This is a genomic window from Haladaptatus cibarius D43 (assembly GCF_000710615.1).
Taxonomy (GTDB): domain Archaea; phylum Halobacteriota; class Halobacteria; order Halobacteriales; family Haladaptataceae; genus Haladaptatus; species Haladaptatus cibarius.
In genome coordinates this window covers 223,972-335,788 of the sequence record NZ_JDTH01000001.1, presented here as the reverse complement: position 1 = coordinate 335,788, position 111,817 = coordinate 223,972, and the positions used below count along the sequence as shown (strand labels likewise).

The 111,817-nt window shown below is 58.1% G+C and carries 116 protein-coding genes, 1 tRNA gene and 1 pseudogene (1 of these 118 cut by a window edge); 57 read left to right on the top strand and 61 right to left on the bottom strand.

Annotation, left to right across the window (positions count from 1 at the left end):
- Nucleotides 1-80: 80 nt before the first annotated feature.
- The 4 genes from HL45_RS01725 to HL45_RS01710 all read left to right on the top strand — a co-directional run bounded on the left by HL45_RS01725 (nt 81) and on the right by HL45_RS01710 (nt 4,616).
- Nucleotides 81-290, top strand: coding sequence for a DUF7561 family protein (locus HL45_RS01725; protein ID WP_049969386.1), 210 nt, complete (start codon nt 81-83; stop codon nt 288-290).
- 62 nt (nt 291-352) lie between these two features.
- Nucleotides 353-1,513, top strand: coding sequence for a hypothetical protein (locus tag HL45_RS01720; protein WP_049969385.1), 1,161 nt, complete (start codon nt 353-355; stop codon nt 1,511-1,513).
- A 131-nt stretch (nt 1,514-1,644) separates the two neighbouring features.
- A complete protein-coding gene (locus tag HL45_RS01715; RefSeq protein WP_049969384.1) occupies nt 1,645-3,450 on the top strand; it encodes a helicase C-terminal domain-containing protein in 1,806 nt (601 codons plus the stop codon).
- A 95-nt stretch (nt 3,451-3,545) separates the two neighbouring features.
- Nucleotides 3,546-4,616, top strand: a complete 1,071-nt coding sequence (locus HL45_RS01710) for an N-acetylmuramoyl-L-alanine amidase (RefSeq protein WP_049969383.1) — start codon at nt 3,546-3,548, stop codon at nt 4,614-4,616.
- Between the two features lie 113 nt (nt 4,617-4,729).
- Here HL45_RS01710 and HL45_RS01705 read toward each other — a convergent pair whose 3' ends face one another.
- The 3 genes from HL45_RS01705 to HL45_RS01695 form a co-directional block, all read right to left on the bottom strand.
- On the bottom strand, nt 4,730-5,734 hold the full coding sequence (locus HL45_RS01705; protein ID WP_049969382.1) for a class I SAM-dependent methyltransferase: 1,005 nt from the start codon (nt 5,732-5,734) through the stop codon (nt 4,730-4,732).
- A complete protein-coding gene (locus HL45_RS01700) occupies nt 5,727-6,836 on the bottom strand; it encodes a 60S ribosomal export protein NMD3 (protein WP_049969381.1) in 1,110 nt (369 codons plus the stop codon). Before HL45_RS01700 ends, HL45_RS01705 begins: the two co-directional genes overlap by 8 nt.
- Nucleotides 6,837-6,920: 84 nt before the next feature.
- Nucleotides 6,921-7,802 carry an NAD-dependent epimerase/dehydratase family protein gene (locus HL45_RS01695; protein WP_049970048.1) on the bottom strand — a complete coding sequence of 294 codons (882 nt, stop codon included), beginning with the start codon at nt 7,800-7,802 and terminating at the stop codon, nt 6,921-6,923.
- A gap of 174 nt (nt 7,803-7,976) precedes the next feature.
- Here HL45_RS01695 and htpX point away from each other — a divergent pair, with 174 nt between their 5' ends.
- Nucleotides 7,977-8,849 carry a zinc metalloprotease HtpX gene (gene htpX / locus HL45_RS01690; protein WP_049969380.1) on the top strand — a complete coding sequence of 291 codons (873 nt, stop codon included), beginning with the start codon at nt 7,977-7,979 and terminating at the stop codon, nt 8,847-8,849.
- Here the strand turns inward: htpX and HL45_RS01685 are convergent.
- A complete protein-coding gene (locus HL45_RS01685) occupies nt 8,846-9,388 on the bottom strand; it encodes a DsrE family protein (RefSeq protein WP_233274658.1) in 543 nt (180 codons plus the stop codon). The genes htpX and HL45_RS01685 overlap by 4 nt on opposite strands.
- A gap of 84 nt (nt 9,389-9,472) precedes the next feature.
- Between HL45_RS01685 and pspAB the strand changes: the two genes are divergently transcribed.
- Together pspAB and radA are read left to right on the top strand one after the other, a co-directional pair.
- A complete protein-coding gene (gene pspAB / locus HL45_RS01680; RefSeq protein WP_049969379.1) occupies nt 9,473-10,078 on the top strand; it encodes a PspA-associated protein PspAB in 606 nt (201 codons plus the stop codon).
- Nucleotides 10,079-10,241: 163 nt separating this feature from the next.
- The gene (gene radA, locus HL45_RS01675) at nt 10,242-11,273 is read left to right on the top strand and encodes a DNA repair and recombination protein RadA (protein WP_049969378.1); all 1,032 of its coding nucleotides are present in this window, start codon (nt 10,242-10,244) and stop codon (nt 11,271-11,273) included.
- A 42-nt stretch (nt 11,274-11,315) separates the two neighbouring features.
- On the opposite strand, the gene HL45_RS01670 is transcribed toward radA, so the two are convergent.
- The 4 genes and pseudogenes from HL45_RS01670 to HL45_RS01655 all read right to left on the bottom strand — a co-directional run bounded on the left by HL45_RS01670 (nt 11,316) and on the right by HL45_RS01655 (nt 14,406).
- Nucleotides 11,316-11,807 (bottom strand): GNAT family N-acetyltransferase, encoded by a 492-nt coding sequence (locus HL45_RS01670; RefSeq protein ID WP_049969377.1) that lies wholly within the window; start codon nt 11,805-11,807, stop codon nt 11,316-11,318.
- Nucleotides 11,808-11,867: 60 nt separating this feature from the next.
- Entirely contained in the window at nt 11,868-12,284 is a 417-nt protein-coding gene (locus tag HL45_RS01665) for an iron-sulfur cluster assembly scaffold protein (RefSeq protein ID WP_049969376.1), read from the bottom strand.
- A 46-nt stretch (nt 12,285-12,330) separates the two neighbouring features.
- A pseudogene (locus HL45_RS01660) lies at nt 12,331-12,972 on the bottom strand (HD domain-containing protein).
- A 186-nt stretch (nt 12,973-13,158) separates the two neighbouring features.
- The gene (locus tag HL45_RS01655) at nt 13,159-14,406 is read right to left on the bottom strand and encodes an aminotransferase class V-fold PLP-dependent enzyme (protein ID WP_049970046.1); all 1,248 of its coding nucleotides are present in this window, start codon (nt 14,404-14,406) and stop codon (nt 13,159-13,161) included.
- A gap of 117 nt (nt 14,407-14,523) precedes the next feature.
- On the opposite strand from HL45_RS01655, the gene HL45_RS01650 reads away from it, so the two are divergent.
- Entirely contained in the window at nt 14,524-14,703 is a 180-nt protein-coding gene (locus tag HL45_RS01650) for a hypothetical protein (protein WP_049969375.1), read from the top strand.
- An 18-nt stretch (nt 14,704-14,721) separates the two neighbouring features.
- Here the strand turns inward: HL45_RS01650 and HL45_RS01645 are convergent, their stop codons facing one another.
- Both HL45_RS01645 and HL45_RS01640 read right to left on the bottom strand, forming a co-directional pair.
- The gene (locus HL45_RS01645; RefSeq protein WP_049969374.1) at nt 14,722-15,012 is read right to left on the bottom strand and encodes a DUF424 domain-containing protein; all 291 of its coding nucleotides are present in this window, start codon (nt 15,010-15,012) and stop codon (nt 14,722-14,724) included.
- 10 nt (nt 15,013-15,022) lie between these two features.
- The gene (locus HL45_RS01640) at nt 15,023-15,754 is read right to left on the bottom strand and encodes a tetratricopeptide repeat protein (protein WP_049969373.1); all 732 of its coding nucleotides are present in this window, start codon (nt 15,752-15,754) and stop codon (nt 15,023-15,025) included.
- Nucleotides 15,755-15,941: 187 nt separating this feature from the next.
- Between HL45_RS01640 and HL45_RS01635 the strand changes: the two genes are divergently transcribed.
- The 4 genes from HL45_RS01635 (at nt 15,942) to HL45_RS01620 (ending at nt 17,704) form a co-directional block, all read left to right on the top strand.
- On the top strand, nt 15,942-16,502 hold the full coding sequence (locus HL45_RS01635; RefSeq protein WP_049969372.1) for a TATA-box-binding protein: 561 nt from the start codon (nt 15,942-15,944) through the stop codon (nt 16,500-16,502).
- Between the two features lie 38 nt (nt 16,503-16,540).
- On the top strand, nt 16,541-16,903 hold the full coding sequence (locus HL45_RS01630; protein ID WP_049969371.1) for a DUF7473 family protein: 363 nt from the start codon (nt 16,541-16,543) through the stop codon (nt 16,901-16,903).
- Between the two features lie 63 nt (nt 16,904-16,966).
- Nucleotides 16,967-17,344, top strand: coding sequence for a hypothetical protein (locus HL45_RS01625; protein ID WP_049969370.1), 378 nt, complete (start codon nt 16,967-16,969; stop codon nt 17,342-17,344).
- Complete coding sequence (locus HL45_RS01620) at nt 17,345-17,704, top strand: hypothetical protein (RefSeq protein ID WP_049969369.1); 360 nt, start codon at nt 17,345-17,347, stop codon at nt 17,702-17,704.
- Here HL45_RS01620 and HL45_RS01615 read toward each other — a convergent pair.
- The 10 genes from HL45_RS01615 to thpR all read right to left on the bottom strand — a co-directional run bounded on the left by HL45_RS01615 (nt 17,701) and on the right by thpR (nt 25,004).
- Nucleotides 17,701-18,180 carry a dihydrofolate reductase gene (locus HL45_RS01615; RefSeq protein WP_049969368.1) on the bottom strand — a complete coding sequence of 160 codons (480 nt, stop codon included), beginning with the start codon at nt 18,178-18,180 and terminating at the stop codon, nt 17,701-17,703. The two genes, HL45_RS01620 and HL45_RS01615, sit on opposite strands and share 4 nt — an antisense overlap.
- On the bottom strand, nt 18,177-19,175 hold the full coding sequence (gene thyA / locus HL45_RS01610; protein WP_049969367.1) for a thymidylate synthase: 999 nt from the start codon (nt 19,173-19,175) through the stop codon (nt 18,177-18,179). The genes HL45_RS01615 and thyA overlap by 4 nt, the downstream gene beginning before the upstream one ends.
- 51 nt (nt 19,176-19,226) lie before the next feature.
- Nucleotides 19,227-20,192 (bottom strand): methyltransferase domain-containing protein, encoded by a 966-nt coding sequence (locus HL45_RS01605; RefSeq protein ID WP_049969366.1) that lies wholly within the window; start codon nt 20,190-20,192, stop codon nt 19,227-19,229.
- A 377-nt stretch (nt 20,193-20,569) separates the two neighbouring features.
- Nucleotides 20,570-21,727, bottom strand: a complete 1,158-nt coding sequence (gene ftsY / locus HL45_RS01600) for a signal recognition particle-docking protein FtsY (RefSeq protein ID WP_049969365.1) — start codon at nt 21,725-21,727, stop codon at nt 20,570-20,572.
- Nucleotides 21,728-21,733: 6 nt separating this feature from the next.
- Nucleotides 21,734-22,189: a prefoldin subunit alpha gene (pfdA, locus tag HL45_RS01595; RefSeq protein WP_049970045.1), complete on the bottom strand. Its 456-nt coding sequence runs from the start codon at nt 22,187-22,189 to the stop codon at nt 21,734-21,736.
- 257 nt (nt 22,190-22,446) lie between these two features.
- Nucleotides 22,447-23,055, bottom strand: coding sequence for a DUF7344 domain-containing protein (locus HL45_RS01590; protein WP_049969364.1), 609 nt, complete (start codon nt 23,053-23,055; stop codon nt 22,447-22,449).
- 237 nt (nt 23,056-23,292) lie between these two features.
- Nucleotides 23,293-23,958 carry a translation initiation factor IF-6 gene (locus tag HL45_RS01585; RefSeq protein WP_049969363.1) on the bottom strand — a complete coding sequence of 222 codons (666 nt, stop codon included), beginning with the start codon at nt 23,956-23,958 and terminating at the stop codon, nt 23,293-23,295.
- A 4-nt stretch (nt 23,959-23,962) separates the two neighbouring features.
- Entirely contained in the window at nt 23,963-24,241 is a 279-nt protein-coding gene (locus HL45_RS01580) for a 50S ribosomal protein L31e (RefSeq protein ID WP_049969362.1), read from the bottom strand.
- Nucleotides 24,241-24,393, bottom strand: coding sequence for a 50S ribosomal protein L39e (locus HL45_RS01575; RefSeq protein WP_049969361.1), 153 nt, complete (start codon nt 24,391-24,393; stop codon nt 24,241-24,243). Before HL45_RS01575 ends, HL45_RS01580 begins: the two co-directional genes overlap by 1 nt.
- A gap of 53 nt (nt 24,394-24,446) precedes the next feature.
- Nucleotides 24,447-25,004, bottom strand: coding sequence for an RNA 2',3'-cyclic phosphodiesterase (gene thpR, locus HL45_RS01570; RefSeq protein WP_049969360.1), 558 nt, complete (start codon nt 25,002-25,004; stop codon nt 24,447-24,449).
- Nucleotides 25,005-25,120: 116 nt separating this feature from the next.
- On the opposite strand from thpR, the gene fer reads away from it, so the two are divergent.
- From fer to HL45_RS01550, 4 genes are all read left to right on the top strand, one after another.
- A complete protein-coding gene (gene fer / locus HL45_RS01565; protein ID WP_049969359.1) occupies nt 25,121-25,765 on the top strand; it encodes a ferredoxin Fer in 645 nt (214 codons plus the stop codon).
- 185 nt (nt 25,766-25,950) lie between these two features.
- The gene (locus tag HL45_RS01560; RefSeq protein ID WP_049969358.1) at nt 25,951-27,330 is read left to right on the top strand and encodes a signal recognition particle protein Srp54; all 1,380 of its coding nucleotides are present in this window, start codon (nt 25,951-25,953) and stop codon (nt 27,328-27,330) included.
- A gap of 119 nt (nt 27,331-27,449) precedes the next feature.
- A complete protein-coding gene (locus HL45_RS01555; RefSeq protein ID WP_049969357.1) occupies nt 27,450-28,034 on the top strand; it encodes a magnesium transporter in 585 nt (194 codons plus the stop codon).
- Nucleotides 28,035-28,592: a magnesium transporter gene (locus HL45_RS01550; protein WP_049969356.1), complete on the top strand. Its 558-nt coding sequence runs from the start codon at nt 28,035-28,037 to the stop codon at nt 28,590-28,592.
- A gap of 51 nt (nt 28,593-28,643) precedes the next feature.
- On the opposite strand, the gene HL45_RS01545 is transcribed toward HL45_RS01550, so the two are convergent.
- A complete protein-coding gene (locus HL45_RS01545; protein WP_049969355.1) occupies nt 28,644-29,057 on the bottom strand; it encodes an RNA-binding domain-containing protein in 414 nt (137 codons plus the stop codon).
- Entirely contained in the window at nt 29,054-29,635 is a 582-nt protein-coding gene (locus tag HL45_RS01540) for an AAA family ATPase (RefSeq protein ID WP_049969354.1), read from the bottom strand. Before HL45_RS01540 ends, HL45_RS01545 begins: the two co-directional genes overlap by 4 nt.
- A 109-nt stretch (nt 29,636-29,744) precedes the next feature.
- Between HL45_RS01540 and HL45_RS01535 the strand changes: the two genes are divergently transcribed.
- From HL45_RS01535 to HL45_RS01525, 4 genes are all read left to right on the top strand, one after another.
- Nucleotides 29,745-29,819, top strand: a tRNA-Arg gene (locus HL45_RS01535).
- 762 nt (nt 29,820-30,581) lie between these two features.
- Complete coding sequence (locus HL45_RS01530) at nt 30,582-31,169, top strand: DUF1684 domain-containing protein (RefSeq protein ID WP_049969353.1); 588 nt, start codon at nt 30,582-30,584, stop codon at nt 31,167-31,169.
- A gap of 303 nt (nt 31,170-31,472) precedes the next feature.
- Entirely contained in the window at nt 31,473-31,622 is a 150-nt protein-coding gene (locus HL45_RS22030; RefSeq protein WP_449267257.1) for a DUF7563 family protein, read from the top strand.
- A 61-nt stretch (nt 31,623-31,683) separates the two neighbouring features.
- Nucleotides 31,684-31,929: a GIY-YIG nuclease family protein gene (locus tag HL45_RS01525; protein WP_049970044.1), complete on the top strand. Its 246-nt coding sequence runs from the start codon at nt 31,684-31,686 to the stop codon at nt 31,927-31,929.
- A gap of 9 nt (nt 31,930-31,938) precedes the next feature.
- Here HL45_RS01525 and HL45_RS01520 read toward each other — a convergent pair whose 3' ends face one another.
- Complete coding sequence (locus tag HL45_RS01520; RefSeq protein ID WP_049969352.1) at nt 31,939-32,517, bottom strand: NADPH-dependent FMN reductase; 579 nt, start codon at nt 32,515-32,517, stop codon at nt 31,939-31,941.
- 232 nt (nt 32,518-32,749) lie between these two features.
- Here HL45_RS01520 and HL45_RS01515 point away from each other — a divergent pair, with 232 nt between their 5' ends.
- A complete protein-coding gene (locus tag HL45_RS01515; protein WP_049970043.1) occupies nt 32,750-34,132 on the top strand; it encodes a phosphoglucomutase/phosphomannomutase family protein in 1,383 nt (460 codons plus the stop codon).
- A gap of 255 nt (nt 34,133-34,387) precedes the next feature.
- Here the strand turns inward: HL45_RS01515 and HL45_RS01510 are convergent, their stop codons facing one another.
- The 4 genes from HL45_RS01510 to HL45_RS01495 form a co-directional block, all read right to left on the bottom strand.
- Nucleotides 34,388-34,579: a hypothetical protein gene (locus HL45_RS01510; RefSeq protein WP_049969351.1), complete on the bottom strand. Its 192-nt coding sequence runs from the start codon at nt 34,577-34,579 to the stop codon at nt 34,388-34,390.
- A 25-nt stretch (nt 34,580-34,604) separates the two neighbouring features.
- Nucleotides 34,605-34,997, bottom strand: a complete 393-nt coding sequence (locus tag HL45_RS01505; protein ID WP_049969350.1) for a GNAT family N-acetyltransferase — start codon at nt 34,995-34,997, stop codon at nt 34,605-34,607.
- Nucleotides 34,994-35,191 carry a ubiquitin-like small modifier protein SAMP2 gene (gene samp2, locus HL45_RS01500; protein ID WP_049969349.1) on the bottom strand — a complete coding sequence of 66 codons (198 nt, stop codon included), beginning with the start codon at nt 35,189-35,191 and terminating at the stop codon, nt 34,994-34,996. The genes HL45_RS01505 and samp2 overlap by 4 nt, the downstream gene beginning before the upstream one ends.
- 66 nt (nt 35,192-35,257) lie before the next feature.
- Complete coding sequence (locus HL45_RS01495; protein WP_049969348.1) at nt 35,258-36,358, bottom strand: bactofilin family protein; 1,101 nt, start codon at nt 36,356-36,358, stop codon at nt 35,258-35,260.
- 137 nt (nt 36,359-36,495) lie between these two features.
- On the opposite strand from HL45_RS01495, the gene HL45_RS01490 reads away from it, so the two are divergent.
- The 6 genes from HL45_RS01490 (at nt 36,496) to HL45_RS01465 (ending at nt 45,437) form a co-directional block, all read left to right on the top strand.
- Complete coding sequence (locus HL45_RS01490; protein ID WP_049969347.1) at nt 36,496-37,470, top strand: replication factor C small subunit; 975 nt, start codon at nt 36,496-36,498, stop codon at nt 37,468-37,470.
- Nucleotides 37,471-37,914: 444 nt separating this feature from the next.
- Nucleotides 37,915-38,652: an ABC transporter ATP-binding protein gene (locus tag HL45_RS01485; RefSeq protein WP_049969346.1), complete on the top strand. Its 738-nt coding sequence runs from the start codon at nt 37,915-37,917 to the stop codon at nt 38,650-38,652.
- Entirely contained in the window at nt 38,649-40,301 is a 1,653-nt protein-coding gene (locus HL45_RS01480) for a hypothetical protein (RefSeq protein ID WP_049969345.1), read from the top strand. The genes HL45_RS01485 and HL45_RS01480 overlap by 4 nt, the downstream gene beginning before the upstream one ends.
- 52 nt (nt 40,302-40,353) lie before the next feature.
- The gene (gene alaS / locus HL45_RS01475) at nt 40,354-43,125 is read left to right on the top strand and encodes an alanine--tRNA ligase (protein WP_049969344.1); all 2,772 of its coding nucleotides are present in this window, start codon (nt 40,354-40,356) and stop codon (nt 43,123-43,125) included.
- Between the two features lie 337 nt (nt 43,126-43,462).
- The gene (locus HL45_RS01470) at nt 43,463-44,080 is read left to right on the top strand and encodes a GAP family protein (RefSeq protein ID WP_049969343.1); all 618 of its coding nucleotides are present in this window, start codon (nt 43,463-43,465) and stop codon (nt 44,078-44,080) included.
- 139 nt (nt 44,081-44,219) lie between these two features.
- Nucleotides 44,220-45,437, top strand: coding sequence for an ABC transporter substrate-binding protein (locus HL45_RS01465; protein WP_049969342.1), 1,218 nt, complete (start codon nt 44,220-44,222; stop codon nt 45,435-45,437).
- Between the two features lie 60 nt (nt 45,438-45,497).
- Here the strand turns inward: HL45_RS01465 and HL45_RS01460 are convergent, their stop codons facing one another.
- A complete protein-coding gene (locus tag HL45_RS01460; RefSeq protein WP_049969341.1) occupies nt 45,498-46,292 on the bottom strand; it encodes an ATP-grasp domain-containing protein in 795 nt (264 codons plus the stop codon).
- Between the two features lie 168 nt (nt 46,293-46,460).
- Complete coding sequence (locus HL45_RS01455) at nt 46,461-46,721, bottom strand: hypothetical protein (protein WP_211250814.1); 261 nt, start codon at nt 46,719-46,721, stop codon at nt 46,461-46,463.
- Nucleotides 46,722-46,949: 228 nt separating this feature from the next.
- Between HL45_RS01455 and HL45_RS01450 the strand changes: the two genes are divergently transcribed.
- The 3 genes from HL45_RS01450 to HL45_RS01440 are packed head-to-tail and all read left to right on the top strand — an operon-like array spanning nt 46,950 to nt 50,230.
- Nucleotides 46,950-48,356: an extracellular solute-binding protein gene (locus HL45_RS01450; protein WP_049969340.1), complete on the top strand. Its 1,407-nt coding sequence runs from the start codon at nt 46,950-46,952 to the stop codon at nt 48,354-48,356.
- Between the two features lie 4 nt (nt 48,357-48,360).
- Complete coding sequence (locus tag HL45_RS01445) at nt 48,361-49,311, top strand: carbohydrate ABC transporter permease (RefSeq protein ID WP_049969339.1); 951 nt, start codon at nt 48,361-48,363, stop codon at nt 49,309-49,311.
- A gap of 1 nt (nt 49,312) precedes the next feature.
- Nucleotides 49,313-50,230, top strand: coding sequence for a carbohydrate ABC transporter permease (locus HL45_RS01440; protein WP_049969338.1), 918 nt, complete (start codon nt 49,313-49,315; stop codon nt 50,228-50,230).
- Here HL45_RS01440 and HL45_RS01435 read toward each other — a convergent pair.
- Nucleotides 50,220-51,383 carry an HD domain-containing protein gene (locus HL45_RS01435; RefSeq protein WP_049969337.1) on the bottom strand — a complete coding sequence of 388 codons (1,164 nt, stop codon included), beginning with the start codon at nt 51,381-51,383 and terminating at the stop codon, nt 50,220-50,222. The genes HL45_RS01440 and HL45_RS01435 overlap by 11 nt on opposite strands.
- Nucleotides 51,384-52,217: 834 nt before the next feature.
- On the opposite strand from HL45_RS01435, the gene HL45_RS01430 reads away from it, so the two are divergent.
- The 3 genes from HL45_RS01430 (at nt 52,218) to HL45_RS01420 (ending at nt 57,572) form a co-directional block, all read left to right on the top strand.
- Nucleotides 52,218-54,563: an ATP-dependent DNA helicase gene (locus tag HL45_RS01430; protein ID WP_049969336.1), complete on the top strand. Its 2,346-nt coding sequence runs from the start codon at nt 52,218-52,220 to the stop codon at nt 54,561-54,563.
- A gap of 265 nt (nt 54,564-54,828) precedes the next feature.
- The gene (locus HL45_RS01425; protein WP_049969335.1) at nt 54,829-55,563 is read left to right on the top strand and encodes a cupredoxin domain-containing protein; all 735 of its coding nucleotides are present in this window, start codon (nt 54,829-54,831) and stop codon (nt 55,561-55,563) included.
- 365 nt (nt 55,564-55,928) lie between these two features.
- The gene (locus HL45_RS01420) at nt 55,929-57,572 is read left to right on the top strand and encodes an outer membrane protein assembly factor BamB family protein (RefSeq protein WP_049969334.1); all 1,644 of its coding nucleotides are present in this window, start codon (nt 55,929-55,931) and stop codon (nt 57,570-57,572) included.
- A gap of 15 nt (nt 57,573-57,587) precedes the next feature.
- Here the strand turns inward: HL45_RS01420 and HL45_RS01415 are convergent, their stop codons facing one another.
- The 5 genes from HL45_RS01415 to HL45_RS01395 all read right to left on the bottom strand — a co-directional run bounded on the left by HL45_RS01415 (nt 57,588) and on the right by HL45_RS01395 (nt 63,304).
- Nucleotides 57,588-58,643, bottom strand: coding sequence for an ABC transporter ATP-binding protein (locus tag HL45_RS01415; protein ID WP_049969333.1), 1,056 nt, complete (start codon nt 58,641-58,643; stop codon nt 57,588-57,590).
- 44 nt (nt 58,644-58,687) lie between these two features.
- The gene (locus tag HL45_RS01410) at nt 58,688-60,367 is read right to left on the bottom strand and encodes an ABC transporter permease (RefSeq protein WP_049969332.1); all 1,680 of its coding nucleotides are present in this window, start codon (nt 60,365-60,367) and stop codon (nt 58,688-58,690) included.
- The gene (locus tag HL45_RS01405; protein WP_049969331.1) at nt 60,368-61,489 is read right to left on the bottom strand and encodes a thiamine ABC transporter substrate-binding protein; all 1,122 of its coding nucleotides are present in this window, start codon (nt 61,487-61,489) and stop codon (nt 60,368-60,370) included.
- 271 nt (nt 61,490-61,760) lie between these two features.
- On the bottom strand, nt 61,761-62,219 hold the full coding sequence (locus HL45_RS01400) for a hypothetical protein (RefSeq protein WP_049969330.1): 459 nt from the start codon (nt 62,217-62,219) through the stop codon (nt 61,761-61,763).
- Between the two features lie 305 nt (nt 62,220-62,524).
- Entirely contained in the window at nt 62,525-63,304 is a 780-nt protein-coding gene (locus tag HL45_RS01395) for a sulfurtransferase (protein ID WP_049969329.1), read from the bottom strand.
- Between the two features lie 242 nt (nt 63,305-63,546).
- Between HL45_RS01395 and HL45_RS01390 the strand changes: the two genes are divergently transcribed.
- The 3 genes from HL45_RS01390 to HL45_RS01380 all read left to right on the top strand — a co-directional run bounded on the left by HL45_RS01390 (nt 63,547) and on the right by HL45_RS01380 (nt 65,482).
- Nucleotides 63,547-64,413: a sulfurtransferase gene (locus tag HL45_RS01390; RefSeq protein ID WP_049969328.1), complete on the top strand. Its 867-nt coding sequence runs from the start codon at nt 63,547-63,549 to the stop codon at nt 64,411-64,413.
- Nucleotides 64,414-64,546: 133 nt separating this feature from the next.
- On the top strand, nt 64,547-64,768 hold the full coding sequence (locus HL45_RS01385) for a DUF7511 domain-containing protein (RefSeq protein ID WP_049969327.1): 222 nt from the start codon (nt 64,547-64,549) through the stop codon (nt 64,766-64,768).
- An 87-nt stretch (nt 64,769-64,855) separates the two neighbouring features.
- On the top strand, nt 64,856-65,482 hold the full coding sequence (locus tag HL45_RS01380) for a hypothetical protein (protein ID WP_049969326.1): 627 nt from the start codon (nt 64,856-64,858) through the stop codon (nt 65,480-65,482).
- 29 nt (nt 65,483-65,511) lie between these two features.
- On the opposite strand, the gene HL45_RS01375 is transcribed toward HL45_RS01380, so the two are convergent.
- Nucleotides 65,512-65,781, bottom strand: coding sequence for a DUF7553 family protein (locus HL45_RS01375; protein WP_049969325.1), 270 nt, complete (start codon nt 65,779-65,781; stop codon nt 65,512-65,514).
- 105 nt (nt 65,782-65,886) lie between these two features.
- Between HL45_RS01375 and HL45_RS21050 the strand changes: the two genes are divergently transcribed.
- On the top strand, nt 65,887-66,042 hold the full coding sequence (locus HL45_RS21050) for a hypothetical protein (protein WP_162833834.1): 156 nt from the start codon (nt 65,887-65,889) through the stop codon (nt 66,040-66,042).
- Between the two features lie 151 nt (nt 66,043-66,193).
- Here the strand turns inward: HL45_RS21050 and HL45_RS01370 are convergent, their stop codons facing one another.
- On the bottom strand, nt 66,194-67,429 hold the full coding sequence (locus tag HL45_RS01370; protein WP_049969324.1) for an ABC transporter permease: 1,236 nt from the start codon (nt 67,427-67,429) through the stop codon (nt 66,194-66,196).
- 585 nt (nt 67,430-68,014) lie between these two features.
- On the opposite strand from HL45_RS01370, the gene rpiA reads away from it, so the two are divergent.
- Entirely contained in the window at nt 68,015-68,695 is a 681-nt protein-coding gene (gene rpiA / locus HL45_RS01365; protein ID WP_049969323.1) for a ribose-5-phosphate isomerase RpiA, read from the top strand.
- Nucleotides 68,696-68,765: 70 nt separating this feature from the next.
- On the opposite strand, the gene HL45_RS01360 is transcribed toward rpiA, so the two are convergent.
- The gene (locus HL45_RS01360) at nt 68,766-68,933 is read right to left on the bottom strand and encodes a hypothetical protein (protein ID WP_049969322.1); all 168 of its coding nucleotides are present in this window, start codon (nt 68,931-68,933) and stop codon (nt 68,766-68,768) included.
- 172 nt (nt 68,934-69,105) lie between these two features.
- Between HL45_RS01360 and larB the strand changes: the two genes are divergently transcribed.
- Nucleotides 69,106-69,870, top strand: coding sequence for a nickel pincer cofactor biosynthesis protein LarB (larB, locus tag HL45_RS01355; RefSeq protein WP_049969321.1), 765 nt, complete (start codon nt 69,106-69,108; stop codon nt 69,868-69,870).
- A 36-nt stretch (nt 69,871-69,906) separates the two neighbouring features.
- Here larB and HL45_RS01350 read toward each other — a convergent pair whose 3' ends face one another.
- The 5 genes from HL45_RS01350 to HL45_RS01330 all read right to left on the bottom strand — a co-directional run bounded on the left by HL45_RS01350 (nt 69,907) and on the right by HL45_RS01330 (nt 74,481).
- Nucleotides 69,907-70,173: a hypothetical protein gene (locus tag HL45_RS01350; protein WP_049969320.1), complete on the bottom strand. Its 267-nt coding sequence runs from the start codon at nt 70,171-70,173 to the stop codon at nt 69,907-69,909.
- Nucleotides 70,174-70,275: 102 nt separating this feature from the next.
- Nucleotides 70,276-72,396, bottom strand: a complete 2,121-nt coding sequence (locus tag HL45_RS01345; RefSeq protein ID WP_049969319.1) for a heterodisulfide reductase-related iron-sulfur binding cluster — start codon at nt 72,394-72,396, stop codon at nt 70,276-70,278.
- Nucleotides 72,397-72,483: 87 nt separating this feature from the next.
- Entirely contained in the window at nt 72,484-73,191 is a 708-nt protein-coding gene (locus HL45_RS01340) for an energy-coupling factor transporter transmembrane component T family protein (RefSeq protein ID WP_049969318.1), read from the bottom strand.
- 10 nt (nt 73,192-73,201) lie between these two features.
- Nucleotides 73,202-73,900 carry an energy-coupling factor ABC transporter ATP-binding protein gene (locus HL45_RS01335; RefSeq protein WP_049969317.1) on the bottom strand — a complete coding sequence of 233 codons (699 nt, stop codon included), beginning with the start codon at nt 73,898-73,900 and terminating at the stop codon, nt 73,202-73,204.
- Complete coding sequence (locus HL45_RS01330; protein ID WP_049969316.1) at nt 73,897-74,481, bottom strand: biotin transporter BioY; 585 nt, start codon at nt 74,479-74,481, stop codon at nt 73,897-73,899. The genes HL45_RS01335 and HL45_RS01330 overlap by 4 nt, the downstream gene beginning before the upstream one ends.
- Nucleotides 74,482-74,632: 151 nt before the next feature.
- On the opposite strand from HL45_RS01330, the gene HL45_RS01325 reads away from it, so the two are divergent.
- Nucleotides 74,633-75,235 carry a hypothetical protein gene (locus HL45_RS01325; RefSeq protein WP_049969315.1) on the top strand — a complete coding sequence of 201 codons (603 nt, stop codon included), beginning with the start codon at nt 74,633-74,635 and terminating at the stop codon, nt 75,233-75,235.
- 412 nt (nt 75,236-75,647) lie between these two features.
- Here HL45_RS01325 and HL45_RS01320 read toward each other — a convergent pair whose 3' ends face one another.
- Nucleotides 75,648-77,036 (bottom strand): hemolysin family protein, encoded by a 1,389-nt coding sequence (locus tag HL45_RS01320; protein ID WP_049969314.1) that lies wholly within the window; start codon nt 77,034-77,036, stop codon nt 75,648-75,650.
- Nucleotides 77,037-77,153: 117 nt separating this feature from the next.
- On the opposite strand from HL45_RS01320, the gene HL45_RS01315 reads away from it, so the two are divergent.
- The 3 genes from HL45_RS01315 to HL45_RS01305 are packed head-to-tail and all read left to right on the top strand — an operon-like array spanning nt 77,154 to nt 78,581.
- Nucleotides 77,154-77,423, top strand: coding sequence for a glutaredoxin family protein (locus HL45_RS01315; RefSeq protein ID WP_049969313.1), 270 nt, complete (start codon nt 77,154-77,156; stop codon nt 77,421-77,423).
- Nucleotides 77,423-77,935, top strand: coding sequence for a redoxin domain-containing protein (locus HL45_RS01310; protein WP_049969312.1), 513 nt, complete (start codon nt 77,423-77,425; stop codon nt 77,933-77,935). Before HL45_RS01315 ends, HL45_RS01310 begins: the two co-directional genes overlap by 1 nt.
- Nucleotides 77,936-77,987: 52 nt before the next feature.
- On the top strand, nt 77,988-78,581 hold the full coding sequence (locus HL45_RS01305; RefSeq protein WP_144239979.1) for an L-threonylcarbamoyladenylate synthase: 594 nt from the start codon (nt 77,988-77,990) through the stop codon (nt 78,579-78,581).
- On the opposite strand, the gene HL45_RS01300 is transcribed toward HL45_RS01305, so the two are convergent.
- On the bottom strand, nt 78,555-79,223 hold the full coding sequence (locus HL45_RS01300) for a CRISPR-associated protein Cas4 (RefSeq protein WP_049969310.1): 669 nt from the start codon (nt 79,221-79,223) through the stop codon (nt 78,555-78,557). The two genes, HL45_RS01305 and HL45_RS01300, sit on opposite strands and share 27 nt — an antisense overlap.
- Nucleotides 79,224-79,317: 94 nt before the next feature.
- Here HL45_RS01300 and HL45_RS01295 point away from each other — a divergent pair, with 94 nt between their 5' ends.
- Nucleotides 79,318-79,956, top strand: coding sequence for an Sjogren's syndrome/scleroderma autoantigen 1 family protein (locus HL45_RS01295; RefSeq protein WP_049969309.1), 639 nt, complete (start codon nt 79,318-79,320; stop codon nt 79,954-79,956).
- A gap of 78 nt (nt 79,957-80,034) precedes the next feature.
- On the opposite strand, the gene HL45_RS01290 is transcribed toward HL45_RS01295, so the two are convergent.
- The 12 genes from HL45_RS01290 to HL45_RS01235 all read right to left on the bottom strand — a co-directional run bounded on the left by HL45_RS01290 (nt 80,035) and on the right by HL45_RS01235 (nt 94,259).
- Nucleotides 80,035-80,283, bottom strand: coding sequence for a hypothetical protein (locus tag HL45_RS01290; RefSeq protein WP_049969308.1), 249 nt, complete (start codon nt 80,281-80,283; stop codon nt 80,035-80,037).
- Nucleotides 80,284-80,459: 176 nt separating this feature from the next.
- Nucleotides 80,460-82,829, bottom strand: coding sequence for a DEAD/DEAH box helicase (locus HL45_RS01285; protein WP_049969307.1), 2,370 nt, complete (start codon nt 82,827-82,829; stop codon nt 80,460-80,462).
- A gap of 119 nt (nt 82,830-82,948) precedes the next feature.
- Nucleotides 82,949-83,524, bottom strand: a complete 576-nt coding sequence (locus tag HL45_RS01280) for a diacylglycerol/polyprenol kinase family protein (protein ID WP_049969306.1) — start codon at nt 83,522-83,524, stop codon at nt 82,949-82,951.
- A 2-nt stretch (nt 83,525-83,526) separates the two neighbouring features.
- On the bottom strand, nt 83,527-85,257 hold the full coding sequence (glyS, locus tag HL45_RS01275; protein ID WP_049969305.1) for a glycine--tRNA ligase: 1,731 nt from the start codon (nt 85,255-85,257) through the stop codon (nt 83,527-83,529).
- A complete protein-coding gene (locus tag HL45_RS01270) occupies nt 85,254-86,102 on the bottom strand; it encodes a CBS domain-containing protein (protein ID WP_049969304.1) in 849 nt (282 codons plus the stop codon). The genes glyS and HL45_RS01270 overlap by 4 nt, the downstream gene beginning before the upstream one ends.
- Nucleotides 86,103-86,259: 157 nt before the next feature.
- Nucleotides 86,260-86,832 carry a DUF7529 family protein gene (locus HL45_RS01265; protein WP_049969303.1) on the bottom strand — a complete coding sequence of 191 codons (573 nt, stop codon included), beginning with the start codon at nt 86,830-86,832 and terminating at the stop codon, nt 86,260-86,262.
- Nucleotides 86,833-86,869: 37 nt separating this feature from the next.
- Nucleotides 86,870-87,322, bottom strand: coding sequence for a DUF7555 family protein (locus tag HL45_RS01260; protein WP_049969302.1), 453 nt, complete (start codon nt 87,320-87,322; stop codon nt 86,870-86,872).
- Nucleotides 87,322-88,659 (bottom strand): ABC transporter ATP-binding protein, encoded by a 1,338-nt coding sequence (locus HL45_RS01255; protein ID WP_049969301.1) that lies wholly within the window; start codon nt 88,657-88,659, stop codon nt 87,322-87,324. The genes HL45_RS01260 and HL45_RS01255 overlap by 1 nt, the downstream gene beginning before the upstream one ends.
- A complete protein-coding gene (locus HL45_RS01250) occupies nt 88,656-89,732 on the bottom strand; it encodes an ABC transporter ATP-binding protein (protein ID WP_049969300.1) in 1,077 nt (358 codons plus the stop codon). Before HL45_RS01250 ends, HL45_RS01255 begins: the two co-directional genes overlap by 4 nt.
- Entirely contained in the window at nt 89,732-91,201 is a 1,470-nt protein-coding gene (locus HL45_RS01245; RefSeq protein ID WP_049970042.1) for an ABC transporter permease, read from the bottom strand. Before HL45_RS01245 ends, HL45_RS01250 begins: the two co-directional genes overlap by 1 nt.
- Nucleotide 91,202: 1 nt before the next feature.
- Complete coding sequence (locus HL45_RS01240) at nt 91,203-92,219, bottom strand: ABC transporter permease (protein WP_049969299.1); 1,017 nt, start codon at nt 92,217-92,219, stop codon at nt 91,203-91,205.
- A gap of 195 nt (nt 92,220-92,414) precedes the next feature.
- The gene (locus HL45_RS01235) at nt 92,415-94,259 is read right to left on the bottom strand and encodes an ABC transporter substrate-binding protein (RefSeq protein WP_144239978.1); all 1,845 of its coding nucleotides are present in this window, start codon (nt 94,257-94,259) and stop codon (nt 92,415-92,417) included.
- A gap of 321 nt (nt 94,260-94,580) precedes the next feature.
- Here HL45_RS01235 and HL45_RS21045 point away from each other — a divergent pair, with 321 nt between their 5' ends.
- The 3 genes from HL45_RS21045 (at nt 94,581) to HL45_RS01225 (ending at nt 100,434) form a co-directional block, all read left to right on the top strand.
- Nucleotides 94,581-94,754 (top strand): DUF7556 family protein, encoded by a 174-nt coding sequence (locus HL45_RS21045; RefSeq protein WP_162833833.1) that lies wholly within the window; start codon nt 94,581-94,583, stop codon nt 94,752-94,754.
- A gap of 204 nt (nt 94,755-94,958) precedes the next feature.
- Nucleotides 94,959-95,378: a PPC domain-containing DNA-binding protein gene (locus HL45_RS01230; RefSeq protein WP_049969298.1), complete on the top strand. Its 420-nt coding sequence runs from the start codon at nt 94,959-94,961 to the stop codon at nt 95,376-95,378.
- Nucleotide 95,379: 1 nt separating this feature from the next.
- Complete coding sequence (locus HL45_RS01225) at nt 95,380-100,434, top strand: LAGLIDADG family homing endonuclease (protein ID WP_049969297.1); 5,055 nt, start codon at nt 95,380-95,382, stop codon at nt 100,432-100,434.
- A gap of 41 nt (nt 100,435-100,475) precedes the next feature.
- On the opposite strand, the gene HL45_RS01220 is transcribed toward HL45_RS01225, so the two are convergent.
- Nucleotides 100,476-101,573: a DUF373 family protein gene (locus tag HL45_RS01220; protein WP_049969296.1), complete on the bottom strand. Its 1,098-nt coding sequence runs from the start codon at nt 101,571-101,573 to the stop codon at nt 100,476-100,478.
- A gap of 265 nt (nt 101,574-101,838) precedes the next feature.
- Between HL45_RS01220 and HL45_RS01215 the strand changes: the two genes are divergently transcribed.
- Nucleotides 101,839-102,699, top strand: coding sequence for an alpha/beta hydrolase family protein (locus tag HL45_RS01215; RefSeq protein WP_049969295.1), 861 nt, complete (start codon nt 101,839-101,841; stop codon nt 102,697-102,699).
- 77 nt (nt 102,700-102,776) lie between these two features.
- Here HL45_RS01215 and HL45_RS01210 read toward each other — a convergent pair whose 3' ends face one another.
- Nucleotides 102,777-103,961: an MFS transporter gene (locus HL45_RS01210; protein ID WP_158413646.1), complete on the bottom strand. Its 1,185-nt coding sequence runs from the start codon at nt 103,959-103,961 to the stop codon at nt 102,777-102,779.
- Between the two features lie 256 nt (nt 103,962-104,217).
- Between HL45_RS01210 and HL45_RS01205 the strand changes: the two genes are divergently transcribed.
- The 5 genes from HL45_RS01205 (at nt 104,218) to HL45_RS01185 (ending at nt 108,502) form a co-directional block, all read left to right on the top strand.
- Nucleotides 104,218-105,216, top strand: a complete 999-nt coding sequence (locus HL45_RS01205; protein WP_084156767.1) for a Gfo/Idh/MocA family protein — start codon at nt 104,218-104,220, stop codon at nt 105,214-105,216.
- Nucleotides 105,213-106,490, top strand: a complete 1,278-nt coding sequence (locus HL45_RS01200; protein WP_049969292.1) for a DegT/DnrJ/EryC1/StrS family aminotransferase — start codon at nt 105,213-105,215, stop codon at nt 106,488-106,490. Before HL45_RS01205 ends, HL45_RS01200 begins: the two co-directional genes overlap by 4 nt.
- Nucleotides 106,487-106,786, top strand: coding sequence for a MazG nucleotide pyrophosphohydrolase domain-containing protein (locus HL45_RS01195; RefSeq protein ID WP_049969291.1), 300 nt, complete (start codon nt 106,487-106,489; stop codon nt 106,784-106,786). Before HL45_RS01200 ends, HL45_RS01195 begins: the two co-directional genes overlap by 4 nt.
- Nucleotides 106,783-107,427: a dTMP kinase gene (locus tag HL45_RS01190; RefSeq protein ID WP_049969290.1), complete on the top strand. Its 645-nt coding sequence runs from the start codon at nt 106,783-106,785 to the stop codon at nt 107,425-107,427. Before HL45_RS01195 ends, HL45_RS01190 begins: the two co-directional genes overlap by 4 nt.
- A 79-nt stretch (nt 107,428-107,506) precedes the next feature.
- Nucleotides 107,507-108,502, top strand: coding sequence for a radical SAM protein (locus HL45_RS01185; RefSeq protein WP_049969289.1), 996 nt, complete (start codon nt 107,507-107,509; stop codon nt 108,500-108,502).
- A gap of 71 nt (nt 108,503-108,573) precedes the next feature.
- Here the strand turns inward: HL45_RS01185 and HL45_RS01180 are convergent, their stop codons facing one another.
- Entirely contained in the window at nt 108,574-108,753 is a 180-nt protein-coding gene (locus HL45_RS01180; protein ID WP_049969288.1) for a hypothetical protein, read from the bottom strand.
- Nucleotides 108,754-109,020: 267 nt separating this feature from the next.
- Here HL45_RS01180 and HL45_RS01175 point away from each other — a divergent pair, with 267 nt between their 5' ends.
- The 4 genes from HL45_RS01175 to HL45_RS01160 are packed head-to-tail and all read left to right on the top strand — an operon-like array spanning nt 109,021 to nt 111,520.
- Nucleotides 109,021-109,470: a TRAM domain-containing protein gene (locus tag HL45_RS01175; RefSeq protein WP_049969287.1), complete on the top strand. Its 450-nt coding sequence runs from the start codon at nt 109,021-109,023 to the stop codon at nt 109,468-109,470.
- Between the two features lies 1 nt (nt 109,471).
- Nucleotides 109,472-110,023, top strand: coding sequence for a Tfx family DNA-binding protein (locus tag HL45_RS01170; RefSeq protein WP_394324784.1), 552 nt, complete (start codon nt 109,472-109,474; stop codon nt 110,021-110,023).
- Nucleotides 110,024-110,045: 22 nt separating this feature from the next.
- Entirely contained in the window at nt 110,046-110,831 is a 786-nt protein-coding gene (locus HL45_RS01165; protein WP_049969285.1) for an SDR family oxidoreductase, read from the top strand.
- Nucleotides 110,831-111,520: a Dph6-related ATP pyrophosphatase gene (locus tag HL45_RS01160; RefSeq protein WP_049969284.1), complete on the top strand. Its 690-nt coding sequence runs from the start codon at nt 110,831-110,833 to the stop codon at nt 111,518-111,520. Before HL45_RS01165 ends, HL45_RS01160 begins: the two co-directional genes overlap by 1 nt.
- 82 nt (nt 111,521-111,602) lie before the next feature.
- Here the strand turns inward: HL45_RS01160 and HL45_RS01155 are convergent, their stop codons facing one another.
- On the bottom strand, nt 111,603-111,817 hold the 3' portion of the coding sequence (locus HL45_RS01155) for a hypothetical protein (RefSeq protein WP_049969283.1). 55 nt of this gene lie beyond the right edge of the window; only the last 215 of its 270 coding nucleotides appear in the window; its start codon lies beyond the right edge, outside the window; it ends in the stop codon at nt 111,603-111,605.

Below are 111,817 nucleotides of genomic sequence, written 5' to 3'. Positions count from 1 at the left end.
CAATTTGAGTATCTGAAAATAGTTTACTTCTCTTTTTCGTCGCCGAATGGTCTTTCCGAGAGAACCACCTACCAAGTCCTATGGCCACCGAGAAATGCGACGGCTGTGGGGCGGATGTTCCCATCGCGGGCGGCATCGCCAACCTCTGGAACACGTCCCCGCAGTCGTCCGGCGGGATGACGTTGGAGTTCGAAGACGGGAGCGAACATTTCCTCTGTTATGCCTGTATCGAGCAGTTGCCGGACTATCCCGAATCGGACGATGTCGCGGCAATCAGCACCGAGGAGTAAAGTCAAACTGACCGTTTCTTCGTCGCAATATTGACACGCGTTCGCGCTGTTACTACACTGCCATGAGGGGGTTTCGTCTCGGGTCGGTGTGGGGAGTACCAGTTCGAATCGACGTCAGTCTCTTGCTGGCGCTTCCGGTTCTGGGCTGGTGGATTCAGCGCGGCGTCTCGGTTCGGACGTGGATAGACGTTCTCACGGCGATTTCGCCGCACACGGTCGCCTACTCGTCCATCAGCACGGGCGTGACGCCGTGGCTCATCGGCGTGACCGTCTTCTTCGGCTTCTCGGCCAGCCTGTTCGTTCACAAGTTGGCCCGCGTGTGGGTCGCCAGACGGAACGGTATCGAAGTCCGGTACGTTCTCTTGTGGATTTTCGGTGGCCTCTCACAGTTCGATTACGAGTCCTCGTATTTCGACCACGAAACGAAAATCGCACTGGCCGGATTGATAGCCAGCGCGTTCCTCACCGGATTTTTCACCGCGATTCTCTGGGCGCTTCCCGGAACCACCCCGGTGTTCGTGGCGGAGGTCGGCCTCCTTGCGATGTTCAACGGCGTGGTGTTGCTCGTCAATCTCTTGCCGATTTTTCCGTTCGACGGCGCGCTCTTGCTTCGCTCACTGTTGGTTCGGGTTCGCTCCCCACAGACCGCAACGCGGACAGTGAGTCTCCTTGGGCAGGTGGTCGTAATCGGGATACTGTTTTACGCCGCCGTCGTTCTCGGAAACGTTCTTCTGGGACTCGTCGCCGTGTTCTTCTATTTCTCGACGGTTTCCGAACACCAGTTGGTGGCGAACCAGTTGTTTCTCGCCGGTATGCCAGTGTCGGAGTTCGTTCGGGAAAAAGAGGACTGCATTCCGGCGAAAACTCCCGTTGAAGAGTTTTTTGCGGACGAACAGCCGAATCTCGATGAGGAAGGCAACTATCCCGTCTGTAACACGGAAGGGAAACCGGTCGGCGTTCTCACGACGAGTAGCATACAGTTGTGGCAAGGGCGGGCACGACTGCCGAGCACGACAACTGTGGGCAAACTTGCAACGGAAGACTTCGTTTCCGTTTCACCGGACGAAAACGCCTCCGACGTGTATCTATTCCTCCGAGAACGGACGAAATACGTCCTCGTGTCCTATCCCGATTCGGTCGCCGTGCTGACCAAGCCCGATTTTCTCACTATGCTCGAAACGAGACAGCAGATAGCAGGAGTTCGCCCGATGTCGTGGCCGTGAGCCGTTTTCTCATCCCGAATGTCGTGACTCTCTCTTTCTCTCTTCGTCTGGCTTTCCTGTTTCAGTTTCGAGAGAAAATTGTCACCGGTGAACCCGCAGGTTTTACGCCCTCCCTCCCAGTAGGCCATACAGTGAACTCCGAGCGGATTTTGGACGAATTTCCCGCGCCCTCCTTTCGCGGCAACCAGCAGGATGCCCTCTCCGACATTCGGGAGGCTTTCGAGAGTAGCAACGACGTGGTGCTGGTTCGCGCCCCGACGGGAAGCGGAAAATCGCTCCTCGCCCGCTCGATTGCCGGGTGTGCCAGACGGGTCGAGGACGCCGACCCGAGCGACGCGACGGGGTCGTATTACACCACGCCGCAGGTGTCGCAGTTGGACGACGTGGCCAGTGACGACCTGCTGGACGATTTGAAAATCATCCGCGGCAAGCGAAACTACTCCTGTATTTTGCCGGGTGAACACGACACGCCCGTCGATAGAGCGCCCTGCGCCCGCGAGAAGGGCTACGACTGCTCGGTGAAACATCGCTGTCCGTATTTTTCCGACCGCGCCATCGCCAGCAATCGGGAGATTGCGGCGATGACGCTCGCCTACTTCATGCGAACCGCCGGCTCTGAGGTGTTCAGAAAGCGCGACGTGGTAGTTATCGACGAAGCCCACGGACTCGCGGAGTGGGCCGAGATGTACGCGACAATCGACTTGAATCCCAGAACCGTGCCGATGTGGGACGACCTGAAAATTCCGGAAATGACCGGACTGGACAGGGCGGTACAGTATGCGGACAGCCTTTCCGGAACCTGCTCGCGCAGGAAGGACGACCTCATCGCACAACAGGAACTCACCGCCCCGGAGGCGGCCCGCAGGGACCGCCTCCAAGAACTCATCTCCGAGTTGGACTGGTTCGTGGACGACTACCGGAACCCCGACAGTGCGACGGAGTGGGTCGTAGACCAACCCGAGGGGAAAGGCGGGCCGATTACCATCAAGCCGATGAACCCCGAGCGCTACCTCGCACACACCGTCTGGGAGCGCGGGAACAAGTTCGCGCTTCTCTCCGCGACGATTTTGAACAAGGATGCGTTCTGTCGGCAGGTCGGACTCGACCCTGCCGACGTTGCGCTCGTGGACGTTGGTCACACGTTTCCGGTGGAAAACCGCCCGCTCTACGACGTGACGCAGGGCAAGATGACCTACGAACACCGCGAGGAGACTCTGCCGAAAATCGCGCGAACCATCGTCAAAATCATGCAGGCACATCCCGACGAGAAGGGAATCGTCCACGCCCACTCCTATCACATTCAGGAAAAGCTAACACGAAAACTCCGCGAGTTCGGCGTCGGCGACAGAGTGCGCGCCCACGAACGCGACAGCAGGGACGCAGACCTCGAAGCGTGGAAGGCCAGCGACGACCCGGACGTGTTCGTTTCCGTGAAAATGGAAGAAGCACTCGATTTGAAGGGTGACCTCGCTCGCTGGCAAGTCCTCTGCAAAGCCCCGTTTTTGAACACCAGCGACTCGCGGGTCGCCCACCGCCTCGAAAACGGCCAGTGGGCGTGGTACTACCGGGCCGCGCTCAGAACCGTGATTCAGGCCTGCGGGCGCGTCATTCGCGCCCCGGACGATTACGGCGCGACGTATCTAACGGACTCCAGCCTCCTCCAACTGTTCGACCGCGCTCGCACCGACATGCCCGACTGGTTCGCGGAGCAAGTGGACAGGATGAGTCACCCAGACCTGCCGGAGTTCGACCCCGGTGGAACGGGCGGAAGTGATGGTGGTAGTGGTGGCGGTGATGGTGGCAAAAGGAGTCGAAACAATCGCGGCGGAAATCACGGTAGTTCCGACAATCGCAGTGAAAAATCGAACTCGAAGAGCAAATCGGGCTACTCACGCAAGCGCAAGAGTCCGATGGCGGACGTGTGGGATACAGAGTAGGTGGCGGTTTCGATTCCGAATCGAAGCAGCGCCACATCTGCTCAATCATACTAGGTGTCTAATTTATCCTCTTATTTCCCGGAATCAGAACGACGATGCACGAAACAAGACGGACGATTCTCAAGACGATTGGCGCTGTCGCGGGTGCAGGCGCGATTTCCGGCCAGACGAGTGCAAAGAAAGCAATGCGACTTCCAGCGGCGAAGCCCGAGATGGCGTGGGCACCGGCGGACGAATCGAACTACAGCGAGGCAGAACGCGAGTCCGACCTCGACATTCGGTGGTTTATCGTTCACGTCGCGCAGGGCGAAGCAGACTGGACGGTCGATTGGTTCCAAAATCCGGATGCAAACGCGAGCACGCACTACGTCGCAGACCACGGAACGGGCGACCTCACGCAGATGTTGGCCGAAGAGGACATCGGCTGGCACGGCGGAAACTGGCCGTACAACCAGCATTCGCTCGGCATCGAACACTCCGGGTGGGTCAACGAGACGGAGTACACCGACGAACTGTACGAGGCCTCCGCGAAAATCGTCCGATGGTCTGCGACCGAGTTCGACTTCCCGAAGCGCGTCCGTCGCTACGACATCGCGCCCTGCGACGCGAAAGACGGCGAGGGTGGCGTTATCGGCCACAACCAAATTCCGAACCCGAACGACTGCACGAAACCGGGCGGCATCAGCGGCCACTACGACCCCGGCTCGCTGTGGAACTGGGGTCGCTACGAGGGGTTCATCCGACGCTGGGACGTGGAATCCGGCGAAAACGCCGTCGTCCTCTCGGATGGCGCGGTTTATCACGGCCCGGACGAACACGCGAAAACGATGGCGGTTCCCTCGGGAGCGGTCGGCACAGCCACCGGAAACGTTCTCGTCCGCAAGGGAATCCAGTGGTACAAACTCGACTTCAACGGTACTCCCGGGTGGGTCGCTGCGGACGACGTACTCTACGCGCGATTCGATGCTGGATTGTCAGTGGAGACGACTTCCGACCTCAGTGTCAGAGCAGAACCGAGCGGGGAACGACTCGGCGTCGTTCCAGAAGGAACTGCAGGAGTCGTCACAGACGGCCCGGTCGATATCGGTGGCTATCGCTGGTGGAAGGTGAACTACGACGGCAGTCAGACTGGATGGTCTGCCGACTACTGGCTCACAGCAGAGTAGCGGTGTAGGCGACCGCCGAACTCAGCATTAGCGCGACGAAAAACAGCGAAATCAGTTTTTGTCGAAGGTTTTCCATACGAAAGCCGAACTATTCGAGGGGGATAAACCTTCGGTCACCGAATGCGAGCGTCCACGACGACGTGCCACACGCCCCCACTGTGGCTCTTGACGCGCCGTTTGTCGAGGATTTCGACCGCGCGTCCGCGGATTTCGGCGGCCTCTCTAAGTCGTCTCACGGGTCGCTCCCACAGCCGATTTTCGGGCGTCGTCTCGTGCATGTGAACGATTCCACCGGGTTTCAGCGCGGCGAGCGCGCTGTCCAGATACTCGTGAGCGTCGTAGTAACCCATCATGACGCGTGCGACTGGTTCCTCTATCTCGATTTCCCGGCAGTCCGCCCGATAGGCGTCGATGTTGTCGGTCACGCCGTTCAACACGGCGTTTTCGAGGAGGAACTGGAACGCAGTCGGATTTCGTTCGACTGCCGTAATCTGTGCCTCTGCGCGGGCCATCGGGAGCGTGAAGTAGCCGATTCCGGCGAACATGTCGAGGACGCGCTCGCCGGGTTCGACTACAGTTCCCATTCTGGCGCGTTCCCGTTGATTGCCGGGCGCGAACATGACTTCCCGCAAATCGAGAGCGTACTTCGTCCCGTGCTCGGTGTGGATAGTTTCGGTATCGCCCGACCCGGCGACCACCGTCATCTCGGGTTCGCGGTGCTCACCCGAGATTCCGTCGCGCGAGAGAACCGTATCCGCCTCGCCGTGCAAATCGAGGAGTGCTTCCCCGATTTCCGATTTTCGCGGACAGTCGTCAAACTGAACCAGAATCACGCTCCCGATGACGGCCCACGATTTCGGTGCCGAGTCGAGTTCCTCGTCGTTCCATCCCTGTGCGCGAAGGTGTGCTTCCAAATCCGGCAGTCGAGGTTCCGGACTCACCTGCTCGATAACGTCCAAAACGTCGGTTTCTGTCGGGTTCTTCGTCACCGGCAGTTCGAGCGTTTCGTCGTCGTGTTCGCACACTTTTCGGGAATCGTCGTACACTCCCTCGGCAGTCAGTTCCGCAATCGCGGTTTCCGCCCTCGGTTTTTCCACGAGGACTGCGAGATCATTCATCGGGAACCACGTAGAGTCCGGAACGACTCTTGAACACGGGAATCATGTCGGCGTCGTCGTCCATGTAGGAAGGTCGCGCAATCGTCTTCGTCTGGAAGGTTTCGGGGTCGAGAACTTGCACTGCGTGCTCGTCCTCGACGGTGACGAGCGTGGTTTCCTCAGCGTCGTCGATGTGGCCCAGTTTCTTCGCGTCCGGAGCATCGCCGTCCTCGAACTGGGATTCGTACTGGTCGCCGGTCGTGATCCGGATTCCTTTGAGGTTTCCGCGGACGCTCCGAACCAGCACCGGCCCCTCGTCGTCCGGGTCGATGATGTCGCCGTGGGTAAAGGGCGGAAGCCGAATCGCGTAGGTTACGCGATACACTTCGTTGCCGTCCTCGTCCTCCGTAACGAGCGTTTCCGAATCCGTGAAGTTGCCGCCGAACTCCTCGATTACCTTGTTGGAAATCTTCTTACCGATGTTGTTGGTCGAAACCTTGAGATTGAGGCCGTCCTGCGTTTCATCAACTTCGGTGATGAAGGCGTTTCTGTCGCCGGTTGCTTCCATGGCCTCGACGATTTCGGCGGCGATTTCCTTCGTGCGTTTTTCCTCTTCCGGCGTCGGCACTCGGTCAACGCCACGAAGTTGGACGATGCTGGCGTAGTAGTCCCCCGCGATGCGGCCACAGCGAGTACACGTCTGCCGGGCGAGCATGACGGGAACCATCAGTTCTTCTTCTACCAGCGTTCCGCGGACGACGCCGGAGAAATAACAGTGCATCCGAATCGTGTTCTGGTCGATTTGCTCCGGTTCGACCTGCCACGACACGTCGCGGGCGTCCACGTGAACTGCGAGGGCTTCGCTCACCTCCTCGATGGCGATGTCGGTGTAATCCTCCGCGCCGATGTCCACCCACCGTCTGCCGCGGAAAACGGCACCACACTGGGCACAGACGCGAACTTCGACTCGCTCCGGCGCGGAGACGAGGTCGAATCGGTCGAAGTAACACTCATCGCAGAGTTTTCTGTCTTGGGTCGATGCAGAGGCGGGATAGTCCCGTTCCGTGATGTCCACTTCGATGGTGTTGCCGCAGTTCGGGCAAAATTCGCGGGACTCGGTCATTGACGGTTCTATGTCGTTCTCACTTTTAAGCCTGTAGAACCGTATCCTCGTGCGAAATCGGCCTTTCGCGCGGTTAGTAACCCATCACGCGAATATCGACACGTCCTCGTCCTCAGAATCGCGCCACGAGTAAACTGGTTCCCAGCCCAACATCGACCGCGCTTTCTCGGTTGAGAGCGCCGAATCACTACCTGTAATCTGGCAACTTCCGGGCACTTCGCCGAAGAACTCGGAGAGAACATCTTCGATGGGCCTGTCGAGGTAGTTGTCCTCGGCGCTGATGAGAAACGGTTGATGTCCACGGAAATCGGCCGTGATGGCGTCCTCGGTGGCGGTTGCAACGTCTCGAATATCGACGTATGACCAGAAGTTTCCCGCACCAGTTGCGATGTCGCTTCGCGCATCCAGACAGTCGTACTCGCCGGGGAACTGTATCCACGAGGCGCGAATCGACGCCACAGGAACGCCGTGGCGTCGAGCGACCATCGCCCCGATTTCCTCACCCACGACTTTCGACGTGCCGTAGGGGTCTTCCGGACGGAGCGGATGCTCTTCGTCCAGCGGGAGATACTCCGGAAGCGACGGTTCGCCCGCGAGCGGGAATCCGAAGGCGCTTTCACTCGACGCCCACGCGACGCGAGCGCCCGCACGTCCGGCGGCGGTCAACACGTTGTACACGCTGATGACGTTGTTTTCGAAGACGCGCATTCCGGCGTGGCGCTCCGGCGACGGGCGCGCCGTCCAGTGAACCACGGCGTCCGGATTTTCGGTCGAAACGACTTCCGACGCTTTGACCTGTTCGGTCAAATCCGCACTCCGAAACGAAAGATTGCGGTAGCCTTCGAGATTCCATTCCGTTCGTGAAAGACCGACGCAGGTAACGTCCCACCCTCGTTCGGCGAGATGGACGGCAAGCCACCGTCCGGTATGGTCGAGACTTCCGGTCAAAAGTACCGTACCGGTCATCGACATACCCTCGTCGGTTCACACGAGAACATACAGTCTCTACTGTCCGTCCGTGGGTAAGCGTTCCGGCCCTCCCAACGCGATTTTGTCTGCGTACCTTGCCGTTTCTTCCGCGTGCTAGCGTTCGACGCGCCTGACAAATGCTTAAACGGTCGGAATCCCTAGACACCACGTATGAAATGGAAGGCAGACTGGGGCCTCCGGGCCAGAATGGGTCTGACGATGTTCCTCCTGTTCGCGCTGTACATTGTGTTCGCAGGAGTGTTAGTCGCCTACTTCGGTGGCAAACAACTAATGTTCTTGGGATTCATGATGAGCTTCTCCCTCGGAAGCTACTTCTTCAGCGATAAACTCACGCTGTGGAGCATGGGCGCGAAAGAGGTCGATGAAAGCGAATATCCAGAGCTTCACGCTATGGTTAGCCGACTGTCCCAGCAGGCAGACCTACCGAAACCGAAGGTCGCGGTCAGCGACCAGCGAGTTCCGAACGCATTTGCGACGGGGCGTTCGCAGAAAAAGGCCGCCGTCTGCGTGACGACTGGACTGATGCAGACGCTCAATCAGGAGGAGTTGGAAGGCGTCATCGCCCACGAACTCGCCCACATCAAAAACCGCGACATGATGGTGATGACCGTCGCTTCACTTCTCTCGACCATCGCGTTCATGGTCGTTCGCTGGGGCTGGTTGTTGGGCGGGGGCGGGGAAAACCGCAATCAGGCACCCGTCTGGGTGGCAATCCTCGCCTCGCTCGCCGTCTGGATTGTCAGCTACATCCTCATCCGGGCGCTCTCGCGCTACCGTGAATACGCCGCAGACCGCGGCGGAGCAAGTATCACGGGCAAACCGTCGGCGCTGGCGTCTGCCCTGATGACCATCGACGGTCGGATGGACAACGTTCCGAAAGAAGACCTGCGCGAGGAGGCGGAGATGAACGCCTTCTTCATCATCCCAATTCGGAGCGGTTTCATCGGGAAACTGTTCAGCACGCACCCGAGCACCGAACGCCGGGTCGAGAAACTGCGCGAGTTGGAACGGGAGATGTACTAAGGCGTCTTGATGTAGGCGTAGTTCTCTTTTGCTTGTAGTTTTGTGAGTTCGCCGACGCCTGCTGGAACGGTTTCGACACCGTCTATCAGGTCGTCTTCAGAGAAGTTGAACGCGTTCATGCTGTTCTGGCAGGCTTTGAATTTCACTCCCTGCTGTACCAGCGATTTTACCTTGTCCGCAACGGAGGAATCCACGGTCACGAGTCGGATACCCTGTCCGTTGGCGATCAGTTCGGCGGTTTCGACCTCGGTCGTCCCGTCGTTTACGAGGTTCGCAACGTTTGCGACTGCGTGGTTTTGGTGCGATTCGCCACTGCTGAAATGGAAGACGGTACTCATCGTGGATACTTCTGGTTCGGCTTCTTCGGTCGTCTCGGTGGCCGTTTCTGTGGTTTCCTGACTGGTTTCGGTTCCGGCATCCGTGCTGGTAGCGTCCGTCGTAGCGGTTCCACTCGGCCCGCCAGAACACCCTGCGAGGGCGACGGCGGTGCCGGTACCCGCCAGTTCGAGAAACCGGCGTCTCGAATGATTTCCCATCATCGCTTCCGACACCCTCGAACGCCTTTGTTAAGAATAACATAAGTATCATCTCCCTTTTTCCACCCCCCGCGCGTACACCCGCGCATGGGACTACTGGATGGAATCCGCGAAGTGCTCGGCATCCGGGCCGAGACGGACGCTGGCCGGGATGCAGACCCGGAAGACCTCTTCGGCATGAGCACGGCCTACGTGACGATGGAAGCCGACCTCGGCTACGAACCGGTCGGGATGGCCGCGCTCTGTTTTTCGGAAGTCGATAGCACCGATTTCAAGAACGCGGTTGACGACGTTCACGCCATTCTCGAAGCCGGAAAGGAAGAGACGGGAACAGAAGCGCGGGCGCACGTGGACAGCCACGGCTACTCGTGGTTCGTCCTCGAAGACGACGACTTCGAAGACCTCGTGACGAGCCTCCACTTCGCCGCCGACACGTTCGTGGAACAGGGGTACGGTTCGCGCCTGCTGGCCGCACTCTTCGGATTCGAACAAGACGGAAACAACGTGTACTGGGTGTATTCGTTCCGCAGAGGCGCATACTACCCCTTCGCGCCGAAACGAGGTCACGAACGGGATTCCTCGGCGGAGTTCAAACTGGAGAGCAATCTCGACGGCGAACTCGAAATCGAATCGGACGAACAGTACTGGTATCCACTCTGGCCCGACAACATCAACGAGCATCCGTGGGATTGAGTCCGTTGTCACTGGTTTCTGTGTGATAAACTACCACGCCACTGCATCTTCCTACCTAAACTCTGTTGTTCTAACTCGTCCACCCCTCCGCTGTCGTCCAGTTTCACTTTCACTCCGCAGTTAACGGGGGTTTATATGATGGTGAGAACAAGGATGGAGTACGATGGCAGACGTAGACCTCGAAACCCTCCCCGGCGTTGGACCGGCGACAGCAGAAAAACTCGGCGACGCAGGCTTCGACTCGTATCAGAGCCTCGCAGTTGCAAGCCCCGGCGAACTTAGTAACACCGCCGACGTGGGCGAGAGCACAGCCGCAGACATCATTCAGGCCGCGCGGAAGGAAGCCGACATCGGCGGCTTCGAAACCGGTTCACAGGTTCTCGAACGGCGCGAACGAATCGGCAAACTTAGCTGGCAAATTGACGAAGTAGACGACCTCCTCGGCGGTGGCGTCGAAACCCAGTCCATCACCGAAGTGTACGGTGAGTTCGGTGCTGGCAAGTCGCAGGTCACACACCAGCTTTCGGTGAACGTGCAACTCCCACGCGAACAGGGTGGCCTCGGCGGGAGCGTCATCTTCATCGACAGCGAGGACACGTTCCGACCGGAGCGTATCGACGACATGGTTCGTGGCCTTCCGGACGAAGTCCTGCAGGCTACGATGGACGACCGTGAAATCGAAGGATCGCCGGACGACGACGGCGCAATGACCGAACTCGTGGATGACTTCCTCGACAAGATTCACGTCGCAAAAGCGTTTAACTCCAACCACCAGATGCTCCTCGCGGAGAAATCCCAAGAACTCGCTGGCGAACACGAAGACAGCGAGTGGCCTGTCCGACTCCTCTGTATCGACAGCCTCACGGCCCACTTCCGTGCCGAGTACGTTGGCCGTGGTCAACTCGCGACCCGCCAGCAGAAACTCAACAAACACCTCCACGACATCGACAAGGTCGGCAACCTGTACAACACGGCTATCGTCGTAACGAATCAAGTCTCCTCGAACCCCGATTCGTTCTTCGGCGACCCAACCCAACCCATCGGTGGCAACATCCTCGGCCACAAATCCACGTTCCGGATGTACCTCCGCAAATCCAAGGGCGACAAGCGTATCGTTCGCCTCGTGGACGCGCCGAACCTCGCCGACGGCGAGGCCGTCATGCGCGTGCAGGACGCCGGTCTGAAACCGGAATAGCCGTACTGCTTCGCGCGACGGATTCCCCCTACTCTTTCCCCTTTACATCTCTTTTTTGTATTCGTAGCCACGCGCGTCGATTCGGTCGTCGTAGAATTCGTTCTCGCGCCGATAGCCTCTCGATTCGTAGAAGTTCACGGCGCGTTCGTTTTCGGCCATGACGCCTAGTGTGATTCGTTTTCCCCCACGCCGTTCGACCGTCTGTTCGATGTCAGCGAGAAGTCGCCGTCCGATTCCTTCACCCCAGCGGTCGGGAAGGATATAGATACGACCGAGGTGGTACGTCGTAGAGCAGTCGTCAGGGGTGGCGGAAGCGAATCCGACAACGTCGGATTCGCTCGCTACAGCAACAGCAAAAATCGCATCGTTTTCGATAAGCGAGCGAAACGTTTCCGCATCGTAGTGTTTCTCCAGAAATTCATCGACCGTTTCCGCCCCGACAATCGGTTCGTGTGCTGAATACCACGCTTGCTCTGCAACTCGCTGAACCCCGTCGATATGTGTCGGCGTCGGTGGGCGAATCTCGATACACATATTAGAGAAACATCAACAGAGGTGAAAAAGGTCTGCCATCGAAGGGTTCGAAAACGCCGGTTACTCGGTCGTCGTTTTGTCGAGTTCTGCTTCCCCTTCGAAAATCTCCGCACCGTCTTGGACGACTTTTTCGGCGAGGACGGCGCATTTTACCCGCATCGGGCTAATATCGACACCGAGCATGTCGATAACGTCGTCTCTATCCATTTCCTCGACTTCGTCTAAGGTCATTCCCGGTAGCTTCTGCGACAGCATGCTCGCGCTGGCCTGACTGATAGCACAACCGTCGCCGCGGAACGCAACTCGTTCGATGGTTTCCTCGTCGTCTTCGAGGACAACATCAAATTCGAGTTCGTCGCCACAGGAAGGGTTGACGCCCTCGTGGGTGAAATGGGGGTCGTCCAGCTCACCGTAGTTGCGCGGGCTTCGGTAGTGGTCGAGAATCTGCTGTCGGTACATGTCCGAACCCATGCTCATTGTTGACTGTAGGTAGACGAGTGTCGCGTAAAAAGATTCCGACAGTTCAGACCTCTCCCGGGACTTCGCGCTCGAACCGCGCGATAAACTCCTCCACGAACGTACTGCGCTCCTCGGCCATCCTTCGCCCTGCGTCGGTGTACATCCGCTCTGGCAGTCGGAGAATCTTCTTGTGGAAGTGGTTTATGCCCGTGGCTCCGGAAGTCGTGTCGTCCGCCTCTATCGGCAGGTCGGGGTCGTGGAGCGTCTGGCCGAGTACACCACTGAAACAGAAGTTGCGTGCGATTCCGACTGCGCCGAGCGCGTCCAAGTTGTCCGCATCGCTGAGTAGTTTCGCTTCTATCGTTTCGGGTTCGATATCGTTGGAAAAGCGATGTGCGCGAATGCAGTGCTGAATCGCTTCTATTTCCGTCTCTGTGGCGTCGTACTCGGCGAGAATGCGTTTTGCTTCCTTCGCACCCCACTCGGCATGGTCGTCTATCTCTCCGCGGTCTTCGCGTGCCCTGCCGATATCGTGAAGCCAGACCGCCGTGGACAAGATTCGGTCGTTTGTGTCGTGTTTGTCAGAAAGCGCTTCCGCGAGAGTGGCGACTCACTTTACGTGCTGCCAATCGTGCGCCGGAGCGACATCGCCGAAGTAGGTTTTCGCGTGAGGTCGCACTGCTTCTGGGGGAGAGTTAGTCGTCATTCGTCTTTATCGATGTATTTTCCGAAATTGTATGTATATATTGGTTATGTAGTTCCGAAGAGATGTTCAAATCACCCGTGTCGAACAGGCACCGTCCAGAACTACCGTTTTCCCGGCCGGGAACGCACGAGTGAACGTTCGACGATAAATAGAACATGGAAAAGAGTGTAGAAGTGGTTTCCGTGTCTACTGCGCGAACAACTGCCGGGCGTCATCGACTGCTTCGACCAGTTTATCGACCTCTTCGCGGGTGTTGTAAATGTAGAAGGATGCTCGCGCCGACGCTGGAACGCCCATTTTGTCGTGGAGGGGCTGGGTACAGTGGTCGCCCGCTCGAATCGCCACCGCGTGGTCGTTCACAATGCTGGAGAGATCATGGGCGTGGACGCTATCCACGTTGAACGAGACGAGTCCGCCGCGGTCGTCGCCCGGCGGGCCGTAGATTTCCACGTCGCCCTCTTCGGTCAGGCGGTCGTAGGCGTACTCCGCAAGTTGTTCTTCATGGCGCTGGATCCGCTCCATGCCGATGTCCTCAAGATATTCGACGGCGGCGGCCAGCGCGACCCCCTGCGCGATGTTCGGGGTTCCGGCCTCGAACTTCCACGGCAGGTCTTCCCACGTCGCGTCGTCGTAGGTTACTTTACGAATCATGTCGCCGCCGTAGAGATACGGCTCCATCTCCTCCAAAATGTGTTTCTTGCCGTACAGGCCGCCGATGCCGGTCGGGCCGGCCATCTTGTGGCCCGAGAAGGCATAAAAGTCGGCGTCGATTTCCTCGACATCGACGGGACGATTCGGCACGGCCTGCGCGCCGTCAACGAAGATGTAGGCGTCGTGGTCGTGCGCGATGTCGGCTAGTTCACCGACCGGGTTCGTCGTCCCGAGCGTGTTCGAGACGTGGACGACGCTCACCATCTTCGTGTCGTCGGTAATCATCTCTTTCGCGGCGTCCATGTCGAGATAGCCCTGTTCGTCCACGGGGATGTACTTCACGTCCGCCCCGGTTTTCTTGCCGAGTTGTTGCCACGTCACGAGCGAGGCGTGATGTTCCATCTCGGTCAGGACGACTTCGTCGCCCGGCCCGAGTTCGTTCAGTCCCCACGCGTAGGCCACGAGGTTTTCGCCTTCCGTCGTGTTCTTCGTGAACACCAGCTCCTCGCGCCCGCCGCTCGCACCGATGAACTCCGCGACTGTATCGTGGGCTTCTTCGTAGGCGATTGAGGCCTCTTGGCTCAACTGGTGGATACCGCGGTGGACGTTCGCGTTGTAATTCCGATAGTAGTCACAGATGGCATCAACGACCTGCTCCGGCGTCTGCGTCGTCGCCGCGTTGTCGAGGTACACCAACTGGGTTTCGTTGACCTCCCGCTCCAGAATCGGGAAATCATCCCGAATACGCGCGACATCCAACGCGTCTGACTGCTGTGGTTCCATCGTGGAATGGTTAGTGTTCGAGCCAAAACACTCCTTCGGTCTATCGAGCGCGACGAAACCGGTTTTCATTACGTCGTTAGCAACGTAACTTAAGACAGTCCGACCCTTTCCGTTCGTATGGTTTCGAAACGACGACTCGGCACGAGTCTACTCTTTCTCGGCCTCGCGTTCGTCGGTGCCTTCCACACCGTCCTCTCGTTGGCTTTCGACACTGGGTTGACGACGATTGGTGCGGGAGTAGCGGTCGGGTCACTGCTCTGTTTGGTCGCTGTAAACGTCCCCGCCTTGCTGGACTAACTGGAATCCGAACCGAAGCTAAACCCGCAAAAACTGTGCGTGTTTGGTCGAATCCAAATCGAGAACGCTTTCCTCGTCAATGAATCCCTTCTCGATTGCGAGGCTCACGGCCTCAGTGCCGACGATGTTCGCCACGCTGGCGCGAGTGAGACTGTCCACGACTTCGCTTTCGTCCACTTCGTCGCCGCCGTAGAACTCCTCGCTCACGGTGAACGACACGTCGCCTGCTTCGAACGTCTCGCCGAGCACGTCGTCGTCACAGACCGCGACCAACAGTCCCTCTTGTGTGTCTCGCTCCCTGAGAATCATTGCTCTTCGATTACTCCTGAACCAGTTCTTGCTCCGCCTGCTTTCGCATCTCTTCTGCTTCCTCCGCGAGTTGTTCGGCCTCCTCGTCCTCGCCGACCTCCTCCAGCGCGCGCGCTTTCTCTTCGACGACCTGTACGTTTCTGAAGCCGAGTCGAATCGCGTTGTCGAAGCAGTTCAGGGCGTCCTCCGCCAGTCCGCGTTCGAGCAGGAAGAAGCCGCGGTTGAACCACGCCTGTGGGAATCGCTGGTCGATTTCGACCGCGCGTTCGGAATGTTCGAGTGCCTGTTCGGTCTGGCCGGACTCCCACAGCGCGTAGGCTAGATTCGTCTCCGCAGTCGCGGCGTGTTCGCTGTCGTCATCAATTCGGAGGGCTTCGCGGTACGACCCGATAGCTTCGTCCCACTCTTCGAGTTGGCCGTGTGCCGCACCCTTGTTCACCCACGCTTCTTGCGCTTCGAGGGAGTCCTCGTCGGCGTAGCGGGCCGCGCGCTCGAACGTCTCGGTTGCCTGTTCGAAGCGGTTGATTTGCATGTAGCTCAGCCCGACTTCGACGAGGTCTGCGACGGACACCCTGTCGCTCGGAATCGCCTGCTGGTCTAACATATCCGTGACGACGCGGGAATCCACGGGGTCTACCTCGTCCGGACTCACTTCGAGTTCCGGCGGGTCTAAATCGAACTCGTCGTATGGGTCGCCGAAGCCCTCTCCTTCCGAAAACTTGTGACTTCGCTCGTCGGTCATTACCCGCCGATTGGGGCGGCGCACTGTTAAGGTCTGCGCCATCAGGATTTGCGAGACGGACGCGAAACGCCGCCAAAGACCCCGATATGAACGTTTCGTCCTGAAACGCTTCATAAAGCCTGTTTGAGACGTGTCAGACAGGACTACCAACCTTTATAAACGTTAAATACGACATTTAAGTCGCGCTATGACCGACCCCAAGGAAACCATCAACATTGAAAACGTGGTCGCCTCGACGGGCATCGGACAGGAACTCGACCTTCAGAGCGTCGCTATGGACCTCGAAGGTGCGGATTACGACCCCGAGCAGTTCCCCGGCCTCGTCTACCGTACCCAGAACCCGAAATCGGCCGCACTCATCTTTCGCTCCGGCAAAATTGTCTGTACCGGCGCGAAGAGTACTGCCGACGTTCACGAAAGTCTCGAAATCGTCTTCGACAAACTCCGCGAGCTGAACATCGAAGTCAACGAAAACCCCGAAATCGTCGTTCAGAACATCGTTACCAGCGCTGACCTCGGACGCAATCTCAATCTCAACGCTATCGCTATCGGTCTTGGTCTGGAGAACATCGAGTACGAACCCGAACAGTTCCCCGGCCTCGTCTACCGCCTCGACGAACCCGAAGTCGTCGCGCTGCTCTTCGGTTCCGGCAAACTCGTCATCACCGGCGGCAAGAAGCCAGAAGATGCAGAGCAGGCGGTTGACAAAATCGTCTCGCGGCTCGAAGAACTCGGTCTGCTGGAGTAATCGCCAAACCCAAGATGCCACGCTCGTGAATAACGAGTATGGCACTGCTGGGTGAACTGACGCCAATCGTCGGAACGTATCTCCTTCTGGCGAGTTTTCTCACGCTAACGGCCCACATCGCCGCGAGAAACTTCCTCGGAAGTGTGCCGTTTACTCGCGCGCTCGCAATCGGCCCGGCAATTGCGATACTTCCGTTCGTTCTCCAACGATACTTCGGGGCTCTCATCGTTGCTATCGCTGTCGCGCTCGACCTGAGCCTCTTTCATATCGTCTATCGAATCAAATGGCGTACCGCGGGATTCGTCACCGCCATCCACATCCTCGTCAGCTTTCTGGGAAGCATCGTCATCGGCGGTATCGTCTACCTCGTTTCGCTCGGCCCGCCCGCGCCGCCGAGCTAAACCCAACTGGAGACGGTCACAGACGACAGAAGACGTATTATTCAGGACGACGAACGTTTCTTTATGTCCCTCCCTCGCCGCCTCGAACAGGTCGGCATCGTTCTTGGAAGCATGCTGATGCTCTCGCTTCCGCTCACCGCCTTTACACCGTTCCTCGTGGAAACTCCCCAGCTGTGGCAAACCACGCTCCTCGTGTATTTGCCGGGGTTCGTCGTCGGAACACTCATCGCCATCGACAAATTCCCGGTTTCGTATCAACAGGTCTGGGCGTTCGGCATCGTCAGTTGGCTTGCGACAGTCGCGCTGTGGGTGGTTTTCGATGTTCAGAGCGTGACCGCAGACCAGCAAACTGCGATTGGCACATGGGTGGTCGGCCTGCTCGTCGGCGCGCTAGTCGCGTGGGTGAATCCGCGGATTCGTCCACGCAGGAGCGAGTCGTAAATGGGGAAGTTTGCAGATACGTTATGGTACTACATGGGCGTCGCAGGCGTGTTCGCGATTCCGGAGAATCATCTTCTCACTTCCGAGCATTCCTTTCGAACGCCGCTGTTCATCGCCGAACTCGTAACGACAATTCTCGCTGTGTGGCTCTGCCTGCGCTACCGACCTGCCGAGCCGAAACGAGTCGCCCTGTTCGGTCTTTTCACGTTCGTCGGATTCATTCTTCTCAGGGACTTTACTGGAACAGCTGAACTCAGAGCGCCACTGGTCACGCTCATCAAGTGGGTTACCGCGCTTCTGTTTGCACATCTGTTCAGCATCCAGCGTATCCACCGAAAAATCCTGAAAATTGCGGATTAGCGTTCGTACCGGACGAAATCCAACTCGTCGCGCTCGTCGCGTTCGACTTCCCGCCATTCGTCTCGATTCCACTCCGGAAATCGCGTGTCTCCGTCGTACTCCTCGTGAATCTCGGTGAGAATCATCCCGTCCGCGTGGGGAATGAACTGCTCGTAAATCGTCGCGCCGCCGATGACGAACGCAGTGTCGTCCAGTGTTTCGACTTTAGAAATCGCTTCCTCAACGCTGTGAACCAACACCACATCCTCCGGCAAGTCGGGATTCGACCGACTGAGGACGACATTCGTTCGCCCCGGAAGCGGGCCGCCGATTTGTCCGGCGATGCTGTCGTAGGTCGTTCGCCCCATAATCACGGGGTGGCCCATCGTCGTCTCCTTGAAGTGGCGCAAATCCTCGGAGTAGTGCCACGGCATATCGCCGTCGCTGCCGATGACGCCGTTTTCCGCGACGGCGGCGATGCAGACCAGTCGCGTCATTCCGCCACACTGAATTTGATGCCGGAGTGGGCGTCGTACTCCCGAAGCGCGATGTCGTCGTAGGTCAATTCCGCAATCGAGTCTGCGGTAATCTCGATTTCGGGGCGCGATTTCGGTTCCCGCGACAGTTGGGTCAGCAGGCCGGGAACGTGGTCGAAGCGTTCCTTGCCTTCGGCCTCGTCCGGCGCTTCCGATTCGAGCCATTTTCGAACTTCCTCGAACTCGGCTTTCGTCTCAACGTCGTCCAAGCGGGCTTGGAGTTCCCCGAGGTTGTCGCGGTACCACTCGCCGCGTTCGCCCTCGCCGCAGTAGATGTGGGCGTCCACGATTGTGTGGGCGAATTTTCCGACCTCGAACCCGGTTTCCCGGGCGAGAACCGTCGCAAGCAGGGCGTAGGCCGCGATATTGAACGGAATACCGAGCGCCACGTCGCCCGACCGCTGGGTGAGATGCAGGTTGAGCGTCTCGCCTTGAACGTTCACGACGAATGTATAATGACACGGCGGAAGCGTCGAAACCGCCGCATTTGCCGGGTGCCACGCCGAGACGACGAACCGCCGGGAGTTCGGATTCTCGTTCAGGCCGTCTACGACGTACTGAATCTGGTCGAAGGTTCCGTCCTCGTTCAGCCACCGATGGCCGTCTTCGGGCCACGATTCGCCCGGAAGTCCCGACTCCGGAACCGGAAATCGCCGCCAGAATCGTCCGTAGGCTGTGTCGAGGTTTCCTTCTTCGTCGGCCCATTCGTCCCAAATTCCGGTCTTCTCTCGGAGATTTCGAACGTGTTCCTCGCCGGAGAGATACCAAAGAAGTTCGTGCAACATCGAGTCCCAGCGAAAGCCGTCCATCTGTTTCGTGGTCAACAGCGGGAATCCTTCTTGCAAGTCGATTTCGTAATGTTGGCTGAACGTCGAAATCGTGTCCACGCCGGTTCGATTGGGCTTGTACGTACCCTCACGAAGGACGTTCTCCACGAGGCCCAGATATTGCTCCATACGCGTGGATTTGCACCGGGCATACTAGGACTTCCGATTTCGAAAAATTTCTTATCGAGACAACACCGCAATGTATCGCGTCAGTGACCGGTGAACTCGCCGCTCAAACTCGTTTTCGACAGTCCAGCCAGCGTCTTGTGCTTCGTCCGTCCACGAACGGTCACCGACGATGACCGTGCGAGAGGCAACGCGGTAGGCTTCAGAGAGCGCGCCAGCCACGAGGTCGTCCAGTTCCAGATTCGCGATCTTGGACTGTCTGCCGTAGGGCGCGTCGAACACCACGCCATCAATTGAATCGTCGGGAAACGGCAGATGCGTCGCATCGCCCCGAACCGCCCCCGCGCCGCTGTCGGAGCCGTAGTGTTCGAGGTTCTTGACCGCCCCGCGAACCATCTTCTTCTGTGCATCGACACCCAGTGGTCGCGCCCCCACCAGCGCGGCCTCGATGAGAACCCCGCCAGTGCCACACATCGGGTCGAGAATCGTCGTCCCCTCCCGTGCTCCGGCGATGTTCGCCAGCGCGCGCGCGAGCAGTGGATGCATACTCCCCGGTTGGAAAAACGGCCGATCGGTCGGCATTCGCGTGCCAAAGTCCCGTTTGCTCTCGATTTCGAGCCAGCCGAGTTGACAAACATCGTCGGAGAAAACGGCCCGCAGTTCGTGGTCGGGGTCGTCCAAATCGACCGAAAATCCGCGCTCTACCAATATCCCCCCGAGTTCGCGCTCCGCTTCCTGTGTGCTGATTCGTGTTTCCCGCACTGCACGCGCACGCACGGCAACAGTTCCCTCGTGGTCGATAGCCGCCGCGGAAAGCAAGGCGCGCGCGCTCTCGATGTTGGCGTCCGTTTCGCCAACTAGTTGGCTCGCCCGATGTGTGTACGCGAGGTTTCGCACGCGCTCCGTGATGGCCGTCGCTCGCGCGAGTCCGGGCGCGACGAGTTCGACGTCAGTCGCCGCGCTTTCTGCCTCACAGGCCGCAAATCCGTCGTCTTCTCCGCCGAGTTCGAGTAGATACACTGTTGAATTTGAGTGGTGTTTTCCAGTGCGATTCGGGTTGCTGTCGTTCGAGAGAAGCCAGTGGTCGGTCTTGTTGGTTGCGAATTCCGTGTAGAACGGGATTTACCGAGACAGGTATCCAGATGATTTTTCTGCCGTAACTGCAAGTCACGACTCCAAACACCGCACCGACATGCGGGCGAGTGCGCCGACCGTTAGCGCACTCGCCCTCGGCGTCCCCTCTCCTCCCCGGGCGCTCGAACACCTGCGCCGACCACTGGCGCAGGTGTCCTCGACGCGCGTCCTGAGGCTGGTGAAAATGCGCGGTTTGAGAGTTCGAATGTCGCTGTCGCTCCTCGGAACAGCGTTATCGCGTCAAGAAAATAGTCGAAATTCGATTACTCGTCTTCGTCGCCGAGCAGTCGTTCGACGAGGGTTTCGGGGTCGAATCGCTCGATATCACCGTACCCCTGCCCAGTTCCGAGGAAGAGAATCGGCTTCCCCGTCACGTGCGAGATGGAAATCGCGGCCCCGCCTTTCGAGTCGGCGTCCGCCTTCGTCAGGATGGTGCCGTCGATTTCCGCGGCGTCGTTGAACTCCTTGGCGCGCTGCACGGCGTCCTGTCCGGCCACTGCCTCGTCAACGAAGAGGGTCATGTCCGGGCCGACGACGCGCTCGATTTTCGCCAACTGATCCATCAGGCCCTCGCTGGTATGCAGACGGCCTGCCGTGTCGCCCAGCACCACGTCGATGTCGTGGGCGTCCGCGTACTCCACGGCATCGTAAATGACTGCTGCGGGGTCACCGCCCTGCTCGTGGGCGATGAGCTTTTTGTCCAATGAGTCTGCATGCACCTCGATTTGCTCGTTCGCACCTGCACGGTAGGTGTCGCCGTTCGCCATCACGGACGACAGACCCTGCTCTTCGAGGTACTTCGACAGCTTTGCGATGCTCGTTGTCTTCCCGACGCCGTTGACGCCGGTAAAGATGATGACGAGCGGTTTGTCGGCCTCGGCAACGCGCTGGTCGAAATCGAACTGGCCGACGCTGATGACCGACAGCAAGGAGTCACGGAGCGCCTGCTCGACAACATCGCCGGTTTCGGCGCTGAACTTCCGGGTCGCGCCCACGAGGTCGTTTCGGATGCCTTCGAGCATCTCCTCCGCAACGCTCATCTCCACGTCGCTTTCGAGGAGCGCCATCTCCAACTCCCAAAGCGGGTCTTCGACGTCCTGCTCCTCGATGACGATTTCACCGCGCGCGAACGACGTGGCCTTCTGCATGAAGCCGCCGTTGTTCGTCTCCTCGGTTTCCAGTTCGGGTTCGGATTCGGACTCCGTTTTCGACTCTACGTCCGCTTCCGACTCTGCGTTCGAATCCTCCTCCGCAGCCGATTCGTTGGAATCGGCTTCGTCTTCTGCAACCGGTTCCTCGACGGGTTCCGTTTCTTTCCCTGTGTCTTCCTCCTCGGCTTCGGCCTCTTCGGCCTTCTCCTCGGTCGTCTCCTCGACGTCCTTACGGAACCCGCTTAGCTTCTCCTTCAGACTGTCGAACATCGCCGGTTACTCGTCCTCGTCTTCCTGTTCCTGCATCTGCTGCATCTGCTGTTGCATCTGCTGTTGTTGCATCTGCTGGGCTTTCTGCTCCAACTGGTCGCTCTGGTCATCGACCTCGGCAATTTCTTCCTGCACGTTGGTAATCTGCTCGTCAACGACGTCCTTTCGGCTCTTCAGCGACTCGACGGCACCGTTCTGGTCGCGCTCCGCGGCGTAGCCGCCACCGAGTTCGACGACGATTTCGTCGATGTCTTCGACACTGGCACGGATGTAGGCACCGCCGCCGAGCGGTACCTGAACGACCGACCCGGTGTCGAGCGTCTCGATTGCTTCGATGGCTTCGTCCATCTCGTCTTTCTCGTCGCGCAGGTCTTCGACTTCGCCTTCCAGTTCTTCCTTCTCGGCTTCCAACTGCTGGAGTTGCTGTGACAACTGCTGCAGTTCTTGGTTTCCGCCGCCCATCATCGCTCTTCACTCTCCGTTCCGCGAGTAATCGTGCTCATGCCAACACCTGCGTGAGCGAGCGGGAAGAATCTTCCTAACTCTAGCTCTCCGCCAGTGGTTTTTTATGTTGTCAGGTGACCGATGCGCAGTCGGTGAAAATCGAAGTCTCTTCGGTTTTATCGCCTGTTTTGAGCCAAAAGTGGATGCTAAATGCCGGTAGCCGGTACGTGTCACGATACGTCCGGCATCGTGCACTTCTCTTACTACAACGACAGTTACACCTCCGGCGGTTCGCCGCTCGCTCCAAGGCGAGACGAACGAAGCGCGTACACGTGCACAATGCCGGAGAGGAGAAGGACGCTTGCGACGAACGAACCCCAGACCGACGCCGGAACCAGACTGAACGGAAATGCTTCCAGCCAGACGGCGGCCATCAAGGCAACGCTGACGCCGCCGAGTCCAAGATAGTACTGCGCCCATGGCAGTTCGCGTCCCGGAACGACTTCGAGATACATATCGAGTTGGCTGGCCTGCGCCGTGAGTTTCGCGCTTCCGCGCGCCGAATTGTACGTCACGAACCCCGTGCGTTCGAGTTTCGGTAGATGTGTCTGCTGAAGCGAGTTGTAGATTCGCTTTCGTTGGCGCGAGGTGATTTCGTCGGGTGTGATTCCGTGTTCCCACGCAGTCACTTGGTCTGCTATCTCCCCGATAGTGACGACTTCGTCATGTCGCTTGAGATAATGAAGCGCGTACCGTCGCCGCTGATTTCGAAGAACGTGAAATAGTTCGTCTCGTGAGAGTGTATCCACGCTGTCGTTCTCTCGAATCGTCGTTTCGTTCGTTTGCTCCCCGTTTTTCGCGGGTTGTAACACTGTCTGGCTCATCTCGGGCTCCCTCCTCCCCCAACGTGGGGGAAGACGGAGAATACATGCTCGTCAGTGCTCTTATTGGTAGGGTATCTTTTACTGACTTACCGTAGAAAAACGACTCTTCTCTATCCCATTGTTGCTCAGTGCAACTGTTGCACACTGCATCTGCGTCTCCCAGAAGCTCCTTCACACAACAGAGTTCGTCTATAAAACCGGAACCGAGGGAGAATCTCCCGGGGTGAGAAACGGAAGTTAGTCGATGTAGCCCAGCGCGTCCTCGATACGACCGAGTTCCGGGCCAGTCGTTTTCTGTCCGGTGACGTAGCCGTTTTCGTTTGCGAGCAGTCCCGACCCGACGAGCGGCCCACCGTAGTTGATGGTACCGATGTCGGCAGGGACGCCGAGCACGTCCTCAACGACGTCGAGTTCGTCATCCGTCGCTTTCGGATGGCAGAGGACGCCCGTGTTCGTCGCCACTGCCGCGGTGCCGACCGTCCGAACATCGGCAATCATGCCGCGTTCGACCGGAACACCGAGGCCGTCGGAGACGGCCTGAACCGCTTCGTGGGAGAGGTCAGGATGAACGTATGCCCCGGTGTCGTTTGCGAGAACAACGTTTCCGGCGGCGTTGATACGCCCCGGCAGTTCGGTAATGGGAACGTCCATGGCATCTTCGAGTTGGTCGCGTTCGTGGTCAGTCACGCGACTACTGACGAGCAGGCCGTTTTCGTTGCCCGCGACGAGTGCGCCAACGGTGGACGACCCACCGAGATTCGTCTCGATACTCTCGACTTCCAACTCCTGTGCGAGAGATTCGACCAGTTCATCGTCCAAATCGGGTCGAATCAGGAGGTACTCGTCAGTGGCTCGTGCGAAGACACCAACGTACGACGACCCATTAAACGCGGTACGAAGCACCGCTCTACTCTTCGTACTCCGCCTCGACGACGGCTTCGCCCTCTTCGTCGAAGCGCGCCGCGTGAACGCGGATTTTTCGTGGCGGGTTCTTCCGACCGCGCGACCAAATCGCTTCGTTGATGGAGGGGTCGAGACGCACGTCTTCCTCGTCAACCTTGAAATGTTTGGCGAGGTGTCCGCGCACCACTTTCATCGCCTTTCCGGCGCGTTTCTGCTTCGGTTCTGCTTTCACATCTCGGAGCGGAACCGTGATGACTCGCTCCTCGAAATCACTTGCGCTCATTATTCGTCAGTGTCGCTACGCCGCCAGTTGCGGCGTTTTGGGTTTCGCATCACGTCTCGGTCGGTCTTCATGATGACCCACGCAGGGACGCGGCTGTTCTGCCGTTCCAATTTGGAAAGCCGCTTCTTTTTGGCCTTCGACTTCTTGCCCATAGTGGTTGCCACTTTTCCGCCGTGGCTTAAAATCTTGTTCCTTTCAAACGGGGTTACAGCCCGAACGCGGAAACGGTCGAATACTCCGGGCCCTCGCTCGTCAACTCGCTTTTCGTCAGTCGAATCTCCTTGACTTCCATCTCTCCGATTTCGGGATCGAGCTCTCGAACGTTCTCCTGCACGAGTTCCTTCCCGCCAGCATGTTGCATTCTGGCGATGGTAATGTGCGGGACGAAATCGTTGTCTTCCGGTTCGAAGCCGAGTTCATAGACGCGCGATTCGACGGCGTCGTGGAGCAGTCGCATTTCTTCTGTTCCGTCATTGACACCGACCCACACCACGCTGATGTAGTCGAGGCTCGGGAAGACGCCCAATCCGCCGACCGATGCCCGAAACGAACCGAAACCGACGTCGGACCCGACTGCCGATTCGAGAGCCTTCTCGATGGCTGGAATCCGGTCTTCGTCCACGTCGCCGAGGAATTTCAGCGTCACGTGAGCTTGTCGCGGGTCGGTGAAGCTCAGTCCTTCCGCATCCCGAAATCGGTCTTGGACGCCCGCGACGCCCTCCGCGAGGGAGTCCGGCAGGTCGATGCTCACGAACAGTCGCATACCGAACCTTTCGGCATGAGACGGCTTCAAGATTGGTTTTGGTAGTATCGAAAACCAGTTTGACCACTCGCGCGGTTGGGGACAGGATTTATGAACTCGATTTCCTAACACTACGTGTGAAATCCCCGTTCGATATTTTAGGGATAGATTCGGATGCGGACGACGCGGAAATCGTTGAAGCCTACAGACAGCGCGTGAAGGAGGCCCATCCCGACGGCGGCGGCTCCGCGCGCGAGTTTCAGCGCGTCAAATCCGCATACGAACGGATTCAAGCCGGATACGGAACCGAAGAATACGACGAGAAACAGGAGGAGGTCGAAGAACATCCCGCCCAACAAAAGCCACAGGTCGAGTTCCTCAACTACGAGATTCTCGACGATTACGGCTGGGAAATCGACGACGAAAACCTGTTCCGGAAAGCCGCCGCGGCCGGACTTGACCCCGAAGAGTACGGCCAGTTTCGCGTCGAAGAACAGGAGTCACTGCTCGAAGCCGCCGAAAATCGCGGATTCGATTGGCCCTTTGCCTGCCGCGGCGGGGCGTGTGCAAACTGCGCAGTTGCGGTCGTAGAAGGGGAGACGGAAATGTTCTCGAATCACGTCCTCTCCTCGGAGATGACCGACCGCGGATTCCGCCTGTCCTGCATTTGCGAACCGGCGACTGACGATATGCAGGTCATCTATAACGTCAAACATCTGCCCGGACTGGACGAACTTCGATTGCCGCCACAGCAGTTCGGACAGGCGTCTTCCGACGACTGAGTTCGAAACCTCGCTCGATTTTTCTGCTTACGGTTGGCCGAGGTGTTGGTGGCGGCGGTAGAGACAGTATAGACAGAGTACCATGGCGAGAAACGCTCGTCAAGAAACCGCCGAGGGTGTTGAGTAGGGAGGAAATTGACACCTGAAAGCATTTAAACCGCCAGAAAACCAAACACTCGGTAACAATGGTGCTCGACAATCTCGGTAGTTCTCTTCGCGGTTCCCTCGACAAGTTGAGTGGGAAATCCCGCGTCGGTGAGGACGACATCGAGGAAATCGTAAAAGAAATTCAGCGCTCGCTCTTGCAGGCTGACGTTGACGTGAGCCTCGTGATGGAGCTTTCTGACTCCATCAAAACCCGAGCGCTGGAAGAAGAACCGCCGGGCGGAACCACGGCCCGCGACCACGTCCTGAGCATCGTCTACGAGGAGCTGGTAGACCTCGTCGGCGAAAGCACGGATATCCCGCTCGAAAATCAGACCATTCTCCTCGCCGGTTTGCAGGGTTCCGGTAAGACGACCACCTCCGCGAAAATGGCGTGGTGGTTCTCGAAGAAAGGACTTCGGCCCGCTGTCATCCAGACAGACACGTTCCGCCCCGGTGCCTACGATCAAGCTAAGGAGATGTGTTCCCGCGCCGAGGTGGATTTCTACGGCAATCCCGACAACGACGACCCGGTCGAAATCGCCCGCAAGGGATTGGAAGAAACCGCCGATGCGGACATCCACATCGTGGACACCGCCGGTCGGCACGCGCTGGAAGACGACCTCATCGCCGAAATCGAGGAAATCGAATCGGCGGTCAACCCCGACAGAAATCTGCTCGTTCTGGACGCCGCAATCGGACAGGGAGCGAAAGACCAAGCGAAGCAGTTCGACAAATCCATCGGCATCAACGGCGTCGTCATCACGAAACTCGACGGTACCGCAAAAGGTGGTGGTGCCCTGACCGCCGTCAACGAGACTGATTCCTCGATTGCGTTCCTCGGTTCCGGTGAGACCGTACAGGACGTAGAACGATTCGAACCGAACAGTTTCATCTCGCGTCTGCTCGGCATGGGCGACCTCGGCCAACTCACCGAGCGCGTCCAGCGCGCGATGGAGGAGACGCAAGAAGAAGAGGAAGACTGGGATCCGGAGGACATGCTGAAAGGCCAGTTCACCCTCAAAGACATGCGCCACCAGATGAACGCGATGAACAAGATGGGGCCGCTCGACCAAGTGATGGACATGATTCCGGGGATGGGTGGCGGACTCATGGACGAACTGCCGGACGACGCGATGGACGTGACGAAAGACCGAATGCGCGCCTTCGAGGTCATCATGGATTCGATGACCGAGAACGAACTCGAAAACCCGCGGTCGGTCGGCGCGAGCCAAATTCGGCGTATTTCGCGCGGAAGCGGCAAGGACGAAGAGCGCATCCGCGAACTGCTCCAGCAACACAAGATGATGTCCCAGACGCTCAAACAGTTCCAAGGCATGGGACAGGGCGGCGATATGGAGCGCATGATGAAGAAAATGCAGGGCGGCGGAGGCGGTGGCGGACTCGGGCCGTTTGGATAAGCGCGACTATCCCGACGCCGGTTTTCCGTTTTCTTCGTGTAGTACCGTTCACTAACAGTCTCCGTACCGCCACCATAACACACCGCTTTTTTGTCCTGCGCCCCCGTCAACGGGGATAGATGTCCGTCCGGGAAGTCGCCGCCGAGGCGTACCGCGAGGCCCTCCCTGCGCTGGCCGCGAGCGTGGTCGGCGGCCTGTTCGCGGGCGTCGTCCTCGGTGGAATGCGCACCGAACTCCGCGAAGTACAGGGTTTGCTCGTCCTCGTCCCTGCCCTGCTAGCCACTCGCGGAAACGTCTACGGGTCGCTCGGTGCGCGTCTCGCATCCGGACTCCACCAAGGCCTCGTCGAACCGTCGTTCGTCCCGGACGACAGGCGGGTGTGGGCCGCCATTGCGGCCTCGCTGGCGAACGGAATCCTCGCCAGTCTGTTCGCGTCGGTGGTCGCGTTTTCCGTCCTCCGACTACTTTCCGACCCGGTTGCGCCCCTGCCCACCTTGGTCGCTATCGCACTCATCGCGGGTCTGCTTTCGGGTACTGCGCTAACCGTCGCCGTGGTCATCGTGGTGTTCGCGGGCTATCGTCGGGGGCAAAATCCGGATACGCTCGTCGGGCCGTTAGTGACGACGACTGGCGACGTGTTCGGAATTTCGTTTCTCTTGCTCGCCGTTCGAATCGTCCTCGGACTCGGATTCGGGGGCGGATAGATGCCAACAGAGTGGACGGTTCGCGCCATCATGCGGGCCATGCTTCCGGTGTTGCTCACATTGACAATCGTGGAAATCGGGAGCGGGCTTGTTCTCGGGTCGTTCGAGAGCACGCTCCTTCGGTATCCGACGCTCCTCGCGCTCGTGCCGGTCACCATCGGGACGGCGGGCAACCTTGGAAGCATCCTTGCGGCCAGACTTTCAACCGCGTTCCACCTCGGAACGCTCTCGTTCGACCGAGGAGACGAACTGCTCGCAGGAAATGCCGTTGCGACCGTCGCACTCGCTATCACAGTTTTCCCGGTCGTCGGAGTCGGCGCGTGGTCGCTGACGTGGCTCATCGGTGGCACCGAACTCGGCCTGCTGACCGTTGTGTTCATCTCGCTGATGAGTGGAATCGCATTGGCGTTCATCGCAGTGCTAGTCACGCTCGTCGCCACCTACGTTGCCTATCGGTTTGAACTCGACCCGGACGACGTGGTCATTCCGGTCGTCACGAACGCCTGCGACGTACTGGGCGTTATCGTGCTGTTCGTGGTTGTGCGAATCGTGCTGTGAACAAAACTACCAGCCAAAATCAGTCGTCGTCCGTACCAGTTGTTGTCGGTATCAGTTGTCGTCCATAATCGGCTTGCCGTCTTCCGTCGGCGGCGCGACGTAGTCGATGAACTCCTCGGCCGTCGGGTCGTTCACTTTCATTCGGACGTGAATGTCGCCGAGTTCGTCGGGGTTGCCGACGGCGAAGTTGATGACGCCCTGAAACGCGGCCTGCTTTTTCAGCGAGAACGAAAGCGTGTCGCCCTCTCGTCCCCCGAAAAACTCCCCTCTCGCCGTGTCGAGGATTTCCTGTCTGTGGAGTGATTCCGAAAACTCCTCGACGCTGTGGGCTTCCGCAATGAGTTCGCCGTGGCCCGATTCGACCTCCGCACCGGGGAAGATGTTCTCGATTGCGTCCGCGACTCGCGCTTCGATTTCCGTGTCCTGTACCGGTGCCGTAAGCTGAATATCGACGCTGTAAATCATGATTGTTCGGCTGTTTGTACGCGCTCTAGCCCCGAAAGTCCGTCTTCGAACAGGGCTCGAATCTGTGTTCGGAACGAATCGAGCGTATCCGTGTTGTCGATAACGGCGTCGGAGCGTGCCATGGCTTCACCGAGTCCGAAGCCGAGTTCGCGTTCGTCGCGCTGTTTCAATCCTTCTTCGTCCTCGTCGGTTTTGTCCCTGCCTCGCTCGCCGAGTCGCTCGGCGCGAACCTCGAACGGCGCTTCGATGCTCACCAGCACGAAGTCGTCGCCGAAGGCCGAGTCGAACCGTTCGACTTCCACGCCCGAGCGGATTCCGTCCACGAGGACGGTGTCCGACTCCTCCAGCGCATCCTCGATTTGCGGCAGAGATTCCTGCGCGATGGCGTCCGGACCGTTTTCCTCGCGGAGGGCTTTCGCAATCTCGCCGTGGTGTTCCGCCGGGTCGAGGCCGCGCGCTCGGCATGCTTCGCGGATGACATCGCCCATCGTGACGACGGGGACGCCTACCTCCTCCGCGACGGTTGCGGCTTCGCCCTTGCCGCTTCCCGGTAGGCCGACCGTTCCGATTACTCGCATTGTGCTGATTTTCTCGTGAGCCGTGCTTAAGGGCTGTGCTCTGGAGTGACCGCCTCGCTCGGCTGAAATCCCAATCCCTTATGATGACTGACCGAGAACGAGACGGTGAGGGCACGTAGCTCAGTCTGGATAGAGCGTCGGACTTCTAATCCGACGGCCGTGGGTTCGAATCCCATCGTGCCCGCTGATTTTGTGACGATTTCACGAAGTATGAGTGAAATCTCGTGGTGAGCGAAGCGAAACCACGGTGAACGAACGTGAGGAGCAAATCAGCACAAGCGATGGGTTCGAAGTAGACCGAGGTTCTGCATGAAACGCAGGTTCTCGGGTGGTTCGAATCCCATCGTGCCCGTTCGCTTTTTGTGTCGTGTTTGGGATTTTTTGTGTTCGTTTGTGACGCTAGCTACTTCCGACTCCAATGAGACAGCACTGCATGCCTTCCCAACCGATTCGCTCACTCGCTGGCGCTCGTTCACTCATCCACCGTCGGTGACAAGCTCCGACGCGCCATTCGTTCGCTCTACTCACGAAGACCTCGCGCGAACCCATACAGACCCTCGGACGACGAGTCCTCGAGTCTGTTGGCGCACGCGCTATAGAATTTGTGAAGATTCACAGTATCCAAATTGTAAAGATTCACAGTATCCAAATTTGGCAATGTGGCGCGCGAAGGCGAACCAGAGGTTCGCCCGTGCGAGGGACGACCGAAGGGAGTCGGGTGGGGAGGACGTGGTGCGGTGGCGGTTTCAGTGGAGTCGTGACTTGTAAGCAACAGCTTAAGACAGATTTCGGGGACTCGCTGTCGAGTACCGCTGGTCGTGGTCTCATTGAACTCGACAATTCTCAAGCACCTCTTCCGAGAAACCATCCTGTCAAATATCCCTCCAAGAAATCCATCCCGTTCGCGGACGGAGTTTTTACCCGCGTCGAACCCGAACACCAGTCCATGGCTGACGCGAACGACGAAGACGAACACAACGAAAACGAACTCAGCGAGGAAGAGTGGCGCGAGGAACTCCAAAACACGCGAGAAGAGAAAGACGAGTTTTTCGGCGACCATCCCCAGTCGCCGATTCCGCCGGGAAAACGCGACGAGTTCGATGGGCTTTCGTACTTCGACCCGGATCCGGAATACCAACTCACGGCGACGGTCGAAACCCACGACGACCCGGAACCCATCGACCTCGAAATGACCGCTGCGAATCCACAGCGATACCTCCGGACGATGACGCTCAATTTCGAGGTGAACGGAAAAGAACAGTCCCTCGCGGTGTATCAGCAGGACGGCCAAGAATCGCTGTTCGTTCCCTTCCGCGACAAAACGACGGGCCAGCAGAGCTACGAAAACGGGCGCTATCTCGAACTACATCCCGACCGGGAACTAAGCGATGGCGACGAAATCACGCTGGATTTCAACCTCGCATACTCGCCGTTCTGCGCCTTCAGCGAAACCTTCGCGTGTCCATTGCCGCCCGAAGAAAATTGGCTCGACGTAGAAATTCGCGCTGGCGAGCGAAAATGGGACGCCGAGTGAGTTCTTCTTCCCGGTCGCAGATTTTCGATTCGGTAAATACCCTCGTCTAATTCGCTCCGTTCGACCGTTTTCTGCTCGCACCGTACAATCCATTTCCACCGGAAACGAAGGGCTTCGCTTTCGATTGTCCGTTCAGAAACGTTGGCTACCCATACACTCCCGAACTATGTTGGCAAAAGACCTATTTCCAAGTTCGAAAAATGAATTTTGTCGATTGACGGATTTGGGTGAGAATTTGGAAAGGATATTTAGTGCTTCACCACCAAGCAACGAATGCCGACGGCGTAGTCGTCGGCTGACAGCATGCCAAACTGTGACCACTGCAACGCGCACGTCTCCGAAAGATTTGCGCGCGTCTTCGCTGACGAACACGGCCACATCCGTGCTTGTCCTGCCTGCTCGGCGAACGCTGGAATCGCCGAAGTGGCGCGACAACGTGCGCAAAGAGTATAGCCCACTGTGGCGAAGGGCGGAATCGACAGGAACAAATCGAACCACGCGAAGCCTGTCAGGTGTGACTACCCACTGGGTCTACGTCATCGAATGTGACGACGGCAGTTTTTATACCGGTTACACGACCGACGTAGAACGCCGCGTCGCGGAACACGACGCTGACGAGGGTGCGAAATACACTCGCGGCAGAACCCCCGTCGAACTCATTCATACGGAACAGTTCGATTCGAAATCCGCGGCTATGTCCCGCGAATACGAAATCAAACAGTTGAGTCGCGCGCAAAAAGAGAAACTGGTCGATTACTAAGACAGAGTATCAGTCGTCGGCCGCCGCCTCGTCCGCCTCGGCGGAAGTCACGTCGGGCGTGATGAACGCGTACTCGGCGGCCTGCTGGCCGAGTTTTCGAGTACGGTCTTCCAAATCCTCATCGACAAATTCGCCGTCTTCGAACTGATTGTAGGCGTTTCGGATACCGACCTGATGCGGAAGCACCCAGCCGTGAACCCCGCGAACTGTGATTCGCATGTGGTCTAACGTGCTCGCGTAGGAACCGCCGCCAGCCACGGCGAGTAGACCGACCGTGGTGTCTTCGAACTCGTCGAAGCTACAGTAGTCGTGGACGTTCCGGAACGCGGAGGTGTACGACCCGTGATAGACCGGACTACCGAGAATCACCGAATCGGCCTCTCGAATCTTGCGCTTGATTTCGACTGCACTCTCCGGTTCGTCTTCGTCCGGGTCAAAAATCGAGAGGTCGTACTTCCGAACGTCGATGAGTTCAGTGTCTGCACCCGCTTCTTCGGCGGCATCCAGTACGTGTGTCAGAGCGGTTCGCGTATGGCTCTCGTCGCGCATACTACCACAGACCGCGACGACTTTCGGTGTTGCTTGCATTAATCTCACTCTGGGGTACGAACGTTTAACCTGCACGCTCCGGCTAGCACGGTTCGATTTTCGACTGGTTTCTACGGAAAGGGTCGGTTTCCGAATTTTTGTGCCCACAGCGGCGACCACTTCCCGACAAACAAAAACAGCTCCCAGAAGCCATCTTTTGTAGTATTTCCATCAGCAGTATGTGACCGTGGAACGCGGTGGTTTTTTCGACTGGGACGCTGTCGAACGACACATGGAGACGCCGATTTCGTTCGGAACCGACGGCTGGCGGGCCACACTCGATGAGTTCACTTCCCCGCGCGTACAGATAGTCGGACAGGCGGTTGCGGACTACCTCCGCGAGATCGAAGACCGAGCGGGTGACACCGTCGCAGTGAGCTACGACGCCCGCGAAACGTCTCGCGGGTTCGCGGAAGACCTCTGTCGAGTACTCGCCGCAAACGGCTTCGACGTACTCATTCCAGAGCGAGATACCCCGACACCGATTCTCGCGTGGACGATTACCGACCGCGACCTCGCGGGCGGATTGATGATAACTGCAAGCCACAACCCGCCGGAGTACAACGGCGTGAAGTTCATTCCGTCGGATGGTGCCCCCGCACTCCCCGAGGTTACCGACGAAATCATGTCCCGCCTCGCCGAACCCGACCCCCTCTCAGAAGACGAACACGGAGTCGTCCGCGAGGAGGATTTCGTCGCACCCTACGAAGACCACGCCTTCGACCTCGTGAAAAGCGACCTCTCCGACCTTTCGGTGGTCTACGACGCAATGCATGGAAGCGGTCGGGGCGTCACTGACAAACTGCTCGAAGATGCCGGTGCGAGCGTCGAACGACTCCACTGCGAACAGGACGCCGAGTTCGGCGGTACCTCGCCGGAACCCGACCCTGACCATTTGCAGGAACTCATCTCGGCGGTCGAAGACGGTGACGCAGACCTCGGAATCGCCAACGACGGCGACGCCGACAGACTCGCAATCGTGACGCCGGAACGCGGCTATCTGGACGAAAATCTCTTTTTCGCCGCGCTGTACGACTACCTCCTCGAAGACGATTCCGGGCCAGCGATTCGAACCGTCTCGACCACTTTCCTCATCGACCGCATCGCGGAGGCACACGGCGAGGAAGTCCACGAAACCCCGGTCGGATTCAAATGGGTCGCGCAGGCCATCGAAAAGCACGACGCCCTCGTCGGCGGCGAAGAGAGCGGCGGATTCACGATTCGCGGGCACATCCGCGAGAAAGACGGTGTTTTGATGGCGCTATTCGCCGCCGCAATCGCCGAAGAACGTCCATTCGACGAGCGTGTGGACGACCTGCTCGCCGAGTTCGGCGAGATTCATCAGAACAAAATCAGCGTAGACTGCCCGGACGCCGAAAAACAGCGCGTCCTCTCCGACCTCGAAACAGAACTCCCCGACGAAGTCGCGGGAAAGGACGTCGAAGATGTTGTCACGAAGGACGGCTTCAAAATCCTGCTCGAAGACGGGTCGTGGTTGCTCGTCCGACCGAGCGGGACGGAGCCAAAAATGCGCGTGTACGCCGAAGGGGACGGCGAAACGCGCGTCAGCGAACTGCTCACTGCGGGCGAAAAATTGGTCGAACCGCTGATTTAACCGACTGAGAGAGTATCGGACGCAGTTTTGTGGTGACGAACCGTCGCTTGGTGACCGCGATTTATACAGATAGTTATCATAGTAGTAAAGCACTTTTCTAGTCGCTCTTTCTACCGATTTCAGTTGAGAGAGGCATTTTGTGTAGAATGCGTGATTGCAGACATAAACAGAAATATGCTATATCAAATGGCCGAAATAGGTGCGGATTGGCGTTAAAACTCGGGTCAGAAGAACAGGACGGTTGAACAGAAGAATCTACTTAAACGACAACACATTGCGGGGATTCAGGTAGTAGAGCGCCGCGAGACCAATCCCGAAGGCGACCGTAAACAGGCCGAGAAGGTCACCTGTCGATGTTTCAAAGCCGTCCTGAAACGCGTATATTGCCATCAGCAGTGCAAACACTATCCAGATGAGCGAGAGACGGCGGCGTTTCGACTCGTTCATATTTGGTGTTGGTGAACTCGAACCATCAGTGTTCACGTTCGAGGGTTCCGCGAAATCGCTCGTTTGTACCGTTTTCCACCGATTCAATCTCGAATCCCAACGACTCGTAAAACGGGCGAATCTTCGGGTCGAACTCGGCAGTCAATCTGCCGTACTGTTCCCGCGCAGCTTCGACCAATTCGCGGCCGATTCCCTGCCCTCGCCGAGCGCGCAGAACCGCGATTGCGTCGATGTGCGCGCCACGATTGCGAGATTCCAGCACCACAGTTCCGAGGATTCTGCTTTCTTCTTCCGCGACGAGGACGGTTCCCTTCTCGATTCGCTCTTTTACGTCGCTCGCATCGGTTTCCAGCATCGCGGCGTCCACGATTCGCATGACCGAAAGATGCTCGTCGGGAGTCGCAGGGCGGACGGTCATCCACCTTTGATGAGCCTAAGGACTTTGACGTGTTCTGCTTCGACCGGTTGGTCTTCGGGGACGGGACGGCCATCGACCATCACCGACACCTCGTGAGGACTGAGGCCGACTTCCGAGAGGAGGTCGGCGTAGGTTTCGTCGTCCACGTCGAACTCGTGGGAATCCTCGCCGACCACCTCGACGGTTACGTTCATGGCCTTTGTTGCCAGCGTCGCGCCTTCAGCGTGTCGGGGTTCGATGGTGAGAGAGAAGATTTCACATCACGCGACGGTCGATTCGTCGTCAGCGCCCGTGTCTGCTGGTTCTGTATCCTCTGGGCCCGCGTACTCCGGCGTGGTTCGTCGGCCCCCGTAGCGTACCCGGACTGCTATCGCCAGCGCGCCCAAACCGAGCAACAGGACGAGGAACTGGACGAGTCCGCCGAATATGGGAATTTGAGTGAAAATCGCAACGCCCAGCAGACCCACGAGCAGTGCGAGCCACCGATTTTCTCTATCGGCGAGCGATAACAACCAAACGCCGACCGTGAGAGAACCGTAGACGGCCCCTATCCACAGCACGATGCCAAACAGCAACGCTCCGAGGAGCGAAATCGGGATGCCGATGATGGTGATGGCGAAGAGAACGAGTGCGATTGGCACCAGAATGAGCAGGAGCAGGCCAACACCTGCCGAGAACAGGGGTTCACCTCGCGCCCGTTCCGCGACTCCGTCCGAAAACCTCGGGAATATCGCCAGCAGGAGAACGCCCAAGAGGAGATTCACGAAGAACCCATAGAGCGTGCCGACCCAGTCGGGAATTTGAGAAACGGGCGTCGGGCCAACGTCGGCCAGCGACTCGTCCTGTCGAACCGTTCCGCCGATGGTTGCACCTGGTGCGCGCTCGAACGTCTCTGCGTCGTAGACGAGATTACCGTCGATAGTCGCAGTCTCGGTGACTGCCAGCGTCTCGCTAGCGATTTGGACATCACCTCCGACAGTTCCCGCCAGTTGGCTGTATCCTGCCGCTCCTTCGAGCGACCCGCCAATCGTGCCCGTCTGCGCAAGGACGAAGTTCCCGCCGCCGGATTCGACGTTTCCAGTGACGGTACCCTCGATACGGACGTTTCCGGCGAGCGCCGACACGTCCCCGGAGACGGTTCCGGTTTCGGCGATGAGGACGTTTCCGGACAAGGCTTCGAGGTCGCCGTTTACTGTACCGCGGACGACGACGCTCCCGGCGGTGGCCGAGAGGTCGTCGTCGATGGTTTCGCCTTCCGCGACGACGACGGTGCCAGCGGTTCGCGTCTGTTCCGCCGCCGCGGTGGCAGGAAGGGTCACGATGAGCAAGAAGACGACGAAGAGTGTCGCTTTCGCTCGCATGGCGAAACGGTCGCTGTCCGGTGGGAAAGTAATTGGCTCGTTGTTCACGGGAATCGTGGATTGATTTCAGAAATCGACTCGCTACCGCGGCGCGGAGTCTCGGGGACTTTAAGAACGATAGGTGCCTCTGCTGGAACATGAGCGAGGCCGACACGGAAAGCGTTCCCGGGCGGGGCACCATCTGGGTCGAAAAGTACCGGCCACAGACCTTGGACGAGGTCGCTGGGCACGACGATATCACGGCGCGACTGCAGAGCTACATCGAGAAAAACGACCTGCCGAACCTGCTGTTTTCCGGACAGGCAGGAATCGGGAAGACGACCAGCGCGGTCGCCATCGCGAAGGAACTGTACGGCGACGACTGGCAGACGCACTTTCTCGAACTGAACGCCTCCGACGAGCGCGGTATCGACGTGGTGCGCGACCAAATCAAGAATTTCGCCCGTCACGACCCCGGCGCGGTGGATTTTCAAATCATCTTCTTGGACGAGGCCGACTCTCTGACGAACGACGCGCAGGCCGCCCTCCGCCGGACGATGGAGCAGTTCTCCGACAAGACGCGCTTTATCATGTCGTGTAACTACTCCTCGAAAATCATCGACCCGATTCAGTCCCGCTGTGCAGTCTTCCGGTTCGGCCCGATTCCGGACGAGGCGGTGGCGGAGCGAATCCGCTACATCGCCGACGAAGAAGGAATTGAGACGACCGAAGATGGCGTTAATGCGCTCGTTTACGCCGCTGACGGCGACATGCGAAAAGCCATCAACGCCCTCCAAGCCGCGGCGGTCATGGGCGAAACGGTGGACGAAGAGAGCGTCTTCGTCATCACCAGCACGGCCCGCCCGGAGGACATCAAGGAGATGGTGAAAGACGCACTCGAAGGCGATTTCACCCGCGCACGCTCCAAACTGGACGAGTTGGTTACGGAACGCGGGATGGCTGGCGGCGACATCATCGACCAACTTCACCGGTCAGTCTGGGAGTTCGGCTTGGACGACGAAGATGCGGTTCGCGTCCTCGAACGAGTCGGCGAGGCGGACTACCGAATCACGGAAGGCGCGAACGAGCGAGTCCAGCTCGAAGCGATGTTGGCGTCGTTGGCGCTGAACTAACCGAAAGATGGAGCTGACGAATCGTGATAGGGTCGCGCTAACGGGCAAATTCCGAATCGTTCACGTAAATAACGACGGATTAGTGCGAAAACGGTCGGCGGGGTTGACGATTCGTGCTCTCGAACCACGAGTTATGGGCAGGTATCCGAGAACTGTCAGAGACGCACAGATAAAATGTATCACCTGTAACGCCCCGGTCGTTCAGACCGTCGAAAATGCCTTCGTCTGTGTGGGTTGTGGCGAATCACCGGTTAACGAAAGAGTCACTAGCCAGCGCGATTTCGACGGGGAATCCGACACACAGAAATCAAACACAGTTGTAAACTGAATATTAGTTTCAGTCGAACTTTTTACCGTTCGCTCTAGTCACAGAAGCATGGCTCGAACAGTCCCCAACACTGCGACCCTCTACATTATCGAACATCCGTGCTCGGAGGCGAGCCGATGACGCCCGCCATCGAAACCGACGGGTTGACCAAACGATTCGACGATACGACCGTCGTTTCCGACCTCCGGCTCACCGTTCCCGAGAAATCCGTGTATGGATTTCTCGGCCCGAACGGGGCAGGGAAAACGACCACCATGCGAATGCTGACGACGCTCACCCGGCCGACGAGCGGCACCGCGCGAATCGCCGGACAGTCCATCGAAAACCGCGACGACGTTGTTTCCCGCATCGGGTTTCTGCCAGAGGAACCACCGCTGTACGACGAACTCACCGCTCGTGAACAGTTGCGATACGTCGCCGGACTGCGCGACGTGGATGCGGAGGAACGAATCACCACCCTGCTCGACCGCTTCGACCTCGCCGACGATGCGGACGAGCGCGTCAGCACCTACTCGAAAGGGATGAAACAGAAGACGGCGCTGATTCAGGCCATCCTCCACGAACCCGAACTCGTCTTCTTGGACGAACCGACATCTGGACTTGACCCCCGCGCCGCGCGAACCGTGCGCGAGCTCATCTCGGAACTCACCGATGACGGAATGACGGTTTTCCTCTCGACGCACATCCTTCCCGTGGTGGAGGAACTCGCCGACACCGTCGGCGTGCTTCACGACGGAACTCTCGTCGCGGAAGATTCGCCGGAGCGACTTACCCACCGCGCGGAGCAAGAGCAGTCGCTCGAAGACGTGTTCCTCGACGTGACGAGCGAGGAAGAAAAAGCGGTGTCCCAATGAACTGGCCGAACCTTCGGCGGAGCGCCAGCATCGCCAAAATAGAGTACCGGCGGAGCATCCGCGCTATGCTGAAAAATCCGGTGCAGTTGTTGGGATTCGCCTTCTTCCTGCTCGTCTTCGTCGGCGGCCCGACGCTGGGCGGTTCCTACGTCGCGTACCGGTTCGGTGGCCAAATCGACCAACTTCCGGATTCGCTTCCGCTCCTCGATTTCGCACGCAGCGGCCTCGCCGTCGCGTGGCTTTCCATCACGGCACTCGTGGTGGCGAGGGCAGTCGGAAAAACCGGTCGCATCGACAACGAGGCAGGAATGCTAACCACGGTTCCTGCACGGGATGCAGTTGGTGGCCTCGTTCTCGCGGAGGTTGCCCGAATCGGTTCGGTCGTGGCGCTGCCACTGCTCTCGATAAGCGCGGCGTGGAGCGTGGCGCTCGGGACGCCAACTGCCTTTATAACAATCGTCCTCGCAATGCTGGGTCTGTTCACGACTGCGATTCTGGCGGGCCACATCGTGGGGGTACTTCTCAAAGTCGCGTTCGCGCGGTCTGAACTGCTCACGCAGTACAAATCCGTCATCGCGGTTGCCGGGTTCGCAGTGTACATGGCGGCCATCCTGTCGAACGCGCTCGGTCGCGTGATGACAATGCTGGGAGGCCTGTTGCAAGACGTGCCGACCGCGTGGCTCGGTGACGTGTTCATGCTCGGGATTCCGGGAATCTCCGTCTCACTTCCTCGCGTCGGCGGTGCGGTTGCGTTCGTCGCAGTGACGATTCCGGTGTTGGTGTCGCTCGACATTCGAACTGCGACGTGGCTCTGGTACGGTGACCAAGTCCAAGTGGAGAACAAAAAATACGATTCCGACGAGTCGAGCGCCGACTTCCTCGCCGGATTCGTTTCGCGCCCGACCCGAACCGTCACGGCGAACGTCTGGCGGCGGACGAAACGCGCCCCCCTTCGACTGCTCTACGTCGTCTACCCCGTGTTCTTTATGACCGCGCCGCTTCAGGGGGCGGTTCAAACGGGAACCGTCTCGGATTTTCTGGCCATCTCAATCGCGCTGTACGGCGCGTGGGCAATCGGGGCGACGGCGCTCAATCCACTGGGTGACGAGGGTGCAATGCTCCCGGTGACCATCACGTCCACGATTCGCGGCGGGGAGTTCGTCCGTGGACACGTCCTCGCGGTGACGCTGATTGGGCTTCCGTTCGTAGTCGTCGCAACCGCGGTTGCGGGCGTACTGAGTCCGCTCGCGCTCGAAAACTGGGTCGGGTTGACGGTGGGAAGCGCCCTGCTCGGCGTCGCTGGAACCGTGGTCGCGCTCGCAATCGGCACCGTGTTTCCGCGGTTCAGTTCGGTTCGCGTGACGCGGAGCAGGCGCGTGGTCGTCCCGAGCAAATCGGCGTTCGCGTTCTACACGATTTTGCTATTGGCGGGATTCGCCGGGACGGCGGTTGCAGCGGTTCCAGCAGGTGCCGCGATGGTTTCGAACGTCATTTCGTTCTGGTCGTCCCTCCTTTGGCAACCGATTGTGCTCCCGCCGCCGACCATTCGAATCGTCGGCGGTGTGGTCGCCGTCTTCCTCGGCGTGGTCGTACCACCCCTCGCATACCGCTACACGGTGCGAAAGTTCGATAGGTACGTTCTCGGCTGATCGCGCCCTTGCGGAACTGTTTTACGCACCGATGGGCGACAAACTACCAAGAATGAGTGAACTCGAGGAGGAGTACCGCCTCGATTATTTCGAGGAAAACGATTTTGTGCGAAAGGAATGCACCGAGTGCGGAGTGCACTTCTGGACGCGCGACCACGACCAAGAAACCTGCGGTGAACCGCCGTGTGAGGAGTACGGATTCATCGACGACCCCGGTTTCGACGAGGAGTACACGCTGTCGGAGATGCGAGAGGTGTTCCTCTCCTTTTTCGAAGAGCGCGACCACGAACGAATCGACCCCTATCCAGTCGCCGCAAACCGCTGGCGCGACGACGTACTGCTGACCCAAGCGTCGATTTACGACTTCCAACCGCTGGTCACGAGCGGCGAAACGCCGCCACCAGCCAACCCGCTGACCATCAGTCAGCCCTGCATCCGGATGCAGGACATCGACAACGTCGGTAAGACGGGACGGCACACGATGGCCTTCGAGATGATGGCCCATCACGCCTTCAACGTCCGCGACGATGCCGAGAAGGAGTACGCCTACGAGGGAGAAGTCTACTGGAAAGACCAAACCGTCGCCTACTGCGACGAACTGTTCGAATCGGTCGGCGCGGATTTGGAGGAAATCACCTACATCGAAGACCCGTGGGTCGGCGGCGGCAACGCAGGCCCCGCAATCGAAGTCATCTACAAGGGTGCGGAACTCGCCACGCTGGTCTTCATGTCGATGGAACAAGACCCTGAAGGCGAGTACGAACTCAAGGACGGCAACCGCTACTCGCCGATGGACACGTACATCGTGGACACCGGGTACGGACTCGAACGCTGGACGTGGATGAGTCAGGGAACCCCGACCGTCTACGAAGCGGTCTACCCCGACATGATTGCGTTCCTCAAAGAGAACGCCGGTATCGAGCACACAGAATCGGAAGAAGAAATCGTCCACCGCGCCGCGAAACTCGCGGGCCACATGGACATTGACGAGGCCGAAGATATGGAGGCCGCCCGCGACAACATCGCGGACAAACTCGGCGTCACCACGGGCGAACTCGAAACGCTGGTGGAACCGCTCGAAACCATCTACGCCATCGCCGACCACAGCAGGACGATGGCCTACATGTTCGGCGACGGAATCGTCCCGAGCAACGTCTCGACGGGCTATCTCGCCAGAATGGTGCTCCGCCGAACGAAGCGCCTCTGTGACAATGTCGGCGTCGATGCCCCGCTGGACGAACTCGTGGATATGCAGGCCGAGCGACTCGATTACGACAACCGCGACACCATCCGCGACATCGTCCGGACGGAAGTCGAGAAATACCGCGAGACGCTCGAACAGGGCGGTCGCCGCGTTCGACGAATCGCCAAACAGCACGCCGAGGAAGACAAGTCCATCCCAACATCGACCCTCGTGGAATTGTACGATTCTCACGGCCTTCAACCGGACATGGTCGAGGAAATCGCCGACGAGTTCGGCGTTGCCGTCGAGGTTCCGGACGACTTCTACAGCCTCGTCGCCGACCGTCACGACGGCGGGCAGGCATTCGAGGAGGAGCAATCGACGGACGAGAGACTCAACGACCTTCCGAAAACGGAGCGGCTGTACTACGAAGACCAGTACCGAACCGACTTCGAAGCCGTCGTCTTGGACGTGTTCGAGCGCGAGGACGGCTACGATGTCGTCCTCGACCAGACGATGTTCTACCCCGAAGGCGGTGGCCAACCGGGCGACCACGGGTCGCTTTCGACGGACGAGAAGACGGTGTCCGTCACCGGCACGCAAATCGAAAACGGCGTCGTGCTTCACTGCACCGACGAACCGGTCGATAAGGGCGAAATCGTTCGCGGAAAAATCGACCCCAAGCGCCGTCGCCGACTCATGCGCCACCACACGGCGACGCACATCGTCGTCCACGCGGCTCGGCAGGTGCTCGGCGACCACATCCGGCAGGCTGGTGCGCAGAAGGGAACCGACAGTTCGCGCATCGACGTTCGTCACTACGAGCGAATCGACGGCGAAACAGCGAAGCGAATCGAACTGCTGGCCAACGAAATCGTCATGGAGAACACGACGGTACAACAGGAGTGGCCGAACCGCCACGAAGCCGAAGAGGAGTTCGGTTTCGACCTCTATCAAGGAGGTATTCCCGCCGGCACGAACATCCGACTCATTCACGTCGCGGAGGACGTGCAGGCCTGCGGTGGGACTCACGTCCGTCGAACCGGCGATGTCGGCTGTATTAAACTGCTGAACACCGAGCGCGTGCAGGACGGGGTCGAACGACTCACCTTCGCCGCCGGTGACGCCGCTATCGAGGCGACCCAACAGACCGACGACTACCTCCAGTCCGCCGCGGACGTCCTCGACGTTGCGCCGCCTGCCGTTCCGGAGACTGCGGAGCGATTCTTCGAGGAGTGGAAGGCTCGCGGCAAGCAAATCGAGAACCTAAAAGAGCAACTCGCCGAGGCCCGTGCCAGTGGTTCCGGCGGCGGCGAGGAAGTCGAAGTCGGCGACACGACTGCCGTAATTCAGCGAATCGACGCCGACATGGACGAGCTCCGTGCAACCGCGAACGCGATGGCCGAGGACGGCAGAATCGCGGTCATCGGAAGCGGTGCCGACGGCGCGCAGTTCGTCGTTGCAGTGCCGGACGGCGTCTCGCTGAACGCCGGGGAGGTCGTCGGCGAACTCGCCTCCCGCGTCGGCGGTGGCGGGGGCGGCCCGGCCGACTTCGCGCAGGGCGGCGGTCCCGACGCCGACAAGTTAGACGACGCGCTGGAGGACGCTCCGGACGTGCTTCAGCAGGCCAAAAACGCATAATCCGTCGGGCGAACGATTCGGCGGCAACGAGATGTGATTTTTCGGATGCTGGACTTGGTAGCGGCGACTGTTGTTCCGTCGTCTATTTCTCAAACCCCACCGAGAAACCGGGAAAACGGCGTTTTTCAGGGAATGACGATTCCAGCAGTGTTTCTCGCTTTCTACTCAATAAATTCTTGGTCGCTATATCAAATCGGTGTGAGCCGAGTTGGACGGTAGGCTGATAGGGTTCGCTGGCGTAGCGTAGTGGAGTTATGGGGGAAGCTGACAGTAATGAGCCAGCAAGAGTGTGGGATAGCAGACAAACAAGCAGAGTCACAGGAGTACAGGTCACAGCATGACCGTTTTGGAAATCCTTCCGTTAGCGTTCGTGATGGTCGCAGGACCACAAATCCTCAGCACTATCTTCCTCGCCACGAGTGAAAACTGGCGGCGGAACTCCGCCGCATACGTGTTCGGGGCGTTCATCTCGATTTCACTCGTCACCGCAGTCGCATACCTGCTCGGTGACGGCGCAACCTCCGAAGGAGCGTCGAACGACACACTTCACGTCATCGTTCTCGTTCTCCTTCTCGTTGCCATGGTTTACGTGTATCTGAATCGGGAGGAGTCGGAGCCGCCGAAGTGGATGGGAAAGCTAGAAAAAGCGAGTCCACGGTTCTCGTTCAGACTCGGCTTCCTTCTGTTGGGGTTTTTCCCGACGGACATCCTCACGTCGTCCGCCGTTGGCTCGTACCTCGCAGGACATAATCGTCCGCTGTCGGACTCCATTCCGTTCGTTTTACTCACGCTCCTGTTTCTGTCGTTGCCGTCGCTCACGGTACTTGCGTTTGGTCATCGTGCTGAAAAATTTCTGCCGAAGGCACGGGATTGGATGAACGAAAATTCGTGGGTTGTCAACGAAGTTGTAATCTTGTTCTTCGTTGGAATGAATATCAGCAATCTCATGGGGTGAACGGCAAGTTGTGGATTTTGACCGCAAAAAGGGCTATACTCTGTTTTGAACCCGTTTCAAAGATCGGAACTGAAGCGTATCTGAGTGTTTTTAGGCAGACCAAAAATCATAAGTCTGTGTTTAGGTAAGCCTAAAGCATATGTCTGGAACACCGCCGAAGATACCGACCCGCCGTGAGTACATCAAGGGCAGTGGTGCCCTCATCGGCGGCAGCCTGCTGGCTGGCTGTGCGAGCAACGGTTCGGAGCCGATAGCGGACGAAGAAACGGGAGGAGACGGTACCACGAGCGGAACGACGGATTCGAATGGTTCGTACTCGGTGACGATGTCACCGATGGGCGAAGTCGAGTTCGACGGCGCTCCGGAGAATGTCTTTTCCCTCTTTCCGCAGTACGCGGATATGGCCGTCGCACTCGGGCACGGAGACTCGATAAACTCGATTTACGTCCCCGAAATGTCCGGCAAGACGATGAACACCTACTACGAGCGACTTGACGGCGTCTCCTTCGAATGGAAGGGGCTTCCCGACCCACTCGAAAACGGACTGAGCAAGGAACTGCTCTACCAACTCGACAGCGACGTTCATCTCCTCGATCCGGCCTACGCCACCACGCAGAACAACTGGTCGCAGTCCGATATCGAGGACATCCAAAACAACATCGGCCCGTGGTTCGGGAACTTCTACAGCGGAACCCACGACAACCCACCGGAAGGCTACCGCGACGGGTATCAGTACTACGGACTGTGGGAGATGTTCGGCAAAGTCGCCGAGGTGTTCCAAGAACAGGAACGTTATCAAGCGCTCAAGGAAATTTACGGCGGCGTGCTCACGACGATTGAGGACAACCTGCCGCCGGAAAGCGAGCGACCGACGGCAGTGCGCGTCACCTACAGCGACGGGTCGTTTTTCACCTACCACCTCAACAAACCCGGCTACTGGCTGGCGGACACCCGCCCGCTGGGTGCGACGGACGCCTTCGCAGAGGAAGACTGGGGAAGCCTGTGGGGAACGGTCGATTTCGAGACGATGCTCGAAGCCGACCCGGACGTTATCCTGCATCTCTGGGGAATCTCGCCGGGATACTACCTCGACGAGATTCAACAACAAATCGAAGACCACGCCGCCGGACAGCAACTCTCCGCGATTCAGAACGACCGATTCTACGCCGCGGGAATGCGGTATCAAGGTCCGATTATGAATCTGTTCCAGTTGGAGATGACGGCGAAGCAGTTGTACCCCGAGCAGTTCGGCGAGTGGCCGGGCTATGTGACGGGCGAACCGTATCCGGAAATTCCGAAAGGAGAACAACTGTTCGACCGACAGAAGCTTTCCGACGTAATCAACGGAAACGCCTGATGTGATTCACGGGCCGTCGCGCCACGTGAATCAGTGGTAAAGAAGGGTGTGAGTACGCCCTCACCACCATCTTCTCACTCTGGTATCCTCGGAAGGTTTCACGCCCCGAAGCGCCGCCGAATGGAGTTCGACCGGACTCCACGGTTCGAACTCCCCCTGCCCGCACATGTTCCACCACCGCTTTTCTTTTCGATTCCAGTAGACGCCGTTGAAGTTACATTCGACGCAGTACCACTCCCCGTTCGTGCTCATAATGAAATCGACGCCCCACGTCGCCTCCGAAAGTTCGTTTGCAACGTGTTCGGCGTAGCGGCGCGGAACCGAGAGGTCTACGTCTGCAACCCGCGATTCGAGGTAGTCGTATCCATCCGAACAGACGCGCGATGCTTTTTCAGCGGTTGTCGGCGTGTGCCCGAGAATCTCGCCGTCGTCGATGAAAAAGCGAACCGAAGGGTGACAGGTGTGCGTCGGATGAGGACAGAAATCGAAATCGACCCACTCGCGCACGACCAATCCGCCGCCGTGGGGCCACGACTGCTGGTCGTTCTGGTTGAGTAGGGATGTCACCGTTCTATCGACTACCGCCTCGTCGGGTCGGTAGATAAACGACCCCTCACGCAGGCGGACTGTGGCGGCCTTGACCTGCGTTCTCACGAACGCCCGGTCGTACCCGTTTCGCTCCATAAACGCCAGAATTTCGTCGGTTTCCCAGCGGAACGAGTCACCATCCGGTTCGAGCGATACGAAGGTCGTCTTCGGAACGGGAACGTCGAGGTTCCGAAGACGAGGCCAGTAATAGTCGAACCGACAGCGTTCGTCCTCGAAATCGGTGATGTAGAGCGAGACGGGTGACATCAGATACGAAATTGTTCAACAGCGAGTACTATGACGCTGACGCCGTCAGCACGGAACGCCGAATCGGAAGACGAAAACCGGAAGGATGGATTTGGTATATCAAAATATAGTTTATTTCGGACAGTGGTGAGAAATCGATGTCTTCGCCAAAGCCAGCTTTCGACCCATCTAGGCGTCGATTGAGCGTTCGTGAGTAGTTGACTCCGTTTCCAACGTCGCGTCTTCGCGGCCGTATCCGTGACCGATTATCAGTGAGACGACGTGTATCGCAAGTAAGGCGAGGAAGATGCTGACGCCCGGTTTGAATCCGGCGAAGAGAAGGGGAATGTAGAGCAGTGGAAGTGACACGGAAGCCCAAAAGCTGACGAACTGAAGCGGGAAAACGACGACCTGTGCGACGAGCGTACTGACCAGTTCCATCATGGACATATCTACATTTACAACGTATTTACTGAATACTATTCATCACATAAACGGAGTTAGCGAGAATATAATTGTGCGAATGTCCCGTTTATTTGCACCAGATGGCGCATCGACACTGATTATTATCTCGTTCAGTCAACTGCCAAACATTGTACGATTATGTTACGTTCAGTGTCTACTCATGGGGAATACCTTTGCAGAGTTCAGTGGTAGTGATGTGGGGGTTGAAAACAGATGGCACAATCGACTCGGCGACGGTTCATTCGAACTGTCGGCGCAACCGGCGCGCTGTCCGGACTGGGTGGGCTCACTGCATCGGCACAACAAGGAACGACGACAATTCAGTGGGCAGGCAATCCCGTCGATAACCAGAACGTCGGGGCGATAAATCAGGCACTCCACGATGCGGGCTTGCCGGACGACATCGAAATAAGCGTCATCGTCACGTCGAACATTTCAGACGACGTTCAACAACAGTATCGGCAGTGGTTGCAAGCCGGACGGAACCAACCGGACATCCTTCGAATGGACAGCGGGTGGACGATTCCGTTCATCGCCCGGGGGCAGATAGCGAACCTGAGTCAGGAACTATCACAGAGTTCGTTGAACCGGATAGAGAACAACAACTTCACCGCCAGCGTCAACACAGCATCGGCACCGAACGGCGACCTGTACGCGGTACCCTATTTCACCGACCTGCCAACGATTCAGTATCGCAGAGATTGGGTAACCAACGCGGGCTTCGACCCGGACGGCGAAAACTGGGCGACCGAACCGATTTCGTGGCAACGCTTTTCGGAAGTCATCAACCAAACCCAACAACAACAGAACACCCAGTACGGGTATTCGTGGCAGGCGAATGCCTACGAGGGGCTTTCGTGCTGTACATTCAACGAACTGATGACGACGTGGGGTGGGGCCTATTTCGGCGGTCGAGACAACCTCTTCGGACCGATCGGTGAGCGGCCAATCACGGTCAACGAACAGCCGGTTATCCAAGCTCTCCGGATGGGCCGGACGTTCATCAACGGACAAAACGACCAATTCTCGCTGCAGGGCTACCAGCAAATCTCCCCACAGGCAGTGTTGCAGTGGACGGAAGGGCCGTCCCAATCGGCGTTCATGAACGGAAACGCCGTGGCGATGCGGTGGTGGCCATCCGGCCTCTACGATGCGGCACAGGAATACGGCAACCGATTGGGAGTGATGCCGATTCCATACGGAGTCAGACCGAATCAGGCGGAATACCAAGGAACCGGCGGAACCGCGGCCGCGCTCGGCGGTTGGCACCTCGCGCTCAACCCGAATTCCCAGAACAGACAAGCCGCCGTGGAGGTGCTCAACGCAGTCGCCAAAGTTCCGTTCCGCGAGTTCACGTTTCGACAACTAGGGTACCTACCGCCCGACAACACCTACTTACAAACTCAGCGCGCCCAGCAGATCGATATTTGGGGCGACTACCTCGAAACCCTTCGTCTGGCTGGCGAGACGGCGATTCCGCGACCCGTTACCGTTGTTTGGCCGGACGAGTCGAGCGCCATCGCCGACCGCGTGAACGCCGTACTCGCCCAACAGCAGCCACCGCAACAGGCGATGTCCGCACTTCAGAGTACGCTACAGGACATTGAGGGGAGCGTCTGACTGAATGAGCGAATACAGCGTGCGAAGGGCGATTCGGTACTCCGCGAGTTGGACGGAACGGTTGGACGAAGAGCAGTTCGCCTACCTTCTCATCCTTCCCGCATTCTTGCTGGTCGGCGCGATGGCGTTCTGGCCGCTGGTTCGAACCTTCGAGCTATCACTGCACGCGGACAACCTCTTCGGCGGCGGCTACGTCGGCGAGTTCGTCGGAGTCGAAAACTACGTCGAACTGCTGACCGGCGAGCGGGACAGCATTCTCGGCAATCCGTTCTTGAGCCTGAGTCAGCCGTTTTCGAGCGCGATTATCGTGACGCTCATCTTCACGGTGGTTTCAGTGGGGTTCGAAACTATCATCGGATTCGGACAGGCGCTCGTCTTAGACCAAGATTTCCGCGGTCGGCGGTGGGTTCGAGTCGCCATCATCATCCCGTGGGCGGTTCCCATCGCCATTCAGGGGATGATATTCTACCTCCTGTTTCAACCGGGAATCGGGTTCGGGACGAGTCTGATGCAAGACCTCGGCGTGTTCACGGCCACGCCGCTCATCAACAGCGTCGATTCGATGATAATCCTCATCGTCGCGGACATCTGGAAAGCATCGGCGTTCATGGCGCTCCTGATTCTGGCTGGACTCCAGAGCGTTGACAGGACGCTGTACAAAGTCGGGCGGGTGTCGGGGGCTTCACGCTGGCAGATGTTCTGGATGATAACGTTCCCGCTCGTGCTTCCGACGCTGATGGTGGCGATGCTGTTCCGGACGATTCAGGCGATGCGGGTGTTCGGAACCGTCGAGACGATAACGAGTTGTAGCACGGTGCCGACGCTTACCTGCTTGGTCGTGGACACGTTCAGTTCGGGTCGGTACGGAACGTCGGCGGCGGTGGCGTTCATCACCGCAGTTATCGTCGGATTGGTGGCGACGGTGTACATCGTCTGGTTCTCGGATGTGAGCTAACGTGTCGCAGGAACAGCAACCGGAAGACGGCCCGTACACGCGATGGGTGCAGAGTTCCATCCAAAATCCGCGAAAGGCATACCGCGCGATGTTCTACGTCGCCGCCGTATTTTTCATCATCACGACGCTGTTCCCGTTTTACTGGCTGCTCGTCCTCGCGTTGACGCCGCTCGACAGAATCGTCAACATGGGAGTCGTCCCGAAGGGGTTCAACCCCGGCGCGTTCGTCGAGATGTTTCAGCTCATCCCGTTCCATCGCTACATGTTCAACAGCATCTTCATCGCGCTGGTGACGACCGCGATTGTCCTCCTCATCGGAAGCTTCGCAGGATACGCCTTCGGGCGGTTGCGGTTCCGCGGCAGAACTGGATTGTTGCTCCTTCTGCTCGCAATCTCGTACTTCCCTCCGGCGGCGTTTATCCTCCCTCTGTTCAATTTCTTCACGGGCAACGTGTCGGTGCTGGGAGTGTCGAGTCCGAGTTGGTTCAACACGCCGGGGGCGCTCGTGACACCATTTGGCGGGCTATACATGCCACTCACGGTGTTCATTCTGACGACGTTTTACGGCCAGATTCCGGATGGGTTAGAGGACGCCGCCCGCGTCGAGGGTGCGACACGAATCGGCGCGCTGTTTCGCGTCATCATGCCGCTTTCGGCACCCGGCGTGGCAACTGCGGGGGTTCTCACGTTCATTCAGGTGTACAACGAGTTTTTCTTCTCGTTCCTGATGACCGACGGGCAACCGCAGCATTGGGCACCAATCGTCTGGGGAATTCTCAACTATCAGGGCCAGTTTCAGGCGTTCTACAACCTGATGGCCGCCGCGAGCATCGTCGGCGTGCTCCCGGTTGCCATCCTCGTCGTCGTCGCACAGGAAAAAATCGTCAGTGGACTCACCGCAGGCGCGCTCAAAGAGTGAGGCCCAAAATCGCATTCGCCGCTTTTTCGACCTCGTCAGTTCGGTCTTCGGGAGCGTACACACCCAATCGCCACTGGGTTCGCTGCGATGCCTGCAATCCCTGCACCAGCGGCGACTGCTCCGCAAGCCGACGAACCTCGCCGTTGACGACGACGCGACTGGAAGATTCCGGCATGCTCGGTTCGCCGGGATTGTCCACCAGAACTGCTTCCGGCGGCACGTCCGCTTTCGCCGCGATCTCGCGTTCGAATTCGCGTTTCTCGTCGTGGTCTACTGCGACCACGTCCGACGGAACTCCCCCCCACTCGGCCCACACCGCCCGCTTGAACAGATTTCGATTGACGATTCTGTCGGCCATTTCGGCGGTTTCCTCGCACCCTTGGAGCGCCGCAAGCAGTTCCGCGTCGGTGAATCGCTGGAACTCCTCGGGCGTGAGGTTGGTCGAATCGAGCAGTCGTTCGCTGGTTCGTTCCAGCATCGCCCCCGCGATTCGGGAAACGTGATGGCGGTACACCGTCGCGTTCATCAGCGCGCGAGCGACGAGCAGGCTTTCGGCAGTCGGGACGTTACCCTCGGCTAACACGAGATTTCCGTCCACAAACCGGAGCGCGCCGAGCAGTCGTCCGTAATCGACGGTGCCGTAGGGAACCCCGGTGTGGTGGGCGTCCCGAACCAAGTAATCCATCCTGTCCACGTCGAGTTCGCCCGCGACGAGTTGGCCGAGTTCGCCGTTTCCGGCCACCAGTTCCGCGATTTCGTCGGGGTTCAGGTCGTGGTGTTCGAGAGTGGCGGCGAGTTCACCATTGGAGAGCAAGTCAGTAACCTCGTCGTGATGCCGCCCCACTCGGCGCTCGATGATGCCCTCGGTTTGGTGGCCGTAGGGGCCGTGGCCCACGTCGTGGAGGAGGGCCGCGGCCTGCACCGCTTTTGCTCGGTGGCCGTCGATTCCGAGGCGGGAGAGTGCCTGTCCAGCGAGATGAGCAACTCCGATGCTGTGTTCGAATCGCGTGTGATTCGCAGAGGGGTAGACCAACCGAACCGTACTCAACTGCTTGATATGCCGGAGTCGTTGAACCGGAGCCGTATCCAGCAACGCCGCCGCAACCGGCGGGAGTTCCACGTAATCGTGGACGCTGTCTTTGATAGCCTGCATCTGATTGGTGTCGAAATTTTGGTGAGAGGGCCTAAAACATCCGGATTTTCGGTTAGGAAGCGTGGACGCAGAAAGTGGTTTTGAGAGCGGTTTTGGTGGAGTGTTGTGGATTTTATATCGCAATATCGGGTTTATGACTTTTCGTTGAATTTGAATTTTGAACCGGGTAGAAATGGCTTTCGGGGCATCTTGTTGCTGTTTTCTCTGTTTTAGAGAGTGAACACATTCAGTATGAGATAGACCATTTATTTATTTTATCACACTATATTTGTTTGGTCGGGATGCTGTTTGCAGTTGCCGACAACAAATAACCGCCTCCGCGCCGCTTGCTCGCGGCTACACCGTCGTCTCGCGGCTTCGCCGCTCGACTGTCCGCGGAACTGTGTTCCGCGCTACTCGCGTTCGAGATTTCGGAGAAATCTCGCCTGCCACACGCCTCCCCAACCGACTCCCTTCGGTCGTCCCTCGCACGCTTCTGCTCGACTTCTCGGATGACCGTATCCTCGAAGTCTCGTCAGCGCGCGCCACGTAGCTTGGTTACTCAGTTGTAAGGTAGCGCCAGCGCGGATCGCGCAAGCGACGAACGAAGTGAGGCGCGAGCACACTCCTGCGCTGGCGGGAGGGAAGGGGGAGACTGAGGCGGTGCGGTATTTGGAGTCGGAAATTGCAGACAACAGTCACCGAAAAAGTGAGAGGACACGATTCAAATCGAACCCTCGTCACAACACGCTTGCAGACAACTCACTTAGCACTTCCACTACGTACACAGGTTTAAATACCAAAACGGAACCATTCCAGTTCAACAGCCCTAAGCACGGGGCAAACAGAGAAACTATGATGTCGGATTGGCGGCCCATATTCGGTCACGACGAACCCTACGAGGAGCAGGAAGATGGCATCGAGACGGCCATCGAAACCGCCCGCGACGACGGCTTTTCCGTCATCGAAGGGGCCTGCGGAACTGGTAAGACCATGCTGGCGCTGACGGCGGGATTGCACCTCGTCCGCGACCCCGACAGCCAGTACGAGCGCGTGTTCGTCCTGACCAGCGTGAAACAGCAACTCCGCCAGTTCGAAACCGATCTGAAGACGATGAATTCGAACCTCCCCGACGACTGGAATCCGATTTCGGCCCTTACACTGGTCGGGAAAGCCGACGTGTGTCCGTACAACCGCGAAAATTCGGGTGGCATCGACGACTCGAACGTGTACGACCGCTGTGAAGGCCTGCGGGAGCGAACCCGCGATATAACCGGCGAGAGCGGCGCGACAACAGCGCAAAACCTCGCCTCCCGAGCAAGAAGTCAGCAGATGGGCTTGGCGGACAGCGGAAGTCAGTCGGGCGGTGGCGAAAGCGCCGCGTCCTACCTCGAAACGGCGAGCGAACCGTCGCCCTATCCGCCCGAAATGCCGGAGTACGGCGACGTAGAGTACTGTCCCTTCTACGCGCAGTTTTTGGAGGACATGCCCGAAGACGGCGACCCAATCGAGGCGGTTCCGTTCGATTTCGATAGCATGGGACTCATCGAACCGAGTGACCTCGTGGCACATTCCGTTCAGTGGGGCACCTGCCCGCACTCGATGATGGGTGCGCTGTTGAACCACGTCGAAGTCGTCGTCGGCAACTACTACCACGCCTTCGACGAAGTGACGACGGCGACGTTTACGGGCGCGCTCGTGGACGATTCGACGTTCCTCGTCTGCGACGAGGCGCACATGCTGGAACCGCGAGTCCGCGACCTCGTGAGTCAGTCAGTGGGCGACAAAACCCTTCGCGATGCGGAATCCGAACTGACTCGGGTCATCCAACCGGTGAAGTTCGACGACAAGGATTCGAAACACACGACCGCCGACGCAGACCTCGTTCGGTCGGAATTGGAGGATGCGGGCGTCACGTTGCGGGAGTTAGAGCAAACGCGCGACTTCGTCCGTGATTTGCGCGAGGAACTCGACCGACGGGTGACGGCACATCTCGAACGTGAACATCGCGGGTGGAAGGCGAACCTCACCGACCTGCCGGACGAGGAAATTCCACTTCGGGACCCAACAGTGCCGCAACCGGACAAGATTTCGAAGTGGGCCGAGAAAGAGGGCTACGACGGCGGAACGTGGGCACGCGCCGAGAAGGTCGGTGCAGTCGTCGCAAAAATCCTCAACGAAGCAGACGAAGAGGACAGAGAGCGGAGTGCCCTGCCCGCGGGCAGGGCACTCGGCGAGTGGTATCGCAACGACCACGAAGAGTATTTCCGCGAAATCGTCCTCGAACGGACGTGGAACGACCGCGAACCCGGCGATTCGTGGCGGCGGGCGTACAACGCCCAGCTCGCCATGCAGAACTGCGTTCCGAGTGACGCCATCGGGGAGCAACTCGGCGAGTTCGGCGGCGGGATTTTGATGAGTGCAACGCTCGAACCGCTGGAAATCTTTCAGGAGGTGTCGGGACTGGTGCATCTAGAAAACGATGGTCGGCCAGTCGTTGAGCGAACCTTCGGCCTGAACTTCCTCGAATCGAACCGCGAGAGTTTCGCGGTGGATGCACCGAAGTTCACCTACGACAATCGCGGCGCGCCGGGCGACGAGACGATGGAGCGACAGGTGTACGCCGACGCAATTCGGGACGTGGCGCGCTCGCCCGGCAACGTCCTCGTCGGGATGCCGAACTACGCGGAAGCGACATGGGCCGCGGAGCATCTGCGGAATGTGGTGGATAAACCGGTTCTGTTGGACGAGAGCAGTGCGGACGACGCGACGGAGGACTTGAAAGACGAGTTCTTCGACGGCGAGGAGAAAGTCCTCGTGACGAGTCTCCGGGGAACGCTCACCGAGGGCGTCGATTATCGGGGCGACCGACTCAAAGCCGCAGTCGTCTGCGGGGTTCCAATCATCAACACGGCGAGTCCGCGAACACGTGCGGTTCGAACCGCCTACGAACGGAAGTTCGGCGACGGGTTCACCTACGCGCTCACTGTTCCTGCGGTCAGGAAGGCACGGCAGGCCCTCGGGCGAGTGATTCGCGGGTCGGACGAGACGGGAATCCGAGTGCTGGTTGACAGCAGATACGCCCGTGAATCGTGGGACGGAGTTCGGGAGTTCTTCCCCGAAACCGAACGGGAGGAGTTTCGACCGGTGAGTCCCGATATGCTCTCGCTCGGATTAGAACGGTTTTGGCAGAGCCACTGAAACGATTGGTGGACGAGCTAAGACAGTTAACAGACACACAGAGGCGGCAGGAGGACGACACGAACTGCTAGCTTAATTGGCGAATCAGCGGGTCTGTCCAGAGCACACGGTGTTTCGGCGTGAGGGGGTGTGACGACTAGTGGATTGTTTCCGCCGAGCGAAACGAGGACAACGCGGACATCCAGCACATAATTCGTGGTTACGGAACCGAACGGTGTGACCGGTTTTTACTCGGTGCAGTCGTCCCCCGTCCAGAGGAACAACAATGACGGGGTCACCAAAATCACAGCGTCGAGCATTTCTGAAGACGGCGGGAGGTGTGGCCGGAGTCGGAATACTCGGGCGCATTGCGATGGCACAGAACAACCAGACTGAGACGACGGACACGACGAATGGAGGCACGAATACGACCGAAACTACCGAGACGACTGATGGTGGTACCGAAACGACCACTGGAGACGAACGGGTTATTGTCCTCGGTGGTCGAACCGAGGCATGGCTCGGGTTAGCACCGGGTGTTATCGAGCGCGCAGATAATCCGACGATAGGGTTGGTTCCGGGCGACCGCTATCGAATCGTCTGGGTGAATTTGGACGGTGCACGACATCAGTTACAGATACTCGGCGAGGAGAACGGGGAGTCAGGGAACGTACTGAGAGAAACCGAAACGACATCCCGTAGAGGCGCGACACGTTCGATATCGTTCCGCGCGACTGACCGCGTGCGGCGCTATCGCTGTCGGTATCATCCCGATAGCATGCGAGGAAACGTCGTCCGGTCGGGTGACTTCGGAACCGGTACAGAAGGAACGTTCACGACGGAAGAAACGACTCAAACCACGGCCGACGACTTCACAGATACAACGGACGGAACGTTCACGACTGAGACGACGAACGGTGATTTCACCGACACTACAGACGGAACGTTCACGACTGAGACGACGGACGATTTCACCGACACAACTGAACGAACCTACACTACAGATACCACGAACAACTAAGCTGTCTTCTATCGGAACCGTATTTCTCAAAATCGCCTTTTTGGAAGGAGAGGAGCAAACTCCTTAATGATATACTATCAACATGTCATTTTATCGTTCAACCCATTGCCAGCCAACGACCAGAATATGTTTTCTAAATGCGAATCAGAAATAAGTTAACAGGTTTGTAAACAACAGCATCTGATTTTATTCAAATTATAATAACACCTTGGCAACTCCTCACGTTCGTTGTCGAAACAGTTGGACTGTGATGAGATTGTTGTGAACACGATATTGAAGGAAGCATATAAAACATAAAAAAGGAGAAGCAACGGCGACAAAAGTATCTAGGCCTCCTCCTGACGGGGCTGCTAGCCGTCTCCACAGTGGCCTTCGCTGGCGCGTTCAGCGGCGTCGCCCAAACGTCGGACGAGGTAACTGACGACGACTGGGCGACTACTCGCGCTGACGCTGCGCGAACTGGTGCAACCGACAACAGCGGCCCGAGCGGGCCATACGCTGACGAAGTGTGGAACACGAACGACGAAGACATCAACACCGGCGGCGTCGGCGGAGCGGTCATCTCCGACGACACGGTGTACGTCGGTTCCACGACGTACAGCGAATACAACCGACATAACGGTCAGGTCATCGCGTACAACGCGACGACCGGCGGCGTGCTGTGGCAACGAACCGACCTTGCGGCGGTAGAGACCTCACCCGTCGTCGTTGGCGACACGGTGTTCGTCAGCGCACTCGCCCCGTCGCACGATAGACCGGCACCGAGTACCGGCAAAGCCGGATTGTTCGCGCTCGATGCAGAGACGGGCGAAACGAAGTGGAACCGAGACGGCAACAGACCGATGTACGCGGATGGCGTCCTCTACGTCGCAACTGGCGACGGAACCGAGGCGGTCAACCCGCAGAGCGGCACGACGGTCTGGACGAACACCGACGTCAGAGGGTCGATGAGCGTTTCGGACGGAACCGTCTACGTGCTCAACGACACCGGCGACAGCATGAGCGCGCTGGACGCGCAGACAGGCACGGAGCAGTGGAGTGCCTCGCTTCCAGTTAGTGAAGATGATGTTTCGGGATACACAGTCTCGAACGGCGTCATCTACCTGACCGCAAACCCAAATACGGTGTACGCCCTGTCGGCTGACGATGGCGGTGTGCTGTGGACGAAAACCGCAGAACACAGTCTGCCCGACAGTTCGATTGACGAAATCAGTGCGCCAGCAATCGCTGACGGCGTCGTGTATGTCGGGACGGACGACGACTTGGACGACACCGGGTACTCGCAGAAAGAAGGCGAAGAGATGGGCGCAGTGCACGCGTTCGGTGCACAGACTGGCGAACAGGTCTGGCGCTTTGAAACCGCCGCGGACATCCAAGGCCCGCCGATAGTCACTGACGGGCAACTCTACATCGGCGGCGAGTACACCAATCAGGATTCGTGGGAAGACGAATCCGAGTACGCAGACCACCCCTCGGACTTGCTCGACACAGTGTACGAGCGAAAAGTGGTCTACGCGCTGAACGCGGAGTCCGGTGACGAGCAGTGGAGCTACGCCGTACCACGTTCCTACGGCGACGATCGCGTTCGCGGACTCGCGGTTGCGAACGGCTACCTGTACGAATGGACGGACGACGATGCACCGTCCACACCTCGTGGCGACATGTTCGTCATCAAAACGAGCGACGACGAACCCGAGAAGAACGAGCAGTTGGCTGATGACTCGCTCTACGAGCAGAATGCAGACCCAACTGCGACGATAACGACGGACGACGAAGATGGGCAGTACGAAGGTGGCCAGACTGTCGTGCTTTCTGCCACCGAATCGAGCGATTCAGACGGAGAAATCGTCTCCTACGAATGGGACGTTGACGGCGATGGCGAATACGAAACGTCCGGTACGACTGCCGAGGTAACGGTTCCAGAATGTGAGACCGTCACGGTCAACCTGCGCGTCACGGATGACGACGGCGGCGTCAGCACCGGTAGCGCCGAACTGCGAGCGCAGTAACCATCTCGATTATTTTTATCGCTGTTCGACCAGTTCAGACGCTCTGCCCTCAATTACGTGAGCGTCGTCAGCGTCGAATCCGACGCGAACCCGTTCACTTTCCGGAGCATCAGGGACTCGAAGTGTGATCGGTCTGCCGTCCCAATCCAGATGGACGCGGAACGCTTCGCCGAGAAATTCGGTGGCTTCGACTGTCGCTGAGAACGAATTTTCGCCGCCGCCCAAGCTCAGTGCCTCGGGCCGGACACAGAACGTCACGCGGTCGTCCGCCGCGTCCGCGATTCGGAACTCGTGGTCGCCGACCGCGACCAGCGACCCCCCTGTTTCGTGTGCAACACTTTCACCCGAGAAGACGTTGTTCTCGCCGACGAACTCCGCGACGAACCGGGATTCAGGTCGGCGGTACACGTCCTCGGGGCGACCGATTTGCTCGATTCGACCGTCGTGCATGACCGCCACGCGGTCGCTTATCGCCAGCGCTTCCTCTTGGTCGTGGGTGACGTAGATTGTCGTAATTCCGAGGTTGGACTGGATTCGGGAAACTTGCGTGCGAAGGTCGTCGCGGAGACGAGCGTCGAGAGCGCTCATCGGTTCGTCCAAGAGAAGCACGTCCGGGCCGGGTGCGAGGGCACGGGCGAGAGCAACGCGCTGTTGCTGGCCGCCGGACAGCTCGTCGGGCTTGCGATTTCCGAAGTCGGCCAAATCGACCAGTTCGAGGAGCGATTCGACGCGTTCGTCGCACGTCGTCGCTCCGGGCGGGTCGCGGAAACGGAGGCCGTAGCCGACGTTTTCCGCGACAGACATGTGCGGGAACAGCGCGTAGTTCTGGAAGACGATTCCCACGTCGCGGTCTTCCGGCGGAACGCCGGTCATCTCGCGCGTTCCGAACTGCACCGTTCCGGCGGTCGGTTCCTCGAATCCCGCGACTGCGCGGAGGGTGGTGGTTTTTCCGCAGCCGGACGGCCCGACGAGGGTGAAGAACTCCCCATCTTCGATATGAGCAGAGATTTCTTCTAAGGCGGTCACACCGTCGTACTCCTTTCGCACGCCGGAGAGGCGAACGTCAACCACGGAACCACCTCGCGGAGTTCGTCCTCACAGCGCTGGAGAACAGTCTATCCATTCTCCCACCTCCCGCCGAGGCGGTCGATGACGACGAAACTGACCGCAGTGACCGCGAGGAGAACGGTTCCCATCGCGGTCGCTGGGCCGAGCGTTCGGTTGCCGAGATAGCGTTCGACGGCCACTGGCATCGTATAACTGCTACTGCCGGTTGCAAGAATAACTGTCGAGTCGAACTCGCCGATACTGATTGCGAAGGCGAAGGCGGCCCCGGCGGCGAGTCCGGCCGCAACCAACGGGAGTTCGATGTCCATCAGCGACCGAAACCGGCTTGCACCGAGCGCCCGCGCCGATTCGACCATTCGCGGGTCGATTCCGGCGAGCATCGGGGCGACGTTTCGCGTGACGAAGGGATACGCCGCGACTGCGTGGGCCGCGACGATGGCGACCGCACCGCCGACTTGGATTCTGGTTCCGGCGATTGGCACGCCGAAGACGAGGCCGCGAAGCATGCCGAGGCCGACCATCACGCCACTCACTGCGAAGGGAGCCATCGCAATCGCTTCCACGAGTCGCCCGCCACTGCCTCGCGCTCTGGAAAGCACTGCGATGACGACGCCCATCGGAAGCGCGATGAGCAAGGTTCCGACGCCGAAAAGCAGCGAATTTTGCACCGCAACGCCGGGTTTCGTCTGAAAGGAGGCCCCCGAAACCTGCCGGGTGATGAGAAATTCGTAGTATCGCAGTGTGAATCCGTTCGGCCCGGTCACGCTTTCGAGGACGGTGCTGACGAGGGGGCCAGCGAAGAGGATTCCGACGGCCAAAAAATAGGCCAGTATTCCTGCCCGTTCGAGGGATTCCGAGAGCCCGCGAACGCCCGAAAACAGCCGTTTTCGGGCAAGTGGGCGACTCGCTCGGGTTGCCGCTGTCTGTCGCGCTTCGTACCTGAGGTAGGCGTAGGTCAGTACCAGCGACAGGGTCGTTTCGAGAACCGCGAGAACGGCGGCCTCCGAGTAGTCCAAATCGCGGACGAGTGCGTAAATCCACACCTCGACGGTTTGGAACTCGAAGCCGCCCAGCGCCAGCACGATTGGGAAGGACATGAACGTGAAGATGAACGTAAGGAGCGCGCCCGTCATAATCGCCGGGAGCAGTTGCGGAACGAGCACGTCGCGGAACGCGCGAAACCGCCCTGCGCCGAGGCTTCGGGCGGTTTCGACTTCGCGGGCGTCCACGCTCTCCCACGCCGCGTTCGTGATTCTGGCGACCAGCGGCGCGTTGTAAAATGCGTGTGCAACGATGATGGCAGGGAGGTTGTACAGCAGAGAGTACGGCCCGAGTCCGACGATTCCAAGCGCGTCGTTGAGCACTCCGTTCTGGCCGAACATGGCTACGAAGCCAATCGCCACGAGAATCGACGGCATGACGAACGGGATGATGGTCAGCGACCGAATCGTTCGTCTGCCGGGGAACTCGTAGCGCGAGAGGACGTAGGCACCCGGCAAGCCGATAACGACGCTGGCAATCGTGGAAAGGAACGCTTGCCACGCCGTGAACCGGAAGATTTCGTTGATGTAGAACTGGTCGGTCAGAACGTCGAGAACGGCGTCCGGACTCCCTGCATCCGCGAAAACGATGGCCACCGGAAAGTAAAACAACACGGCGAGAACGGCAGTAGTTGCGACTCCGAGGAGGGAGAGCGCGTGTCGTTCCAGCCAGCGCCGGACACCCATTCAGTTGGTTGCGATTTGTCGTGCCCACTTGTCAACCCATCCTTCGACGTTGCCCTTCAATTCGTCGTAGGAGTAGGTCACCGGTTGGTCGGGCGCTTTGGCGTACTTGTCGAACTCATTTCCGGGTTCGGCCCAGTCAGTCGCCGGGAACTGGACGTTGAGCGTCGGAATTTCCGACTGGGCTTTCTTCGAGAGCATAAAGTCGAGGAACGCGTCGGCCAACTGCGGATTGTCCGTGTCGGCGAACTTCGCCATTCCCTCGGGGTTCGCGTAGCCCTGCCCGTTCAGGAAGCCGATTTGGTGTTTTTGCATGTCGGCGTCGGAGCGGTTCGCGTACACTTGGTCGGTCGAATACGAAACGACGATTGGCCGTTCGCCGTTGGAGTAGGCCGTGTAGGCCGCGTCCCACGAGCCGAGGATTTGGGCGTCGTTTTGCATCAACTGCTCCCAGTAGTCGAGATACGCGTCCGGCCCTTTCTCGTGAATCGACCAGAGTAAAAACGCGCGTCCGGTAGCCGCTTGCTGGGCGTTTTGTGTGATGAGCGTGCTATCGAACTTCGATTTCGTCAGCGCGTCGAAAGAAGTTGGTTCATCAACTTCGTTTGCGTTGTAGACGAGGCTGATGTAGCCCGTATCGTACGGAACCGCTCTTTGTTCCGGGTCGAATTTCAGCCCGTCTTTGACGTGGCCGTAGTTCGACAGCGAATCCGCAATCGGCGTGAACAACTGCTTCCCGCCGATTTTGTTGTCGATGGTGATGAGATGGTCTACATTCAAGCCGACGTAGACGTCGGTGTCGATACTGACGCCCTGTGCCTTTCGCTGGATGAAGTAGTTCACCTCGCTTTCGGGCGTCTGCCATTCGAGCGTGGCCTGCGGGTACTCTTTTTCGAACTCCTGTTTGAGCCATTTTCCGGGCGAGGAACTCGGCGAATCCACGAGCGCGCTGTAGGTTGCGACTTTCAGCGTACCGCCGAGTTCGGCTTGAGCAGTCGTTTTTGCGGTTCCCGCCCCGCCAGAGTCGGTCGGTTCCGTGGTCGAGTCGGAACTGGAACTATCGAGACAACCGGCAAGCCCTGCGAGGGCGGCACTCCCCATTGTAAGGAAGGTTCGACGTTTCATTACCCAGTGGTTATAGTCGGTGATACTTAACCAGCATGATGTTCGACTTGTCGTAGAAGCTAACGTAGCACGGTGATAAATTGGATACCGCTATAACAAATAGTACTTGTTCGCCGCCAAGTGGTTCGTCGAGGATGGCGACGGTTATCGTGGTAAGGAGGTTCGAGGACACGAAACGGAACTTCGGGCGACTGGCTACTCACACTTCTCTGTTTCATTCGAAAAATGAACGTAAATTTCGTTGTACTTCAACCAACACAACAGCAGTTACTTAGTTCCCGCCTCCGCCTCGGAGAGTGGTGCTAAGCAGGTTGAGTTCACTGCTGAAGATGGTGGCGTCACCGGAGAACCGGCGTCGGTCGCCCGAACTGAGACTCGCAGTCCTCGAGAACATGACCGTCGTTATCGCCGCGTTTTGGCCCCCAAGGTTGTAGCGGATGATCCATCCGCTGTATTCGTCGGGCTGGCTAATTTCGGGCACGTCACCGCCACCGGGTCGTTGGAGCAGTCGAACCGTCGTTGACTGCTCTAAGGCGTTCGTGACGCGGAACGGGACGTTCGGGTGGTAGTCATACGTGTAGACCAACACCTCATTATCCTGTGCGGCGGCGGTTCCGGCACTACCAAGACCCAACGCGAGCGCACCCGTTGCGAGCGCGCCCTTCTTCATAAACGAGCGTCGTTCTGCCGATTCGACGTTTTCTGTGTCTGGTTGTTTCTTCTCAGTCATCCCTTTTCCCCTCCCGGGGTGACAGGCTATAGGCCGGAACCGACGATAAAGGGCTTCCACCGTTTTGCTGGCCAATGTAAAACTATCCTCGTTAGGTTCACACCAGCAATCGACGCTAGCAGTCGAGCGTCGAATCGCCGGTTTCGTTACCGGGGTGGTTCGGGGCGTTTCCGGGCAGTAACGACGAAAACCACGCTACCGTCGTCAGGCGATTTCAACGAGTGCACCGAATCGGCTGACAGCGTATTGAGAAAAACGAACCGAAAAGAGCCGTTACGAGCACAACATATGTGGTTTCCCGCCGACTACGCAGTTTCGAGTTCGCCATCGGAGTCAATCCATTCGGTGAGACTACCCTCGTAAAAACCGATGTCATCGTAGCCGAGGTGAGAGAGAACGACGTAGGAGTGACTGATTCGTCGGGCAGTGTTACAGTAGAGAACTACCCGCTTGTCGGGCGTCACGCCGTTCGATTCGAGGACATCGCGGAGTTCGTCCTGGGGTTTGAGACCGCGAGTTTCGTCGTCCACGAGGTCGAGCCAATCGACGTTGACCGCGTTCGGCAGATGGCCGTCGGCGAACTCCTCGGGGTCGCGGGTATCGACCAGCACGGCATCCGAGTCGCCGATTGCCGATTCGACTTCCTCGCGGGAGACGAGCGGCGTTTCTTCGGGTTCCCGAACCCGATACGTTACTGTCTCCGGTTCAGATGCGTTTGTCGTCGTTTCGTGCGTTCCCTGCCACGAACTGAAATCTCCGTCAAGAAGGTGGAGGTTTTCGTGGCCGTACAGTTCGGCGGTGACGAGGAATCGCGCGGCGAATACGCCGTGCATGTCGTCGTAGGCAACGATGGTATCGTTCTCGCTGATTCCGGCGTTCCCGAGAAGTTCGGCCCACGTTTCGGCCCCGGGAAGCATTCCCGCGTCATCGGCGTCCGCGGAGCGGAACTCATCGAACGGGATGTTGACCGCACCCGGAAGGTGGCCGATTCCTTCGTACTCCCAGCCGTCTCGCACATCGACGATATGTACCTCGTCCAGTCGCTCTGAGAGCCAGTCCGCGGAAACGACGGCGGTGTCCTGCATTGGGTCAACGTATCGAGGCCAGCGTCTTAGCCGTCCGGGTTCCGTCGAATGGAGCAGGGTAGCGGAGAATCCGGAAAATATCTCTGGTTTTTTGGGAGTGACCGCTACCAGAACGACCGGAAGAGGCGTTTTTCGCCTCTCCCGGCCATATTTTGCGGCAACATATTCCGGAACACTCGACAGAAGGCGGAACCTTCCGGCAGTAACAACGATATAATCCGGGCGCAGAAATATAGACGTGCATGAGTAACAGTGATTACGCGAAAGACGTTCTCGTCACCGCGGACTGGGTCGAGGACAACTTGGACAAGTTCGAGAGCGACGACCCCGAGTATCGCCTCGTAGAGGTGGACGTGGACACCGAAGCATACGACGACGCCCACGTCCCCGGCGCAATCGGGTTCAACTGGGAAACCCAACTACAAGACCAGACGCAGCGAGACATCCTCGAAAAAGAGGACTTCGCAGACCTGCTCGGAAGCCACGGCATCACCGAGGATTCCACCGTCGTCCTCTACGGTGACAACTCCAACTGGTTCGCGGCCTACACCTACTGGCAGTTCAAATACTACGGCCACCGCGACGTTCGTCTGCTCGACGGTGGACGTGATTACTGGCTCGACAACGACTATCCGACGACGGACGAGGAACCCGAGTTCTCCGAAGTCGAATACGACGCCCGTGGCCCGTTCGAGGGCATTCGTGCCTACCGCGACGACGTGCAGAAAGCAATCGACCGCGGCGTTCCCCTCGTGGACGTTCGCTCGCCGGAAGAGTTCAGCGGCGAAGTGCTCGCCCCGCCAGGACTGCAAGAAACCGCACAGCGCGGCGGCCACATCCCCGGCGCATCGAACGTCTCGTGGGCGGCCACAGTCAACCCAGATGGGACGTTCAAGAGCGCGGAGGAACTTAGCGAACTCTACGAGAGCGAAGGCGTAACGAACGACCAAGAGGTCGTCGCCTACTGCCGAATCGGCGAGCGCTCCTCGATTGCATGGTTCGCGCTGTCGGAACTCCTGGGCTACGACAACGTCGTCAACTACGACGGGTCGTGGACGGAATGGGGCAACCTCGTTGACGCCCCAATCGAAACCGGAAGCGGAAACTAACCGCGAAACACCGGCAAGTCAATCTTTTCTATTCAACGATAGATACGCCTACAGAGAACTACTAGCAGGGGTTATAGAGAAGCGGCCGAATCTCAATATTGTCGGATCTTCCCGACGCTTCACGAGACCATCCATGTCCGGCAGTTTCGATACAATCGACAAATCGGCCGAACCGAAACCCAAACCGAGCGCTACCAACGAAGAATCGTTCGAGTTGTCATCCGTCGTGGTCGAGTACGACGGCAAACCAAACAGATGTACGATTTATCCGAACGAGGCGACCCGCCTGCAGCGAATGGCGAGCTGGATAACTGCTGATGCAGATACGTTTGTCCCGCTGGACGAGATGTGTTAGTTCGTTTTTCCTTCCGTTCTCTCCTCATCCGCCCGCTTTCTTTCCGCCGTCGGTGAATACAAGCGGGTTGCCTCCGTACCGTGGCGCATGGATTCGGACGAATTTGTCGAAGCAGTCCGCAAGGAAAACGAAACTGCCCTCTCTCGTCTCGGGTCGTCGAAGTCGCTGTACGCGGCGACCGGCGGCGAACTGGAACCCGACGAAGTGTTTCGTGCCGCCGCCGATTCCGAACACGCCGCTTCCGAGACGTTCGCTTCGTGGGCCGAGTCGGAAGCGGACGAGGATGCGAGCGACCTGTTTGCGAGCATCGCCGAAACGGAGACGGAGCATTACGAGACGGTATCCGGAAACGTGGACGACCACGAACCGGGCGAAATTCCCGCACTGCACGAGTATCTGCGTGATTTGGACGACACCCACGAACGCCTCGGTGGATTCGTCGGGCGCACGCTGGCGAGCGAGAAATCGAAGACGCAGTTGACCGGCTTTTTCACGGGGCAGGCAGACCCCCAATCGGCGAGTCTGTTCCGCGATTTGAAAGGTGACCTCGAATCGCAGTTGGACGGAGCAGTCTCCCTGCTCGCCGAACGCTGTGAGTCCGACGAAAAGTGGGAGAACGCAAAAGAGGCCGCAAGCGGCGCGATTACCGCGGCCTACGATGAGTACACGGAATCGCTAGAGTCGATGGGCGTCAATCCGAAACCGGTCTGCTGATTACGGAAACAGAGCTAATAAAAGAGGGTTCAGACGCCGCTGACGGTTTCGCGGTGTGCCTTGACGTGGTCGTATGCGCTTTGGATTCGCTCCGCCGTTTCGTCGTCCACGTCGGATTCGAGTTCCGACAGCGAGTGCATGATTCGGTCAAGTCGGCCGTGGTCAGGCCCGTGGTCTGCCTCCGCGAGGTCGCTTAGCGTCTCGGCCTGCGATTCGAGTTGGTCTTTTACGTCGCCGGAAGTGTCGGCGCTGGCGTGTTTCAGTTCCTCTGCCGCTTGGACGAGTTCTTCTCGTGGCATGGGCAGGGCTACGACAGGAAGGAAAATAGTGCTATGGGCGGGTGCAAAAATGAGGGACAATGCGACGAGCGACGAGTTTTATCTCTCTGCGAGCGTTCTAGCGCTATGGCTCGAAAACGACATCACCGATGTAACCTCTGTGGTCGTGATTTCGGCGAAGAGCGAGAGCTACGGACGCACGTCGAACGAAGACATCCGAAAGCGGACTATCACTGGTGGGCAGTCGTGGAAGACCCCAACGACCTCCCATTCGAAAACTGACTCGGGTATCGCGTGTCACAGCAAGGTTGCGAGATGCAAACAGCAGGGGTGAGCAGGAATCCCCCATCCTCCCAGAATGCGGCCACCCCGCATCCGAATTGTAGTTACCGGCGTGCCGAGGTGTAAATGTCGCTTCGAGCGTCCAGCCTTTTTATTCGTACCTGAGCGCGTCGATGGGGTCGGTTCGGGCCGCGCTCCACGCCGGATACAGTCCGGCGACGACACCGACGAGGACGCCGACGGCGATTGCGATGGCGAACCACTCCAGCGGGAAGGTGAGCGACACGTCGATGTAGCCCGCGACGATATACGCTGCGCCGACGCCGAGCGGCGTGCCCAATAGTGCACCGAGCAGGCCGAGCATGACGGCCTCCACGAGGAACAACTGAATCACGTCGCGGCGCTGTGCCCCGACGGCTTTCATGATACCGATTTCTTTGGTTCGCTCCGTGACGCTGACGAGCATGATGTTCGCAATTCCGATAGAGCCGACGACCAGCGAGATGACGGCAATGCCCGTCACGAATCCCGTGAGCGTGTTGAGCAGGTCTTGAACCTGCTGAAGGAGTTCTTCGTTCGTCCGGGCGGAAAAGCCGTAGTCGGTCGGCACGAGCGAAACGGCATCCGAATCGTCTTCGAGATACTGGAGCATTTCGTCCCGGGCGGGTTCGACTGCGTCCGGGCCAGTCGCCACGACGGTCAACAGTGGATACACGCGCCTGTTCTCGCCGTCTATCTCCACGCTCGTCTCGTAGAACGGGTCAATCGGCGTGTAGACTCGCGGTTGGGAGGCGAAGCCCTCGAACGGCCCCTGGCTTGCAGAGCCGTTCAGAACGCCAACCACGGTGGCGTTGACCCCTGTCCCGTTCGCGCGGAGGATGGAAATCGAGTCGCCGACCGAAACGTTTTGGTCGAACTGGGTCGCCGCGGCGGTGTTCAGGACGACTTCGTTCGCACCGTTCGAGAACGCGCCGCCCGAGTCGAACTCCGCGCCATCGAAGTAGGCGGGCGTGATGGCGACCACGTCGCTTCTGGCCACCGTGTCGTTGCCGTATCTGAGGCCCGAGGTTGGGACGCTCCCGCGCGGGATGACGCTTTCGACGCCCTCAATCCGCTCGATTCGGTCGATATCGCGCTCGGAGAAAACTGGCTGTGCGCCCGCCCCGGGCGCGCCCTGTTGTCCTTCGGGGCCAGCCCAAACGTAGATTTGTTGGGCTTCTTCACCGCCCACGTCGCCGATGATTGACGCCTGCACGCTCGCGCCGAGGGTTGCGAGCGCGATGACCGCCGCCACGCCGATTATCACGCCGAGCGTCGTCAGCGACGAGCGGAGTTTGTGGCCGCGGATGGAGCGCCAACTCATTCGAAACACTTCGCGCGCGTCCATCAGTCGGCTTCTCCTTTGTTTTCCAGCGTGCGCGCCAGCGTCATAGGAACGTGAACGGAGTAGATCCTCAAAATCCTACCGCCGACACAGAGAGGGTTCACGAAGAGAAGCGAGGAAACAGTTCACAGAAAACGTCACAAATCACGGTGGCGCGCGCATCGGTGGGTCTGAGGATACGTCCGAAGACCCGCCGATTACCGCGAGGGATGACCGAAGTGAGTGGAGTTCTCGTGAGCGAAGCAAACGAGTGCAGGGAAGAGCGTGTCTTTTCCCGTGCGAACGAAGGGGATCGGTTGGGGAGGGTGTGGTTAGTGGCGGTGCGGTTATTCGTTGTCGTGATTTCCCCCCATTCGTTTGATACTATTATGTTGTCGCAAATCACGACTCCACTGAAAACCGCAACCGCCCACAGACCTCCCCAGCCGATTCCTTCGCGCGACTTGGCCGTGGCTTCTCGGACACACGGTCCTCGAAGTCACGCCAGCACGTGCCACAAAAAGATGGACGAGGTTCACGACAGCACCCACATCCCAAACACCACGCTAGCAAACCTTTTTCAGAGACACACCAAAATCCACTTCACACATGAAATCGACGGGAGGAAGCGACGAGGCGAAGCGAAACGCGGGCGAGAGCGCGGCAGAGGTAGTCGAAGACGGAATGGTCGTCGGACTGGGCACGGGAAGCACGGCAGCCCACGCGATTCGCGCGATTGGGCGCACGGTGGATGCCGGGGCGGACGTGCAGGGAATCCCGACCTCGTTCCAGTCGCGCCAGTTGGCCCGCGAGGCGGGCATCCCGCTAACCGGCCTCGGTTCGGTGTCGGCAATCGACCTCGCAATCGACGGAGCAGACCAGTTTGCGGGAGAACATCTCATCAAGGGCGGCGGGGCGGCCCACGCCCGCGAAAAAGTAGTAGACAACGCGGCGAATCGGTTTCTCGTCGTAGCAGACCCGAGCAAGGAAGCGGAGCGACTGAACCACCCGGTTCCGGTCGAAGTGCTCCCCTCGGCGCGGACGACGGTTGCCGAGGACGTGCGGAAGTTGGGCGGGCAACCCGACCTGCGCGAAGCAGAGCGAAAAGACGGGCCGGTCGTGACCGACAACGGGAATCTCGTCCTCGATTGTGCATTCGGCGAGATTCGCTCACCCGGCGAACTCGCGGGAAATCTCGCGTCGATACCGGGCGTGGTAGAACACGGCCTGTTCATCGGAATGGCCGACGAGATTCACGTCGGTACCGACGACGGCGTGGAGATTCGGTAGTCGGAGTTACAAGAAGGGTACTCAGCAGTCGCTATCCAATCGGAAAATAAATGGAAGGAAGTTTCGTGTTTTACAGGTCGCGAGGCTGGACCGTCTTCCGGTCGTTTGCCTCTGCGCGTCGGGCGGCGTCGTCGAGGAGCGCTGCGACTTCTTCGTCGAGTGCGTCGTAGAAATCCGACGCAACGTTTTTGTCGTCGAGCGCTTCCTTCACAGCGGCTTTGACAATAAGGTCTGCCATACAGGATTGACGTTCCGTAGCCCAGTTAATAAAGCTTCCCAAATTATACGGTTAACCCCCACGAGTAGAAGAATCCGACCGACTCTGTCCACCGGGCCAAAACTTTTAAGTTGAGAAAAGTAGAGTGGCGTGGGACGATAGACGGGAGTAGGAGGAACACAGAGTGGCGTGTATGCGGGAATTACTCGAAGCGGTCGCGGCAGGAGAACTGAGCGTCACCGAAGCCGAGTCGAGACTGTCGGGCTACGCGACGACCGAGGCCGGACGCTTCGACGCCGCCAGAGAGACGCGTAGAGGCGTTCCTGAGGCGATTCTTTGCGACGGGAAAATCCCCGACGAGGTGGCGACCCTCGCCACAACCGCGGTGGAAACGGCAGGCCGGGCGCTGGTCACGCGGGGCGACGACGAGCAGATACAGGCAGTCCGCGCGCGACTCGCGGAGGAACACCCGGACGCGAACGTGCAGGTGCGTGAGCGAGCGAACATCTTGGTCGCGCACGCAGTCGGCTTCAGCAAACCAGACCTTGACGCCACAGTGGGCGTCGTCAGCGCGGGCACGAGCGACGCGATTCCCGCCGGAGAGGCAGTCACCGTCGCGGAGGAGATGGGTGCAACCACCGAGGAGATTCACGACGTGGGCGTCGCCTCCCTCGTGCGCGTGTTGGACGAAGTCGATACGCTCCGCGGCGCAGACGTGCTCATCGTCGCTGCCGGACGCGAGGGCGCGCTTCCGACCGTCATCGCGGGGTTGGTCAATACGCCCGTCATCGGCCTGCCGGTTTCGAACGGCTACGGCCACGCCGGACAGGGTAAATCCGCGCTCATGGGGATGCTGCAGTCCTGTACCGTGCTTTCCACGGTGAACATCGACGCCGGATTCGTGGCTGGCGCGCAGGCGGGGTTGATAGCGCAGGCGATAGATTCGGCGAAGGAATAAGGATGGGAGCAAAAAGTCGAGAGTAATGGGTGTCATTCAGACGAACTGCGTTTGATTGTCCCGCCGTTGGCGGCGGAAACTGACCACCGTAAGCAGGAGAAGAATCGCAAGCAGAACGGCGATGCCGATGGTAGCGAAGTGCAGTTCGAAGAACTCAACGAGGGCGAGGTATGCCCAGAAGAGTGCGTATCCGGCATCGGTGATGAGAACGATTCGCGATTTATCCTGGATGTACCGACCGTAGAGCGTGACAATTTGAGCGACGAAACACACCACCCCGAGGGCAACGAGGGGAGAGTTCATGGCATATATTTTATTTCCCACATACGTAATCATTTTGATATGAATAGATTCATCGGACGAGTAGCCGTTGGAATCGCGCAGGAGACGAAAATCAGCGAATGGTCACGCCGAAATTTCGATTCGATCTTCAGCGCCCAACGCTTCCACGACTAACTCGGCAACGTCCACGACTTCGATGTCCTCCTCGTAGCCGCCAGTTTTCCGCCCGTCCTCGTACATCGTCATGCACATCGGACAGGCGACGACGAACTTCTCGACGCCGGAGGCGGCGTCAGTGTCCTCCAAGGCTTCTCGAATGCGCTCCTCGCTCGGTTTGGGGTCTTCCTCGAAATCCATCCAGAGGCCGCCACCGCCGCCGCCACAGCAGAACGAGTTGGCACGGTTGCGCGGCATCTCGTCCAGCGTACAGCCGGTGCCTGTGACGATTTCTCGGGGAGCCTCGTATTCGTCGTTGTAGCGTCCGAGGTGGCACGGGTCGTGGTAGGTGACAGTGTAGTCGAGTTCGTTTCCGGACAGACCCGTGCGGCCCGAGCGGAACAGTTCTTCCACAACCTGCGTGTAGTGGTAGACTGGCGCGTCGAACTCTTCTGCCATTTCCGGATACTCGTTTTTGAACGTGTTGTAGCTGTGCGGGTCGGTACAGACGAGTTTGTCGAAGTCGCATTTCTCGAAGGCGGCAACGTTGTCTTCGACCAGCATCTCGTAGAGTCCTTCCTCACCGACGCGACGAACGTCGTTGCCGTCGTTTCGCTCCTCCTCGTAGAGGATGCCGTAGGAGACACCAGTTTCGTGGAAGATGGTGGCCAAGGAGCGTGCAACGCGGCGGTTGCGCTCGTCGTAGGACGGGTAGTCGCCGACGTACCAGAGGAACTCCACGTCCTCGTCGCGGGCGTCGGGAATCTCAAAGTCGAGTTCCTCCGTCCACTCGGGGCGCCTGCGCTCCGGGTCGCCGAAGGCGTTCCCGTTCTGGAAGACGTTCATCATCGCGTCCTGCACGTTTGCGTCCATCTGACCGGATTCGGTCAACCTGCGGTTCATGTCCGTAAAGGACGTGAGGTGTTCGATGTCAACCGGACAGGCGTCCATGCAAGCCATACAGGACATGCAGGATTCCATCGTTCTGCTGTCGATAACGCTGGAACCGCCGTCCGCGATGATTGGCTTTTCGTCGGTCGTTCCCGCGTCTAGATTCTCGCGGTACTGTTTCAGGTCGAGAATCACGTCGCGCGGGTCAAGTGGGCGACCGGACGCTTTCGCAGGACAGACGGACGAACATCGGCCACATTTCGTACAGGCGTCCTGGTCGAGCAGTTGTCGCCACGAGAAGTCCTCGATGCTGGTCGCACCGATTTCGTCGGGGCTGGCGTCCGACGGAACGCCCGGAAGTCGCTTGCCCGCTTTCTCGTCGCGCGTGACGACGTTGGCGAACGACGACAGCATGTGGAACGGTTTTGCGTAGGGAATCGCCGCGACGAAGACGAGTGCCGGAATCGCGTGCGCCCACCAGACGACCGGATACCATGCCACTGCGGCACTTTCGGAGACGCCAGCGATTTGCAGCACGTCGGCAACGAACCAACCGACGAAACTGACCGTTTCGAAGTCCGGAAAGCCGGTTCCGAGGATTCGGAACCCTTCCGTGATGTAGCCACCGACGCCGAGCACGAACAGCGTCCAAATGAATAGGTCGTCCTCTCTACTGGTGTGTTTACCCCAGAGTCGGTGGTTACGAACCCAGTAGCGTCGGTAGATAGCCATGCCGACACCGACGACGAACAACAGGCCCATCGCATCCATCACGAGCGAGTAGGCGAGGTAGAAGTTGCCAGTGAAGAACGAGTTCTCACTGCCGAGGACGTAGTGGGTGAACTTTTGGTAAATGTCCATGTCGATGGCGAGAATCGTCGTTCCAATGAGGAGAGTCAGGAATCCCCACAAAATGAACGAGTGCATCAATCCGCCGTACAGGTCGCGGTTGAACTGCTTCTCGTTCGAGAGGACGATTTTCGCCGCATTCGTGATTCGACCCGGAAGGTCGTTCAATCGTTCGAACCAGTCGTCTTCCCCGTCTGCGTACCGCGCGAAGCGGTTGTAAACGCCGAACAGGAAGAAGAAAACGGCAACTGCGGCGAGGAAATAGAATATCGCCTCGCCGATAAGCCCGATTCTCCAGAACGTCGGGCGCGTCGTATCCGACGCCTGTGCAAGCGCGAAGATTTCCATGTTCTATCAGGTGGAGACGAATTGCTTAAATCTTGCTTCCCGTCCATCCCACCGCCGTCTTGCGAGAATGAAAAACAAATTTGTAATTTATACGAATGACCAAGCGGAGAGCACGCAGACGAGACAAATCACGGGCGCATCTCGACGCGAAATCACCAGCGGGGGAAGGGTTGGATTCCACGCGAAACAGCGAGCGCGGAGCGCGAGCGAAAACGTATCTGCGCGCGAGAATGCGCGCGCCACTCCCGCCGCCCCGACGAGTTGCATTCGCTCCGCGAGCGACCGCTCCGTACCAAGCCGGGCGGCGACTGCATCCCGAATCGCCCGCAAATCGGCCTGTAAGACCGGGAGGAAGCGAAAGACGAACGCAACACCCATCCCCAGAAACTGACCGGGACGGCCGGGAACGAGCCACTGAATCGCCGCGCGCGACTCCCGAACCGGGGTCGTTCGGATGTACGCTGCGCTGACACAGAGAACGAGAAGCACGCGATAGCTGGCCAAGGCGGGCGGAACCGCGTCCGCGGGAACGAACCACGGCGAACCGAGCGTCAGAGACGCAAACAGCGGGCCGCCGAGCAGGAACGGAAAGACGTAGCGAAACTCGCCGAGCACCCAGAACGGCGACGTATTCGCCGAAACGAGAACCGCTCCGACGAGCAGGCTTAGCAGTGCAAGACCGCGCGGCGTCGTGCGCGCAAGCGCGGCGAAAGCAAAGACGGCCTGAAAGAGCAGTTTCACCCGCGGGTCGAGGTGTTCGGAAAACGCCCCCGTCGCGCGATATGCAAGCGTCATCGTACCTCTATCATGGCACCTGAATGCCGAAATCGGCGATTTTCGATGCGACTTCGTTGGGTTTGCCATCGACTGCAATTCGTCCGTCTTGGAGCGCGACGATTCTGTCGGCGAGCGACCAAACGTCCCGAAGGTCGTGCGTGACGACGACGAACCCGGTTCCGTCGTCGGAACAGCGTTCGAGGTGGGAAGTCACGGAATCGCGCGCCGGAGCGTCAAGTCCGGTGAACGGTTCGTCTAACACGAGGTGGTTCGGTTCCATCGCCAGCGCGCCCGCGATAGCGACGCGCTGGCACTCGCCGCCGGAGAGGGAGTCGATTCGGTCGTTTTTCCGGTCTGCCATTCCGACCGCGGATAAAGACGTTTGTACCCGGCGGTCGATTTCCTCGTGGGACAGGCCGAGGTTTTCAGGGCCGAACGACACGTCCGCGCCGACGGTTGCCGAGACGAACGTATCCCGCGGATGTTGAAACACCATGCCAACACGCGTTCTCGCGGCGACGAGGTCGTCTTCGACGGGCGTCTCATCGACCAGTACGTCGCCCTCATCGGGCGTAAGCAAGCCGTTGAAATGCCGGACGAGCGTCGTTTTTCCACTTCCGTTCGACCCGGCAAGGACGACGAACTGGCCGTCGGGAATCGTGAGTGAGATTCTGTCGAGCGCGGTCGCACCGCCGAATCGGTGGACGAGATTTTGCGTCGTTATCATTCGGCAGTAACGCGGTCGCTACGGATGATACCGACCGCGGCGGCGATTTTGAACGCTTCGAAGGGAATGAACGCGACTGCCGAAAGCGTGAACGCCTCGGTCAGTCCGTAGTTGCCGAAGTACGAGAAGCCGACCGTTCCGAAGGCGTAGATGACGGCGGTTCCGGCGACCATCCCGGCCACGAGTCGAATGACTCCGGCCTGTTTCGGGTCGCGGAGCGTCAACCCGCCGTGGACGATGACGCCGATGACGAAGGCGGCGAGAGGGTACGAAAGCAGGTAACCGCCAGTGAGTTGGACGAGTTCGCCCAATCCGGCAGAGCCATTGGCGAAAATCGGAGCGCCGACAGATCCCGCGACGAGGTAGAGAACCATGGAAGCAGACCCCCAAAGCGGCCCAAGGAAGATTCCAGCGAGGAAAACGCCCAGCACTTGCAGTGTGACGGGAATTGCTGGTGCGAGTGGGTTAGGGAACGAAACTTGTGCAAACGCGCCGATGACCGCCGCGAACAGCGCCGTGCGTGCGATGTTGCCGACCGTCTGCTCGCCGACGAGTTCGACCGAACCGGTTTCAGTTGACATGGCCAATCGTCGCTCGTCAACCAATAAGATAGCTTCGGTTGACGGAGGGGCGGTTAATTCTGTTGAAATATATGCGGACTTGGATAATTGGACAAAAATTCCACCAATCGCCCAACAGGTTTTTATATTATCACAGCATCAGCTACGCGCCATGGATGAGAAAACCGAGGAACTTCGTGACATCTTCATGGATGTGACCGACGAAGAGACAGTTACGGAGAAACAAGCGGAGACGCACGGCTCTCTAAGCTCCGAAGAGAAGGTGGACGAGCAACTGCGCGACGTCATCGAAGAGATGCGCGAACGCTACGATTTCGGTACATCGCTTTCTAACGAGGAACTTTCCTCCGTCGTGCGACAGTTCTCGGCAGGCAAAGAGGACGACGAAATCGCGGACGAACTCGGTGATACATCGCCCGTCGAAACCGTCTTCCACGCGCGAATCGACCTCCATCTCTTCCGGGAGGCAGACACCGACGCACCGTTCGACATTACAGACTTGAAGGACTGTCTTGTTTCTGAAATGTCGGCCGCCGACTGCGCCGACCAACTCGACACGAGCGAATCGATGATTCGACGCTACCAGCGCGTCATCGAAGCGAAAGACGAAGCGCGGTCGGTCAACCAGCAGTACATCAACGAGTTCGAGAACATCCTTCAAGACCGCGAGCTATCCGACCAGATGACACAAGATATGCAACAGGACGGGCTAGAGGATGCGACTGACGGAATGGAGTCGAACGTTTCCTTCTAAGCCACCTTTTCGCTACCACCTTTTTATTGCGAGGGTCGCAAACCGCGCGACCCTCGATAAAAATCTGGACCAAAAGCCTCCTCACCCCCTCCGGGGGATTCGTCGGCCCGCTCATCCGTCGCTATCGCTCCTCATTCGCGGTGAGTGTGCTGGCCGCTGGCGGTTGCGTCGAATGCTGATTTCGGTGGCTGTGTCAAATGCTGATTTCTGGCGGTTGGTCAGTCGGCCGATTTCTAAAATTGATTCATCTGCCGATTTCCTGTGGTTGTGTCGTCCGCTGTTGCACGGGGTTCCACCACCATGCTGGCAAATCGTTGGAGAGATATCTAGCCATTGTTGAAATGGTGGTTCACTGGGTCGCACAAATCGCGTTCTCACGAAACTGGAAATTTGTGACAGGAGAATCCGGGGGTTACTCTGCGCCCGACTCGACACCCTCTTCGACGGTGTTGGTTTCGACCCCTGCATCATCGAGACGCGTAATTCTGGCCTTCATGATGCGCGTGTTTTCGACCTGTTCGACGTGGAGACGAACACCTTCGTAGTCGATGTCTTCGCCCTCTTCGACAAGCCGTCCTGCGCGGTTGAAGATGAACCCGGCAATCGTCTCGAACTCTTCTCCTTCCGGCAATTCGATTTCCATCGCATCGTTCACTTCGTCGATGTTGACCTCGCCGCGGACGATGACCGTGTCGTCGTCGATGTACTCGATTGGCTCTTCTTCCTCGCCATCGAGGATTTCCCCGACGATTTCCTCGACCATGTCCTCCATGGTCACGAGGCCCTCCGTCGTCCCGAACTCGTCGATGACGATGACCATCTGCATCCGGTTTTCGCGCATTTCGGTCAGCAGTTCGTCCACGTTCTTGCTCTCCGGGACGTGAAGCGTCGGCTGAATCAGGTTGTTGAGTTTGAGACTATCACCAGACTCGCCGTAGGATTTCTCGCGCACGAGGTCACGAACCGTGACGATGCCGATGACGTTGTCCAGACTGCCCTCGTACACCGGCACGCGCTCGTGGCCCGCCTGAACGAGCGTTTCGATTGCTTCGTCAACTTCGGCGTCCTGCGGCACGGCGGTCATATCGAGTCGCGGCGTCATGACCTCCTTGGCGATGGTGTTGTTAAACCGGAAGATGCGGTCTAACATCTCGCGTTCGTCCTCCTCGATGACGCCCTCGCGCTCGCCCGTCTGAATCATGTCCTGAATCTCGTCGCGCGTGACGTAGGACGTCTCGATTGCCGAGCGACCGCCGGTTACGCGATTGATGGCGCGCGTGAGGTAGTCGAACGTGATGACGAGTGGGAGGAGGATGTATTCGGAGTATTTCAACGGTTTTGCAATTCGAAGCGCCCACGACTCCGTGTTTTCGACTGCATAGGATTTCGGCGCGCTCTCGCCGAACAGCAGGACGAGCGACGTGATACCGAACGTCGAGATGAGCACTGCTGGGCCGGGGGCGAAATAGATTCCGACGATAGCCGTCGAAAGCGAAGTCATCGCAATGTTGACGATGTTGTTACCGACGAGAATCGTAACGAGCAGACGGTGCGGGTCGTTTTTCAACGAATCGACCGTTTTTGCGCCTTTGACGCCATCCTCGACCAATGCCTCGACTCGATGCTTTGCGACCGAGAACATCGCAATTTCGGACGAGGAAAAGAACGCAGACAGGATGAGCAGGACGACGATAGCCCCGAATCCACCCCACTGGATAACCGCATCGGAGATTGGAATTCCAAGCATGCTATCGGGCGGGGCAGTCTGCGCGAGGATGACCAGTTTCGGAGAGAGTGTCATTCAATAACCCACCTTGAGCGTCGGTGGGATTAACTCTTTATTCTTTTGCTGACTGATGTCACGGGTGAAACTGCCGCGAGCGAAGCCCTTACGGGTATTTCGTCCCAAACATCCTCTATGAGTGCCAAGAGCGCAGACCCGGCAATCACGCTGTATCGACTGCAAGCGTGTCCCTACTGCGAGCGCGTCGTTCGGAAATTACACGAGTACGACCTGCCATACCAGTCACGGTTCGTCGAACCGATGCATTCTGACCGAAACGTCGTCAAGCGAATCAGCGGGAAGCGAACCGTTCCGGCCGTCGTAGACGAAGATACAGGTGTGACGATGAGCGAGAGTGCAAACATCGTCGAATACATCGAAAACACCTACGGAGGGGAGAACTGATGGTCGATTTCGACGTCGTGGAACTCGGCGAAGCGGCGAATCCCGAAGTCGGTGAAACTGCGCCCGACTTCACGCGGCCACTCGTCAACGAGGAGTTTTGGGAGGACGTTTCGCTCTCGGACATAACCAAAGACGGGCCGACACTGCTCGTCTTCTACACCATGGACGGCGGATTCCCTGCGACCTACGTCTGGAACGAACTGCGCGAACGCGCGTGGGGAGAGAACAACGACGTGCAAATCGTCGGCCTGTCCATTTCGACGCCCTACGAACACAAGACCCTCATCGAGGAGCGCGAGATGGATTTCCGACTGTTCAGCGACCCGGCGAACGAAGTCGCAAAGGAGTACGGCATCGACTTCGAGATGGACGGGATGGCCGGAATCAGCGAACCGCGACCCGCAATGTTCCTGCTGGATGAGGAGAGAACGGTCGAATACGCGTGGGTCGCAACCGAATGGCCGGAGTTCCCGGAGTACGACGACGTCGAAGCAGCCATCGAAGAGCAATAGCACCGACAACTACGACGCTATGCTTTTTTCGCCCGACGGTCGAAACCCGAGTATGGACGAGATAGAACAAGCGGCGCGTGCTATTCGAGACGGAAACCTCGTCGTCTATCCAACCGAAACGGTGTACGGGCTTGGAGCGGACGCCCTCGACCCGAACGCCATCGACGCAGTGTTCGACGCGAAACGGCGGGCGCGAGAGAAACCGGTTTCGCTCGCAGTTCCAGACGTGGAGTCCGCCCTTTCCTACGTTCGCCCGACGGAGCGTGAACGGAAGTTCATGAGAGAATTTTTACCCGGGCCAGTTACTGTTCTCTGCGAGAAACGAGATGTCGTTCCGGACGTGCTCACCGCTGGCAAACCCCGCGTCGGCGTTCGGATTCCAGATCACGAACGAGCACTGGAGCTACTCGAACACGTCGCGCCGATTACCAGCACGAGCGCGAACGTGAGTGGCCACACGAGTGTGACGCGCGTTGCCGACCTCGATACAGAAATCGAGGACGCCGCAGCGATTATTATCGACGGCGGGGAAACCGGCGGAACCGGGAGCACCGTCGTCAACGTCGAACGGGGCGAAATCGTTCGACGCGGCGAACTCGCCGACGAAATAGAGGCGTGGCTAACCGCCGAGACGGCCGAGGAGTGAGCGAAGCGAACGGGTTTTGACGCCGCATTCGGCGCGGTACTCACACGCCTCGCATTTCGACTGATTTTTCAACCGCGGTGGCGGCCCGTCGATGGCTTGGGTAGTGCGAACGGCGCGGCGATACGCGGCTTTTCGACGGGTTCCGAGCCGAATTTCGCGGACGATTCCGTAGGCAGGATATTCGACAAACGCGCGCTCTACCATCCGCTCATGTTCCCACGAGAGCGCCTTCGCCGCGGCGACGGTGCGGACGGTTTGTGCCTCCCAGACGCCGTGTTCAGGAGGCGTTCCGGTGAACACCATCGACGGAACGGGCGTTTCTAAGTCGAGGACTTTGTGGACGATTCCGCGACAGTCTTTCCCCTCGGTGAGTCGTTCGCGGTCGGAGGGAGAGGCGAGTTCGGGCCACGCATCGAGTTCGCTTGCGTGTTCGAGATTCGACCGAAACTGCTCCGGCGAGACGGCAATCGGGCAGTCGCTCAGGTCGGAGGGGTCGGCGGCGAGAAGCGATTCGTATTCGAATGCGAGTGCTCGTCGTTCGGCGACGAGGTCGGGAATTTCGATGTCGTCCTGACGCTGGTAGTACAGTTTGCGCGGACAGTACGCGGCGGTTGCGAGTTCGCTGAACGGAATTTTCGACACGGCGGTTTTGGCCGCGGTATCGTATATAAAGTTCCGGGCGGAAGCAGGGGAAAACAGCAAAAGGGGCAAGAGTCTGGACGGACTCTGTTCGCACATGAGCGACTTCGATAAGGAAGCAGAGCGGGAGAAACTCCGCCAGCAGTACGAAGCCGAAAAAGAGGAAAGAAAGGCGACACAGCGAATGAGCGAACTGCTGTTGCAGGGCGCGACGATGACGGGAAAACACTGCGACACCTGTGGCGACCCTATTTTCCGCCAGAACGGAACGGAATTCTGTCCGACCTGTCAACAGCAACAACCAGCAAGTAACGCGCCTGCTGAATCGGAATCGGCGCAGAATGCGGAGAATCAGGAAGCGCAGTCGGAAACCACATCTGCGGAAGGAACTTCTACGGATGCGACGAATATCGAAGTCGAACAATCGAATGCAGAAACGACCGGCCAGTCGCCACAATCCGGCCAATCCACGGCCCCATCGAATCAGCCTCGGCGCGCACCACCGAGTCAGACGGGGACACCACACGGTCGAAGTCCGGAACCGCGAACGGCGGTTGGACAGGACGAACCTGGTACGGGCGGCCTCACGGAGGCCCGAAACGCGCTGGTTCGAAAGCTGACGCAACTGACGAGGGAGGCGGAGCAGACCGACGACGTCGGACGTGTCCGCGAACTGCTGGCCGCAACACGAGAAGGGGCGGAAGCCTTGGACGCGTTAGACCGAGCGAAGCGGTAGGCTCACCGATTTCGCCGAAACGTCAAATGCGTCGAATCTCGATACGACGACAGTGTTCGAGTTAAAATGCGTCAGTAGCTATCGTTCCGTGGGGAACAACCCTCGGCGAAGACGGGATGCCGTTTCTTTCGGATAATCAAACCAGTTCATCGCGTGCCCGAAATCCGGGTTAAAACCCGTTGAAAAGCGGTCTGGAGTGTCGTGCTGTGGGTCGCCGTACAACTCCTGTTCGCTTGCCTCTGCGGAAATTTCGTGCTGTGGCTTTCCGTATAACTCTTCTACAGCCAACCCGTCATCATCGTCCTGCGTGGTGGGCCGGGGTAACATGGTTTACTCTCCATCGGGTGAATCACCGCGGAGGATTTAATGTGGATTGACCGTTCAGGTCGTTTACGCTGGTTCATCCTACCCATACTTCGGAGAACGAAGCCCTGTTAGGCTAAAATAACTTTGCACGGTGCTGTCGAAAACGAACCCGGTTGTCGTCCCCCGGTAAGCACTGCTTACGGGTCGTACTCCTCGGCGACGACTTCGCGGATTCGGTCGGCAGTGACTTCGCCGACTCCCTGTGCTTCCATAAGTTCGTCTTTCTCCGCGGTCATCACTGCTTGAACCGTCTCGAACGTCTCCAACAAGGAACGAGCGGTGACAGGGCCGATGTCCGCAATAGACCCGACGACGTACTCCTGTTGCTCCGAAAGTGTCTTCGCGTGTTTGTCGCCGTGAACCGAAACTTCGCGGTCGCTCACTTCCTGTTCGCGCGTGGCGATAACTTCGAGCAAATCCGTGGTATCTTTCTCGTCTTCCGTCCGAAGGATGCTCGCACCGAAATCGACCGCCAACGACGACAGTGCACCGCGAATCGCGTTGGGGTGAACGTTTCGCTGTTCGTACAGGCCGTCACCCTCGATGATGACGATGGGTCGGGCGTAGTGGCGGTTCATATCGCCCACCTGCTCAAATACGGAGCGGTCGCCGCCGACCAACGTGTCGAGGAAGTCACCCACGGATTTTCGTTCCACGGCGACCCGGTCGCTGAGGACGTAATCGCCGACTGCGAGCGTTTCGAGGCGAACGTCCACGCCTTCGCGGGCGGAGAGGTCACGGGCGATATTCGCGTCGAGTTCGCGCTGGTCGGCGACGATTTCGACGCTCTCGCCGTTGTCGCGTTTTCTGGCAGTCGCCACGATGCCGTCCGGTTCGTCGGCGTTCTTTTCTTCGGTATCGCCATCTTCGGTGTCGAACTCCTGTAACCCGTGGCTGACTTCGTCGGGAGAATCCGCGTCGAAATCGCCCAACGTTTGCTGTGATTTGTCGAGTTCCTCCTCGACTTCCACGGCGACGCCTTTCAGTTTCCGCAGTTCCGACTCCATTTCGTCCTCTCGTCGCTTCGAAATCCAGAAGTATGCCTCGTCGCGGGTGTCTTCCGCGAGGAGAACCATGACCTGCCCTTGGGCCTGTCGTCCGGTTCGCCCCTTGCGCTGAATCGAGCGAACCGCGGTCGGAACCGGTTCGTAAAATAGCACCAAATCGACTTCCGGAACGTCCAGTCCTTCCTCCGCGACGGACGTGGAAACCAGCACTTCGAACTCGCCAGCACGGAAGTTGTCGAGCGCTTCCTGCTGTTCTTTCTGGGTCATGCCGTCGCTTCCGTCCTTGTCCCCTTGCCCGACGAATCGCCGGGCGTCGAAATGCTGACCGAAAAATTCCGTCAGCGTTTCCGCCGTGTCGCGCGATTCGGTGAACACGATGATTCGCTGGCCGCCGTCCACGAGCGTCTGTGCGACGAAGGTGTGTGCTTTGCGGAATTTGGGATGGCGGTCATCGAACTGCACCGCCTTCCGCATCGCCTCCTGCACTTTCGGTTCCGAAACCATGCGCTGACTCGCTTTCGACGCCCCCGACGACCGGGCCGAATTTCGCTGGCGTTCGAAATATCGGCGCAGGGATTCGACGCTCTGGGTTTCGGCGAGTTCGACCGCACGCCGGAGTTTCATCACTTCTGCGTGCGCGGACATGCCCTTGTACCCCTCCGACTGGTCGTTGTCGATGAGTTTCTGTAACTGTCCGCGAACCTTGTTCAAATCCTTCTGAGAGATGTCCGGGCGCGTCGTGTTGACGACGCCGAGTTGTTTCAGCCGCTCCAGTCGGTCGGAAATCACTTCGTTCAGCGCGTCCCGAATCTCCAGAATTTCGTCAGGGAGTTGGACGCGAACCCACTCGACTTCGGTGTCGTGCGTGTAGGTGGAAACGTCGCTGTCCTCCTCGGTCATCACCTCGACTTCGTGAAGGCCGAGGTTCTCACAGACTTCCATAATCGACTCCTTGTCCCCACCCGGTGACGCACTCATTCCGGTGACGAGGGGGTCGTGAGCGTCCGCGTGGTATCGCTCGGCGATGTAGTTGTACGCGTAATCGCCGGTCGCCCGATGGCACTCGTCAAAGGTGATGTGGGTCACCGGCCCGAGGTCGATTCGTCCACCCACCAAATCGTTTTCCACGACCTGCGGCGTTGCGATGATGACCGTCGAGGAGTCCCACAGCTTCGAGCGTTCGTCGGGTCGCACCTCGCCAGTGAACACGACGATTTCCTCGTCCGGCACGGAAAGCGCCTGCCGATAAAAATCGGCGTGCTGGTTGACCAGCGGTTTCGTCGGTGCGAGCAGGAGCGACTTTCCGCCGACCTCGTTCAGTCGTTCCGCCGTAACGAGCAGACTGACGGTCGTTTTTCCCAGTCCGGTCGGCAGACAGACCAGCGTGTGGTCGTTGCGTGCCGTGCCCGCGAGTTGAATCTGGTAGAGTCGCCGCTCGATGAACGTCTGGGTGAGATAGGGATGTTCCACGTAGTTCGTTTCAGCGTCCGTGGTCGCCATTCGTCGTATGGTTTCGTCGTCATTCGGTTAAAGGGTTCGTGTGGGGGAGAAAGTGAAGGGTGAAGGTTTATACGAGAAAGCGAAACCAAACACGATGAATGAGAGAATGAGAGGGAAATTCAGACGATTGCCGGAACATACTGCAATCCCACGAAAATCGCCACTCCCGCACCGATTGGAATCGTGAGATTGTCGTCGATGACGTAACCCGCGATGACCGGTTTCACGCCGTCCGCGAGGGTTGCGGCGATTGCACCGAGAATCGCCGCCGGAACGGGCAGGCCGAAAATCGAGGCGATGGCGACACAGACCGCGAACGTCGCAAGCAGAGTGTGAGTCGCCTTGACGCCCAGTTCGCCCGATCCGAGCAGACCGCTGATGGGGTCGGCGATGGTCAGCATGAGCATCGCCGGAATCGCAATTTCCGGTTGGAACGCCCACGCGGTGACGGTCATTCCGAAGAAGTACAGAGCGTAGCCCGCGAGGTTGTCCTGTTCGTACTCACGCGTGAGTTCGTCGTAAATATTCCAATCCAGTCCGATGTACAGGCGAATTATTTCGAGGACGAGCGCGACGAGCGACCCGAGGACGAGCAACAAGCGCAGTTCGTGCCACGTCACCAAGTCCAGCAGGTAGAGCGCCGGAAAGCCGGTTCCGCTGACGTGCACCAGTCGGCGCTTGATTTCGCCCGACACGGTTACAGGTCGCTAAATTCGCGGTCGCCACTCCGAAGGTCGGTGAGAATGTCGGCGAGGTCAGAAACGGGGACTCGAACCTGTTCGGTCGAATCGCGTTCGCGGAGCGTCACGCTGTCGTCTTCGAGGCCTTCGTAGTCCACGGTGACACAGAACGGCGTGCCGACTTCGTCTTGGCGTCGGTAGCGCCGACCGATGTTACCCGAGTCGTCGTAGGTCACGTCGAAACCGCTGGTACGCAGTTCGGTGGCGATGTCGCGCGCTGTTTCGCCCATGTCGTCTTTATCCATCAGTGGGAAAACACCCACTGTAGTCGGCGCGAGTTCGGGTTCGAGCGCGAGTCGGGTTCTCGTCTCGCCCTCAACGTCGTCCTGTTCGTAGGAGTGAACGAGGACGGTGTAGAGTGCGCGACCCACACCGATGGAGGGTTCGATGACGTGCGGCGTGATGTGTTCGCCGGATTCTTTGACCTCATCGACGCTGAAGCCGGTTTTCCCGACCGGAATCGTGTAGGATTCGCCACCTGCTTCGACAGTGACTTCGTCGCTGTCGAACGCCGAGCGGTTGCGCTCCGCGAGACGCTGGAGCGCGTCGGTGATGTCGCCCGCCGCGCCGCCGAATTCCGGCCCGAGATAGCTCATATCCGGTTCGACCGTCGCTCGTTCGACCACCTTCGGTTCGTCGTACTGTCGGAAGACGGTGAAGTCGTCGTCGGAATACTCGCCGTGTTTCGAGAGGTCGTAATCGCTTCGGTCGGAGATACCGGCGAGTTCAATCCAGTCGCCGCCGATTTCACCCTCAGCGTCCCAGCAGTCACTCGCGTAGTGCGAGCGTTCGCCCGCGAGGTGCTGGCGGAATCGGAACCGGTTCATGTCGATGCCAATTCGCTCGTACCACTCTTGGGCGACGCCGACGTAGTAAGCGACCCAGTCGCTTGCGATGATGCCTTCTTCGACCGCTTCGCCAATCGTCGTGTCGAGATAGTCGCCGTCGTCCGCGTTCTGTTCGGGTGCCGAGTACAGTCGCACTTCCACGTCTTCGACGCGTTCGAGTGGCGGTTCGTCCTCCTCGGGGTCGATGAAATGTTCCAGTTCCGCCTGCGTGAACTCGCGGACGCGAACGATGGATTTTCGCGGACTGATTTCGTTCCGGTAAGCTTTGCCGATTTGCGTAGTACCGAACGGAAGGCTGTTGCGCGCGTACTCTTTGAGTCGCGGGAACTCCACAAAAATTCCCTGTGCCGTCTCCGGGCGGAGGTAGCCGGGTTGGCCCGAACCGGGGCCGATGTCCGTCTCGAACATGAGGTTGAAATCCTCGACAGGTTCGCCTGCAAGCGGAGTGTCGCAGTCCGGGCAATGCAGGTCGTGGTCTGCGATGAGGTCGCCGACTTCGTCCAGTGGGTAGCTTTCCGCGTCCTCGATATCCGTGTTGTCCTCGATGAGGTGGTCGGCACGGTGGCTCTCGCCGCATTCCGGGCATTCGACCAGCATGTCGTCGAAGGTGTCGAGGTGACCCGAGGCTTCGAATACGGGTTCCGGCATGATGGTCGGGGCTTCGATTTCGCGGTGGCCTTCTTGCACTTGGAATCGGTCGCGCCACGAGTCCTCGATATTGCGTTTTAGCGCCGCACCCTGCGGGCCGTAGACGTAGAAGCCCGAAACGCCGCCGTACGGCTCTGCGGCTTGGAAGAAAAAGCCGCGCCGTTTGGCGAGTTCGACCAGTTCGTCGCTCATTTCAGTGCCTCCAGCAGGTTCACGTCCCGGACGATGCCGACGAGTTTGTCGCCGCTGACGAGCGGAACCTGTTCGATGTCGTTGTTCAGCATCATCTGGGACACCTCACGCGCGGTTTTGCGTTTCGTGACGTTCACGACGTTTTCGGTCATGAACTCTCGGACGGGCGTAGACGGAATCTCGACGTTCCGCGTCGGGATGTAGCTGTTGCCGACCGATTTGATTCCTTCCCACATCCAGTCGTCGTCCTCGTTAGCGATGCTTCCGCCGGTGTCGTCTTCGCCCTCGACAACGCGAGCGACTTCGATAATATCGACTTCGGTGATGATACCGTCCATCTCACCGTCCGCGTCGAGAACGACTGCGTAGGGGACGTTCGCATAGAAAATCTCGCGTTCTGCGACCGTCAGCGGTGAATCGACGTAACAGGTGTTCACGTCCTTGTTGGCCAGCGTTCCGACTTCGGTGTCGCCGTCGGCTTCGCCTTCGGCAATCGCTCGAACCACGTCGGTGACGGTGACGATTCCTTCGAGTTCGCCGTCCACGACTGGGACGCGGCGCGTGCCTTCGTCCAGCATCAGGTTGGCGACTTCCTCGATGGTTGCGTCCTGCGTCGTCGTCGCTACCTCGCGCATCAACAGCGCGAGTTGGTCTTCGTCGGGGTTTTCGATGAGGTCGTCACGGGAGATGAGGCCACGGTACTGCTCGCCGTCGTCAGTCTGTTTGACGACCGGAACGGAGGAAAACGAGCGTTCTTGGAGATATTCGAGCACGTCATCGCGCGTGCCCGGAAGCTCGACGGTAACCACGTCTGACCGGGGCGTCATCGCTTCGGCAACGTTCATACGCGCCGGATACGGTTTCACCCTTCTTGTACCCTGCGAAGCATGCAGTGCTTCTGGCGTCAGAGTTTATATACTAGAAGAACGGTTGAATCGAAATCAACCAGCAGAACGGACAAACAAGGAATAAGCGACCGAACAGAAATCGGCGAGCGAGAAGTTACTCCTCGTCGTGGTGATCGCCAACGTTCGGTTCGACGACGTAGTTTTCGTACTTCTCCGGATTCGGGAAGAATTTCGTGTAATCGTCGTGGCGGAATGACCCGAGAACCGTGCCATCGATGGTTTGGACGTGGCTGAACATCTCCTCTTCCCGCATTGCGGCTTTGACGAGTGCTGGCGCGTGCATCATCTCGTACGTTCCGGCGATGAGAATCGCGGTTTCCGTGTCAGGGTCGAGATACTGCGTCAGCATGAACACGCGGGAGGACATCTCCTGACGGAACACCTGATAGGACGGGAAGGTTCCCGCTTCGACTGCCTCGCTGAACTCGTCGGCGTAGTTGTCCGGAATGACGTACACGAATCCGAACCGGTCGGTTCGTCCCGCATCCGGATTTTCGGGCGCGGTATGACTGGCCGGAATGTCGATGACATTCCATCCCTCCTCTTCGAGTTCTTCAGCCATCGCTTCCATATCGTCAAGCGTCCGCTTCCACGCCCCCTTCTCGACATCTGCATTGGCCGCAATACGGTCGGCGTAGTTTACATCCTCGTCACCGATTTCTGGCATACAGCCATGTCAGGCGTCGAAGCGGTAAAAACTGTTGTTACAACCCTACGCCGAACACAGCTTCCATGATGTAGGACGTGGCGAGCACCGCGATACTGGCGACGAATAGCTTCGTCGAGGACGAAAGTCGTTCTTCTGGTGGAATCGAATAGTGGGACAGCGGCGGAATTCGCTGTACCGTCGCTTGGAATCGCGTCTCCTCGCGCGACCCGATAACTTCGCTTCGCTCTTTGTTTCGTACGATTTCGACGCCACCGTCGTCGGTTTTATTGACGTCCCACGGTGCGGACGGAAGCATCAACAATGTCGCGTAGCCGAAAAGCAAGAATCCGATGAGAAAGAGGGAGTATTTCACTCCGACGAGGTCGGAACCGAACAAAAAGCTCACCACGACGCCGACGACGAACGCGAAGCCAGCCACCGCGACTGCGTAGACGAGCGCGTCAAGCAGCTGTCGAAACCGCCGTGGGGACTGGTTCGCATCGACCATTACCGCATCGTGTAGGGCGTGAACTCGTCCGGCTCTTCGTAGTCGTCCAGATGTCGGTGACAATGACTGAAGCGACCGGTGTTGCTCACGACATTGTCGTCCGGGTTTTCGGCGTCACAAACGCTTCCGAACACGTCGCGGAGGTAGTTACGAGCCTGCTTGTCGCTGTTGTTTTCGATGTACCCCGCGGCCTCGTCGATGTGTTTTTCCACCTCTCGCGGCACGTCGAACTCGGCGAACAGTTCCTGACGAATCTCGCCGATGTCCGAAAAGCGCGTCTCCATTCCGAGGATTTCTTTCACTTGGTCGGTCATCGACCGCTCTGCCCGCGAGCGTTCGCGCACGACTTCGCGGAACACTTCGACGGCGACCCACAGGTCGTCGTCGATGTGCTGGAACTCCTCCGGGCGAATTTTCATCGGACAGCGCGTACTGAACGGACAGCCTTTCGGCGGGTCGCGCGGACTTGGTGGCGTCCCACGAAGGGTAATTCGGTCGCCTTTCGCCGTCGGGTCGGGGTCGGGAATCGCGGACAACAGCGAAATGGTGTACGGATTTTTCGGATTTTCGAACAGCTCTTCTGCCCCACCGAGTTCCATGATGTGACCGAGATACATCACCGCGACGCGGTCACAGATGTGGCGAACCACGGAGAGGTCGTGCGCGATGAACAGGTAGGTGAGGCCGAACTCCTCCTGCAAATCTTCGAGCAGGTTGAGAATCTGGGCCTGCACGGACACGTCCAGTGCCGACACCGGTTCGTCCAGCACGATGAACTCGGGTTCGAGTGCGAGCGCACGGGCGATACCGATACGCTGGCGCTGACCGCCGGAAAACTGGTGCGGATAGCGGTAGTAGTGTTCCGGTTGAAGCCCGACTACGTCGAGCAGTTCGCGGACGTGCTGTCTGCGCTCACGCGGCGTCTTCCAGTCGTGGACGTCTAGCGGTTCGCGGACGATTTCACCGACAGTCATCCGGTCGTTGAGGCTGGATTCCGGATCTTGGAACACCATCTGGCTGTTCCGCCGCCAGTTTTTGAGTTCCGTGCCGGAGAGTTCGGTGATGTCAGTGCCGTCGAACAGCACTTCGCCGTCCGTCGCATTCTCCAACTGGATGAGCGTTCGGCCGAGCGTCGATTTACCACAGCCGGATTCACCGACCAGTCCGAGCGTTTCGCCGCGTTTGATGTTCAGCGAAACACCGTCAACGGCTTTGACGGGGTTCGACCCGACGAGTCCGCCCTCGCCGTAGTAGGTCTTCAAATTGTTGACCTGTACGAGCGTTTCGCCTTCCGAGACGCTGACTGATTCAGATTCGGTTTGCTGTACCTTGCTCATAGTTCTTCCTCACTTTCTGTTTCGGCGTTGCGATGCATCTCGACAGCGTCTGACTGTGACACGTCCTCCGGATACAGCAGGCACGCGGACGTGTGGTTTTCCGCATCCTCGTTGACCGAAAGCGGTACGGGATGGACTTTGTCACACTCTGCGAACGCTTTGGGACACCGGGGAGCAAACCGGCAGTAGGTCGCCGGTTCGTTCGGCGTCGGCACGTCGCCCTCGATGGTCTCGAGGCGCGTTGCATCCAGATTACTGCCGGGAATGCTCCGCAGAAGCCCCTGCGTGTAGGGATGCCGTGGATTCTCGAACAGTTCGACGACGGGAGCACTTTCGATGATTTCGCCCGCGTACATCACGTTGACGCGGTCTGCAATTTCGGCGATAACGCCCATGTCGTGCGTGATGAACATGATTGCGAGGTCGCGCTCTTCCTGAAGTTCATCGAGGAGTTCGAGGATTTGCGCCTGAATCGTCACGTCCAGCGCGGTCGTCGGTTCGTCACAGATTAGCAGTTCGGGGTCACAGGCCAGCGCCATCGCGATGACGGCACGCTGACGCATTCCACCCGAGAACTCGTGTGGATACTCTTTGACCCGACGGGAGGCGTCCGGAATCCCGACAGCTTCGAGCAGGCTGATGGCTTCCTTCGTCGCCTCCGTTCCGCTGATGTCCTGATGGAGTTTCAGCGCCTCTTTGATTTGGTTCCCGACGCTGTAGACGGGGTTCAAACTCGTCAACGGGTCTTGGAACACCATTGCGATGTCCCCGCCGCGAAGTTTCCGGTACTGTTTTTCCGACTTCGAGGTCAGTTCCTCGCCCCTGAATTTGATACTGCCGCCGAGAATCCGTCCCGGCGAATCGACAAGTCCCATGATGGAGCGTGCGGTCACGCTCTTTCCAGAACCGGACTCGCCGACGATACCGACCGTCTCACCGCGCTTGATGTCGAACGAGACACCGTCGCAGGCGCGGATGACTTCCTTGTCGGTGAAGAACGCGGTTTGGAGGTTCTCCACCTGCAAGATTGCGTCCTCACTGGTTTTCGACGTGGAGTATTGGCTCGACGCCATTATGCACCACTCCCTCCTGCCGCGGCGACTTCGGAACTGCCGTCTTCACCGGAGTCACTCTGTGGGTCGATGGCGTCACGGATGCCATCACCGAGCGCGTTGAACGCGGTCACGACCAGTACGATAAGCACACCCGGAATGAACGAGATGTGCCATGACTGCGTTGCCACGAAGTCCTGCCCGACGTCCACTGCCCGACCCCATTCCGGCGTCGGCGCTTGGACACCGAGTCCGAGGAACGACAGCCCCGCAACGGCGATGATGATACCACCGAGCGTCATTGAAGCGTACACGAGTAGGTAGCCGAGGATGTATGGTGCCATGTGTTTTTGCATCGTCACGCGCGGTTTCTGTCCGAAGCTTCTCGCTGCGTCAATCCACTCCTGTTCCGCAACTTGGAACGCGGGACCACGGACGGCACGCCACAAGAACGGCCACCCGGTAGCGGCGAACAGCAACGCCAAGAGGAGCCCGCCATTGTAAACGCCAGCTATCCACGTCCCTTGGAGGACAAAGGATAGTAAGATGAGGAACAACAGTCTCGGAAGCGACATGATGGAATCACCCACGATGACGACAGCGAGGTCAACGAGACCTTTGTAGTACGCCGTCAGCAGGGCGAAGCCTGCCGCAATGAGTCCGCTGAGGCCGATAGCGACGACACCGATGAACAGCGAAATACGCGCACCGTGTACCATGAATGTGAACATGTCCTTCCCGGACGGCATGGTACCGAACGGATGCCATCGGTCGAAGGCGTCGTAGGTCATCGGAGCTACGTTGGCACCGGCACCTTCCGAGCCCGACCCGCGGTTTGCCTCACCGATGAGAGTAGTCTCGACTTGCCCCGTTTCCTTGTCCAGATATTTGGTTTCGTAGGAGAACGGATTGTCGATGGTTCGCTCCACCGTCGTCGTACCGAGCGCCGGGGCGAAAACCGCCATCACGACGAACATGAAAACGACGATGAAGCCGAATATTCCCCACGAGTGACCGCGGAATCGGTTGACCATGTCGTCACGCGGCGTCCAATCTGCGTAGCGGTAGTGCTCGCGGAACGTCAGGTAGCCGCGCCAGAGCCAGTACAGGAAGACGAGAGCATATGTGTAGACGAGCACGACGCGAAGTGCCCAGACGATTGCCGGAGACAGTCCGAGGAACGTTCCGCCCCATCCGCCACCGGGCAGTCGCCATCCGGAATTGTCGAAAATATTCCTCGACAGCAACGTCGGAATATCCGCGAGTGCGTCACCGACAGTGGCGAACGGCGCGGCGATGGACGTCAAGAACGACGGCAGTTTGTCCATCAGCAACTCCCACGGCATCGACATTACGGTACTCGCCAGCGCGCCGAATTCGAGCGCGACGAGAAGGGCGAATCCGGCGAACCAAAGCATCGCCGGGCGTGGGTTGTCTGTGATACGTTCTCGAATCGGTCGTTCGTTTTCAGCGTTAGGAGTACGACTCATTTCAGGCACCTCCATCGTATCCGACACGGGGGTCGATGATGGTGTACAGGAAGTCCTGTAAGATGTTTATTATCACGACGAGGAGGATGAATATGAACATCAACGAACCGACTAGCGGTAAGTCCCCTTGCATGACTGCGGTGAAGAACAGGTAGCCGATTCCGTTGAGGCTGAACACCGTCTCGACGAGCACGGAACCACCAATAAGCAGATACGCCTCACCCGTAATAATCGGGACGAGCGGGATGAGCGCGTTCCGGAAGATATGCTTCCAGACGAGCGAACGGGGTGGAACCCCCTTCGCTCGTGCAGTTTCGATGAAGTTGGAATTGACCGTTTCCAACACGGCGGTTCGGCCAATACGCATCTCGTTCCCCATCGACGCGGAACCGAGAACGAGCGCCGCCGGTGCGATTTTCTTGAGAGCGGCGAGGAACTGATCTAAGTTCGTCAAATTGGTCAAATCCGGACGACCGACGACGCCGACCGGAACGATCCAGTTCATCCAGTCGAATCCGAACAGGATACCCTCAGACTGTGAGAGAACCTGCATCAGAATCACTGCCAACCAGAAGTTCGGCATGGCACGCCAGACGATACCACCGAACGAGGCGGTGTAGTCGCTCCACGTGTTCGGGTTAAGCCCGGCGTAAAAGCCGAGCGGAATACCGATGAAAAGGGCGATAAGCACAGACCAGAATCCCAGCCACAGCGTAACTGGGGCGTATTGCATTATCATCGAATACACGCTGGTGTCTGGCTGAAGCACCCACGAATTACCCAACTGCAGGGTAAGCATGTTAGTCATGTAATCAATATACTGTTGCCAGAGTGGTTGGTTCAATCCGAGTTGGTTTTCGATTTGTTTGTACGCTTGGGGGTCCCCTGTCGGGCCGAGAATTGCCCCGACGGGGTCAAGCGGTCCCATCCGGATGACGACGAACGTTATCGTCGTCCCGAATAGCAAGATGGGAATGGACAGTAGGAGGCGACGAGCGAAGTAGCGCCATCGACTCATGATTCTCCGCTCACCTCCTGATTTTTGTTAAGCGTGTCGTGCGGTAGGTTGCACCCTATGGTAACCGCGTTCATGGCTGATACATACCCGTATTTTGCGCTCCACTCATTATGTCTTGCGATAACATCATCGTAAATTTGGACAGATACATATCTGTCACGGAGCCTGCGTCAAAAAATAAACGACGACAGGTCGTTAATTGGTACGTTCGCCAATTTCGACGTTGTTGTACATCTGGCGGCTGTAACCAGCGCCACCGTATTTGGGCACGTCAACCCATTCGTAGGAGAACCGCTCTTCTAGGTTGTGGTAGGTCGGGAGGAACACGACGTCTTCCCAGTTGGCCTCTTCCATAGTGACGTAGGCCTCGTTACGGGCGGTCTGCGCTTCGTCCGTTGGGCCACGGTTGCTTTGGATTTTCTCCCACGCGCTCGTCGCCTGGTTTGCGGCATCGGTACCCGACCAGTTCGTGTACGCCTGCGGTGACGATTTCGAGGTGTCCGTCAGCGGCGGGTAGAGCAGGCCGAGGAAGTTGTCCGGTGCTGGCCAGTCCATAACCCACCCGAGCGAGTACGCTTCGAGGTTACCCTTGCGACCACGCGAAAGGAGCGTGTTAAACGGTGCCGTCTCGACTTCCATGTCGACGTTGACCGATTTGAGTTGGTCGCGGAGGATGTTGCCCACTTTGGGCCACGTGGTCGAAGACTTGTAGACCGTGAACGTGAAGCTGAAGTTCTCGTTGCCCGGGCCGTAGCCAGCCTCGTTCAACACCTGCTCTGCTTTGTCACGCTGATTCGTGTTGTACCCGTACGGGTAGTTGTTCTCGGCGTGGGATTTGTACTCCTTCGCACCGCCGGGGTAAATCATCGGCGGGGTGAAGTGGTGGGACGCTTCGCCGCGACCTTTGAACACTTCGTTGACGAGGCGCTCCTGATTCATCAGGTACGCACAGGCCTGTCGAACGGCCTTCGGGACGGCTTCCGTGTTGAAGCCCATGTAGTACGAACTGATGGTGGAAACGCCGAGGTAGTCCATCGTCGCACCGCCCGCAGTCGAACCGTACTTGCCGACGGTACGGCCCTGGTCGTCCGTGCTGGTGTCCTTGACTTTGTCCTGACTGTATTTGGACGTTGGAAGGCTCCCGCTGTAGAGGATGTCCGCGTTCTTGTTGATGATACCGTAGGTGTGTCGTGCGTTGGCGTCGGACGAAATCATCCAGTGGATGCCGTCTACCTTCGCCTTCTCACCGTGGTAGTTCTCGTACTTCGTGACTTCCGCGGAGTCGTCGCTCGTCCACGACTTGAACTTGAACGGCCCGGCACCGACGGGGTCTTCCGTCGCGAACGTGCTGTGGTCTTTTTTGCCGTCATAGCCTTTGATGTCGCCGACGATTCCCTCTGGGATGACCGCGAAGGAGGTGTAGGCGAGCATCTCCAGCGTGGAATGGAACGGCTCGGTGAGCGTCATTTCCAGTTCGTAGTCGCCCGTCGCTTTGAGCGACAGCGAGTCGGACTTTGCGACGGTGAGTTCCTCTTCCTCACCCTCTTCGTTCGTGTACGTCTTCGTCGTGGATTCGTGCTCGACGCCGATAGAGTCGAGGATGAAGTACGAACGGCGGGAGTTCGTCGATTCGGCGAGGCGTCGCCACGAGTAGACGACGTCGCTTGCCGTGACTTCGTTTCCGTTGTGGAATTCGACGCCTTCCTTAAGTTTGAAGGTGTACGTCCGCTGGTCGTCGGCAACCTCGTGACTCTCGACGAGCAGGTTCTCGACGGCAATTTCCCCGTTCGGATAGTTCATCAGCGGGTCGAAAATCTGCTGAATGACCGTTCCGGATGCTGTGTCGGTCGCCTTGACCGGGTCCAGCGTGGTCATCGTCGAGTTGATAAGCTGGAGTTTCTTCCCACTACTGTCGCCGTTTCCGTTACCGTCGCCATCACCGTCGCCACCGCCAGTACAGCCAGCGAGCGCGGCAGCCGTTGCCGCACCCCCAGTCGCTTTCAAAAACCGCCGACGGGTCAGGTTGTCAGTATCTGTCATCCATCAACGGCTTGTGTGTCACGGCGGATAAACTTACCGCTTGGGATTGGCACCCTTACGGTCTTAAACAGCTGTTTAATTGCAGAGGGAGTCAAGTTTAGGTATCGATTGACAACGAATTATTTCGCCATTCGTGGAGCGAGATGTGAGGGGAAAGTAGCGACCAGAGTGCAAGACAGAAGCCGAGAAACCATGCAATACTTTCGTGAAATACGTGGTTTCTTCCGTTTTTGTCCATTTTTGAGACAGAATGCTGTCAGTAGCTAGACTGAGTGCCAGCGTTTCGGTGTGCTTATATCCTTTGGTACACTTTCTCAAAGTATGACGCCGGATACGGCAGCAGTGTCGGTGTCGGTTGCAGATGACTCCGAGGTCATGGCCTCGGTGGACGATGACGGGAACACGAAGCGACTCGTCATCGCAGACATCTCATGCGAGGGTGCATGGATTTCCATGCGCGTAGAAGACACAACCTCGCTACCGGACTGGCGATAGTCCCCGATAACTCGTTTCGTTCTCCGAACAGCCCCCCACAACGCATTTTGTTTTCTTTCCCGTTCGAGAAGTGACCACGCATTCCTGTTTGGATTGTGACTGGAAATGGAAGCCATCCAGAGAACGTTCACCTTGACGAACACGATAGCGGGGAAACAACGCAATACTGAACCTTTTTTGCCCTCGGTGCGGTTCCATGCAGACATGAACTATCGGGAGGTCACCGGGAAACAGGAGTTTGTCGCCCGGCTCGGACATGGCGCGGATTGGCGCGCCGAAATCGAATCGCTGGCAGAAGACGAGGATGTCGATTCCGCGTGGTTCGTCGCCATGGGCGCGGTACAGGACGCGGACGTATGGTTTTACGACCAAGACGAAAAGGAGTATCGAGAAGTGAGTTTCGACGAACCGCTCGAAGTTGCCTCCTGCGTCGGCAACGTCTCGCTCCTCGATGGGGAACCGTTCGCACACACGCACGTCGTTCTTTCACGTCGATCGGGCCAAGCAATCGCGGGGCACCTCGATTCGGCAACCGTGTTTGCGGGAGAGTTGTACATGCGAACGTTCGAGGAGTCGCTGGTTCGGGAACACGACGAGGCGACCGAGTTAGACCTCTGGCTCTAACATGCGAGAAGAAGACCGGCAGTATTTCGAGCGACTGGAGTCGCAGTTGGACGAAGCGTTCGACGTCGCCGAGGCCGCCCGCGAAAACAGCGGCGACCCGCAACCGGAAGTCGAGATTCCGGTCGCCAAAGACATGGCCGACCGTGTCGAGAACATCCTCGGCATCGAAGGTGTTGCAGAGCGCGTCCGAGAACTCGAAGGGCAGATGTCCCGTGAGGAGGCCGCACTCGAACTGGCGGAAGACTTCGCGGAGGGGAACGTCGGAGATTACGACACCCGTGACGGCAAGGTCGAAGGTGCGGTCAGAACCGCAGTCGCCCTTCTGACAGAAGGTGTGGTCGCCGCACCAATCGAGGGAATCGACCGCGTGGAAATCCTCACGAACGACGACGGCACCGAGTTCGTCAACGTCTACTACGCCGGGCCGATTCGCTCCGCGGGTGGGACTGCACAAGCGCTGTCGGTGCTCGTCGCAGACTACACCCGCGCGCTCATCGGCTTGGACGAGTTCAAAGCTAGAGACGACGAAATAGAGCGATACGCCGAAGAAATCAACCTCTACGATTCCGAAACCGGATTGCAGTACTCGCCGAAGGACAAGGAATCGAAATTCATCGCGGAAAACATCCCCGTCATGCTGGACGGCGAAGCGACTGGCGACGAGGAAGTTTCCGGCTTTCGTGACTTGGAGCGCGTCGATACCAACAGCGCCCGCGGTGGGATGTGTCTGGTTCTCGCGGAGGGGATTGCACTCAAAGCGCCCAAGATTCAGCGATACACGCGAAATCTGGACGAAATCGACTGGCCGTGGCTACAAGACCTCATCGACGGCACCATCGGTAAGGACGACGAAAACGAGGAATCGACGGCGGAAGCCGACGATTCCGAAAGTGGCGACGAGGGAGAAGACGAGTCGGATGGGAAAGCAGAGGCCGACGACGAACCCGATGGCCCACTACGCGTCGAACCTGCGACGAAGTTCCTCCGCGACCTCATCGCCGGGAGGCCCGTGTTTACCCACCCGAGCGAAGCGGGCGGATTCCGTCTCAGATACGGGAGAGCACGGAACCACGGGTTCGCAACCGCGGGCGTCCATCCTGCGACGATGCACCTCGTGGACGACTTTCTCGCAACAGGAACGCAAATCAAAACCGAGCGCCCCGGGAAGGCGGCAGGCGTCATCCCGGTGGACACTATCGAAGGGCCGACGGTGCGACTCGCAAACGGGGACGTTCGGCGAATCGACGACATCGAGGAAGCCATAGAGGTGAGAAACGGCGTCAAGCGGATTCTCGACCTCGGTGAATACCTCGTCAACTACGGCGAATTCGTGGAGAACAACCATCCGCTCGCACCCGCTTCCTACACGTTCGAATGGTGGGTGCAGGACTTCGAACATTCGGGGGCAGACGTGCAGGCCATGCGCGACAACCCGCACATCGACCTCAAAAATCCGACCGTCGAGGAGGCGCTCGACTGGGCAGTCGAGTACGATGCACCACTGCATCCGAGTTGTACCCACCTCTGGCACGATATTTCGGTGGCCGAGTTCGGCCTGCTTGCGGATGCTGTGGAAGCAGGAGAAATTCGGGACGGACGACTCCATGTCGAGAACTCGGACGCTGTTCGAGTCGCGCTCGAACACCTTCTCGTTCAGCACTGGCAGGGAGAAGAAATCGAGATTGCCACGTGGAAACCGTTCGTTCGCTCTCTCGGGTTCGATGACGACCTAAGCAGGGAGTGGGAAGACACTGACGACCTGTCCCGGAAAGCGCGCGAATGGGGGAAAACAGAAGGCGAGGACGGCGAAGCTGCCGACGAAAATGGCGGTACAAATGCAATCAAAGCTGTAAACGAAGTCGCGCCGTTCACAGTCCGAGAACGCGCGCCGACGCGAATCGGGAACCGAATGGGACGGCCCGAAAAGTCGGAAAAACGCGAACTCAGTCCGGCAGTTCACACGCTGTTCCCGCTCGGCGAAGCAGGCGGCGACCAACGCGACGTGGCGAAGGCCGCGAAGCATACGGAAGGCATGTCGGGTGTGCGCGGACAAGCGGAACTTCGAATCGGTCGCAGGGAGTGTGAGGACTGCGGAAATCTCACGTTCAAATGTAACTGCCCGGACTGCGGCGGCAACACCTACCCGGATTACGAATGTCCCGACTGTGGCACGACGGTCGAACCAGACCAGTCCGGGCGCGCGGAGTGTCCACGCTGTGAAATCCTCGCAACGAGCGTCGAACCACAGACCGTCAACTTGAACGACGAATACAGAGGCGCGCTCGAATCGGTCGGCGAGCGCGAAAACGTCTTCGACACGCTGAAAGGCATCAAAGGATTGACCTCGGCGCACAAGACGCCCGAACCAATCGAAAAGGGAATCCTTCGCGCGAAACACGGCGTCAGCGCGTTCAAGGACGGGACGATTCGCTACGACATGACCGACCTGCCCGTGACCGCGGTTCGTCCATCCGAACTGGACGTGAGCGCCGACCAACTCCGCGCACTGGGCTACGACGAGGACATTCATGGCGAACCGTTCCGGCACGACGACCAACTCGTGGAACTACGGGTGCAGGACATCGTCCTCTCCGACGGCGCGGCGGAACACCTGCTCAAAACCGCCGATTTCGTGGACAACCTGCTCACCGACTATTACGGACTCGACCCGTTCTACGAGATGGACGAACGCGAGGAACTTGTCGGCGAACTCGTCTTCGGGATGGCCCCGCACACCTCTGCCGCAGTTGTCGGGCGGATTATCGGGTTCACGAGTGCTGCGGTTGGGTATGCGCATCCGTATTTTCACGCGGCGAAGCGGCGGAACTGTTTCCATCCGGAAACCAAGGTTTGGTATCGGGACGAGGGTGAGACGTGGCGATACGACGAGATTCAGCGGTTGGTCGAAGAACGACTGGAGAATCCGAAAGAGGACGATTTCGGTGCATTGGTAGAAGAATTAGATTGTGAGATTCTGGTTCCGTCGGTGGACGAAAATGGAAACGTTGTTCGGAAACCAATCGAAGCAGTTTCGAAGCATCCTGCGCCGGAGCATCTGGTCGAAATAGAGACGCAGAGTGGGCGGGAAATAACTGTGACACCCGACCACTCGATGAGACGGTGGACGCCGGACGGGATAGAAGAGATAGAAGCGCGAGAAACCGAGACTGGCGACGAAATACCGACCCCAAAAGAAATCGAGTTTGAGGGAGACATTGCAGAGTTTGACCTTTTAGAAGAGTTCCTACAATTAGATTCACTCTCCAACGACGAGTTGATGATTCGTGGACTAGGAGAAGACCGAATCAAATCACTCTTGGACTCGGCAACCAACCAGCAAGGGTATCTGAAACCAGTAGGTGAGAAACTTGGAAAAAGCCAATCTTCGGTATATAACTGGGTGAACCGAGACAGCATTCCTGCATCTGTTTTGGTGGAGTTATTTGGAAAAGAGCAACTAATCGGCCACCTTCCAGACAATATTGTACTTGGCGTTTGCCGAGACACTGCATCTGTCAATCGGAAGCTGAGGGTCGATGAAGACATGGCACGAGTCTTGGGGTACTACACTGCTGAGGGATTCACTCGGTCTAAAGAAGGAGAGTTCTATCAAACCACCATTTGTATTCCTGATGAGAAGCCTCGACAACACATCATCAAAACACTGGAAGTTAATCTTTCAGTGACCCCGTATGAGGAAAGTGAGTGGAAAGTCACGACATCAAGTCGTCTCGTTACGCTTCTCTTCAGTGAAATTCTAAATGCTGGTTCGACTGCGGCGGAAAAACGAGTTCCACAAAGTATCCTCAACTCACCACAACAAATTCTCCGAGAATATCTACGTGGATACTTCAGTGGAGATGGGAGTACCGCGAGTGACAGAGTCGATATTCGAGCGCACACGGTAAGTGACGAATTGAAGAATGACCTCGTCGCGGCGTTGAAGCGGTTCGGAATTACGAGTAAACTCTACACTGAAATTCGTCGGCCATCGACCGGAGCAGTTGCCGAGTTCTACGGTGATGATCCAGTTCCCGAGTTTGAATCGTGGGTTCTCAAAATAACGTCCGAAAACGCAGTTCGGTTTGCGGATAAAATCGGATTTGACCTCGATAGAAAAGCAAAAACATTGGAGAATGCGATTGACTCGATTGCAGTCAGAACTCAGCGTCTTTTCGGAGATGGTGGTGACCTTTGGCTTGACGAGGTGGAATCAGTAGAGATTGTCGAAAGCAATACCGAGCAAACCTATTCAGTCACAGTCTCGGACACCCACACACTCGTCGCAAACGACCTCTACGTCGGTCAGTGCGACGGCGACGAAGACTGCGTAATGCTCCTCATGGACGGCCTGCTCAACTTCTCGAAGGAGTTCCTGCCGGACAAGCGGGGCGGCCAGATGGACGCCCCGCTGGTGATGTCCTCGCGTATCGACCCCTCGGAAATCGACGACGAGGCGCACAACATGGACATCGTGGAGCAATACTCACGGGAGTTCTACGAAGCCACGCTGGAGATGGCCGACCCGGAGGACGTGGACATCACCATCGCGGAGGACTACCTCGGCACCGACGAGGAGTACACCAACTTCCGGCACACCCACGACACCTCGAACATCGCACTCGGCCCCGACCTTTCGGCCTACAAAACCCTCGGGTCGATGATGGACAAGATGAACGCGCAGTTGGAACTGGCCAGAAAAACGCGAGCGGTAGACCAAACCGACGTGGCGGAGCGCGTCATCGAGGGGCACTTCCTCCCAGACCTCATCGGAAACCTTCGCGCCTTCTCGCGGCAGGAAACCCGGTGTCTGGACTGCGGCGTGAAATACCGCAGGATGCCCCTTTCGGGTGACTGCCGGGAGTGCGGTGGCCGGGTGAACCTGACGGTGCATCAGGGGTCGGTGAACAAGTACATGGACACCGCAATTCAGGTGGCCGACGAGTACGACTGTCGGGAGTACACGAAACAGCGACTTCAAATTCTGGATAGGTCACTGGAGAGCGTGTTTGAAAACGACAAGAACAAGCAGTCCGGAATTGCGGACTTTATGTGATTTCCGCGAGCGACGAAGGAGCGAGTGGGAAGTTTTACGGTTTAACTCACCCGCGCCCGACCGGAGCGAGAGTACCGCGACTCTGCGATGGCGAAGATGAGCGTACTGGTGAGTCCGAGCAGGGTTCCCGCGGTCAGCATTCCAGCGAGGAACTCAAGCGAAACTCGGCTGAGGAAGTAGGCACTGACGGCGTACAGCACCCCACCGATGGAGAGGACGTAGAAGGGCGCATTCAGGTAGCGCCATTCGAACTCGTCGTCGAGGTATTCGTCGGTGATTTGGCCGAGGCTGGAGGTGATTCCCGCCGCGGAAAACCACACGACTGCGCCGTAAACGAGGGAGGCGAGTACCCGAAGCGCGCCGAGGTCGGCACCGCCACGCTCGGCGCGCACCATTTCGAGGGTTTCGACGCCGCTGACGCCGCCAACGACGAGCAGAGCCGCGGCCACGACGTAGGTGATGAGCGTCACTCGGCCGGAATACAGGCTGTTCCGGGTCTTTTCTGCGACGTGGTCAACCGAGCGCTCCAGTCCGAGTCCGCGAAACAGAATGTATAATCCAAGCAGTGCGGAGGTGCCGCCGAGAACCGCACCCGGCATTCCGATCCGGTCTGCGAGAAGCGCGAGCGGGTAGATAAGCAGGAGGATGCCGAGCGGCACGAGGAGCGTTCCGCGCGTTTCGGGGTCGTTCAACACCTGTTTGATGGTGTAGTACATCGACTCCAAATCCTGCGCCTGTCGGACGACGACGCGGCGGACGCCATCGACGGGAATCCGAGAGCGGATGACCGGGACGACACTTTCGTCCTGCGCGCCGTCGGTGACGATGACGGTGGTAATCTCCTCGCTCGTGCTGATGCTTGCAAGGACGGTGTCCACTTCCTCGCCGACTTCCCGGTTTGCGCTGATGTCACTTCCTTCGTTTCCGGTGACGACCGCGACTTCGACGCTCTCGTCCGCGTCGATGCGGTCGTACAGATGGACGCCCTCGAACATGACGTTCACGTCGCTATCCTCGGGGTCTGCGGTTGCGAGCGCGACCGCGGCGGCCTCGACGTTGTCTCGACCGATAACCGGAGTTTCGAAGTCGGTCTTTCGGCCGAGGTCGTCGTCGAGGTCAACACACAGCACCAACAGCATTGTTCGCAGGTACGCGGGGGACGTTTAACTGTTTTCGGGAGAAACGAGGTGGAGACATTTCGCAAATCGAGCGGTGAGTGACAACGAACTGCGGAAAACGAGGCAAGTGGTCTGGCTCGAAACAACGAGCGGTGAGTGACAACGAACCGCGAGCGAACAAAAACAACCGTAAACGAAGCCAAAGCGTGATGAACGATACAGAGAGAGTTGTTCACGCGACATTAGGTTGCTTATAATAATAGAGATATGCGCAAGTTCCCCGACCATGACGCAAACACCAACACGGCGCCGCGTTCTTCAAGCGGTCGGAACCGCCACGGTGGTTAGCCTCGCTGGTTGTTCGTCGGACAGCGACGACGAAACGGCCACTGGAACAACCGGGCAGGGAATCACAGATGCGACGACAGCAGGAACAGGTTCTACGACGGGAAGTAGCACGACGAGTGGTGGGGATGAAACCGCGGATGAGACGACTGGCAAAACTACCGACGAAACGACCGAGGAGACGACGGGCGGAACAGAACCACAGGAAGGTGGTGGAGACGTGCAGTTTACGACCAGCAAGGGTACGACGGTACAAGGAACACTTCTCGGCGATGGGTCGTGTGGTGTCGTTTTCGCTCACGGTGATAAATTCAATCGACGAGACTGGCGTCCGCAGATGGAAACGGTGGCAAACAAGGGGTACGCTTGTCTCTCCGTGGATCTGAATTTTGACGACCGAAGCACGACGTCGGAGTATCTTCTCGCCGCAATTCGATACCTCCGTGAGCGCGCAGGCGTAACCAAAGTCGTGCTGTTCGGAGCGGGCACAGGAGCGGATGCGGTCGTCAAAACGAATGCACGGGCCAAGTCAGGAACTATCGACGGCAATTTGATTCTCTCCGCTGAGGGGCCAGCAGATGCCGCCGAGATTCAGGGTTGGTCGTTATTCGTCGTGAGTCAAAACGATAACGACCGGTTCGTCCAGGCAACGGAGCAGATGCACGAGAATGCATCCGGTCAGAAACGACTTGAGAAATTATCCGGGTCGGCCCATGGACAAGCAGTCTTCGAAGATGGGAGAGCGGGCGACCACATGATGAATCTCGTATTTCATTTCCTCGGGACAGTCTGTGGACGGTGATGTTCGGTATTCTACTGCGCCAAGCAGAAGTACGGAACAAAATATTCGACGGCCGATTCGGGGCAGTTAGTCGAAACTCAGTTCGTAGATTTATCCACAGATGTGTCAGTCGTGGATTTAGAGATAGGCGATTCCCACACGTAAGACAGTGCTGCAGCGGCCAGAAACAGAACACCTATCGCAGTTACTGCAACGACAGGTTCCCATGTATCAGCCGCAACACCACCCAGAAGCATGAACGGAATCGTCATGAGTGCGTAAACCATACTGACCGCGCTCAGTACCGTTGCACGGCCGAAGGATTGAGCATTGTCGTTGATGTACTGATTCGTTATCGGCCTCATTAGCGACTTCGCCGACTGCATAACGAAAAACACTGGAACGACGAACACGGGAACGATTATTGGGAAAAGCATGAGGAGAGAGGTGACTATCGGAACAGCAAGGACGACTCGGCGAAGGCCCAAGAGTTGGCGAGCGTTACTCGCGTAGTCGCTTGCTACGGCGGATACGACGGTAAACGCGGCATACATCACACCGAGGGCGACCTCTTCTGGAAGCATGTATCCGAAGAACACGTTCGAAGTTAGATAGCCGTCAATAGCGTTAGCGGTAATCGGCTGAATAAACTCCTCCGATGCGCGAATAACTGCAAATAGAAGGCTGATATAGATGACAAACGAACGAAGAGGTGGTTGAGAGAGTTGCTTTCGAACCGCGACGAACGCATCAACTGTCCGAAATGCCGCGGTATCCTCATCACTGGCATAGTTCGAACTCTTCGGCAGCGTCACCAAGACGACTGCGCCGAAGGTGCTAAGAATCGTTGCGGCGATGAACGGATAGGTCGGCTCAACCGTGTAGAGAACTCCGCCGGCTATCATCGTCCCTGCGCCGACCCATTTTCGAATTGCACCACCGCGCCCACGAATGTGAGTGAAGAGTTCCGTTTTCTCCTTATCGTCCAGTGTGTCGTACAGCCAAGCGTCACCACTCCCCGTTTGGAACGTTTCTGCAATTCCGAGTAGGGAAAAGACGAGAAGAAATGCAGGAAAGCTGTGTGAAATCACAAGTCCCGCGGGAACAGACGCGAACAGCAACTGGCTGATGATGAGGCTGTTTCGGCGACCGATACGGTCACCGACGTACCCCGTTGGAATCTCACCAATGATTGCAGCAAGTGCTGTCGCGGTTCCAGTAATTCCGATTTGCGTAAACGACAACCCACGTAACAGTAGAAATAGCGTATAAACTGGCCACATAAATCCGGGGGAGGTCGTTGCTTTATAGCAGTAGTACTTGAAGATGGTTTTCGATGGCAAACTTGACATGATACTATAAATATATTAATTTAGTGTCTTTTAGATTCCGGTATTATGTATACAATTGATATACAAACGGTGGTAAAAATACTTTCTGATTGTTTAAGGAGCAAAAATAATATGCATGGAGAGGGAATCCAATTATGTAGGATACAAATCAAAAGAATATATTAGACAGTATCTTATTGTTTAATACATGAGTAAGAGTGTAGATAGAATAAAAGAAGTTCATATTGGGCTAATTGGGGGAGGATATGCAGGAAAAAAGCATATTAGATACATAGAAGAATCGTCTGTGGATGCAAAGCTGTCTGCGATATGTGATATCGACCCGGACGCTCGGGACATTTCACGAGAATTGGCTGCAAATTCTGGCGTACTTGCCGAGGAAACTGCGTTTTACGATATTGCGTCTAGCATCGACTACAGTGCACTTGACGGAGTTATCATTGCGACACCCCACAAGTACCACTTCGAACAAATCCTAATCGCGCTCGAACACGACACAGACGTACTGGTCGAAAAGCCACTCGCCGTTTCAATAGAGGAGACAGAACGCATCGAACAAGCACTCGAAAAATCCGATGCGTCGTTGCGTGTTAGCTATCAGAAACGGTACAAGCCGCGGTATTATACTGCAAAGCGTCTCATCGAGACGGGAACGATAGGAGAGATAGAGAGCATTACGGCAACCCGAGTGAAGCACACCGAATCACCATATCGAGACGAATGGCGCGCGGTAGAAGCCGTCTCCGGTGGTGGACAACTGTTCGACATCGGGAACCACATGTTAGACCTCATTCTCTGGCTTACCGAACGCTCGCCGAACGATAGCGAAGGAGTACTCGCATCTCGAAAAGGCGCGAATATGGAGGTGTACGCCGACATCGTTGGTGTTCTCGGGGACGAAATTCCGTACAGTCTCTCCTTACATGCGTATGGAAAACCGTCTATCGAGAGGTTCTACGTATCGGGGTCAGAGGCATCATTTGAAATCACGAAAGAAGGAGTCAAACTGTACGACGAAGACGCCGAGGGACAGGATGTCGAACTGATGAGTAGGGAGTATTTGGGACCAACCGACCTGTTTCTCTCGACGCTGACTAGTGACGATAGTGTTCCAGTGAATATAAGACAATGGACGAAATCAATTGAAATAACTCAAGAGATATACGATGAGTGTGATATAAAATGACGAACCAAAAGCTCGCAATCAATGGCGGAGAGAGCGCTGTACGGACACCGAAGCCCCACGACGAACTCCCGAACACTATTGATGAGGAAATCGAAGCCGTCAGAGACTATTTAGAATCAGGAGGTCAAAAAGCCATTTACGGACATTCGGAACTCCTCCAAAACTTCGAGAATCGTTTTCTCGATTACCACGACATGGAGTACGCCGTCGTCCAAAGTTCAGGCACGAGTGCCCTCAATTCGGCATTTTTCGCGGTCGGACTCGAACCCGGCGACGAAGTCATTGCCCCGACGTACACGTTTCTGGCGACGGTCATGCCGATTTTCCAGCAACGTGGCTACCCGGTGCTCGCGGACGCGAAGACCGATACCGGTAACATCGACCCGGAATCGGTCAGAGAACAGGTGAGCGACCGAACAGAAGCTATCGTCGTCACGCATATGTGGGGACACCCGGTCGATATGGATTCGATTCTCGAAATTGCCGAAGAGCACGACCTTGCGGTCATCGAGGACTGCTCGCACGCACACGGGGCGACGTACAACGGTCAGCTCGTCGGTACTTTCGGCGATGTTTCTTGTTTCAGCCTCGGTTCGACCAAGCTCGTCAGCGGCGGTGAATGTGGGATAATGATGACGAATAATGAAGAGATGTACGAACGGGCGACGATGCTCGGTCACTTCCGTAATCGCTCGTTCGACGCCGTCGAAACCGATTATTACGAGCAGTTTACCGATGTCGGATACGGTCAGAACTATCGCGCCCATCCGCTCGGCGTTGTGATGGCTGACAAACAGTTCGACTACCTCGACGAATGGATCGAAGAGCGAAACCAAAAACTCGACTACCTCACCGAAAAGCTCGAAGACGTTCCCGGCATCGAGCCACCAACCACACACGACAATGTCCATCGGGGAGCATACTACGGCTACAAACCCGCTTTTGTTTCGGAGGACTTCAACGACGACATCTCCGTTCACGAGTATATCGATGCGCTACAGTCCGAAGGAATGAAAGTAAAAAAGCCAGGGTCGAAACCACTTCACACGCTGGAGTTCTTCCAAACGTACGATGACGGTTACTTCGGTCGTCATCACGACAACGAGCGATGGAAGAGCCTAAAACACATCTACGAGGACGGCGATCTGCCGCGTGCGGAACAGTATTATCGACCACGTCTTAGTCTCCCGACCTTCCACGGGAAAGGGTTCGACCTCGTAGACGAGTACATCGACGGCTTCCGAAAGGTAGCTGAGAACTGGGAAAAAAGATGACCGAGGTTGGAGAACTAAACGAGGAGCTTGATCTGCACCTCGACCCAGAACTGCGAATGTTAGACCTCGTTTCGGAAACCGGCGAGCTTTCGAAAACCGTGCTTGTGACACAGGAGTACGGTGAGTCGGAGTTCGAATTGACCGACGAAATGGTGGACGAGTTCGGTGATGTGTACTACTGCTTGCTTTCGTTCGCACACGAAGTTGGTATCGACCCCGACGAAGCACTGGAAACGAGCCTGGAAAAATATCGAGCGCGTCTCGGCGAGAGCGGTAGTGTCGGCTCCGGAGAATGACAGAGAAACGAGGAACGCTCGTGACGTTCGAAGGGACGGACGGAACCGGTAAGTCTACCCTGATTTCTCGACTCGAATCGGAGTTCGGGTCGAACGTTGCCACAGTCGGAGAGTTCTCTCGCAGTCCGCTCGGCGACGAACTGCGTCGGTTACTGACCGAAGACCAATATTTTGAGGTTGAGAAAAACGCGCTGACCGTCGTTTCGACGATTGTCGCAGACCATTTCTATCAGATAGAAAATGAAATAAGACCGTTACTCGCGGAGGGTAAAACGGTTCTTAAAGATAGATATCTCGAAACGTTACAAGCTTGTGAACCGCCGATTATCCAGAAACAGTACGATTTCGGCGATTCGGCGCAGGCATACATAGATTCGGTTGAGACACTAACGCCCATCGTGCCCGATTTGACAGTGTATCTCACCGTTCCGCGCGAGCAACAACTGCGTCGGTTACGGGAACGTGGAGACGACATCGAGTCGGTAGATGAGCGCCTTCTTAGCGGGCGAGAACAGCGATATCGTCGGCAGGTAGCGGTTCACAGCGAGCGAATCGTGACGTACGAAAATGATGGTACAGTAGAACATTCGACACGCGAATTGGCGGCACTTATTCGAGAGCACATCCGGGAAAGTAGTTAACACACCTGTGCTGTTGGTGTTCGAACAGGGCCTAATTCGCACGCTTTTTGAGGCTCCACGGGTAAAACGGGAATAACCAATGATTTCCAAGGGCTGTGAACAGTGCGCCATGGGGGGTAAGATGGTGCTCTTCGTTTACGGGTACTGCGACCAGCGTGACTGCTTTTACTGCCCGCTCGGAGAGAACCGGAAGAACGTCACCGACGTGTACGCCAACGAGCGAAAAATCGAGAACGACGAGGACATCATCACCGAGGCAAAGCGGATGGACGCCCTCGGCACGTCCATCACGGGCGGCGAACCGCAAGAGGCGATGGCGAAGACCTGTCGCTACATCTCGATGTTGAAAGACGAGTTCGGCGACGACCACCACACGCATCTCTACACCGGAATCACGGGCGGCCGTGAGAACATGCGCCGACTCGCGGACGCGGGACTGGACGAGATTCGATTCCATCCGCCCTACGAACTCTGGGGCGACATGCACGGAACCGAGTGGGAAGAAATTCTCTACATCGCCCGCGAAGAGGGCATCACACCCTCGTTCGAGATTCCGGGCATTCGCGCCGAAGAGGAGTTCCTCGAATTTTTGGACGAAGACGCGGCGGAGTTTTGTAACGTCAACGAGTTCGAGATGAGTCAGGGGAACTACCGTAGAATGCAAGAAGAAGGGTACGAACTCCAAGAGGGCCACATGTCCGCCGTCGATGGCTCAAAGGAAGAAATTCTGGACGTGATGGGCAACCACGAGCGCGTTTACTTCTGCACCTCGGTGTTCAAGGATGCCGCCCAGCACCGGAATCGCCTGAAACGCATGGCCCGCCAGATTCGCCGGGAGTTCGACGACGTGACCGACGACGGCACGCTCATTTACGGCAAGACGTGGGCCGCGGAAGAGCGATTTGCGGAACTCGGTGTTCCGGAAGAGTTCTACACCGTCAAATCCGACCACATCGAAGTTGCGTGGTGGTTGCTAGAAGAGATGATAGAAGAAGGAGACGTGAGCAAAGGCGAAATCGTAGAGCAGTATCCAACCTACGACGGACAAGTTGTGGAACGGACGCCGTTGGCGTAACCCCCACCGCGAGCGACGGAAGAGTGAGTGGGCAAAGAAGTGAGGTGGAGGTGTTTGAGTTGGTTTTCAGTTTACGTCTCTTCCAGCGCGAAGACGATTGCACCGAGAATCGTGCTAAGCAGTGCTAACAGTGCACCAAAGATGATAAATTCGGGTGCGAGCGCGAACCCGATTAGCAAGCTACCGACCCCGATCACCATGAGCAGGCCGGACAGCACGAACAGGCCGACGACAGCGACGATTCGGTTCATCGGGTATTACTCCCATCTCCGACATTTTTATCTTCCGAATTCTGATGAAAAGCGTAGTAGACGCAAAGCAGTAGACCGCCGGTGAACTGCTCACCGAAAAGCCGAAGATTTTTTCGAGCCGACAATCCCTCGAAGGAGCGTCGAAGACGCGACTGTGGGAGTGAGGCGTGTCTTCGTGAGCGAAGTTCTCGTGAGTGACAACGGAGCGAACGAGAGCACGGAAAAGGTTGCGGAAGTGTTTAGGCGAGTGCCACAAAATTCTCACTCATGCCGGACTGTCCACTGGCAGATAGCTGCCCCAGTTTCGAAGAGCGAATCAGTGGAATGGGCTGTCACCACTACGGCGACCGCGGCGGCGCGGAGTGGTGCAACCACTACAACCAGCCAATCCGCGAGCTGAAAACCGCACCCGTCCAACCGGGCGAGGAAGTCGTCGTGGAAATCGACGACATCCACGAGAGCGGTTCCGGCGTCGGTCGAACCGACAATGGGTTCATCGTCCTCGTGGATGGCATTCTACCTGACGCCCGCGCCAAGGTGAAAATCACGAACGTCAAAGGCAACCACGCGATTGCCGACCCCATCGAGCGTCTTCCGATGGAACCGGAGGACGAAGACGAAAGCGAGGACGACACGGAAGCGTCCGAGACGACTCGCAGTAACAAGCGAAAACGTCGTGAGCGCCTCGGAAGTCGAGACAACTTCTGGGGCGGATAACCTGCCGAGTGGACAGTCCTTTGCGGGTCGGGCATGTAGGGACGAACATGCCGGAAGAAGTCGGAGGAAAGGCGATATGAGCGACGAAGCAGACGTAGACGAGATTCTTCGCCGAGCGGGATTTTCCGCGGAGACGAGCGTCCTCACCCAGCGACAAGCAGAGGTGTTGGTGCTCCGCGAGCGTGGGGTCGCACAGGCCGACATCGCAGGACGACTGGGTACCTCGCGGGCGAACGTCTCCAGCGTCGAAGCCAGCGCGCGCGAAAACATCAGTAAGGCGCGAGAGACGGTTGCGTTCGCAAAAGCACTTCGGGCACCGGTTCGTATCGAAGTCGAACCGGAAACTGACCTCTACGACGTTCCGTCGAGAGTCTACGACGCCTGTGACGAAGCAGGTGTGAAGGTGAACCACGCCGCTCCCGAACTGATGAAACGGATCAGCGACGATGCGGGTGACGCCATTGAGGGTCGGGCGGTTCGCACGCCCCTGCTCATCGGTGTGACACACGACGGCGAAGTGACGGTTCGGCAACCGTCCCCCGAGGAGTTTTAGCGATTCGCGCGGAGTTCGAAGTATGAACCTCGATTTGGAGGGCAACACGGCGCTGGTAACGGCGAGTTCGAGCGGACTGGGATTGGCGAGTGCGAAAGCATTGGCCCGAGAAGGAGCGAACGTCGTCATCTGTGCCCGGAGTGAGGACGGATTGGCCGACGCAAAACGGAAAATCGAGGCGGTAGACGGCGGCGACGTTCTCTCGGTACCGACGGACATCACCGACCCGGACGAAATCGAGACGCTGGTCGAGGCGACCGTGAAGGAGTTCGGCGGACTCGACCACCTCGTTACCTCGGCAGGTGGGCCGCCGAGTGGGCCGTTTCTCGACACCACTGAACGCGACTGGTACGCCGCCTACGATTTGCTCGTGATGAGCGCAGTCTGGTTGACCAAGCGCGCCCATCCGCATCTCGCAGAGAGTGACGCCGGAACCGTCGTCAACATCACTTCGACCAGCGTTCGGGAAGCAATCGACGGACTCGTCCTTTCGAACGCAGTTCGTCGGGGAGTCATCGGTCTGATGAAGACCCAAGCCCGCGAATTCGCCCCCGACGTGCGAGTCAACGCGGTTCTACCGGGTGCACACGAAACGCCGCGAATTCAGGAACTCGTAGAGGCCGCGCTCGAACGCGGGGAGTACGACAGCTACGAGGAGGGGCTCGCGGACTGGGCGAACGACATCCCGATGAACCGCGTCGGCGACCCGATGGAACTCGGCGACACAGTCGCGTTCTTGTCCAGCGACCGGACGAGTTTCGTAAACGGTGTCGCCCTTCCGATAGACGGCGGCAGACTGAGAAGCTAATGGCAGAGCAAAGCACATCGGCAGAATCGACCGAATCGAGGACGGTTCTGTCGTGGAGCGGCGGGAAAGACGCCGCCTACGCCCTCTTCGAACTCGGAACCGATGACGTGACCGAACTGCTCACGACGATTTCGGAAAACGGGCGCAGTAGCATGCACGGCGTGCGCCAGAAATTGTACGAGAAACAAGCTGAAAGCATCGGTCTGCCCATTCGATTCGTGGAACTCCCACAGGAATGTTCGAACGAAGAGTACGAATCGCGGATGGCCGACGTGATGGCAGAGTACGAATCGCTCGGCATCGAGCGCGTTGCCTTCGCAGACCTGTTTTTGGAAGAGATACGAGAGTACCGTGAAAATCAGCTTGCGGAAACGAATATCGATGGCTATTGGCCGGTCTGGAATCGAGACACCGACGAACAAATCGAGGCGTTTCTCGACGCCGGATTTCGCGCGACTGTCGTGGCGGTGGACGGCTCACTGCTCGATTTGGCGTTCGCGGGGAGAGAACTCGATTCTGCGTTTCTCGCGGATTTGCCCGAAAATATTGACCCTTGTGGTGAGAACGGCGAGTTCCACACGTTCGTCTGGGATGGCCCGATTTTCGACGCGCCGGTTTCGGTCGAAACCGGCGAGGTCGTTACACGCGAAGTGGGTGACGGCAAGTTCCACTACTGCGATTTGTGGTAGGGGAAATCGACCTTGCAGTGGGGACGAATCGACACGAATCGCACCGATTCGGCGAAGTTTCCCACTTCTTCTACGCTCTTTTTTAGGATTCGATTTTCTCGAGTATCTGTTTCGCCTCGTCGCGGGCTTTGCCCTCTCCTGCTTGCTTTTTGATGAGGACGCTCTGAACCACCCAATCATCGTTCTGCTTTCGTTTTCCGGTTCTGACCTCTGCACCCTGAGATACGTCTTGGGCGGCGTGTTCTGCCCAGTCCGGCGTCCGAATCGTGTCGAACTCGTCGGGGTTGCGAAACCGGA

Excerpts from the sequence above, each read along its gene's own strand:
- HL45_RS01480 (WP_049969345.1), top strand. The coding sequence starts at position 38,649 with ATGAACTGGCCGAACCTTCGGCGGAGCGCCAGCATCGCCAAAATAGAG.
- HL45_RS01250 (WP_049969300.1), bottom strand. The coding sequence starts at position 89,732 with ATGGCGTCGAGCCAATACTCCACGTCGAAAACCAGTGAGGACGCAATC.
- HL45_RS01245 (WP_049970042.1), bottom strand. The coding sequence starts at position 91,201 with ATGAGTCGTACTCCTAACGCTGAAAACGAACGACCGATTCGAGAACGT.
- HL45_RS01540 (WP_049969354.1), bottom strand. The coding sequence starts at position 29,635 with ATGCGAGTAATCGGAACGGTCGGCCTACCGGGAAGCGGCAAGGGCGAA.
- pfdA (WP_049970045.1), bottom strand. The coding sequence starts at position 22,189 with ATGGGCGGCGGAAACCAAGAACTGCAGCAGTTGTCACAGCAACTCCAG.
- samp2 (WP_049969349.1), bottom strand. The coding sequence starts at position 35,191 with ATGAACGTAACCGTCGAGGTGGTCGGCGAGGATTCCCACGAGTTCGAC.
- ftsY (WP_049969365.1), bottom strand. The coding sequence starts at position 21,727 with ATGTTCGACAGTCTGAAGGAGAAGCTAAGCGGGTTCCGTAAGGACGTC.
- HL45_RS01305 (WP_144239979.1), top strand. The coding sequence starts at position 77,988 with ATGGACGAGATAGAACAAGCGGCGCGTGCTATTCGAGACGGAAACCTC.
- HL45_RS01430 (WP_049969336.1), top strand. The coding sequence starts at position 52,218 with ATGATGTCGGATTGGCGGCCCATATTCGGTCACGACGAACCCTACGAG.
- HL45_RS01345 (WP_049969319.1), bottom strand. The coding sequence starts at position 72,396 with ATGGAAATCTTCGCGCTTGCACAGGCGTCGGATACGACGCGCCCGACG.
- HL45_RS01330 (WP_049969316.1), bottom strand. The coding sequence starts at position 74,481 with ATGTCAACTGAAACCGGTTCGGTCGAACTCGTCGGCGAGCAGACGGTC.
- HL45_RS01195 (WP_049969291.1), top strand. The coding sequence starts at position 106,487 with ATGACCGAGGTTGGAGAACTAAACGAGGAGCTTGATCTGCACCTCGAC.
- HL45_RS01640 (WP_049969373.1), bottom strand. The coding sequence starts at position 15,754 with ATGACCGACGAGCGAAGTCACAAGTTTTCGGAAGGAGAGGGCTTCGGC.
- HL45_RS01425 (WP_049969335.1), top strand. The coding sequence starts at position 54,829 with ATGACGGGGTCACCAAAATCACAGCGTCGAGCATTTCTGAAGACGGCG.
- HL45_RS01405 (WP_049969331.1), bottom strand. The coding sequence starts at position 61,489 with ATGAAACGTCGAACCTTCCTTACAATGGGGAGTGCCGCCCTCGCAGGG.
- HL45_RS01725 (WP_049969386.1), top strand. The coding sequence starts at position 81 with ATGGCCACCGAGAAATGCGACGGCTGTGGGGCGGATGTTCCCATCGCG.
- HL45_RS01465 (WP_049969342.1), top strand. The coding sequence starts at position 44,220 with ATGTCTGGAACACCGCCGAAGATACCGACCCGCCGTGAGTACATCAAG.
- HL45_RS01470 (WP_049969343.1), top strand. The coding sequence starts at position 43,463 with ATGACCGTTTTGGAAATCCTTCCGTTAGCGTTCGTGATGGTCGCAGGA.
- HL45_RS01185 (WP_049969289.1), top strand. The coding sequence starts at position 107,507 with ATGATTTCCAAGGGCTGTGAACAGTGCGCCATGGGGGGTAAGATGGTG.
- HL45_RS01220 (WP_049969296.1), bottom strand. The coding sequence starts at position 101,573 with ATGCTGTTGGTGCTGTGTGTTGACCTCGACGACGACCTCGGCCGAAAG.
- HL45_RS01455 (WP_211250814.1), bottom strand. The coding sequence starts at position 46,721 with ATGTCCATGATGGAACTGGTCAGTACGCTCGTCGCACAGGTCGTCGTT.
- HL45_RS01230 (WP_049969298.1), top strand. The coding sequence starts at position 94,959 with ATGAACTATCGGGAGGTCACCGGGAAACAGGAGTTTGTCGCCCGGCTC.
- HL45_RS01485 (WP_049969346.1), top strand. The coding sequence starts at position 37,915 with ATGACGCCCGCCATCGAAACCGACGGGTTGACCAAACGATTCGACGAT.
- HL45_RS01495 (WP_049969348.1), bottom strand. The coding sequence starts at position 36,358 with ATGCGAGCGAAAGCGACACTCTTCGTCGTCTTCTTGCTCATCGTGACC.
- HL45_RS01505 (WP_049969350.1), bottom strand. The coding sequence starts at position 34,997 with ATGACCGTCCGCCCTGCGACTCCCGACGAGCATCTTTCGGTCATGCGA.
- HL45_RS01235 (WP_144239978.1), bottom strand. The coding sequence starts at position 94,259 with ATGACAGATACTGACAACCTGACCCGTCGGCGGTTTTTGAAAGCGACT.
- HL45_RS01225 (WP_049969297.1), top strand. The coding sequence starts at position 95,380 with ATGCGAGAAGAAGACCGGCAGTATTTCGAGCGACTGGAGTCGCAGTTG.
- HL45_RS01210 (WP_158413646.1), bottom strand. The coding sequence starts at position 103,961 with ATGTGGCCAGTTTATACGCTATTTCTACTGTTACGTGGGTTGTCGTTT.
- HL45_RS01400 (WP_049969330.1), bottom strand. The coding sequence starts at position 62,219 with ATGACTGAGAAGAAACAACCAGACACAGAAAACGTCGAATCGGCAGAA.
- HL45_RS01520 (WP_049969352.1), bottom strand. The coding sequence starts at position 32,517 with ATGCAAGCAACACCGAAAGTCGTCGCGGTCTGTGGTAGTATGCGCGAC.
- HL45_RS01625 (WP_049969370.1), top strand. The coding sequence starts at position 16,967 with ATGTCCCTCCCTCGCCGCCTCGAACAGGTCGGCATCGTTCTTGGAAGC.
- larB (WP_049969321.1), top strand. The coding sequence starts at position 69,106 with ATGCGGGAATTACTCGAAGCGGTCGCGGCAGGAGAACTGAGCGTCACC.
- HL45_RS01290 (WP_049969308.1), bottom strand. The coding sequence starts at position 80,283 with ATGTTACCCCGGCCCACCACGCAGGACGATGATGACGGGTTGGCTGTA.
- HL45_RS01215 (WP_049969295.1), top strand. The coding sequence starts at position 101,839 with ATGACGCAAACACCAACACGGCGCCGCGTTCTTCAAGCGGTCGGAACC.
- HL45_RS01395 (WP_049969329.1), bottom strand. The coding sequence starts at position 63,304 with ATGCAGGACACCGCCGTCGTTTCCGCGGACTGGCTCTCAGAGCGACTG.
- HL45_RS01370 (WP_049969324.1), bottom strand. The coding sequence starts at position 67,429 with ATGGACGCGCGCGAAGTGTTTCGAATGAGTTGGCGCTCCATCCGCGGC.
- HL45_RS01630 (WP_049969371.1), top strand. The coding sequence starts at position 16,541 with ATGGCACTGCTGGGTGAACTGACGCCAATCGTCGGAACGTATCTCCTT.
- HL45_RS01575 (WP_049969361.1), bottom strand. The coding sequence starts at position 24,393 with ATGGGCAAGAAGTCGAAGGCCAAAAAGAAGCGGCTTTCCAAATTGGAA.
- HL45_RS01335 (WP_049969317.1), bottom strand. The coding sequence starts at position 73,900 with ATGATAACGACGCAAAATCTCGTCCACCGATTCGGCGGTGCGACCGCG.
- HL45_RS01160 (WP_049969284.1), top strand. The coding sequence starts at position 110,831 with ATGGCAGAGCAAAGCACATCGGCAGAATCGACCGAATCGAGGACGGTT.
- HL45_RS01385 (WP_049969327.1), top strand. The coding sequence starts at position 64,547 with ATGTCCGGCAGTTTCGATACAATCGACAAATCGGCCGAACCGAAACCC.
- HL45_RS01350 (WP_049969320.1), bottom strand. The coding sequence starts at position 70,173 with ATGAACTCTCCCCTCGTTGCCCTCGGGGTGGTGTGTTTCGTCGCTCAA.
- rpiA (WP_049969323.1), top strand. The coding sequence starts at position 68,015 with ATGAAATCGACGGGAGGAAGCGACGAGGCGAAGCGAAACGCGGGCGAG.
- HL45_RS01645 (WP_049969374.1), bottom strand. The coding sequence starts at position 15,012 with ATGATTCTCAGGGAGCGAGACACACAAGAGGGACTGTTGGTCGCGGTC.
- HL45_RS01175 (WP_049969287.1), top strand. The coding sequence starts at position 109,021 with ATGCCGGACTGTCCACTGGCAGATAGCTGCCCCAGTTTCGAAGAGCGA.
- HL45_RS01310 (WP_049969312.1), top strand. The coding sequence starts at position 77,423 with ATGGTCGATTTCGACGTCGTGGAACTCGGCGAAGCGGCGAATCCCGAA.
- HL45_RS01390 (WP_049969328.1), top strand. The coding sequence starts at position 63,547 with ATGAGTAACAGTGATTACGCGAAAGACGTTCTCGTCACCGCGGACTGG.
- HL45_RS01685 (WP_233274658.1), bottom strand. The coding sequence starts at position 9,388 with ATGATGGGAAATCATTCGAGACGCCGGTTTCTCGAACTGGCGGGTACC.
- HL45_RS21045 (WP_162833833.1), top strand. The coding sequence starts at position 94,581 with ATGACGCCGGATACGGCAGCAGTGTCGGTGTCGGTTGCAGATGACTCC.
- HL45_RS01340 (WP_049969318.1), bottom strand. The coding sequence starts at position 73,191 with ATGACGCTTGCATATCGCGCGACGGGGGCGTTTTCCGAACACCTCGAC.
- HL45_RS01530 (WP_049969353.1), top strand. The coding sequence starts at position 30,582 with ATGGCTGACGCGAACGACGAAGACGAACACAACGAAAACGAACTCAGC.
- pspAB (WP_049969379.1), top strand. The coding sequence starts at position 9,473 with ATGGGACTACTGGATGGAATCCGCGAAGTGCTCGGCATCCGGGCCGAG.
- HL45_RS01710 (WP_049969383.1), top strand. The coding sequence starts at position 3,546 with ATGCACGAAACAAGACGGACGATTCTCAAGACGATTGGCGCTGTCGCG.
- HL45_RS01700 (WP_049969381.1), bottom strand. The coding sequence starts at position 6,836 with ATGACCGAGTCCCGCGAATTTTGCCCGAACTGCGGCAACACCATCGAA.
- HL45_RS01655 (WP_049970046.1), bottom strand. The coding sequence starts at position 14,406 with ATGGAACCACAGCAGTCAGACGCGTTGGATGTCGCGCGTATTCGGGAT.
- HL45_RS01590 (WP_049969364.1), bottom strand. The coding sequence starts at position 23,055 with ATGAGCCAGACAGTGTTACAACCCGCGAAAAACGGGGAGCAAACGAAC.
- HL45_RS01550 (WP_049969356.1), top strand. The coding sequence starts at position 28,035 with ATGCCAACAGAGTGGACGGTTCGCGCCATCATGCGGGCCATGCTTCCG.
- HL45_RS01515 (WP_049970043.1), top strand. The coding sequence starts at position 32,750 with ATGGAGACGCCGATTTCGTTCGGAACCGACGGCTGGCGGGCCACACTC.
- HL45_RS01260 (WP_049969302.1), bottom strand. The coding sequence starts at position 87,322 with ATGGTCGATGCGAACCAGTCCCCACGGCGGTTTCGACAGCTGCTTGAC.
- HL45_RS01180 (WP_049969288.1), bottom strand. The coding sequence starts at position 108,753 with ATGAACCGAATCGTCGCTGTCGTCGGCCTGTTCGTGCTGTCCGGCCTG.
- radA (WP_049969378.1), top strand. The coding sequence starts at position 10,242 with ATGGCAGACGTAGACCTCGAAACCCTCCCCGGCGTTGGACCGGCGACA.
- HL45_RS01205 (WP_084156767.1), top strand. The coding sequence starts at position 104,218 with ATGAGTAAGAGTGTAGATAGAATAAAAGAAGTTCATATTGGGCTAATT.
- HL45_RS01510 (WP_049969351.1), bottom strand. The coding sequence starts at position 34,579 with ATGAACGAGTCGAAACGCCGCCGTCTCTCGCTCATCTGGATAGTGTTT.
- HL45_RS01450 (WP_049969340.1), top strand. The coding sequence starts at position 46,950 with ATGGCACAATCGACTCGGCGACGGTTCATTCGAACTGTCGGCGCAACC.
- HL45_RS01720 (WP_049969385.1), top strand. The coding sequence starts at position 353 with ATGAGGGGGTTTCGTCTCGGGTCGGTGTGGGGAGTACCAGTTCGAATC.
- HL45_RS01165 (WP_049969285.1), top strand. The coding sequence starts at position 110,046 with ATGAACCTCGATTTGGAGGGCAACACGGCGCTGGTAACGGCGAGTTCG.
- HL45_RS01580 (WP_049969362.1), bottom strand. The coding sequence starts at position 24,241 with ATGAGCGCAAGTGATTTCGAGGAGCGAGTCATCACGGTTCCGCTCCGA.
- HL45_RS01665 (WP_049969376.1), bottom strand. The coding sequence starts at position 12,284 with ATGAGCATGGGTTCGGACATGTACCGACAGCAGATTCTCGACCACTAC.
- HL45_RS01410 (WP_049969332.1), bottom strand. The coding sequence starts at position 60,367 with ATGGGTGTCCGGCGCTGGCTGGAACGACACGCGCTCTCCCTCCTCGGA.
- HL45_RS01295 (WP_049969309.1), top strand. The coding sequence starts at position 79,318 with ATGAGCGACTTCGATAAGGAAGCAGAGCGGGAGAAACTCCGCCAGCAG.
- alaS (WP_049969344.1), top strand. The coding sequence starts at position 40,354 with ATGAGTGAACTCGAGGAGGAGTACCGCCTCGATTATTTCGAGGAAAAC.
- HL45_RS01560 (WP_049969358.1), top strand. The coding sequence starts at position 25,951 with ATGGTGCTCGACAATCTCGGTAGTTCTCTTCGCGGTTCCCTCGACAAG.
- HL45_RS01240 (WP_049969299.1), bottom strand. The coding sequence starts at position 92,219 with ATGAGTCGATGGCGCTACTTCGCTCGTCGCCTCCTACTGTCCATTCCC.
- HL45_RS01460 (WP_049969341.1), bottom strand. The coding sequence starts at position 46,292 with ATGTCACCCGTCTCGCTCTACATCACCGATTTCGAGGACGAACGCTGT.
- HL45_RS21050 (WP_162833834.1), top strand. The coding sequence starts at position 65,887 with ATGGCTCGAAAACGACATCACCGATGTAACCTCTGTGGTCGTGATTTC.
- HL45_RS01380 (WP_049969326.1), top strand. The coding sequence starts at position 64,856 with ATGGATTCGGACGAATTTGTCGAAGCAGTCCGCAAGGAAAACGAAACT.
- glyS (WP_049969305.1), bottom strand. The coding sequence starts at position 85,257 with ATGAGCGACGAACTGGTCGAACTCGCCAAACGGCGCGGCTTTTTCTTC.
- thpR (WP_049969360.1), bottom strand. The coding sequence starts at position 25,004 with ATGCGACTGTTCGTGAGCATCGACCTGCCGGACTCCCTCGCGGAGGGC.
- HL45_RS01555 (WP_049969357.1), top strand. The coding sequence starts at position 27,450 with ATGTCCGTCCGGGAAGTCGCCGCCGAGGCGTACCGCGAGGCCCTCCCT.
- HL45_RS01270 (WP_049969304.1), bottom strand. The coding sequence starts at position 86,102 with ATGAACGTTGCCGAAGCGATGACGCCCCGGTCAGACGTGGTTACCGTC.
- HL45_RS01190 (WP_049969290.1), top strand. The coding sequence starts at position 106,783 with ATGACAGAGAAACGAGGAACGCTCGTGACGTTCGAAGGGACGGACGGA.
- HL45_RS22030 (WP_449267257.1), top strand. The coding sequence starts at position 31,473 with ATGCCAAACTGTGACCACTGCAACGCGCACGTCTCCGAAAGATTTGCG.
- HL45_RS01285 (WP_049969307.1), bottom strand. The coding sequence starts at position 82,829 with ATGGCGACCACGGACGCTGAAACGAACTACGTGGAACATCCCTATCTC.
- HL45_RS01705 (WP_049969382.1), bottom strand. The coding sequence starts at position 5,734 with ATGAATGATCTCGCAGTCCTCGTGGAAAAACCGAGGGCGGAAACCGCG.
- HL45_RS01255 (WP_049969301.1), bottom strand. The coding sequence starts at position 88,659 with ATGAGCAAGGTACAGCAAACCGAATCTGAATCAGTCAGCGTCTCGGAA.
- HL45_RS01435 (WP_049969337.1), bottom strand. The coding sequence starts at position 51,383 with ATGCAGGCTATCAAAGACAGCGTCCACGATTACGTGGAACTCCCGCCG.
- HL45_RS01320 (WP_049969314.1), bottom strand. The coding sequence starts at position 77,036 with ATGACACTCTCTCCGAAACTGGTCATCCTCGCGCAGACTGCCCCGCCC.
- thyA (WP_049969367.1), bottom strand. The coding sequence starts at position 19,175 with ATGGAGCAATATCTGGGCCTCGTGGAGAACGTCCTTCGTGAGGGTACG.
- HL45_RS01325 (WP_049969315.1), top strand. The coding sequence starts at position 74,633 with ATGGATGAGAAAACCGAGGAACTTCGTGACATCTTCATGGATGTGACC.
- HL45_RS01670 (WP_049969377.1), bottom strand. The coding sequence starts at position 11,807 with ATGTGTATCGAGATTCGCCCACCGACGCCGACACATATCGACGGGGTT.
- HL45_RS01315 (WP_049969313.1), top strand. The coding sequence starts at position 77,154 with ATGAGTGCCAAGAGCGCAGACCCGGCAATCACGCTGTATCGACTGCAA.
- HL45_RS01200 (WP_049969292.1), top strand. The coding sequence starts at position 105,213 with ATGACGAACCAAAAGCTCGCAATCAATGGCGGAGAGAGCGCTGTACGG.
- HL45_RS01445 (WP_049969339.1), top strand. The coding sequence starts at position 48,361 with ATGAGCGAATACAGCGTGCGAAGGGCGATTCGGTACTCCGCGAGTTGG.
- HL45_RS01635 (WP_049969372.1), top strand. The coding sequence starts at position 15,942 with ATGACCGACCCCAAGGAAACCATCAACATTGAAAACGTGGTCGCCTCG.
- htpX (WP_049969380.1), top strand. The coding sequence starts at position 7,977 with ATGAAATGGAAGGCAGACTGGGGCCTCCGGGCCAGAATGGGTCTGACG.
- HL45_RS01650 (WP_049969375.1), top strand. The coding sequence starts at position 14,524 with ATGGTTTCGAAACGACGACTCGGCACGAGTCTACTCTTTCTCGGCCTC.
- HL45_RS01265 (WP_049969303.1), bottom strand. The coding sequence starts at position 86,832 with ATGCCAGAAATCGGTGACGAGGATGTAAACTACGCCGACCGTATTGCG.
- HL45_RS01375 (WP_049969325.1), bottom strand. The coding sequence starts at position 65,781 with ATGCCACGAGAAGAACTCGTCCAAGCGGCAGAGGAACTGAAACACGCC.
- HL45_RS01490 (WP_049969347.1), top strand. The coding sequence starts at position 36,496 with ATGAGCGAGGCCGACACGGAAAGCGTTCCCGGGCGGGGCACCATCTGG.
- HL45_RS01620 (WP_049969369.1), top strand. The coding sequence starts at position 17,345 with ATGGGGAAGTTTGCAGATACGTTATGGTACTACATGGGCGTCGCAGGC.
- HL45_RS01615 (WP_049969368.1), bottom strand. The coding sequence starts at position 18,180 with ATGACGCGACTGGTCTGCATCGCCGCCGTCGCGGAAAACGGCGTCATC.
- HL45_RS01695 (WP_049970048.1), bottom strand. The coding sequence starts at position 7,802 with ATGACCGGTACGGTACTTTTGACCGGAAGTCTCGACCATACCGGACGG.
- HL45_RS01360 (WP_049969322.1), bottom strand. The coding sequence starts at position 68,933 with ATGGCAGACCTTATTGTCAAAGCCGCTGTGAAGGAAGCGCTCGACGAC.
- HL45_RS01545 (WP_049969355.1), bottom strand. The coding sequence starts at position 29,057 with ATGATTTACAGCGTCGATATTCAGCTTACGGCACCGGTACAGGACACG.